Genomic DNA, 115,343 nt, shown 5'->3' with positions numbered 1-115,343 from the left:
ATGAACTGGCTTGGCAGTTCCACTGCATCCCATGGCACACCGCTGATACCGGAGACGCCAGGCGCTTCGATACGGGTCAGCATGTGATGCAGGCCGTGACCAAACTCATGGAACAGGGTGATCACTTCGTCATGGGTGAACAGCGCAGGTTTGCCTTTCACCGGACGGTTAAAGTTACAGGTCAGGTAGGCAACCGGCTTCTGCAGGCTGCCATCGGCTTTACGCATCTGGCCGACGCAGTCATCCATCCAGGCACCGCCACGTTTATGTTCGCGGGCGTAGAGATCGAGATAGAAGCTGCCGCGCAGTTCGCCGGTTTCATCGAACAGATCGAAGAACTTCACGTCAGGATGATAAACCTCAACGTCGTTACGCTGCTTCGCCGTGATGCCGTAAATGCGTTTCACCACTTCAAACAGACCGGCGACCGCACGCTCTTCCGGGAAATAAGGGCGCAGTTGCTCATCGCTGATGGTGTAAAGGTGCTGCTTCTGCTTTTCACCGTAATAGGTGAGATCCCACGGATTAAGCTCGGTCACGCCGTGCTCTTTACGGGCAAAGGCGCGCAGCTGCTCCAGCTCTTTTTCACCCTGCGGACGGGCGCGTTCCGCAAGGTCATTAAGGAAGTCGATTACCTGGGACGGGCTTTGCGCCATTTTGGTCGCCAGCGATTTATCGGCGTAGGAGTCGAAGCCCAGCAGCTGTGCCAGCTCGTGACGCAGCGCCAGCTCTTCCGCCATGATTGGGCCGTTATCCCACTTACCGGCGTTCGGACCCTGATCGGAGGCGCGCGTCGCATAGGCGCGATACATCTCTTCACGCAGCGCGGCGTTGTCGCAGTAGGTCATGACCGGCAGATAGCTTGGGATATCCAGCGTCAGCAGCCAGCCTTCCTGCTCTTTGGCTTCAGCCTGTGCTTTCGCCGCCGCCAGCGCGCTTTCCGGCATACCGGACAGCTCGCTTTCATCGGTAATCAGCTTGCTCCAGCCCATGGTGGCATCGAGCACGTTGTTGCTGTAAGCCGAGCCCAGCTCAGAGAGGCGCGCGGCGATTTCGCCGTAGCGCTGCTGTTTATCTTTTGGCAGGCCGATACCGGAGAGTTCGAAATCACGCAGGGCATTATCGACCGCTTTCTTCTGCGCCAGATCCAGTGCAGCGTACTGATCGCCCTCTTTCAGGTTGCGATACGCCTGATAGAGCCCTTCATGCTGACCAACCCAGGTGCTGTATTCAGAGAGCAGCGGCAGCGTCTGCTCATAGGCTTCACGCAGCTCCGGGCTGTTTTTCACCGCATTAAGGTGGCTGACCGGTGAGAAGATACGGCTCAGGCGATCGTCAGTTTCCGCCAGCGGCTGAACCAGATTATCCCAGGTATACGGCGCACCCTGCGCCACGACTTTTTCGACTTCTGCGCGACAGTGGCTCAGCACTTCCGTCACGGCAGGCACCACATGTTCAGGCTTAATGGCAGAAAAAGGGGGTAGCGTAAAAGATGTCAGTAGCGGATTGGTCATAGCGCAGTCCTTTATAGATGTATGGGGCGCAGCGGGTCGCGCAACGCAATCTAAGTAACATGCGGCTTAGTGTAGCGAAAATCAATGGCAGCCAGGATGAGGTGGGGAAGAAACGCGCGAATAGCAGCACGGAAGATGCACGCTTTTATCTCATGCACGTAATGCTGGCTGGCACGTCGGGGAGGATTTGCGGTCGCTTTCCGTGACTGCGTGCCGGGAACCACACGCCCCGCCCTGAGCGGCTCGCGGTAATCCCGATTTGTTATCACGCTTCTGGCCCATCAACAGGTCATCCCTGATATAATCGCGGATTCTCATGCTTTTCCTGCGTCGGTTGCTGTGCGTCGTTCTGTGGGTAATACGTGAGGTAATAATTGGTATAAATTGATTTTCCATCAATTAAAACCTTATACATTCAACAGGATAAACAATGCTGAGTTATCGCCATAGCTTCCATGCTGGCAACCACGCCGACGTGCTGAAGCACACCGTTCTGAGCCTGATCATCACGGCGCTGAAAGAGAAAGAGAAACCGTTTTTCTACCTGGATACCCATGCGGGCGCAGGCCGTTATCAGCTTAGCGGCGAGCACGCCGAGCGTACCGGTGAATATCTGGAAGGCATCTCACGTATCTGGCAGCAGCCCGATGCGCCGGAATTGCTGCAACCCTATTTTGATGCGATTCGTGCGCTGAACCGCAGCGGCACGCTGCGCTACTATCCGGGTTCGCCGCTAATTGCCCGCCATCTGCTGCGTGAAGATGACAAACTGCAACTCACTGAGCTGCACTCCAGCGACTATCCGCTGCTGCGTAACGAATTCAGCAAAGACAACCGTGCCCGCGTCGATCGTGCCGACGGTTATCAGCAGTTAAAATCGAAACTGCCACCGCCGTCACGTCGCGGTCTGGTGCTGATCGATCCGCCGTATGAGATGAAAAGCGACTACCAGGCAGTGGTGAAAGGGATTCAGGAAGGCCATAAACGTTTTGGCACCGGCGTCTTTGCGTTGTGGTATCCGGTGGTTTTACGCCAGCAGATCAAACATATGCTGCGCGACCTGGAAGCGACCGGCATTCGCAATATTCTGCAAATCGAACTGGCGGCCCGTCCGGACAGCGATCAGCGCGGCATGACCGCCTCCGGCATGATCGTGATTAACCCGCCGTGGAAGCTGGCCCAGCAGATGAATACCCTGCTGCCGTGGCTGCACCAGAAACTGGTTCCGACGGGTACCGGCCACTACGCGGTTAACCAGATCGTACCCGAATAACTCTCTTTGTCTTCTACGCCGCTCACTACCGGTGCGGCGGCGTTGTACCAGGTCTTTACCATGTGGATCATACTGGCTGGCGCGCTGGCCGCGCTGCAACCGGCCCGACGGCTGGCATTATTATTACTGGCGCTCGCCACACTGCTGGGTTTTCATCAGGACGTGTTAGCGTGGCCGGTGCTGCTGCTGTTTACCGGCACCGCCGCTGTGGTGGCACTTCGTATTTATGACCGTGACCATCATCGACGACAAATAGTGACCGAAGCGCTGCTGGTGCTGATCGCCATCGGGTTGCTCCTCCATCTTTTTCCAGGCTTTAATAATCCCCTTAAGGCAGAGGATGTGCAGGCCGGACCGCGCAGCGTGCCTTTCAGCTTCGGGTTTAACTTCGATAAAGCGCTTATTCCTTTTGTACTGCTGGCCTGCCTGCCGACGCTGTTTCGCGCGCCTGCCACGCCACCACGCTATCGACTACCCGCCGCACTGGCGCTGATCGCCGCCATTCCGCTGCTGCTGTACTGCGCGGTAATATTGAGCGGATTAGCGTTTGAGCGACATACACCGGACTGGCTGGGGCCATTTATGCTCGCCAACCTGTTCTTTGTTTCGCTGGCGGAAGAGGCACTGTTTCGTGGCTATCTGCAGCAGCGATTAAAGCAGGTAGTGGGCGGCATCCCTGCGCTGTTACTGAGCGCGCTGCTGTTTGGTCTGGTGCATCTGAGCGGCGGCCTGTTGCTGGTGATCTTCGCCACCCTGGCCGGGCTGTTATATGGGCTGGCGTGGCACTGGAGCGGCCGCTTATGGCTGGCGACCGCCCTGCACTTTGGCCTTAACCTGACCCATCTGCTGTTTTTCACTTATCCCGCACTGCATCATTAGAGGTTAAAAACCGCCAGATCCCAGGCCAGCTCGGTGCAGGGAAAAATCGTCTGGCACTCCGCCAGCAGGCGGTTCATGTCTTTTGCCAGATAGCGTGAACTGAAATGGGTGGCGATCAGCCGTTTTGCCCCGGCGCGTTTTGCCACTTCGGCGGCCTGCAGTGTGGTGGAGTGCCCGCGCCCGTTGGCTTTTTCCACCATCGCGGCCTCCAGCGTGGTTTCATGCACCATCAGGTCAACATTGGCCGCCAGTTGCAGCGCGACCTCAGTAGGTGCCGTATCGCCAAAGATAGCCAGCGTTTTGCCGGGTGTCGCGGGGCCAAGATAGTCAGCACCGTTGATTACCCGCCCATCTTCCAGCGTCACGCATTCACCCTGCTTCAGCTGCTGAAACCACGGGCCGCGTGGCACCCCTTCCGCTTTCAGCCGCGCAGCATCCAGCAGGCCGGGTTTGTCATGCTGTTCAATGCGATAGCCAAAACACTCCACCGGATGGCTCAGCGGCCAGGCGCTGATACGAAACTCACCGTCGTCCAGCGTCCAGCCCGCCTCAATCTCAACGATGGTCAGCGGGTAGTCGGTGTAGGAGCCGCTGATCGACAGCGCCGTCTCAACAAAGGTTTTTAATCCCCTGGGGCCATAGACCGTCATCGGTGTGGTCAGCCCGGCCATTGACCGGCTGGTGAGTAATCCCGGCAGCCCGAAAATATGATCGCCATGCAGATGGGTGATAAAAATCTTATCCAGCTTGCCCGGTTTGAGGCTGGAGCGCATAAACTGTAATTGTGTGCCTTCCCCGCAGTCGAACAGCCAGGTTTCACCACTCAGCGCACGGGTAAAAGCAATAGACGTGACATTACGTTGCAGGCTGGGAGCACCGCCGCCGGTGCCGAGAAAAGTAAGGTGCATGGTATGCTTCCCTGTAAGCGAGTGAAAAAACAGAACCCTATTACAATCATAGGCGCAAACTTTGCGTCATTTCGACCCGCAGCGTTACACTCAACCCCAATTTTTTATGCAACCGGATGGATACTTCAATGACCCGACATTTCGACTATCTCGCCATTGGCGGCGGCAGTGGCGGCATCGCCTCAATTAACCGTGCGGCTATGTATGGCCAGAAATGTGCCCTGATTGAAGCGAAAGAGCTGGGCGGCACCTGCGTGAACGTGGGCTGCGTGCCGAAGAAAATCATGTGGCATGCCGCGCAAATCGCCGAAGCGATCCATCTCTACGGACCGGATTATGGCTTCGACACCACCGTGAATCGCTTCGACTGGGCCACACTGGTGAAAAACCGCAGCGCCTACATCGATCGCATCCACAACTCCTATGACAACGTGCTGGGTAAAAACAAAGTTGAAGTGATCAAAGGCTTTGCCCGCTTTGTCGATGCGCACAGTGTTGAAGTCAACGGCGAGATTATCACGGCTAACCATATTCTGATCGCCACCGGCGGTCGTCCGGTCCACCCTTCTATCCCGGGTGCAGAGTACGGCATTGATTCCGACGGTTTCTTTGAGCTGGACGCGCTGCCAAAACGCACTGCGGTCATCGGCGCAGGCTACATTGCGGTTGAGCTGGCTGGCGTGGTTAACGCGCTGGGATCGGAAACGCATCTGTTCGTCCGTAAACACGCGCCGCTGCGCAGCTTCGATCCGCTGCTCACCGAAACGCTGATCGAAGTGATGAACAGCGAAGGCCCGGCGCTGCACACCGAATCTATTCCAAAAGCTGTGATTAAAAACGGCGATGGTAGCCTGACGCTGCAGCTGGAAAACGGCAGCGAATATACCGTGGATTGCCTGGTCTGGGCGATTGGCCGTGAGCCCGCCAACGATGCCCTGAATATTGACGCCGCTGGCGTCGCGCTGGACGACAAAGGCTATATCAAAGTCGATAAATTCCAGAACACCAATGTGTCAGGCATCTACGCCGTGGGCGACAACACCGGTGCGGTTGAGCTGACGCCGGTTGCGGTCGCGGCGGGCCGTCGTCTCTCTGAGCGTCTGTTTAACAACAAACCGGACGAGCATCTGGATTACAGCAATATTCCGACGGTGGTGTTCAGTCATCCGCCGATTGGTACCGTGGGACTGACCGAGCCGCAGGCACGGGAACAGTATGGCGACGACCAGGTGAAGGTTTATAAATCGTCATTTACCGCCATGTACACTGCGGTAACCCAGCATCGTCAGCCGTGTCGCATGAAGCTGGTCTGTGTGGGTGCAGATGAGAAGATTGTCGGCATTCACGGTATCGGATTCGGCATGGATGAGATGCTGCAGGGCTTCGCTGTGGCGCTGAAAATGGGTGCCACTAAAAAGGACTTCGATAACACCGTGGCGATCCATCCGACCGCCTCCGAAGAGTTCGTGACGATGCGTTAATTCCCCGAACAAAATACTATTGGGAAAAACTGGTCATCAGGGCCAGTTTTTTCCTGCAACTTCGCTCAACGAAAATTAATGCGCCCGCTGACGCGAAATGTAAAACCTGCGTTTCTCTTCATATTATCAACACCCAGCAAGAGCCAGGCTGATTAACAGCGAAAAAACCGAACCGACAGTAATTAAATCCATTTATATATGAAATTATTTAATGACTACCGATTATATTCACAGGCCCGGCGTCCATTTCCACAGGATTATCGTTAGTGATTTATCGCTGTGCTTAATGAATGCCTGAAGTGATACGACTGCTAAATAACCTCTCCACGCTGTCGCTTTTGAGGAGATAGCCTTTCTTCGAAACTCTCAGGATCACATCATCACTTAAACCCAGAAAAAAGAACTTCGACTTTAAATTAGACATAACCTGCCAGACCCGCTGCGTAGAAGAACTCAGTCCATGTTTATCCCAGACGTTCTCCATAAGTTCCGAATCCGTGACAACATCAATAGTGGCATTTTCAAAAAGATACTCTAATACGTGCGACATGGTTTTTCTCAGGATGATATCTTCACCATACCCATTCAAACAAATTAGTCGCTTTGTCTTGTGTAAATAAACCACGTTCCCTTCAATAAGATAGCCAATAAAATTTACTTCATTACCCGGTAGCATGAGGTTCTCCAGAACAATGATGAAAACAAGATAATAACTTTTATTCAGGTATTTAAAAAACATCCCTTCATTATTTGTGCATTACTTTTTAATCAGCCCTGGCCACGCCTTTCCATTGTTCCTGGTCTGTAATAGCGATGCCTCGATGATCGTCATGCATATAACCCTTTGTTGTGTGTTAAAATCCTGACTATCCACCTCGCCACATCGTTAATAAAAAGTAATAATAAATAAGTCTGTTCTGGCGGAGAAGCAGACTGACCTTAATACTCATCCGACAGAATGCAATAAGATGTTGTTGCTTATTATCGCCGGCAAGAAAAACTTAAATATTTCTTAGCTAAATCAGAAACCACCGATAAACTGACCAGGATGGATTGCTGTCTGATTTGCCTCATCTTATGCGTAGCCGTTATGAAATCATCTAACGTTAACGAAGACAATAAAGTGGGATTTTTATTTTAGTTCAAAACTTACGGGTTTTATCACGGCCATCTGTAGCAGAATCAGCCAAAATAAAGCTTAAAAGAAGAATCGCTTTGGATTGAAAGACGATTGCGTCATCCGAACACGCCCGCTTCAACGCTTTCATTAGTTTTTTTATAATCCATAAGACCTGATGTTTCTGGCCGATTTTTGATCTGTATCAACTGGCAATATATCGGTGAAAAAAGCAAAGTAATGGCGGAAAAACAGAAGCAAAAGATATGAGATAGGAATGTTCTTTACCCGGGAATCAATCAGATCCGTTTGTTTATTAAGATAATTATTAAAGCGTCCTTATTTAGCTATTTTGTACCGTACTAACGGCAGGAGATTGTCATCTTATTGTATACAGAGTCAGAAATAAGCGTGAATGCCCCTTAGCTCCGTTCTCCCTCGTTAACGTGATAAATAAGAATGAGTTATTAATGCGCCCTGACCTGTCAGCATAGTCCACTGATATCAATATTGAGGGGCTGGGTCTGGCTCTGGATTGGGAGATTTAAGATGGCAGAGGGCGCAGCATTAACCGGGACCGGGACAAAAGGCCACCTTCGATCTGGTGACCTTGCGCCAGGCAGGGGGAGAACGGATCCCCCGGTGCAGTCGTGCACCGCGCCAGTGCAACTCAGCTCACGCGATCCAGCCAGCGAACATAAGCCTGATCCCATAACGCCGCTGGCGTGCCCGCCTTGCCAAGGCCAAAGCCATGCCCGCCTTTGCTGATCTGAATCAGCTCAACCGGCACACGATTACGGCGACAGGTGTCGCGCATCAGCTCGGTGTTAAACGGATTTGAGGTGTGATCGTCCTCGGCCTGCGCCAGAAACGTCGGCGGATATTGCCGGGTCACGTAGTTCTGCACTGACCAGTTCGCCTCATCCTGCGGCGTGGCATTTTTGCCGACCATCATCAGATGGGTATTGGTGTGCTGATAAGGCGCTTCCAGGGTGATGACCGGATAGATCAGACCCACGCTGTCGACTTTGGGCACCACTTCATCCAGCGGATCGATGGCCGGATAGGATTCAAAGTCCGGACGCGCCGCCGCCAGCCCCAGCAGATGCCCACCTGCCGAGAAGCCCAGCACATGCACCTTGCGCTCAAAGGATCGCACCAGCCGGATGGCACGCTGCGCATCCTGCAGCGGTGCCAGCCGCCCCGCCTGCCACTTCTCATGCGGCAGCCGGTAGCTGAGCACATAGGCGGTATAGCCATTGGCATTGAGCCAGCGCGCGACCGGCCAGGCTTCGCGTCCCATGCCGATCCAGCGATAACCGCCACCCGCTGCAATTAATACCGCTTCGCCATTGGGATTTTCCGGTTTAAAGCGCTGAATCGCCGGGCTGACGATATTTGACCAGGAACCGGTGCTGTTAATATGCAACTGGCCCGATGGGCCGCCGCCGCCGGGCGGATCGTCCGGCCAGAGGGGAATAATGTCATCGCGGGCAAATATTTTGCCGGTGGTCATGGAGAGCCCGAGCGCTCCCGTGCCGAGAATAAAGCGTCGACGCGTAATCATAATGCCTGTTATGTGATACCAGAAGAGTGAGCAAACCGTTGCGGCAGGCTGCAGTAGAATCAACAGATGCAAGTCGGGTGCCATGGCTGGCGATTATGTACGCAATGGCCCCTGAAAAGCCATAAAAAAACGCGCCGGGCAGGCGTAATGCCAGTCAGTTAAGTGACAGGTGATAACGCAGTCTGGTGCCGGCCTGCTCTGAAACTTCAGTGTGAATTGTTAAAAAGGGCACGAGAGTGGAGGCCTGAGCGCCTCTGCTGCTGAAAGGGCTATCCGCAGCGCTGAGGCGTGACGGCGGGCCAGAAGTCCACGCCGGGAAGCGTGGACAGGTCGGGGCCGGCCAGGGAGGGCCGATCCCCGAACGGTTCGTCGGCACGACGTCAAAGCCGAAGGTACCGCGTGAGCGGCGCGAGGACGGCCCGGCAGCAGCAGAGGTGCGCTGGCCCGCACTGCGGCTCGCTCGCCCGGAAAAAAAGCTGCCACGTTTGACCGTGACAGCCTTTACAAATTTAATCTTAACTGATCAGTATTAGCCGGCAGGCGCGTTTTTATTTAATCCGATGCGGTTAATCTTCCTGCTGGAACTGCGCCATCACGGCCTGCTCACACTGCTGTTCGTTAACGCGCAGTTTGGCACGCTCATCATCTCCCAGCTGCAGCCAGGCACTGGCCACTTCACGCGCGGACTCTTCATCGAACTCGGGCTGATTCATCGCCGATGACGACTGACTGCGCGCCACGGTGGACTTCATCTGGTCGACATATTGATCCGCGCTGGCGACCTTTTTCTCGCCGCTGACAATGTGGCACAGCTGACTGGCATAAACATTCTGCTCAGTGTCAGCCTCGTCCGCCGCCAGCGCGCTGCCGGTGGCGAGGATGCTCAGCAGCACTATCTGAGTTACTTTCATTCTTAACTCCTGTTAGTTCGGGTTAAACCTTACGCTGAAGGGCTTCAAGGCGTTTCTGACGCCAGTTCAGCAGCGGCGACACGGTGGTGCCGTGGACCACCACGCTGCAGACCACCAGCGTTAACGCCATATTGGTCATAATTTCCATCTGCGGGCCTTCCATACCGTGCGTCCAGGCATAGGCGATGTAGTTCAGACTGCCAATCCCGCGGATGCCCAGCCAGCCAATCAGCAGACGCTGCCCGAGCGGCAGTCCGGCGCGCAGCGTCACCAGCCAGACGGCCAGTGGCCGCACTACCACAAACAGCACCAGGCCAATCAGCACGCCGTAGATGTTCCAGTGTTGCGCCAGCGTCACGCCCAGCACCACCATCATGCCAGCCGCCAGTAAACGTTCAATAGTATCGCCAAAAGAGAGGGCGTCGCCTACCACAAACCCTATCGACTTCACCATATTGTTGTCGCCCTGATGCGCCAGGCGTTTGTTAGGGTTCACCAGTGCTTCAGAGGGCAGCACGCGCTCGTCGTCAGAGAGATCGTCCGGCTGATGGCGACGGAATACGCCCATCTCAGCACGGCGTAATCCCAGCCCGGCGGCGAAGGCAGCCAGGAAGCCGGAGGCACCCAGCCACTCCACCAGTGAATAACTCAGCGCAATCAGCGCCAGCGCCAGGAAATCATTGGGTGCCACATCGCCATTGGCATTGCGCAGTCGGGTCGCCAGCAGGCCAATCAACTGCCCCAGCACGAAACCGATGATCAGACCGCCGCCAATTGCCCAGAGCACTTCTACCGCCCCCCAGTGCGCCAGCATCGCCCCGTTCAGGCTTTCACCATTAAACAGCAGCAGTGCCAGCATCAGCAGCGGCAGCGCGGAACCATCATTCATGCCCGCTTCGCTGGAGATCGCCACGCGCAGCGAGTCATCATCCTGCGCATCGTTGACCGAGATTAAGCTCGCCAGCACCGGATCGGTTGGCGCGACAATGGCACCAAACGCCAGCGCAATCGGCCAGTCTAATCCCACCAGGAAGTGCGACAGCAGGGTCATCGCGGCCACGGTCAGCAGCATGGCGGGAAAAGCCAGTTTCAGCCCGGTGTGCCAGCAGTTATTTTGCAGCGGCTGACGCAGCTTGAGGCCGGTGATGAACAGCGAGGCAGCCATGGTGATTTCAGTGATGTGCGCCACGGCTTCGGAATGGGTAACAATATCGATGTGGATAACATCAAATCCCCACGGGCCGCACAGCATGCCCGCGATAAGGAACAAACCAAATGAGGTGACTGGCCCCCGGTGAATCCAACCGGAAGCCAGCGACATCAGCAGCAAGAGGCCGCCCGTCGCTGCTGTCCAGGCTAAAAAGTTCATAACACTCCAGATTATTTCGGGTTTATGAATAAGCCTGGCACATTTTTTGACGGGCGAGGTGTCAGTTTTTCAGGTGACGACTGGCGAAGCGGACCGCCAGCGCGGCTGCACCGGCTAAGGTCGAGAGCGCAACCACGCCATTCCAGCCCCAGTGTGCCAGTGCCAGACTTCCCAGCGCCGCACCGGTGGCCATACCGATAAACACCACGGTAAACAGCAGCGCATTCAGGCGACTGCGTGCTTCCGGCGCCAGGCCATATACCAGCGTCTGATGCGCCACCAGCGTGGCCTGCACCCCTAAATCGAAGCCGATGGTGCAGAGGACAATCAGCGCCAGCTGGGCTGGCATTGGCAGTAGCGGCAGCAGAAACATCAGCGCAAAGGAGATTGTCACCAGCGCGGCGCCAGCCTGCGTGACCCTGGCCGGACCGATGCGGTCAGCAAAACTGCCCGCCAGCGGTGCCGCCATGGCACCCGCCGCACCGGCTAAACCAAACGCCCCGGCCACGGCACTGTCCAGATGAAAGCGGTCGCTGAGCATTAACGCCAGCGTCGACCAGAAGGCGCTAAAGCCCACTGACAACAGCCCCTGAGCCAGTGCGGCACGACGCAGCGTCTGATGGTGACGCCACAGGTGCACCAGCGACAGCAACAGGCGCGGATAGCTCACCGAGGTGCCTGGCGCGAAACGCGGCAGTACCCGCCACAGCGTGAGCGTAATCAGCAGCACCGCCAGCGCGGCAATCATATACATGGTGCGCCAGCCGAAATACTCTGCCACCACCCCGCTGACCACCCGCGACAGCAGGATGCCCACCAGCAGCCCGGTCATCACCGTGCCGACTGTTTTACCCCGGCTGCGTTCCGGCGCCAGCGCCGCCGAAGCGGGTACAATATCCTGCGCCACCGTGGCGGTCAGGCCGGTGATAAAACTGGCAATCAGCAACGCGCTGAGCCCACCGGAAAAACCACACAGCAGCAGCGCCGCCACCAGCATTAAGCCTTTGATAAAGATAATGGTGCGCCGGTCATGGCGATCGCCCAGCGGGGCCAGCAGCAGGATGCCCAGCGCATAGCCCGCCTGGGTCAGCATCGGCACCATGCCGACCGCGCCAATGCCGGCGTTAAACTGCTTGCTGATGATATCCAGCATCGGCTGGCTGTAGTAGATCGACGCGACGCTGAGTCCGGCACCGGCGGCCAGGGTAAACACCAGCGGCGCAGAGAGCGGTTCATTTTGAGTCTGGGTCTGTATGGCTGACATGCTGTAATCCTCATCATTTCGTCCTGCCATTAAAGCGCATTGCGGTTATACGCGGTAGACTGACATCAGGCAAAACCGTTATACGTGGTGCGTATGAACAATCCTAACAGCAGCGATCGCATCGATCTGATGCAGACTTTTATCCGTATTGTGGAGAGCGGCAGCTTATCCGCCGCCGCCGCGCAGCTCGGCACGACACAACCCACCGTCAGCCGCCGACTGCAGAGCCTGGAACAGCGGCTGGGCCTCAAGCTTATCCTGCGCACCACCCATGCGCTGAAACTTACCGATGATGGCGAGCGCTGCTACGCCCAGGCGCGGCAGCTGCTGGCGACCTGGCATGCGCTGGAAGATGAGCTGACCGGGGCCAGCGATGACCCGGTCGGTACGCTGCGGGTTCGCGCCCCACACGCCTTTGGTCAGGATCAGCTGATCGCCCCGCTGGTGGACTATCTGCACCGCTACCCCAGGCTTAATATTGAGTGGATGCTGAATGACCGCACGCCCGACTTTATGGCGGAGAATGTGGACTGCGCCATTCAGGTCGGTGCGCCAACCGATCCTTCGGTGGTGGCGATACTGCTGGCAGAAGTGCCGCGTATTGTAGTGGCCGCCCCGCACCTGCTGGCGCAGCAGCCGCCGATAGAGCGGGTTGAACAGCTGCGCGATCTGCCGTGGCTGGCACTGACCAGTTTTTACCGTAACGAAGTGGTGTTGCAGAAGATTGACGACGGCCAGCCGGTGAACCTGGCGATTACGCCCCGGCTGAGCAGCGACAGTTTATATGCGGTGCGTAAAGCGGCACTGGCGGGGATGGGAGCCGCGATCGTCTCGTCCTGGGCGGTGCAGGAAGATCTGGCGGATGGCGTCCTGGTTCAGCTGATGCCTGCGTGGCAGGCACCGCCGCTGCCGGTGTGGCTGACCTATCCCTGGGCGAGTTACTACCCGGCCAGGCTGCAACACTTTTTTGCCATGATCAAAGAGGTGATGCCGCAGCTGGCGGGCACGCGTCCGGCCTCACAGCCAGCGGGTCGTTCAGGGGGAACAGAGCGGAAAGGGTAAAGCAGGCGCCCGCCTCAGCGGGCCGCCAGAGAGGTTACTTCGGTTTTTTATCGCTGCGCGACATCTGATCCAGCCAGCCCATCACAAAGGCGGAGAGCACAAAGGTCAGGTGGATAATCACGTACCACATCAGCTTGTCGTTTTCGACGTTGCGCGCTTCCATAAACACCCGCAGCAGGTGAATTGAGGAGATGGCGACAATGGAGGCGGCGACTTTGTTTTTCAGCGAGCCGGAGTCCATCTTGCCCAGCCAGCTCAGCTTCTCTTTATCTTCGTCGATATCGAGCTTAGAGATGAAGTTCTCATAACCTGACAGCATCACCATCACCAGCAGGCCGCCAACCAGCGTCATATCCACCAGCGACAGCAGCAGCAGGATCAGATCGTTTTCCGCAATGCTGAAAATGTTGGGCAGCAGGTGGAAAATTTCCTGGAAAAATTTAATGGTCAGCGCCAGCAATCCCAGCGAAAGTCCAATGTAAACCGGGGCCAGCAACCAGCGCGATGCATACATCAGGTTTTCGGTAAAACGTTCCATACAATCCCACGAATAATCAAACAGGTCCGGGAGTATAACCGATCAACTGTGAAGTTATTTCAGCCCTTCGTCAGAAATTTCAGGGACCGGCGGCAGCGGCAGCGAGAGACGAAATGCCGCGCCACCTTCGGCCCTGTTCTCTGCCCAGATCTGACCGCCGTGGCTCTCGATAATGGTTTTACAGATTGCCAGACCCAGCCCGACGCCCGGCACCGCCGACTCTTTGTCGCCCCGCCAGAATTTATCGAATATCCGGCTTAAATCGTCTTCGGCAATGCCCGGTCCGCTATCCCAGACCGAGATCTCCAGCCGTGACGCCGCACGCCAGGCGCGAATGCCGCGTGGTGCGCTGTTACCGGCATACTTCAGGCTGTTCTCAATCAGGTTGGTGAAGACCCGCTCCAGCAGCGTGCTGTCGCCTTTGATCAGCACGATGTCGTCCGGCAGATCGAGCCGGACCTCATGCCCTTTCAGTGATGGTGCCATGCTGCTCAGCGCTCCGCCGACCACCTCTTCCAGCGCCAGCCACTCCTCACGCAGGTTGAGGCCGCCCGACTGAATGCGCGCCATATCCAGCATGTTGCTCACCAGCCGGATGGTGCTCAGCGTCTGCTCGCGGATCTGACTGGCCTGCGGCACATATTTTGAGTTGTCGCTGGCCAGGTCGAGCATCAGCATTTCCGCCTGACCAAACAGCACGGTCAGTGGGGTGCGCAGGTCGTGGGACAGCGCCGACAGCAGCGCATTGCGCAGCTGTTCACGCTCCGCCGAGAGCCGGGACGCCGCCTCGCTATGCGACAGCGCCATCCGTTCCAGTGCGTTAGCAATCAGCACCGTAAAGGTTTCCACCAGCCGCTGCTGCTCGGGGATCATCAGCTGACGCAGGTTCTGCGGCTCCACCACCAGCAAACCCCGGCAGTGCGCGCCACTTTTCAGCGGCAGGATCTGATAAGGCACCGCCGGTAAGGTATCGGTGCCCGCACCCGCAGGCTGGCCTTTGCTGTAACTCCATTTAGCAATCGCGCGATCCGGCTCGCTGGCCGGTAACGCATCGCCCACCGGTTGCAGTTCGCCCTGCTCATCCGGTAGCAGCAGCAGGCAGCGCGCCTGTAACGTGGCATCCAGCACCCGCTGGCTGGTGGCGGCGATATCCTGCGGCGTTAACGCACTGCCCAGCGATTTCGCCATCTCATAGAGCTGGCGCGCCCGCTGCTCGCGGTAGCGCGCCACCCGCGCCTGATAACGCACGCCTGCCGTGAGATTGCCGACGATTACGCCCACCGCCAGCATCACGCCAAAGGTCACCAGATATTGCAGATCGGAGACCGCCACCGTGCCGGTGGGGGCAACAAAGAAGAGGTCAAAGGCGACGATATTCATCACCGTGGCGATCACCGACGGCCAGCGGCCATAGCGCAGCGCCACGATCACCACCGCCAGCAGATAGATCATTACGCAGTTGGCGGGATCGAAACCGATCAGCACCGACTGTCCGGCGGCGGTTACAAGGATACAGAGCACCAGCGCCATCATTACGCCGCGCAGCTGAATACGCCATTTTTCGCTGGTGACGCGGCCATCCGGCAGCGGATGCGGCGCATCCTTCAGCGGCTCATCCAGCGCCACCACCAGCAGATCGAGATCCGGCCCCAGCTGGCCGAGCCGTTCGGCAAAGCTGTCACGCCGCCAGCGCCGCAGCGGGCGACGACCGGTGACAATTTTGCCCAGATTGTGCGCGCGGGCGTAACCCAGTACCGCTTCGGCTTCATCGGGCTCAGAGAGGGTCGCGGTTTCCGCGCCCAGCTCCTGCGCCAGCTGTAACGTGCGCAGAATCGCCCGCCGCCGCGCTTCCGGCAGCCGGTGCAGCCGGGGCGTTTCGACATAGACCGCGTGCCATTCACTGCCAAGCCGCGCCGCCAGTCGGGCGGCGGTGCGCACCAGCTTTTCACTGCCGCTGTCGTCGCCAATGCAGAGCAGAATGGCGTCGCGGGTATGCCAGACGCGCTCCCGTCCCTGCTGATCGCGCCAGGCGCGCATCTGATCATCCACCCGATCGGCAGTGCGACGCAGGGCCAGCTCACGCAGGGCGAACAGGTTACCTTTGCGGAAAAAGTTTTCGATGGCGCGTTCCGCGCGGTCGCCAATATAGACTTTGCCCTCTTTCAGCCGCTGCCGCAGATCGTCGGGCGGCAGATCGACCAGCACCACTTCGTCGGCGCTGTCGAAAAAGGGATCGGGCACGGTTTCGCGCACCTGAATGCCGGTGACGCCGCCTACCACATCATTGAGGCTCTCAAGATGCTGTACGTTGACGGTGGTCAGTACATCGATGCCCGCTTCCAGCAGCTCCTCAATATCCTGCCAGCGCTTGGGATGGCGCGAGCCCTGCACGTTGGTGTGCGCCAGCTCATCCATCAGGATCACCGCCGGATGGCGAGCCAGCGCGGCATCAAGATCAAACTCTGCATGACGCGAGCGGCCGGTTGCGCGACGCGGCAGCAGGGTTAACCCTGTCAGCAGCTGTGCGGTTTCTGGCCGGTCATGGGTCTCTACCACGCCGATTAAGACATCCAGACCCTGCGCGCGCAGCCGCTGTGCCTCCTGCAGCATGGCGTAGGTTTTACCCACGCCAGCACAGGCACCAAAGTAAATTTTCAGCTGCCCGCGATGAGTCTCGCGGTTAGCCTGCAGTAGCGCGTCGGGATCGGGACGCTGGGGTTCGTGGTTCATCGCTTCCTTAGAGCCTATGCCAGTAGGCGTAATTGTTGCAGACAGTCTGGACACGGACAGCGCGGAACAACCGGAGCGTACACGTAGTACGTGAGGATTGTGAGCACTGCCCAGGTTCAGACTGACAAATAAAATAGCCTAATGGGATAGGCTCTTAACACCATTACAGTTCGTTGAGCGCCATATTCAGCTGCAACACGTTGAGGGTCGGTGTGCCAAGGAATGGCAGCAGCGGACGATGCGTCATCTTATCAATCAGCGCCTCGACCTGCGGCAACGGCAACTGGCGGCTGGCGGCGATACGCGGTGCCTGCCAAAGGGCGGCCTGTGGCGAAATATCCGGGTCAAGCCCGCTGGCTGACGCGGTGACCAGTTCAACCGGGACGGCAGCCAGTGCCTGCGGATTCGCGGCCCGCAGCGCAGCGACGCGATCGGCTACCGCTTTGTCCAGCGCCGGGTTGCTGGCGGCCAGATTGCTGCCCCCTGAGGCCAGCGGATTATAAGGTTTATCACCACTGGCTGAAGGGCGGCCCCAGAAGTAGTTGGGCTGGGTAAAGTTCTGGCCAATCAGCGCCGACCCGCGCGCCACGCCATCCTCCTCCAGCAGCGAGCCGCTGGACTGGGACGGAAACAGCCACTGCCCCAGACCGGTGGTGAGCAAAGGATAAACCACGCCGGTAACAAGCGTAAGCAGCAACAACAGTAAAATTGCCGGACGTAACTGACTCATTTTTCTCTCCTCAGGCCATGCCTGAAAACACTAACAGCAGATCGATCGCTTTGATGCCGACAAACGGCACCAGCAGGCCACCCAGACCGTAAATCAGCAGGTTGCGGCGCAGCAGCGCAGCAGCGCTCAGTGGGCGGTAGCTGACGCCTTTCAGGGCCAGCGGGATCAGGAAGACAATCACCAGAGCGTTAAAGATCACCGCCGACAGAATCGCACTGGCTGGCGAGTGCAGGTGCATCACGTTAAGCATGTTGAGCTGCGGATAGGTCGCCGCAAACGCCGCCGGAATGATGGCGAAGTATTTCGCCACGTCATTGGCGATACTGAAGGTAGTCAGCGAACCGCGTGTCATCAGCATCTGTTTACCAATGTGCACCACTTCAAGCAGCTTGGTCGGGTTCGAGTCGAGATCGACCATGTTGCCCGCCTCTTTCGCCGCCTGGGTACCGGAGTTCATCGCCACCGCCACATCCGCCTGCGCCAGTGCAGGCGCATCATTGGTGCCGTCGCCGGTCATCGCCACTAAACGCCCTTCCGCCTGATACTGGCGGATCAGCGCCAGCTTGGCTTCCGGCGTGGCCTCTGACAGGAAGTCATCCACGCCCGCTTCCGCGGCAATCGCCGCGGCCGTCAGCGGGTTATCGCCGGTGATCATCACCGTTTTGATACCCATTTTTCGCAGTTCGGCAAAGCGCTCTTTGATGCCGCCTTTGACGATATCTTTCAGCGCCACCACGCCCAGCACGTTCGCGCCCTCTGACACCACCAGCGGCGTGCCGCCACTGCGTGCCACCTCTTCCACCTGCGCATTGACCTCGGCCGGGAAACGGCCATGGTTCGCTTCGATGTGGCGCCGTACCGCATCGACCGCGCCTTTGCGGATCAGTCGATCCTGCACGTTCACGCCGCTCATGCGGGTCTGCGCAGAGAACGGAATAAAGCTGGCACCCATGCTGCTGAGATCGCGCTCACGCAGATTAAATCGCTGTTTTGCCAGCACCACGATACTGCGCCCTTCCGGCGTCTCATCGGCCAGCGAGGCGAGCTGTGCAGCGTCGGCCAGTTGCTCTTCGCTGACGCCCGGCGCGGGCAGGAACTGGGTCGCCTGACGGTTACCCAGCGTGATAGTGCCGGTTTTGTCCAGCATCAGCACATCCACATCGCCCGCGGCTTCCACCGCACGCCCGCTGGTCGCAATGACGTTAGCACCCAGCATCCGGCTCATCCCCGCCACGCCAATCGCCGACAGTAAGCCGCCGATGGTGGTCGGGATCAGACAGACCAGCAGCGCCACCAGCACCGTGATGCTGACCGGCGTTCCGCCCCATGCCGAGAACGGCCAGAGTGTCACGGTCGCCAGCAGAAACACGATGGTCAGTGACACCAGCAGGATGGTCAGAGCGATCTCATTCGGGGTTTTACGGCGTTTCGCGCCTTCCACCATGGCGATCATCCGGTCAAGGAAGGTTTCGCCCGGGTTGGCGCTACAGGTGATCACCAGCCAGTCAGAGAGAATGCGGGTCCCGCCGGTGACGGAGGCGAAGTCACCGCCCGACTCGCGGATCACCGGTGCGGACTCACCGGTAATGGCGCTCTCATCCACCGAGGCACCGCCTTCCATCACTTCACCGTCGCAGGGGATGATGTCGCCCGCTTCCACCAGCACGGCATCGCCTTTGCGCAGCTCATCGGCACTGACCTGCTGCCACTCGGCGCCATAGCGCGCCGCTGAGAGTTTTTTGGCAAAGCTGGTCTTTTTCACCCCTTTCAGGCTGCTGGCCTGGGCCTTACTGCGCCCTTCTGCCAGCGCCTCCGCCAGGTTGGCGAACAGCACGGTGAACCAGAGCCAGACCGCAATCGCACCGGTAAAGCTGGCGCTGCCGCTGATCCGGCCGGTCAGCATCGCCAGCGCCAGCAGCGAGGTCAGAATACTGCCGAGGTAGACCACAAACATCACCGGGTTACGGAACTGCACCCGGGGATCGAGCTTTTTCACTGCATCCCAGGCCGAGGTACGCAGCAATGCTGCGTCAAATAACGCCTGTTGTTGACGACTCATGAGGATTGTCCCTGAACAAGTTGCAGATGCTCAGCCACCGGGCCCAGCGCCAGAGCAGGAATAAAGGTCAGTGCACCCACCAGCAGCACCGTGCCGATCAGCAGTCCGATAAACAGCGGACCGTGGGTTGGCAGCGTGCCGTTACCCACCGGCTGCACTTTTTTCACCGCCATCGCACCGGCAATCGCCATCACCGGAATGATGATGCCGAAGCGGCCCAGCAGCATGCAGGCAGCCAGTAGCAGGTTCCAGAACGGCGTGTTAGCACTCAGTCCGGCAAAGGCGCTGCCGTTGTTGTTAGCCGCCGAGGAGACCGCGTAGAGCACTTCGCTGAAGCCGTGAATGCCGGGATTGGCCATGGCACTGCGTCCGGCGTCGGTCATCATCGCCAGTGCGGTACCGATCAGCACCAGCGCCGGTGTGACCAGAATCGCCAGCGCGGTCATTTTCATCTCCCAGACGTCGATTTTTTTACCGAGGAATTCCGGGGTACGACCGATCATCAGCCCGGCGATAAACACCGCCAGCAGCACAAACAGCAGCATGCCGTAGAGACCGGCACCGACGCCGCCAAACACCACTTCGCCCAGCTGCATCAGCCACATCGGCACCATGCCGCCCAGCGCGGTAAAGGAGTCGTGCATGGCATTCACCGCACCGCAGGAGGCGGCGGTGGTGATGACCGCGAACAGGCTGCTGTTAAGAATGCCAAAGCGCGTCTCTTTACCTTCCATGTTGATGGCGCTGTCAGCACCCAGCTGGAGGAAGTGCGGGTTGCCCTGTAGTTCGGCCCACATGACGACCGATACCGCCGCCACAAACATCAGCGTCATCGCCCACAGCAGCATGTGGCCCTGACGACGGTCACGCACGCTTTCGCCAAACGCGAAGCAGAGCGCCGCCGGGATCAGGAAGATGCTCAGCATCTGCACCAGGTTAGTCAGCACCGTCGGGTTTTCAAACGGATGGGAGGAGTTGGCGTTAAAGAAGCCGCCACCGTTGGTGCCCAGCATTTTGATCGCTTCCTGCGACGCTACCGGTCCCATCGACAGCGTCTGCTGCACGCCTTCCAGCGAGGAGAAACTGTGATAAGGCGCGAAGTTCTGGATGCTGCCCTGGCTGACAAAGAACAGCGCCATCAGCAGGCTGATAGGCAGTAAGACATAGAGCGTGATGCGCGTCAGGTCGCGCCAGGCGTTACCCAGGGTCGCAGAGCTGCGATTAGCGAAGCCACGGATCAATGCAAACGCCACGGCGATACCGGTCGCGGCTGAGAGGAAATTCTGCACCGTCAGGCCCACCATCTGACTAAAATAGCTCAGGGTGCTTTCGCCGCTGTAGGATTGCCAGTTGGTGTTGGTGACGAAGCTCACGGCGGTGTTAAGCGCCAGATGCCAGCTCAGGCCAGGCAGCTGCTGCGGATTCAGCGGCAGCGCGCCCTGCATCAGCAATATTGCCAGCAGCATCACGAAACCCAGCGCATTAAACAGCAGAATCGCCAGCAGGTAGTGCGGCCAGCGCATGTCCGATTGTTGCGCGCCCAGCAGTCGCCACAGCGGCGCTTCCAGGCGGGCAAACACCGGCTTGTCAGCCACTAACGACGCCAGACCCCGTCCGAGCGGCTGCGCCAGCACCATCAGCAGTAGCAGATAAAATGCGATGAGTAAAAAAGCATTGGCCGCCATCAGAAGGCCTCCGCATTTAACAGGGCATAGATCAGATAGCCCAGTAACAACACCACCAGCACAATGCCGGTTATTACGCCCACGCTCACAGGAACCTCCAGAGGATTGGATTTATGGCTTAGCTTGCGCGGAGGCGTATAAAGAAGGGGTTAAAATGCAGCGGGCGGGCGTAAAAATAGTGTAAAAATGGCGAAAAATCAGGCGACTTCCAGCGCCCAGATACGATTGAGATCGACGTTACCCCACAGCGTACTGTCCTCTGCGCCCACAATGCTGTCGGTGCAGAAGCTGTCGCCAAGGTCGAGCTCTTCCGGTTTCACTTCACGCTGGGCGTGCAGCGACCAGAAGACATGCACGCAGGGACGCATCAGCGATTTTTCGCCCGCTTTCACCACCAGCGCTACCCGGCCGGAGGCCAGACGCACCAGCGATCCCACCGGATAGATGCCGATGGTCCGTACGAAGGTGTGCAGCAAGCCAGGGTCGAAATGGCCGCGCCAGCTCAGCATCTGGTGCATCGCCTCGGCGGGTGTCCAGCCGTTGCGATAGGAGCGGGTCGAAGTGACGGCATCATAGACATCGCACACCGCCGCCATGCGGGCGTAGAGCGAAATCGCCTCGCCTTTCAGGCGGTGCGGATAGCCGCTGCCATCATATTTCTCATGATGATGCAGGGTGATATCGAGCAGATCGTCATCGGCGTCGGCTTCTATCAGCATCTGCGCACCGACCACCGGATGCTCACGCATCACCCTGAACTCCTCTTCAGTCAGCTTGCCCGCTTTGTTCAGGATCGCCAGCGGCACGGCCGCTTTGCCGACATCATGCAGTAAACCGCCCATGCCCACCCGACGCAGTTCCTGCTCATCCAGCCCGAGTTTTTTACCCAGCGCAATCATCAGCCCGCAGACCGCCATGGAGTGCAGGTAGGTGTAGTCATCATGATTTTTCAGTCGCGCCACGCTCAGCATGGCGGAGGGTTCACGCGTGATCGATCCGGCGATTTCATCCACCAGATCCATCATATAATCGAGCTTCAGGCCGTTACCCAGCCGCGCTTCGTTGAACATCGCCAGCACTTTCGGTTTGCCCTGCAAAAAGATCTGCTGTGCCTGATCCAGTTCCTGGAAAAACGGGGTGCGGCCAATGGTTCTCTTCGCGACCGTGGAGGCGATCGGCGCCTGCACCGATCGATCGAGGTCGATCCAGAGCTGGCGGATCCCTTCAGTGCGAAGCATGGCGATTTGTCGGGGATCGGTGATCAGCATCTCATTATGAATGCGCTGGTCTTTTATCCACCAGACCTCCAGCTTGTGGATAAACATCCCTGGGCGCAATTCATCAATGGTAATCAGCTTTATCACGCTATCACTCTTTAATATCAGCGGGTGGTAAGGTGATATCGGCAGCCGGACAAATTTTCTTCAGGCTGTTTTGTGCGAAGGTGAGGGTCTGGTGAGTGGTCAGAGGAGAGGCGTCCTGCCTCGCCCCCGTTTCAGCAGGGGGTTAAGACGCCGCTGCGGTTACACTACCCGGGTCAGCACCGGCTCACCACGGGCAAACGCCAGCATATTCTCAAAGACCAGGTCAGCCATCGCCGCCATGGTTTCGCGGGTGCTGCTGGCGATATGCGGCGTGATCACCACATTGTCGCGCTGGCGCAGTGCGTCAGGCACCTGCGGCTCCTGTTCAAACACATCCAGCCCGGCACCGGCGATCTGCCCGGTTTCCAGCGCATCCACCAGCGCCTGCTGATCCACCACGCTGCCGCGCGCAATGTTAATCAGATAGCCCTGTGGTCCCAGCGCCTGCAGCACTTCCGCATTGATAATGTGGCGCGTCGCGGCACCGCCAGGCAGGGTCAGCACCAGGAAATCGGCCTGCTGCGCCAGCGCTACCAGGCTCTCATGACGGGTGTAGGGCACATCGGGGCGTGAACGCGGGTTGTAATAGTGAATCGCCATATCAAACGCCTGCGCGCGCCTTGCCACCGCCTGACCGATATTGCCCAGCCCGACGATTCCGCACACCTTGCCACCGATTTTGCTGCTCAGCGGAAAGCGGCCCTGCGTCCAGTGACCGGCGCGTGTGAAGCGATCGGCCTCGCTGATGCGGCGCGCCACATCCAGCAGCAGCGCCATCCCCAGATCGGCGACGCAATCATTGAGCACCTCCGGCGTGTTGGTCACCACAATGCCGCGCGATCGGGCGGCTTCCGTATCGATGCTGTCATAACCGACGCCGTTACTGCAGATCGCTTTCAGGTTTGGCAGCGCGGCGATCAGCGCGGCCGGTGCGCCCATCACCGCGTTGCCGCTGGTGACCAGCATGTCGATATCTGCGCCCTGCTCAGCCAGAAAGGCTGCCTCATCTTCCGCCTCCCACAGACGGAACGCGGTGAACGTCTTTTCAATGTTCTCTATCAGCTGCGGCGGCAGGAATTTCCCTCTGATCAGCACCTTACATTGCTTTAATGCCATCTTCTTTCTCCTGATTGTTATAGGATGCCGGGCGATCGCTCTCTTCACCGACGCGTTCAATCGGTCCCATCACCAGCAGGAACAGCAGCGCCGCTACCACGCAGTGTGCCGCCACAAACGCCAGCCCGATGCTGTAGCTGCCGGTCAGACCGACGATGATGCCGAACAGCAGCGGCGTGGTGAAACCGGCAATATTGCCGATGCCGTTAAAAATAGAGCCGGCCAGGCCCACCGCCTCTTTAGGTGCGGTGTCGCTGATCACCGTCCAGGTGCCTGCACCGGCCGCTATACCTTTACCGAAAAAGGCGAAGGACATAATGGCGATAATGCCGCCGTTACCGGGAATAATCGCCGCCAGCACCAGGCTGGACGCCATCAGCATGCCGACGATATAGGGCGTTTTACGCGCCCAGGAGACGCTCCAGCCCCGGGCGATTAACTTGTCTGACAGGTAGCCGCCGCTGATCCCGCCCAGAAAACCAAACAGCGCCGGAGCCACGGTGGCGAAGCCCGCCTCCATGATGTTCATGCCGCGCGCCTGCACCAGATAGATCGGAAACCAGGTAATAAAGAAGTAGCTGAGCGCGATGATGCAGTACTGACCGAGATAGGCGCACCAGAGCATGCGATTAGTGAGCAGCTTTCTGAACATCGCTTTACTGACCGGTGGCCGCGCTTTCAGCGTCTGCGCCGAGTCGATATCCACCAGCGCACCACCGTCAACGATGTGGCGCAGTTCACTCTCTGACACGCCAGGGTGATTGCGCGGCTCGCGCATCCAGGCAGCCCAGACAAACACCGCCAGCAGGCCGATGCCGCCCAGCACAAAGAACGGCCACTCCCAGCCAAAGCGCGACACCAGCCAGCCTGACAGCGGCGAGAAGATGGCGACGGCAAAATATTGCGCCGAGCTGAACAGCGATGAAGCCCGTCCCCGCTCTGCGCCAGGGAACCACATAATCACCACGCGCGCATTGGCGGGAAAGCTGGGTGCCTCGATCAATCCCAGCATAAAGCGCAGACCAAACATCAGCATCAGCGCGCCGGTCATGCCGCTGGAGAACTCGCCAACGAATCCCATCGCCAGCGTCGAGACTGACCAGAGCGCCAGCGTGACGCCATACACTTTTTTAGCCCCGAAGCGATCAAGAAACAGCCCGCCGGGGATCTGACCAATAACGTAGGCCCAGCTGAAGGCAGAGAGGATCAATCCCAGCTGGATCGCTGACAGGCCGAACTCCTCTTTGATTGCCGATCCGGAGATCGAGAGGATCGAACGGTCGGCATAAGCCACGACCGACAGAAAGAGGATCAGGCAGAGGATCCAGATGCGTACATGAGACGTCCGGTGAGTCGTTTGGTCTTTAAGCATGAGCTGAATTCCTTAAAAAGCGGCAGGTTGCGCCACGAGGTTTTTTTCAGGAATAACGCTGAGATTTCCCGCTTAAGGAAATATAGATAGGAGGCTAACGATGGATCATTGTGCGGATGTTGAGATCGTCAGGCCCGATTCAACGGTTTTCTGACAACCACCACAAAGGCCAGTGCGATGCTGCACAAAAGCGCAAAAAGCCGCGGCTGCCTGCCGCAGAGTGTGCGCCACGTCGAGGATTTCATCGGCGCTGGCAGCTATGACGCGGCAATTTTACGGCAAAGTGTGGCGGCGCTAGCAAGAGTGAAAAGGGCCGGTTGTCAAACCCGGCGACTGTTCATAAGCTGCAAATGATAATATTTGTCCATTTTTATAATAAATGAAAAATCTATTCCACTCAGTTAACCTCGGGAGTCTGCAATGAAAAAACGTGCATGGGCAATACTCTGTCTGCTCTCTCTTTCCACGTCGGCGCTGGCAGAGAAGATTGGCGTCTCAATGGCCTATTTCGACCAGAACTTTCTGACCATTATCCGCCAGTCGATCGAGAAAGAGGCCAAAGCGCGTCAGCTGGATGCGCAGTTTGAAGATGCACGCGGCGACGTGGGCCGTCAGACCGATCAGGTGCAGAGCTTTATCAGTTCCGGGGTGGACGCGATTATCGTCGATCCGGTCGACTCCGCCAGCACCCCTGCCCTGACCAGACTGGCGCAGCAGGCTCACATTCCGCTGGTCTACGTTAACCGCACACCGGGCGATCAAACCCTGCCGCCGGGCGTGGTGTTTGTCGGCTCTGACGAACGCGAATCGGGCACGTTGCAGATGGAAGCGCTGGCGAAGCAGGCGGGTTATCGTGGCAAAGTCGCCATTATCATCGGTAACCTCAGCGATGCGGGTGCGCTGCAGCGCACCAAAGATGTGGAGCAGGTGGTGGCAAAGTATCCCGACATGAAAGTAGTGCTGAAGCAGACCGCAAACTATTCGCGTAATGAGGGCATGGATTTAATGCTCAACTGGCTGTCGAACGGGGAAGAGATCGATATTGTCGCCGCCAACAACGACGAAATGGCGATTGGCGCAACCATGGCGATTGCCCAGGCGAAACCGAAGAAAACCATTCTGGTGGGCGGCATTGATGCCACGCCGGATGGCCTGAAAGCCCTGGCAAGCGGCAAACTGGCCGTCACCGTGTTCCAGGATGCCGTGGGTCAGGGCAAAAAATCGGTCGAGGTGGCGCAGCAGATGATCAAAGGGAAAAAAGTCGATTCCCACCAGTGGATCCCGTTTGAACTGGTGACGCAGCAGAACATGCAGCAATACAGCAATAAAAATCCGTAATGAAAAGCGGAGCGGCAGCGCTGCCGCTCCGGTTATCACTTCTCGTGCAGCAGTTTCGCCATCATCACCACATCGCGCAGCTGACCGTCGCGCAGGGCAGCCTGCCGCATCACCCCTTCACGCTCAAAGCCCAGCCGCTCATAGAGCCGCAGCGCCCGTTCGTTGTCGTGAAACACCTCCAGCTCCATACGCGTAATCCCCAGCCAGTTACGGGAATAGTCGAGCGCGGTGCGGATCAGGCGCTCACCGACGCCGCGACCGGCGTAATCGGGATGCACACCCAGCCCAAAGCTGATGCAGTGGCGGGTGCGCGGCTTGTTATCCACAAACAGCGTCAGCTCACCGGCCAGCACGCCCTCGATCTCCGCGACAAAGGCGATAAACCCCTCAGCATCCATTCTGGCGATTTTTTTCTCCCAGGTGGCAACGCTGGGAAACGGCAGCTGCAGCGTCCAGGGATAGACATCGGGATGACTGTAGAGTCGCTGATAGGCGGCGGCATCCTGCGGTTCCCGTGCCCGAATAATGATTTCCATATTTTCTCCTTTTAGCCGAACGGGGTTCATGCACTAAGCTGTAGCTCTTTACCGGACGGAAAGAGTATCGCTATGTTGTATCGCCGTTTTGAGCGTTTTATCAATATTTTTCATGACGCGCCCACCGACTCGCCCCCCTCAACGGTCTGGTCGTTTTACCTCTACTATCTGCGGCAGGTCTGGCCGAGTTTCGCGGCACTGCTGGTAGTGGGACTGGCGTCAGCCCTGATTGAAGTGTCGCTGTTCAGCTATCTGAGCCGCATTATCGATATGGTCAATCACTCCACGCCCGCCAGCCTGTTTCGGGATAACTGGCCGATACTGCTGTGGATGGGGGCGGTGGCGCTGATTCTGCGGCCGATTTTTATCGCCCTGCACGACATGCTGGTGCATCAAAGCATCAGCCCGAGCATGACCAGCATGATCCGCTGGCAGAATCACAACTACGTGCTGCGCCAGAGCCTCAATTTCTTCCAGAACGATTTCGCGGGTCGCATCGCCCAGCGCATTATGCTGACCGGCAGTTCACTGCGCGATTCCGCGGTGCAGCTGGTGGATGCCATCTGGCACGTGCTGATCTACGCGGTAACCTCACTGGTGCTGTTTGCCGGTGCCGACTGGCGGCTGATGATCCCGCTGATTCTGTGGATGGTGGCCTACAGCGCCTCGCTGCGTTTCTTTGTGCCGCGCGTTAAAGCGCGTTCGGTGGTCTCCTCAGAGTCGCGATCTAAACTGATGGGCACCATTGTCGATGGTTATACCAACATCGCCACCATCAAGCTGTTCGCTCACAGCGATCTGGAACGGCAGTATGCGCGTGAGGCGATTCAGGAGCAGACCGAAAAAACCCAAAACGCCGGTCGCATGGTCACCAGCATGGATCTGACCCTGTCGGCGCTGAACGGCCTGCTGATTGTCTCGACCTCCGGGCTGGCGCTGTGGTTATGGAGCCAGTCGCTGATTAGCGTCGGGGCGATTGCACTGGCGACCGGTCTGGTGATCCGCCTGGTGAATATGTCCGGCTGGATCATGTGGGTGGTCAACGGCATTTTCGAAAATATTGGTACGGTACAGGATGGCCTGAAAACCATTGCGCAGCCGCTGAGCGTGCAGGATGCGCCGCAGGCGAAGCAGCTTAAGGTGACGCGCGGTAACATCCGTTTTGAGGATGTGCGCTTCGATTATGGCGGTGGCCGTCAGGTGATTAACGGCTTTAACCTCGACATCAAACCTGGCGAGAAGATTGGGCTGATTGGTCCCTCGGGTGCCGGTAAATCGACGCTGGTGAACCTGCTGCTGCGCCTCTATGACCTGAACGCGGGGCGGATTGTGATCGACGATCAGGATATCGCCACCGTGACGCAGGAGAGCCTGCGCAGCCAGATTGGTATGATTACTCAGGACACCTCGCTGCTGCACCGCTCAATCCGTGAAAACCTGCTGTATGGTCGTCCCGACGCCAGCGAAGAGGAGCTGCAGCTTGCGATTCACCGCGCCCGCGCCGATGAGTTTATCCCGCTGCTCTCTGACTCACTGGGTCGCACCGGGCTGGATGCGCACGTGGGCGAGCGCGGCGTGAAACTGTCAGGCGGTCAGCGTCAGCGTGTGGCGATAGCCCGCGTGCTGCTGAAGGATGCGCCGGTTCTGATCATGGATGAGGCCACCTCGGCGCTCGACTCTGAGGTGGAAGCGGCGATTCAGGAGAGCCTGGAGTCACTGATGCAGGGTAAAACCGTTATCGCCATCGCGCACCGCCTGTCGACCATCGCGAAGATGGATCGGCTGGTGGTGCTGGATAAAGGCGGCATTGCCGAGATGGGCAGCCATCACGAGCTGCTGGCGCAAAACGGCCTCTATGCCCGGCTGTGGCAGCATCAGACCGGCGGTTTTGTCGGCATCGATTAATCGCCGCGTCGATAGGGTAAGGCGTCGCGTGCTTCTTCCGCCCAGCCGCGCACGCCTTCCCGCTCCTGCACCAGAAAATCTGCCACGGCATCGCGCAGGCCGGGATGCAGCAGATAGTGCCAGGAATGGGTAATCTGCGGCTCGAAGCCGCGCACCAGCTTATGCTCGCCCTGCGCGCCGGCATCAAACCGCGTCAGCCCCTCATCAAGAGCTAAATCCATTCCCTGATAGAAACAGGTTTCAAAGTGCAGCCGGTCAAACTCCGCCAGACAGCCCCAGTAGCGGCCATAGAGCGCGTTGCTGTCCCGCAGATAAAACGCCATCGCGGCCGGTTGCTGCTGTAAACGGGCGATCACCACCACAATATTCTGCGGCATGCGTTCCGCCAGCAGGCTGAAAAAGTCACGTGTCAGATAGGGACGCTGACCGCGCACCGCATAGGTGTTAGCGTAACAGGTGTAGACAAAATCCCACTGATCTTCGCGCAGCTGGTAGCCCAGGTAGCGGTCAAACTCAAAGCCGCTCTGCATCACCTGCTCACGCTCTTTACGCAGTTGTTTGCGCTTGCGCGACATCAGCGAATCCAGGAAATCCTGAAAATCGCGGTAGCCACGGTTATGCCAGTGATACTGACAACCGAGCCGGGAGAGCCAGTCGGGCTGATCGGCCAGCAGCTGGTTAGCCTGCGCATCGGTAAAGTTGATATGTGCCCCGCTTAAGCCCTGCTGTAACAGGCTCTCAGGCAGGGCCGACAGCAGTTGCGCAGCGGCAGCGGTTTCGCCCAGCAGGCGCGCACCGCTGACCGGGCTGAAGGGGATCGCGCCCAGCCATTTCGGGTAGTAGCGGATCCCGGCGCGCTGACTGGCATCCGCCCAGGCGTGATCAAAGACGTACTCGCCCTGTGAATGGCGTTTGCGGTAGCCTGGCAGCGCGGCGCGGGTCACCCCCTCCTCCCGCCACAGCAGATGATCGGGCTGCCAGCCCGCCTCTAACCGCACGCTGCCGCTCTGTTCTAACGTGAGCAGAAAGGCGTGACGCAAAAAGGGCTGGTCATCAGGCAACAGCGCATCCCACTCGGCGGCCGGGATCTCCGCCAGTGACGTCAGGTGAATCAGCGACATGAATTACTCCAGAGAACGTCGGGCAGAGAGTCAGTCAAGCAGGTTTTCCGCGTCAGCGAAAGGGTTAAGGCACGCAAAGTGAAGGCTGCATCAGCGGAGCACAGCTTCTATACTGCGACTTTATCTCCACAGGACACCGCCATGGATCGACTCGATTGTGACCGGATGTTTGTCACGGTGCTGGAAACCGGCAGCTTTTCTGCGGCGGCGTTACGTCTCGGCACCAGCAGCAGTCAGGCTTCCAAGCTGGTTTCAAAGCTGGAGCAGCGGCTCGGCGTCCAGCTGTTTAAGCGCAGCACGCGCGCCCTGTCGCCCACCGATGTCGGGCGCAGCTATTATGAGCGGGTCAAAAACCTGCTCGATGCGTTTGAGACGCTGGATGCCAGCGTGCGTGAAAGCGCCACCACGCCCACCGGCAGGCTGAAAATCAGCGCCCCCGGCTCCTTTGGTACTGTGGTGTTGTCTGAGGTGCTGGTGGCGTTTGCCCGGCGCTATCCGCTGATTGAACTGGATGTCAGCTTTTCAGACCGGTCCGTCAACATCGTCGATGAAGGCTTTGATATGGCGATCCGTATCGGCACCCTCAGCGACAGCAGCCTGGTCGCGCGCAAGCTGGGTGAGGTGCATGTGCGCATCGCCGCCTCGCCGGTCTATCTTGAGCAGTTTGGCACGCCGCAGCACTGGCGCGAGATGCCCCAGCATCAGTGCATCATCGACACCAATTTTCGCGATCCCTGGCACTGGCCGTTTGCCGGCGGCGACGGCAGCAGCGAGATTGTCACCGTACCGGTCCGCGGGCGTCTGCGCTTCGCCAACACCGAAGCCTGCCTGCAGGCCGCGATGGCCGGACTGGGCATTGCGCGGCTGCCCGGTTTTATCGCAGCTCCCGCGCTGCAACGCGGTGAGATTGTCCGGCTGCTGGAGAATTTTGACACGCCACCACTTGGCCTGTTTGCGGTTTATCCGCCCGCCCGTCATCTGGCACACCGGGCGCGCCTGCTTATCGACTTCCTGGTGAGTCATTTTACCCGTTTTCCGCCCGCGTAATTTCTTCCATAATGGAAGAAATGATTGTCTTTATGACCGGATTATCAGCCGTTTAGTCCTCAGTTAAGCTGCTTCTCACATTACAGAGGAGTCGCGCGATGTTAGTAGAAGGCAAATGGAGTAGTGACTGGCACCCGGTGCAGTCGACCGATAAACAGGGCGGATTTGTCCGTCAGACGTCCGGTTTCCGGCATTTTATCAGCAGCGATGGCTCCACTGAATTTGCGGCAGAAGCGGATCGCTACCATCTTTATGTGGCGCTGATCTGTCCGTGGGCGTCGCGCGCGTTAATTGCCCGCAAGCTCAAAGGGCTGGAGTCGCTGATTAGCGTGACGGTGGTTGAACCGCAGCTCGGTGCCCAGGGCTGGTGCTTTGGCAATTTCCCCGGCGCACAGCAGGACCCGCTGAATAACGCGCAGTACCTGCATGAAATCTATACCCGCGTCGCGCCCGATTACACGGGCCGGGCCACCGTGCCGGTCTTGTGGGACAAGAAAACCGGCACCATCGTCAGCAACGAGTCCGCTGACATTGTGCGTATGTTCAACAGCGGCTTTGGCGATCTGGCCGATAACCGCATCGACCTCTATCCCGCCGCGCTGCGTTCTGAGATTGATGCGCTGAATGAGAGCCTCTATCCGCGTCTGAATAATGGTGTCTATCGCGCCGGGTTCGCGACGACATCAATCAGCTATCAGCAGGCCTTTAATGACGTCTTCAGCCAGCTCGACGAACTGGAAGCCCTGCTCAGCGATGGTCGCACCTTCCTGCTGGGTGAACGGCTGACTGAAACCGATATTCGCCTGTTCGTCACCCTGATTCGCTTTGACGTCGCCTATCATGGCCTGTTCAAATGCAACCTGCGCCGGATACGCGACTATACGCTGCTGAATCGCTATCTTAAGAGCATGCTGTCAGTCTCCGGCGTGCGTGAGACGGTCAGCATCGATCATATCAAACAGGGCTACTACTCAATCAAGGCACTGAACCCGAACGGAATCGTTCCGGCAGGCCCGGATCTGAGTGAGTACGGTCTTTAAAGGAGCAATAATGGCAAAAGCACTGGTAATTTTTCTGCATGGCGTAGGCAGTAACGGCGACGATCTGGCACCGATTGGCCGTCACTGGGCGACGCTGTTGCCGGATGTGATTTTTGCCTCACCCAATGCGCCCGAACGTTTTACCGCCGGTTTTGGCTGGCAGTGGTTCAGCCTGGAGGAGGTGACGCCAGAGAACCGGCCAGGTCGGGTACGGGCCGCGCGGGCGGCGTTTGACGCGACCCTCAGCGACGTTATCGCACAGCACGGCTTCGCCGACCGCTGGCAGGATGTGGTGCTGGTCGGCTTTTCACAGGGGTCGATCATGGCGCTGGATGCGCTGGCATCTGGCCGTTATCCGCTGGCGGGCGTGGTCGCCTTTTCGGGTCGTCTGGCGGTTGACGGTGAACTGACGCCACAGCCTCATCTGCCCGCGCTGCTGATCCACGGCCAGGCCGATGAGGTGATCCCGTGGCAGGAGAGCGAATCTGCCGCAGCACGACTCAGAGCCGCATTGGTGCCGGTAGAAGCGCGATTTGAACCTGCCACCGGCCACACCATCTCCGCTCAGGGTGCCATGCACGCCGCCGCGTTTATCGGGCAGTGCTTACAGGATTAACCCCAGCAGCGCTTTAATGCCTGCCAGGCATGACGTGCACCCACGTCAGGCGGCAGGCGTTTCAGCGCATCATTAAAGACTTCAATTCCCACCGGCCCCTGATAGCCCGCGCTTTTGAGCTTATCGACAAAGCGTTCAATGTCGATAATGCCATCGCCGGGCAGCAGACGCTGGTGCTTCGCCATCGCCATCAGGCTCTGTTTATCCTGCGCGGGAACGGCGGCCATATCACACAGCTGCACTTCATAAATGCGATCGGCCGGAATGCCGTCCAGCTGCGAGGCATCGCCGCCCAGTGCGCAGATATGAAACAGATCGACCACCAGCCCGATATTGGGCTGATCGAGCCGCTGCAATCGCTGCCACGCCAGCGGCAGCGTGTTATCCACGCTGCACCAGGCCATCGGCTCATACATAATGCGCATGTTGTAGCGCGCAGCTTCAGAGGCCATCCAGCGCAGGTCATCATCAATCTGGTCGGTGCAGCAATCCTCGCGGGTGCTGGCCGGCGCCTGAATAGTGTCGCAGCCCAGCGCCTGGGCAATCTGAATAAACTGGCGCAGCTCTTCGCGCTTCTGTCCGCGCAACGCGCTGGGTGCCCCGGTGAAATCGCGCAGCACCTGGAGATTGGTAAAGCCAGTTCCCTGCCGGGCAGCGATCTCAGCCAGTGCCGCCGCGCCGCCCTCGCACGCCTCGACATCCTCGCGCCAGATCTCCACCTGATCGAAACCGGCGTCACGCGCCGCCTGAAGTTTCTGGCCGGGTTCACCGTTTAACAGCACCAGGTTAAGGAATGTGGGGTTAGTTCGCATTGCTCGGCTCCTTAATCGTCCGGAATAATCGGTGACGTTCAGCTTCTGCGCCCGTTCATGCGGGATGGTCGGGCGTAAAACCTGAAACAGTATCTACCTCTTAAGGAGTATGACAAGCGCCGCTTAGCCGGATCAGCCCAGCATCGTGACCAGTGCGAAACCGGCAAACGCCATCAGCAGCGAACCGATCACATGCACCAGCGCGCTGGTCATCGCCCAGAAATAGTTCCCTGATTGTAGCAACCCCATTAATTCCGCCGTAAAAGAGGAGAAGGTGGTCAGCCCGCCGCACAGTCCGGTGACGATCAGCAGTTTCCAGATCGGGTCGATGTCGGGGTGGCGAACAAACCAGGCCATCGCGCCGCCGATCACCAGACCGCCGATCAGATTCACCAGCAGCGTGCCCGGCGGCAGATTGGGAAAGAGCGCATTAAAGCGCATCGCAAAGAGCCAGCGCAGTACACAGCCGGCAGAGCCGCCGATCATCACAGCCAATAACGGTTTCAACATGTCTTGCTCCTGATTGCAGATTGACGCCGGGCTGAGGGGGAAAGGCAGAGATAAACTGCGCCTGACACCTCAGCTCCCGCGAAAGGATTGAGTGTCAGGCGTCATCAGCCGGTGTAAAGCCCACCGGCGGTTGGGAAAGGTGGCACGCCATCACCTTGAGCCGGTGATAATACGACGCCCGTTTCAGGCTGGCAACAGTGAGGTCATGGCGGCTGAAAACCTTGACGCGCACGCCACAGACGGAGTAATGCTGATGGTTTACAGCCTGTTGCGGAGACCCTATGCGTACCCTGATTTTTGATACCGATATCGGCGTGGATGACGCCTTTGCGCTGGCCTATGCGGCGCGGACGCAGCATCTGCTGGGGATTACCACGGTCTTCGGCAACGTGGCAGTGGGTCAGGCGGTGAAAAACGCCCGACTGTTTTGCGGGAAAATGGCGATTAACGCGGAGGTCTATCGCGGCTGTTCACGACCGCTGGCGCTGCCACCCTCTGCGCCTGCCAGACTGCACGGTGAAGATGGGCTGGGCGATGCGTTTGATAATGCGTGCAGCGAACAGGCGCCGGGCGCGGTGCAGTTTATTATCGACAGCGTGCGGGCGCAGCCGCATCAGATCACCCTGGTGGCGATTGGTCCGCTGACCAATATCGCCACGGCCATTAATCAGGCGCCGGATATTATTCCGCTGGTGAAAGAGCTGGTGATCATGGGTGGCGCATTTGGCACCGACGGGCACAGTGGCAACGTGACGCCCTTCAGCGAATTTAATATCTGGAAAGATCCGCATGCTGCCGATCAAGTGCTCGCCTCGGCGCTGAACGTGGTGGTGATCCCGCTGGATGTCACGCACAAGGTGCTGATCAGCGGCGATGAGGTTCAGCGTCTGAATCAGCCGGTGCTGAGTGCGATCTGTCGCCCTTACCTGGCTTACAGCCTGCAGAAAGAGGGATTCGAGGGAATGGCGCTGCACGACACCCTGGCGGTGGCGTGGCTCACTCTGCCACAGGCGTTTACCCTGACCGAAAGCCCGCTGCGGGTGATCACGGAGGGCATCGCCTGCGGTCAGACGGTACGTAAGCTGAGCGCGCTGGCATCCCGCCAGGATCCCTTTAACGGCCTGCCCGCCCAGCGTATCGCACTTGGCGTGGATGCTGACGCGGTGCGGGCGCACTTCTTTCAGACTCTCACCGCGCCCTGAACCACGCGAACCGACTGGCCGCGTTACCGGTCGAAATGAATCACGCCTTTGATCAGCTCGCGGTTGTTGATGATTTGCGCCTCAAAGGTTTCATCCAGCGTGGAGAAGGCCAGATGGTGATTCAGCATCATTTCGGCGCGCAGCTGGCCGCTGGCCATCAGCGCACGCACCCGATCGAAATCTTCACGGGTGGCGTTGCGGCTGCCCATCAGGGTGGTCTCTTTTTTATGGAATTCACTGTCCGGGATCACCAGATCGCCTTTGTGCAGGCCGACATAAACGATAGTGCCGCCGTGTCGCATCAGGTTGACCGCATTGTTCATCGCCGCCGGGCTGCCGGTGGCGTCGATCACCTTCAGCGCCAGACGGCCACCAAACTGCTCGCGCAGCGCGCTGTAAAACGCTTCATCAGCCGGATTCAGTGCCGCCAGGCCGAGCTGGTCAGCAACATGCTGGCGACGAAATTCGCTGGTATCCGCGACCACCACCTGCGCGCCGCTGGCGGCGGCGATAGCGGCAACACCCAGCCCAATCGGTCCGGCACCCACCACCAGCACCTGCTCATCCACCACAATTGCGGCACGACGCACCGCATGGGCGCTGATGGCAAACGGCTCAATCAGCGCAGCCGCTTCCGGTGCGACATCATCCACCGCCAGCAGCGTGCTGACCGGCACGCTTAAGTAGTCGCAGAACCCGCCATCCTGATGCACACCAATCACTGAAATCTGCTCACAGCAGTTGGTCTTGCCGCTCTGGCAGGCGTCACAGCGCAGGCAGGAGATGTAGGGCATTAACGCCACCCGCTGGCCCGGCTGAAAGCTCTCCGCACCACTTCCCGGCGCCACCACTTCGGCACAGATTTCATGGCCCAGCACCCGTGGATAGCTGAAGAATGGCTGATTACCGGACCAGGCGTGGATGTCGGTGCCGCAGATTCCCGCGGTAAGGATTTTAATCAGTACCTCGCCAGCGGCGGGCGTGGGGATATCGCGGGTGGCCCATACCATCTTACGTGGTTCAGCGATGACCAGTGCTTTCATTGTTGTCATGGTGATTCTCCGGTTGTCCTGCAGGCAGTTATGGCGAATCCTGCACGCGCTGCGGTGTTCGTTTGCGGGAAGTGTGAAGCACCGCGATTTTTTTGGGCTTTGAATGGTTTTTAATGCATAAAAAACCGGAGAGTGAGATGAGCCGCAGCCAGAATTTGCGCCAGAACGTCATCAACCAGATGCTGGAAAGCATCGCTCAGCACCACATTCGTTCACCGCTGCCGCCCCAGGCGGCACTGGCGGAAATGTTCAATATCAGCCGGACTACGGTGCGCCACACCCTGCACTATCTGCATCAGTGCGGCGTGCTGGATAAGGTGGATCAAACCTGGGTTATCGTGCGCGATCCGCGCGAAGATGACGGTTTTAGCGCGTTAACGCCGCCGATTGAGCAGCAGGCCAGCCACTTTGAGCAGATGTTTTTTAATATGATTAATCAGCGGCAGCTGGTGCCCGGCGATACCTTCAGCGAGCTGCAACTGGCGCAGCAGGTGAAAGTCAGTCCGGTGGTGGTGCGCGAATTCCTGCTGCGCTTTATGCGCTATGACCTGCTGGAGCCGGTCAGACGCGGCCAGTGGCGGATGAAAAAATTCACCCAGGATTACGCCGAGAAGCTGTTTGAACTGCGCGAGATGCTGGAAACCCATGCCCTGAGCCGTTTCCTGAATCTGCCCGCAGGCGACGAGCGCTGGGTTCAGGCGCGGGATCTGCTGGATCGTCACCGATCGATGCGCGATACCATCGCCAGCAACTATCGCCACTTTGCCGCGCTGGATCGTCAGATGCATTCGCTGATTTTATCCGCCGCCAACAACCCATTTTTCAATCAGTCGCTGGAGATTATCTCGGTGATCTTTCATTCGCATTATCAGTGGGACGAGAGCGACCTCAAGCAGCGAAATATTGTGGCGCTGGAGGAGCATATGGCGATTCTGACCGCGCTGATTGGCCGTCAGGATGTCGACGCCCTCTGTGCATTACATAACCATCTGGCGACCGCTAAAACCTCGATGGTGCGCTCAATCGGTCAGTACAATTAAAAACCGATTAAAAACCACAAAGCATTAGCTCCCGCACGATTCAGAAACATCTTTGCAACATCCTTAACCCTTTGCTCTTAGTCTCGACTGCAACGTCACGGCGGCCTTTTGCCGCTGCGCGCAGACCCCTTCTCACCATAACGATAAGTACCCAGTTTCGGGAGAGTGCAATGGAAAAGACTTCAGTAACCGGCCGCGACAGCGCAGCTGGCGACACGCCATCAGACCAGGATTTCGTGCCGATGCGCAGCGACGTGGTGCGTTCACCGCGTATCCGCAAGATTCAGATCACGGCGATGCTGCTGTTGCTGTTCGCCGCCATCATCAACTATCTGGATCGCAGCTCGCTGTCGGTCGCGAATATGACCATCCGCGAGGAGATGGGGCTGAGCGCCACCGAAATCGGCTTCCTGCTCTCCGCCTTTTCGCTGGCTTATGGACTGGCGCAACTGCCATGCGGCGCGCTGCTGGATCGTAAAGGGCCGCGCATTATGCTCGGCATTGGCATGTTTATCTGGTCGCTGTTTCAGGCCGCCTCTGGCCTGGTGCATAACTTTACCCAGTTCATCCTGGTGCGCATCGGCCTCGGCATTGGTGAAGCGCCGATGAACCCGTGCGGCGTGAAAGTGATCAACGACTGGTTCAACATTAAAGATCGCGGCATGCCGATGGGGATGTTCAATGCGGCTTCGATGATTGGACTGTCGGTGGCTCCGCCGATTCTGGCGGCGATGATGCTGGTGATGGGCTGGCGTGGCATGTTTGTCACGATTGGTATCCTCGGCATGTTCCTCGCTATCGGCTGGTATATGATCTACCGCGACCGCGACAACAACACCCTGAGCGCTGAAGAGATCCACTATTTGCAGGCGGGCAGCGTCGCCTCACGTAAAGAGCCGATCAGCTTCAAAGAGTGGCGCGGCCTGTTTAAGCAGCGCACCATGTGGGGAATGATGATTGGCTTCAGCGGCATCAACTACACCGCCTGGCTCTATATCGCGTGGCTGCCGGGCTATCTGCAGTCGACCTATCATCTCGACCTTAAAAGTACCGGCCTGCTGGCAGCAATTCCGTTCCTGTTCGGTGCGGCGGGCATGCTGCTGAATGGCTATGTGGTCGACTCGCTGGTACGTCGCGGCTTTAACGCGGTGAAAACCCGCAAAGTCTGCATCGTCAGCGGGATGCTGCTGTCCGCCGGCTTTACCGCCGTGGTGACCCGCGCGACCGACACCACCAGCGCCGTAACGCTGATTGGGATGGCGCTGTTCTGTATCCACTTTGCCGGAACGTCGTGCTGGGGATTGATCCACGCCAACGTCACCGCCCGTATGACAGCGTCTGTCGGCAGCATCCAGAACTTCGCCAGCTTTATCTTCGCCTCGTTTGCGCCGGTCATCACCGGCTGGGTGCTCGACACCACCAAATCGTTCAGCATGGCGCTGATGATTTGTGCCTGCGTGACGCTGGTTGGCGCACTCGCCTACCTGCTGCTGGTGCGCCAGCCGATCACCGACGGCGAATAATCACGACTGACGGCGCGACTGCTACGTCAGCGCCGTCAGGGTGACCCCATGTTTCGCACCATAACGCTGAATACCCGTCATCACCTTCTCCGCGCTCAGCGCGGGTGGTGGTGGCAACAGCGGTGCCCGTTCACGCAATGCCGAGTCGAAGCGGGCAAACGTCGCGAAATCACGCGGGAAACGTTCCTCATCCACGCCAATCAATACGCCTTCATCACGTGCATGGGAGAGCAGCGCCCGCCAGCGGTCAATCTCCGCCAGCCCGATGCTGTCGGTGCCGTGAGAAAAGAGCATCATGTCGATGTTGCGGAACGGCGGCTGTTTTTCCAGGAAGCGTTGCAGGGCCGCGGCCGAAGGCTCGGTGCAAAAGACCAGCCAGAACGGGATGGCGTGCTGATGCATGCTGCACCACGGGTCCATCAACAGGAAGCTGTCCACCGTCAGCCGGGTCGGTAAAATTCCCGCCGCCAGATACCAGTCGCGGTAGATCTCAGCCACCACATAACTCATCGCCTCCGGATCTTCGTAACGAATCTCCATCAGCTTCCAGTTCTGAGCTTCCGCCAGTTTTTTCAGCGGCGAAATCAGATAACCATCCAGTCCCCACTCCGCTTCCGGCACGTGGTCAGTAATGGCCGGCGGCGTCCAGCGCTCGCGATCGATGCCATAGCGTGCCAGATATTCCGCCACCCGCGGGCCGCCCTGTAAGTACTCTTTTTCGGTTGCGCCGCCGAGCGCACCAAACTGGAAAAACGAACGATCGCTGGTGCGCGTTACCGGCCACTGCCGGGTGCAGTGATTGATATAAAGCGTGGAGCCAGCGGGCAGACTTCCCATCAGGAATTCGTTAAAGGCCAGCGGCAGCTCGCGCAGTTTCAGCCGGAAATAGCGCATCTGGTCGAGCATCAGCCGATCCTGATTCGGGTCATGCATATGGTGAACCGCAAGACGCGGCCAGGCGGCCAGCAGTGCCGCCGCCACCTCTTTACCCTGCTCAAAACTCGCCTGTACATCATCGGGATCGCTATTGGCCGCGCGCACCGGACAGAGAAAGGTTTGCGGCAGCCAGGGCACGCTCATCGCCGACGCCAGATGCACCAGCGCGCCGTTCGATGAACCGATAAAGGCCGCCGGATAATCCTGTTGCGGGTATTCACTCACCATCCATTCGGCGATCCCTTCCACATCCAGTTCACCCGCCTGACGCAGGCTGATGCCTTCTGCCATGCCGCCCAGCGCATAGCCCCACTCACGCAGTCCGGTCGGCAGCCGGTTAAGCGACGGCAACAGGCGATCCAGCGTCGGTGACTGGCTGGCGCTGGCAAAGGGGCGGTCGTGCAGCGCATTGGCCAGCGCAAGCAGCATGGCGGCAGCAGAGTCAAAGCGGGCAATCCCTCTTGGTGGTTTACTCATGTTGATCCTCCTGCTGGATACGTGCCAGGAACGGGCGGATGGCGTGACAGAAACTCCACGGGTAGACGTAGTGCAAAGTGTGCGTCCCGTCGCGTAATGTCAGTCGTTCACTGCGCGGCATCAGGGCGGCGAGTTCATCCAGCCAGCGGGCCGGACAGACGGGATCGCGCGAGCCCCGCAGCAGCAACGTGGGTGCGTTAATGTAAGTAAGGCGATGCTCAATGCGGTCGCGCATCATGGCGCGCAGGGTACCGAAGGCGCGCCGCAGGCCCGCTTTGGCGTAATCGATTCGGGCCAGTGGCCCCGGTGGACGACGGGATTCCAGCCGGCCATTACGCCAGTCGCGCCAGAGCTGACGCGGCAGACTGCGGGCATGACGATCGACCGTCGGCCCCTGCAGCACCAGTCCCGCCACAGCCTGTGGATGTTTCACCGCCAGCGCGGCCAGAATCTGGCAGCCAAACGAATTGCCGACCCAGATAGCGCGCTGGAAACCGTTATGCTGTAACCACAGCCACAGCGCATCCGCCAGCTGATCCACCGACATGATCGGCGCAGAAGGGGGCAGTGTGCTGGCGCCAAAACCGGGCAGATCCGGCACCAGCACGTGATAGTCGCGCCCCAGCGCCAGCGCCAGTGGCTCCATCGCCCGGCCCGACATCACCAGACCGTGGATTAACACGACCGGCAGTCCCTGATCCTCATTGGGCGTAACGCGGGTAAACATGCGCCAGTCACCAATCTGCTGATAATAACCGGCCAGACCGGCGTGATGACTGTTCGGCGACACCGGCGGCGTCTCCTTAAGTTGCCGCCAGCGTTTCATGCCCCATAACGTGGCCGCCACACCCAATCCAACACCTGCCACAATCGCTGCCTGTTTTCGTCGATGCTTCTGGATCATCCGCTGCTCCTGGTTTGGGGAGAATAATTCAGTGTAGGTCGGGATCAGGCAGCAGGCGGGTTATCCGCGCGATGGTGTGAAAAAGTATGGGGTTTCGCCTAAGAAGACGCTGGCATTGCGGGTGATGAACTCTGGCGGGAGATCTGTCTGGTGTAAGCGGGAAGGCAATGACTGAAACACCCGAGGAGTATCGCTTTACATTCAATGCCCGATATCCAGCGTTAGCAAAAGAAATGGATGACTTGCTGGTAATCAGTAATACGCCTCAGGGGAGCATCGCTGATTTCAAAAAGCGCGTTATGGCTTTTGCCCGATGGCTTAACGTAACATTTCATCACGGGCAGGGCTTATGAAGAGAGGATTAACATCGGGGTAGCCTGATAAACGCGGAGCAGGTCAACGGACCAGAGATAATACGAATTTCAGGCAATAAAAAACCCGCACTGGGCGGGTTTCTTTTATTATCAGCAGAGCTTATCTGCTCAGACTTATGTCTTCATCGCTATTGTAAGCATCGCTGATAATGAGCGCGGCTTACTGCGCTGTGACGTTGCCAGCTGCAGGGCCTTTGGCGCCATTTTCAATGGTGAAGGAGACTTTCTGACCTTCATCAAGCGTTTTGTAGTTATCACCCTGGATAGCAGAGAAATGCACGAATACATCTTTGCTGCCATCATCGGGAGTGATAAAGCCAAAACCTTTATCTGAGTTAAACCATTTTACTAAACCAGTCATTTTGTTAGACATAGATATTTCCTTAATCGATTAGCCACTAAGAGCGGCGAAGATGGCCTGTAGTTAGAGATTTACTTATTGGGCACTTAGGAGGAGGCTCTCGAAGAAGGATATCTGTGGATAACACTTGAACTGAGGACTACTTTACTAAAACTGCTTTCATAAGGTCTGTGTTCCAAACCGATGACGCATTAAGACACAGCGATAATAATTTAGCAATGTATATGTTTATTTATTTTAACCATTTAAACGCTCAGATGGCTGAATGGCTGTTTTATTTTGACTGCTCAGGAAGTGCTTCAGGCTCCGCTATGTGCGAAGAGGAGCAGGCCAACCCCGTCATAATGACGGTGCCGATTTAACGTTGATGCTTAACAATAAACAGAGCCAGTAAGGTCACATCGCCTAAAAATTTCCGCACGGCCAGTGAAGCGCTGTCATCGCCCTCTTCATCTGTGAGCTTTACCTGCTGCATATCGTACCCCCGGCTTTCGGTATCTTTCATCCTGATACCGGTCAGTATCCGGACGACCTGCCCGCCCTCACCCCGCATCTGAAATGCTGGAGGTTTGCCACCCGCCTCCATTCTGGTGCAGAAGCAGCCTGCCGCGATGAGCGAGAAGCGGGCTAAACCCTACCTGTCCGCCCATTTTGGGCATGCTGACTGTCTCAGTGACCGTGAACGGTCAATCCTACGAGCCGGATAACAACAGGACGGACAACCAGTATGCAAAAGAAAGCGGCTGGCATGGCGACCTGGTAAGCATCCATCACATTTGTCATGTAATGAGGCCCCATTCCGAATTCGGCTAACGTGATGACCAGACTCATCAGGAACGCCATGATGATCGCCATATAAAGTGCAAATATGTAAGGTGTCGTGCGCACCGGCAAGCGGGTTCGTAAGGTTTTTTTTGTTGCAGCATCAGTCATCTGAATATCCTGTTTAACAAAAGTAGATAAGACTGCGGCTAACTTAACAAGCTTATGCGGGGGGTTGTAGAGCGGTTATGCTTTAATCATTATTAAGTAAAAGTGACGAATTAACGGTTGAGGATACGATGGACATTTTAGGGCTGATTAGCACTTTTATCCGCGTGGTGGAAAACGGCAGTATTGCAGCGGCGGCACGCGCTAAAGGTATGAGTCCGGCAGCAGTCAGCCAGAGTCTTTCGCGTCTTGAAGCGCATCTGGGCGTGCGACTGCTATCGCGCACCACCCGCAGCATGACCTTAACGGAAAACGGTAAACGCTATTTCGAGAAAGTCCGTCACATCCCACATGATATCGAACTCGCCTCGCAGGCTGCTGCGAATGAAACCAAACCACAGGGGCCACTTTGTATCGCTACGACAGCCGCGTTTGGCCGGTACGTTCTGGCTCCCCTTATGCCCGCTTTCAAAGCGTCTTTCCCCGATATAGATATTGAACTGATCAGTACCGATCGCAACGTCGATCATCGCCTGGAAGGCGTCGATGTCAGTATCCGCATTGAAGCACAGCTGAATGATCAACTGATCGCCAGAAAAATCGCATCGTTACCCTTTATATTCTGTGCGGCTCCCGCTTACCTTGATCGCGCTGGCACGCCTCAGACGCCCGGAGAACTGAGCCAGCACGCCTGCCTGGTTTTCCGCTATCCCACCGACAGACGGTTTCTGCCATGGACGTTTATGGTCAACGGACAGCCTGTTAATGCAAAACTTAACCCCAGTTTTATCAGCGATGATATTGATATCATCGCCAGAATAGCCGTAAACGGCGGCGGCATTGCTCGTCTGGCAAGTTTTGTTGCTCAGCCACTGATAGACAGCGGTCTGCTAAGGCCTTTGTCCTGGTCAGGTCACAGTGGCGAGAGCACCATTGAGTCCCTGCCGATGAATATCTATGCCTGTGTCACCGAACGTTCGGCACTCAATTCGAAAGTACGGACATTTATTGAATTTTTGGCCGATGCGATTTAAGACAGGAGCGTTTTTGCCGGGCGAAAATTGTCCGTACTTTTCGGTTTATCCACCCGCAAAGATAACCCTCCGCCACCGGATAGCTCACTGAGTTTGCGTTTAGCAGAACGTTTTTGGCGGGCATTCAGCTTCATTCCAGGGGCTACAGATTCTATTGAACGGCAAGTCGCGCTCTGGTTGATGGGGATAACAGCAGACGATAAGCGTTTAGCGCCACCGGTCGCGGTTATACAGAAAGCGGCCCTTTTGACGATGTGCAGAAGGAATATAAGCACGCTTTGAGAAGGGGTTTAACGCGGTGAGAGTGGGATTAAAAAGTATCTGGCAGTCAGTAAAAACTGCCAGAATTGAGGAATAAAAAGTCGTTATCAGTCACTAATTCTAATGACGATTTTGCCAAATGCACCACGGGAGAGGTGCCGGAAGGCTTCAACCGCCTCATTAAAGCTGTAAACCTGTTCAATGACGGGTTTGATATTATGTTTATTGAGGAACGGATTCATCCGATCAAATGAGGAGCGTGGTGCAACCGCAATGCCCCGGATTGTTGTCTGACGGAAAATTAACGGCATCAAATCAAGTTGTGCTGTCTGGCCGGTCAGAAATCCTACCTGAGCAATCGTACCGGCAACTTTTGTCGCAGCAATTGACTGATTGATGCCATTGCCCCCGGCGACATCTATCGTTACGTCAGCGCCTTTACCATCAGTCATTTCAAGCACTTTTCTTTCCCACTCAGGGTATTTTTTATAGTTAATCCCTTCATCTGCTCCCAGTGATGTAATGCGCTCAAGGTTTGCATCGTTACTGGAGGTGGCAATGACGCGTGCACCATAGGCATGCGCTATCTGAGCAGCGAAGACCGATACGCCACCGGTTCCCTGTACGAGCACGGTCTGACCGGGCTGCAGATTGCCGATATCCATTAGCGAGTACCATGCCGTAAGCGCAGCGATGGGAAGTGTAGAAGCTTCTTCATCGGTCATGCTGTCAGGCGCTTTAACTGCGCTGTCCTCATGAATGATCATGTACTCAGCCAGCCCGCCGGGTAACGGCATTCCAATACACCATGCTGGCTCATCGGCCGCAGGTTCACCCTCTAACCAGCGTGAATAGAGATGCGAGTTAACGCGATCACCCGTGCTAAAACGGGACACACCCTGCCCCGTGGCAACAACGGTACCTGTGGCATCAGAGACAGGAATCAGTGGCTTTGGAACCAGATGAGGCTCATAAAAGCCCTCTACTATTGCCTTATCCCTGAAGTTCAGAGACACCGCGCCAACTTTAACCAGAAGTTCACCCGGACCGGGTACAGGCGTTTCCACCTCTTCAAGCTTTAAGTTTTCAAGTCCAAAATCTTTCAGTAACCATGCTTTCATTTTGTCATTTCCCATGTGTATGCATCCAATAGGGTGATGATAAAAAAAGCAGGCAGGCGTAAAAAGCCACGAAAAAGGACTTCAGTGTTACTGCAGGAGAAACAATCGGAATAAGATATAATCCGCAATACACTATTTCGGCAGGAATATTTTTTGCGGAGTTAAATGATGCGCTCGAACATGCTGGAATTGATGGATATTTTTGTTCACGTCGTTGAATTCCGTAGTTTCACCCGGGCCGCTGACGCCTTACAGCTGCATCGCCCTGCGGTCAGTAAGTCCGTACAACAACTGGAAGACAAGCTTGGCGTTAAGCTATTGCACCGCACCACGCGCAGTCTGAGTGTGACCGTTGAAGGGGAGGAAATTTATCAGCGGGCTAAAACGCTGCTGAGTGATGCCAGCGATATAATGGCTTCTTACTCTTCAAATCAGCGACCTCGTGGCCAGCTGCGCATTGATGTTCCACTGGCGCTGGCGCACAGTATCCTGATCCCACAATTAAGCGAGTTTCAGGCTTTATATCCTGAAATTGAAATAGTCTTAACCGCTTCAGATCGCCTGACCCATTTAATTACAGAAGGTGTGGACTGTGTTATTCGTCTCGGTGAGCTTGCTGATTCGAATTTTATTTCGCGCAGAATGGGCAGCCTGCAGATGGTCACCTGTGCAGCACCCTCTTATCTGGATAAATATGGCACCCCTTTAACGCCTGATGACCTTAAAGATCATAAAGCCATTTATTTTTTTAATGAACACAGTCGGGACATCCAGGAATGGAAATTTGTCATGAATGGCGAAATTGTTTCACGGCATCCGGGAAGCAGCATACGAGTTAACAATTCTGACGTCCTTCTTTCATGTGGCGTGGCGGGCCTCGGCATGCTTCACGCATTATATACGGCATTAAAGCCCTGCCTCGAAACAGGCCAGCTGAAGGAAGTATTATCGGGTTATGCGACTGTGACGAAACCGGTTTCTATACTCTACCCTGACCGACGCTATCTTCCGCCTAAGGTCCGGGTCTTTATCGAATGGTTTACTGAAATATTCAGGAAGAATCATCAGGGTTAACCGTGAATCTTTGTTTCGGCACAGGCAATCCCATGACCCATTAAAAGTGCTTGTTTCCTGTTTAAGGTATGCCGCCATTTTGTCTGGCATCCGGAAATCTCCCGGGCAGATTAGACCACTGCAGCAACGTCTTTTCTGGCTCAAAGTGACGCATAACGGGAAAATCAGAAGGAGAGGAGTAGCAACAAACAGGATGCACCCGAAGTGCAAAAACGCGGGTTTAAATCAGCAGAAGCAAAGGCAGAAAAAGCAGAAAAGGTGATAATCACAGGTCGATCCCTGACCGCGATTATCGAGGGTTTCTTGCGGGGTGCTTAGTACATGGCACCCGGCGGTACGTGTTTGAACGTCTCAACGTAAGCGCGGAACACGTGTTTAAAAATACGTTTCATGGAACACCTGATTCAAATTTAGTTGAACATATACCGAAAAAGTATAGCTCCTGTGCGTTTTAACAGCAAATAAATTTGAACCAGATCACAAAAATGGCGGTTTTATGTGCAAAAGCCTTACGCGGTGTAGCCGAGATGCTGCAACAGAATGGTGGAGCCGACGGCAATCAGCACTACTCCACCCAGCACTTCCGCCCATTTTCCCAGGATCGGACCAATAAAGCGCCCGACTAATACGCCAGTCGTCGCCATCACCGTAGTGGCTGCACCAATGGTCAGCGCGGTAGTAATGATGTTCACCTGCAGGAAAGCCAGACCCACACCAACAGCCAGCGCATCCAGGCTGGTCGCTACCGCGGTGGTCGCCAGTACCATAAAGCCATGGCTTTGCGGGGCTTCACAGGGTTCTGCGACGGCAGTCTGACGGAAGCCTTCCATCATCATACGGCCACCCAGAAACGCCAGCAGGATGAAGGCAACCCAGTGATCCCACGCCATGATGTAACGGCTGGCGGCCAGGCCAAGCGCCCAGCCAATCAGCGGCGTCAGCGCTTCAATTGAGCCGAAAATCAGACCGGTACGCAGCGCTTCTTTAAAACCGGGACGATGCAATGTGGCACCTTTGCCCAGAGCAGCAGCAAACGCGTCCATCGACATGCCCAGCGCAAGAATTAAAGTGGCAATAAAGGTCATGATTTATTCACCTGGGGCGAAAAAGCGGCAATTCACGCTGAATTCACCACACAAAGTGTTCAGTTATGAAAAAGTGGGCGCAGTCTACCATGCAAACCCAAAGATAAAAAGACAGTAAAATCAGGGATTTAAGTATAGCAAAGGCTATAACTCTTATCATCCGCTATGAATCGCGCTAAGTCGATGGTAGCAAAGCATTTTCTGACCATTCGTCTGGCCATGTAGCATGCCGGATGCGCACGAAGCAGCGCGCCACCATTGAACCGTGTCGCCGTTTACCGGAAAATGCCGGGCTGATAAATATGGGATACCGGTTATGAATAACCCTTTTGAAACGTTGATCGTGCCTGGTGGCATTTTATTGCTGGGCTTTCTCTCGGCGCTGCTGCTGCCCGCGCCCGCCTTTAGCGTGACGGTGGCGCAGCATCTGTTGCAGATGTTCCATTTGCAGGACCTGAATCAGCTCTACACGGTGGTGTTTTGCGTCTGGTTTTTGCTGCTGGGCGCACTGGAGTTTTTTGTTATCCGTTTTGTCTGGCGTCGCTGGTTCAGAGGCTGACAGCAGGATACGCATCGACCAGCGCCTTTAGCCGTTCGGCACTGCGCGCATAACCTTCACGTGGCAGATGGGCCGTCCCCAGTAACAGGCCCGCACCGCGCTGATCCGCCTGCTGATACCAGATCGACAGCGGCGACGGTGCCATGCCCCACTCCACCGCCTGCTGCGCAATCACCTGATCCGGTGAACCGGCGGGTAAACGGACAATCACCGCCAGCCCGGCGCGTTGCAGGTCAGGAAAGTGAGGATGCAGCGCCGCGATCATCTGCTCCAGCCGCTCATGATAGACGCGCTTCATGCGCCGCAGATGCCGCATAAAGTGGCCATCCCGCAGAAATTCCGCCACCGCATTATGCAGCAATCCGGAGGAGGCAGGCGAAAGCAACGCGCAGACCTCGCCGAACCGGGCCGTCAGCGCGGGTGGCACCACCATAAAACCGAGCCGCAGTTGCGGCGTTAGCGTCTTGCTGAACGTGCCGATGTGCAACACCCGCCCCTGGCTGTCGAGCGCGGCCAGTGCCGGCGCGGCGCGATTGCCGGGCTGAAGCTCGCCGAGATAGTCATCTTCGATAATCCAGCGCTGCGCGCGGCTGGCCCAGTTAAGCAGGGCATGCCGGCGTGCCAGGCTCATCGTCATGCCAAGCGGCGCCTGCTGTCCCGGTGTGACCAGCGCAAAAGCGGCATCCGGCGCGCGAGCAATCCCGGCCTCAACCTGCAACCCTTCGGCATCAACCGGCACGGCAACCGGCGTGACGCGCAGCGCTTCAACCGCGCGACGCGCCACCCAGAATCCGGGATCTTCCAGCCATGCTTTTTTACCCTGAAAATTCATCGCCAGCCCAATCAGTCCCATTGCGCCAGCATAGCCGCTGGTAATAATAATCTGGTCCGCCTGACAGCGCAGGCCGCGTGCCACCGCCAGGTAGGCCACCAGCGCCTGCCGCAACGCTAAGCTGCCGCGGGGATCGGGATAGCTGGCCGGTCTGCTGACCTGCAGGCGCGTCTGACGCTGCAGAATGCGCAGCCAGACTTTGGCCGGGAATGCATCGCTGGCAGGAATGCCCATCTGGAAGGTCAGCGGTGGCGCTTCATACTCCTCTGCACCCTCCAGCAGCTGGCGTTCAGCCTCGGCATTGACCGGTTTTAACGGCGGTAATGGGCTGACGAAGGTACCCGCTGCGCCTCTGGCCTGCAGAAACTGACCATCAACCAGCATGTCATAACTGGCGCGAACGGTGCCACGCGCCACGCCGAGCTGAGCGGCCAGATCGCGGCAGGAAGGCAGACGTGCGCCAGGTTGTAAACGTCCTTCACCAATCGCCTGTTCGATCAGCTGGCGCAGTTGTTCACTGAGGCCACGTGACGCGCCGCGCTGCAGTGTCAGCGTGGAAAGCGGCGATGGACCAGTCAGACTCTCATTTTTTGGCACTTTATCTGCTCCATTGAAAGGCTGAAAATCGCCTTATCAATCCTGAATGAGGCAATAAGATGAGCGAACGTATCGATTTTCACAGTGCAGCACCGGCGGGCATGAAAGCACTGGGCGGCGTATACAGTTATCTGGCACAAACCGATCTGCCGCTCACTTTACTGGAACTGCTGTTCCTGCGCATATCGCAGATTAATGGCTGTGCCTACTGCATTGATTTACATACCAAAGCACTGAATAAGTCGGGCATGGGCTGGGATAAGATCGTGCTGACTTCGGTCTGGCAGGAATCCGGTACGCTGTTCAGTGATAAAGAGAAGGCTGCCCTGCACTGGGCTGAATGCCTGACCCTGATTGCTCAGCAGGGTGCGCCAGACGACCGCTATACCGCACTGAAAGCGCACTTCAGTGAAAAAGAGATTGTCGATCTGAACATCGCGATTGGTCTGATGAACACCTACAACCGCATGGCGATAAGTCTGAAAAAGTTGCCCGCCAGCGCCAGTCTGTCATAAGTGAATCCGATGCGTGCGCCGATGTGCACGCATTTTCAGACTCACAAAAATGTAACATTATTTTTACACAAGCGGCCTTTCAGGCGCTCTGCTCCCGATTCCCGTTATTCCTTGCTGCATAATAAATCGCTAAATTTCAGCGGATTAAATAATTCCGCACGGTTCATATTCATTCCGTCGTTGCACCAGCATGGGGCTTTTCAGCAACATGCCATTTCCGTTAACCCACTGACTTCACACTAAAAAACCCCTAATACGCCGCTGGCCCTGATGATTAATTCTAATGCTGAATCATTTCTGCATTTAAAAAATAAACAAATGTTTAATTCAGATGCGAGAATGTTATATTCAGATGACAAAGCATAACGTGCAGTTAACGCGTTATTACCGCTTTAACCCTATACCTGAGACTTAACCTTTGAGAAATAGCGCAACGCGCTCGTAAGAAGCGTGACTATTTCGCCTGCAAAACTGTTGGGCTTCAGGTCAACAGAAGAGGAGATGTCGCCTCATGTGCAATTCAGCTGTAAACCTTGCGCTCGCGATGAGTGCCATGGCAAAGGACACCACTACTACCGCGCAGGAGCGCAAAGACGTTGACGTGCTGCTGATTGGCGCAGGTGTGATGAGCGCCACCCTCGGCGCGTGGCTGCAGGATTTAGAGCCGGACTGGTCCATCGAAATGGTGGAGCGGCTGAATAGCGTGGCCGAAGAGTCGTCCAACGGCTGGAATAACGCGGGCACCGGTCATGCGGCGCTGGCAGAGCTGAACTATACGCCTCAGCAGGCGGATGGCAGCATCGACATCTCTAAAGCGGTGACGATCAACGAATCGTTCCAGATTTCCCGCCAGTTCTGGGCTTATCAGGTCCAGAAAGGCAACCTGCGCAACCCTAAAAGCTTTATTCACAGCACGCCGCACATGAGCTTTGTCTGGGGTGACGACAATGTCGACTTCCTGCGCAAGCGCTTTAAGGCGCTGCAGAAAAGCACCCTGTTCCGTGGCATGGCCTACTCCGAAGATCCGCAGCAGATTGCCCGCTGGATCCCGCTGGTGATGAATGGCCGTGACCGCAGCCAGAAAGTGGCCGCGACCTGGACGGAGATGGGCACCGACGTGAACTTCGGTGAAATCACCCGTCAGCTGATCGCCTCGCTAGAGAAGAAAGCGAATTTCCAGCTGCGTCTGCGCCAGGAAGTGCGTGAGCTGAAGCAGCTCGCCGACGGTCGCTGGCAGGTGACGCTGCAGTGTCTGAACAGCGGCACACGTCGCACACTGACGGCGGGTAGAATATTTATCGGTGCTGGCGGCGCAGCGTTACCGCTGTTGCAGAAGGCTGGCATACCGGAAGCCAACGGTTACGCTGGTTTCCCGGTGGGCGGTTCATTCCTGGTAACGGAAAATCCGCAGGTCGTCGCGCAGCACATGGCCAAGGTCTATGGCAAAGCCAGCGTCGGTGCGCCGCCGATGTCCGTGCCGCACGTCGACACCCGCGTGCTGGATGGCAAGCAGGTGCTGCTGTTTGGCCCGTTCGCCACCTTCTCGACTAAGTTCCTGAAGCAGGGTTCGCTGATGGATATGTTCACCTCACTGAACAGCAGCAATATGCTGCCGATGGTGAAAGTGGGGCTGAAAAGTTTTGACCTGGTGAAATACCTGATGGATCAGGTGCTGCAAAGCGATCGCGACCGGATGGACGCCCTGCGTGCCTATGTGCCGCAGGCGAAGCAGGAGGACTGGCGCTTAGTGACTGCCGGTCAGCGTGTGCAGATCATCAAGAAAGATGAAAAAGAGGGCGCCGTGTTACGTCTGGGCACCGAAGTGGTCGCCTCACAGGATGGCTCGATTTCAGCACTGCTGGGTGCATCGCCTGGCGCCTCTACGGCGGCACCGATCATGCTGGAGCTGCTGCACAAGGTCTGTCCTGAGCAGATGGCTTCGCCGGAATGGCAGAACAAAATCCGTGCGGTGATCCCATCCTGGGGACGTAAGCTGAACGGCGACGTAGCGCTGACAGAGAAAGTGTTAGCCGAAACCAGCCGGATTCTGCAGCTCGACTATTCGCCGGTTACCCCGATGGCAGCAAACGATGAAGGACGGGAAACCGCGTTCGTCGTCGGCAAATAATTCAGCGCCATTGATAAAAAGGCTCCGCACTGCGGGGCCTTTTTTATTGGTCGGTTACCTGGTCGATCCGGGCATTCTCTATTAGGGTTAAGGCATCTTTTAGCTGCACGATCAGGAGGAAACTGCATGTCTTACTCCCCTGCTTCACCGGAATTCACGCTGCTCGACCGCTACTGGCGGGCCGCGAACTACCTCTCCGTCGGACAAATTTACCTGATGGATAACCCGCTGTTGCGTGAGCCACTCAGGCCTGAACACATTAAACCGCGTCTGCTGGGTCACTGGGGCACTACGCCAGGCCTGAATTTTATCTATGCCCACCTCAACCGCGTTATCCGAAAGCAAAACCTGGATATGATCTACATCTGCGGACCAGGACATGGCGGCCCCGGTATGGTGGCGAATACCTGGCTTGAGGGCAGCTACAGCGAGATTTATCCGCACATCACGCAGGATGCGGCGGGCATGCAGCGTCTGTTCAAACAGTTCTCCTTTCCGGGGGGCATTCCCAGTCACGCGGCACCGGAAACGCCTGGCTCGATTAATGAAGGCGGTGAACTGGGCTATTCGCTCTCCCATGCGTTTGGCGCGGCCTTCGATAATCCCGAACTGGTTGTACCCTGCGTGATTGGCGACGGCGAAGCGGAGACCGGTCCACTGGCCTCCAGCTGGCACGGCATTAAATTCCTGAATCCTGAACGTGACGGCGCGGTCCTGCCGATTCTGCACCTCAATGGCTACAAAATCGCCAACCCGACGCTGCTGGGTCGCAGCAGCGATGAAGATTTGCACCAGTTGTTCAGTGGCTACGGCTACGAGCCGCTGTTCGTCTGTGGGCATGAGCCTGAAAAAATGCATCCGCTAATGGCGGAGGCGCTGGATAGTGCCTTCAGTAAAATCGCCGCTTATCAGCGCGAGGCGCGCCAGGGTAAAGCCACCACCGGGGTGCCGCGCTGGCCGATGATTATCCTGCGCAGCCCCAAAGGCTGGACCGGTCCGAAAACGGTCGACGGAAAGAAAGTGGAGGATTTCTGGCGGGCGCATCAGGTGCCGGTCGCGGCCTGTCGTGAAGATGAAGGACATCGCCAGATCCTTGAGACGTGGATGCGGAGTTATCAGCCAGACGACCTGTTTGATGAACAGGGTCGCTTAAAGCCGGAACTGCAGGCGCTGGCACCGGAAGGTGATAAACGCATGGGGTCTTCGCCTTATGCCAATGGCGGCCTGTTGCGCCGTGAGCTGGATGCGCCTGAACTCGCGGAGTTTGCCTGCGATGTCAGCGAGCCAGGCGCACAGATGGCGCAGGCCACTGAGCATCTGGGCCGCTATCTCAGCGTGCTGTTCCAGCGCAACCGCGATAATTTCCGCCTGTTTGGCCCGGATGAAACCGCCTCTAACCGCCTGACGCCGGTCTTCGACGTGACCAGCCGTACCTGGCTGGAACGTACTGAGCCTTACGATGAGCAGCTGGCGCGTGATGGCCGGGTGATGGAAATTCTCAGTGAGCATCAGTGTCAGGGCTGGCTTGAGGGCTATCTGCTGACCGGCCGCCACGGGCTGTTTAACTGTTATGAAGCTTTTATTCACATCGTCGATTCGATGTTTAACCAGCACGCTAAGTGGCTGAAAGTCTCGCGTAAACTGGGCTGGCGTAAGCCGATCTCGTCGCTGAACTATCTGCTCTCTTCGCACGTCTGGCGACAGGATCACAATGGCTATAGCCATCAGGATCCGGGCTTTATCGATCACGTTGCCAATAAAAAAGCGGACATTGTGCGCATCTATCTGCCGCCCGATGCCAATACGCTGCTGTGGGTTGGCGATCACTGCCTGCGCACCTGGGACCGCATCAATGTGATTGTGGCGGGCAAGCAGCCTGCGCCGCAGTGGCTGGATATGGCGAGTGCGGTGACCCATTGTGAAGCGGGCATGGGCGAGTGGCACTGGGCGGGCACCACCCCAGATCATGAGGAGCCGGATGTGGTGATGGCCTGTGCCGGTGATGTGCCGACCATGGAGACGATGGCGGCGGTGGATCTGCTGCGCGGTATGCTGCCCGAACTGCGTATCCGCGTGGTGAACGTGGTCGATCTGCTGGCGCTGCAGCCGCAGGATCAGCATCTGCATGGCAAATCTGATGCGGAATTCGACGCGCTGTTTACCCAGGATAAACCGGTAATCTTCGCCTTCCACGGTTATCCAACGCTGATACATCGCCTGACCTATTCGCGTACCAACCACCGCAACTTCCATGTTCGCGGCTTCAATGAAGAGGGAACCACCACCACGCCATTTGATATGACGGTGCTGAACGAGCTTGACCGCTATCATCTGGCGCAGGAGGCGATTCTGCGCGTGCCTGGCCTGGCCGATGCGCATCCTGAGCTGCTGGACGATCTGCAGGAGCGCATCGCTGAGCATCATCGCTATGTGCGTGAACACGGTGAAGATGTGCCGGAGGTGCAGAACTGGAAATGGCCGTCGGCCACAGCACCTGGTGCACCCGATTAAGCGGCCAGCAAGGCGTCGGTCAGCATCCAGATGGTAGTCGCCACCAGCGACAGCGCCATCAGGCTGTTAAATAACTGACGCTTCCAGGCAATCTGCAGATGGCTGCGCAGGCGATCGCCCAGCGCAGCCCAGATCAGAATGCAGGGCAGGTTCAGCAGCATAAAGCCGATCATCACCGTCAGCACGCCGCTGCTGGCGCTGTACAACAGCGCCACATTGGTCGCCATCAGCCAGGCTTTGGGATTGATCGCCTGGAAACAGGCACCACCCAGCAGCGTCATGGGCTGCGGCTTGCTGCGCACTTCAGGTGCTGCCGCACGGAAAATCTTCCATGAGAGCCACAACAGATAGGCACAGCCTGCCAGCGTCAGCGGCAGGCGAATCGCCGCCATCCAGTGCAGTAAGACCTCCAGTGCGACGCCGGCGATCACCGTTTGCAGCGCACAACCTACCAGTATTCCAAACACCATCGGCAGCGTGCGGCGCATGCCGAAATTGACGCCTGAGGTCGCCAGCAGCAGATTGTTCGGGCCTGGCGTAATCGACATGACGGTAACGTAACTGAAGAAAGAGGGATCGAGCATGGTGACTCTCCTGAAAACAGACAGAGTTCTATGCTACGGCGGGGAAAGGGATGGTAACAGTGACACAAAATCACTATTGTTATGGTTACAGTTCCCGTTAACAGCAATTGTACCCATCCAATCCGGAGGCTACTGTGTCCCTTGCTCCCACTTCCGATCGGCCGCTCTATCAGCAGCTGGCAGACAGCTTCGCTGAGGCTATCCATCAGGGAACGCTGAAACCTGGCAAACGCCTGCCGGCGATCCGCCGCGTCGCCCAGTCACATCAGGTCAGCGTCAATACGGTACTGAATGCCTGGCAGTTGCTGGAAGATCGCGGGCTGATTGAGGCGCGTCCCCAGTCGGGCTATTACGTGCGCGGCGTGTTGCCCGCCGTGACCCGCCATGGTCAGCATAAAACCCGGGTACGCGACCCCAGCAGCGGCAAGCTCGACCTGATCGATAAGGTGTTTGCGGCGCAGAACCATCCCGACTACATCAATATTTCCCTGGCCTGCCCCCAGGATAGCGAGCTGTTTCCTGCGGCGCGTATTGCCCGGATTACCACCTCACTGCTGCGCCGTCATCCGAACATGATTGGGCGCTATGCGCTTCCGCCCGGTAGTGAGCGCTTACGGGAGGAGATTGCGCGACGGGCGCTGCACGCCGGACAGACGCTCACCGCCGATGAGATCACTCTTACTCACGGCTGCATGGAGGCGCTTCAGCTGGCGCTGCGGGCGGTCACGCAGCCCGGCGACTGCGTCGGACTGGAGTCGCCGACCTACTTTTTCCTCTTCCCGCTGCTGGCTTCACTGGGCCTTAAGGCGCTGGAAATTCCCACCGATCCGCAGCATGGGCTGTCGCTGGATGCGCTGGAGATGCTGCTTCAGGAGCAGCGAATTAAGGCGCTGATTGCGATGCCGAGCGCGCAGAACCCGCTGGGCTGCGGCATGTCGCTGGAGAACAAGAAGCGGCTGGCGAAGTTAGTGAATACTTACCACGTTCCGCTGATAGAAGATGGGCTGTATGACGAGTTGCAGTTCGACTGGCCGCTCTCGCCCGCGGTAAAAGCCTTTGATCGCGACGGCTGGGTGATCTACTGCACCAGCTTCACCAAAACCGTGGCACCTGATTTCCGTATTGGCTGGACCGCCGCTGGCCGTTTTCATGATGCGATTGCCCGACTGAAAGCGGTGTCGTCGATGGCAGAATCTGCCCTGCTCTCTGAAACGCTGGCGGAGTTTCTTGCTTCCGGTGGTTATGACCACCATCTGCGCACGCTGCGCCGTCGCTACGCGGCCAATCTGGATGAGGCGCGGGGACTAATTGCCCGCTACTTCCCGGAGGGCACCCGCGCGACGCTGCCGCGCGGTGGTTTCGTCTTCTGGGTCGAGATACCGGGCGGCGTAAATACCACCGAGATGTTTGATCGGCTGCTGCAGGAGCAGATTTGCGTCACGCCCGGCGCGCTCTATTCGCTGAGCGAGCGCTACAACCATGCACTGCGCCTCTCATGTTGCTATCCGTTTGATGCGCGCTATAGCTGGGCGATCAGACGCGCGGGCGAAATTGCCTGTGAACTGGCGGGAGTATCCTGCGGCGAGGCTCAGGGTGTACCGTTGCGGCCCCAGACGGTATAGCCGTGGCGTTCAGTCAGACGTTCGTAATAGGTGCGTACCGCCGGATAATCAGGGTGTTCGAGCGGGGTTTCAAACCAGCGGTTCACCGCCAGACCAATCGGAATGTCTGCCAGTGTGAAATTACGTCCGGCAACGTAACGACCGGTTTTTTCCAGCTGCTGATTGAGAATGCTCATGGTGTGTGCCCAGCCTTTGCTGGCCGCGGCCAGCAAACGTGGATCCTGATGAGCCGGTGAATTTCGCACCAGCGACATAAATGCGTAGCGCCATGAGGTGTTGAGTTCAGTGGACTGCCAGTCCATCCACTGATCGACAGGCGCACGCGTTTGCGGATGATGAGGATAGAGCCACTCGCCGCCATAGGCATTCGCCAGATAGCGCAGGATGGCGTTGGATTCCCACATCACAAAGTCATCATCTTTCAGTACCGGCACCATCGCATTGGGATTAAGTGCCATAAATTCGGGCAGGTGCGTTGAGCGGAATCCGTCGCCCCACTCTTCGCGCTGATAATCAAGGTCAAGCTCGTCACACAGCCATAATACTTTGCGCACGTTGATTGAGGAGGCGCGTCCCAGGATCGTTAGCATTCACAGTCTCCGGTAAAATCTTTAACTTATTGATAACGCTGTTAGCTGTTATAAGCAATCATCCGGCAGAGAAAAGGCCGCACTGAACCCAATCGCAAGGAGTCACTATGAAGGTCGCGTTTAAGCAAGTCGATGTGTTTACCTCAGCAGCCTTTAATGGCAATCCGCTGGCGGTGATTATGGATGCTCAGGGGTTGAGCGACAGCCAGCTGGCGGCGATTGCCCGCTGGACTAACCTGTCGGAAACCACCTTTGTGCTGCCGCCACAACATGAAGAGGCGGACTACCGGGTGCGTATTTTTACCGTTGAAGGCGAACTGCCGTTTGCCGGTCACCCGACGCTGGGCACCGCACACGCGCTGCTGGAGGCGGGCTGGCCAACCCGTACGCCGGGTGAAATCGTGCAGGAGTGCGGCGTCGGTAACGTGACGGTGAAGATTAATGAGACGGGCGGACTGGCCTTTGCCGCGCCAGCTGCCACCCTGATGCCATGGCAGGATGCGCTGATGGGTAACGCCTTAAACAGCGATGCATTCGATCTGACGCAAAGCCCGACCGTGGTGGATATGGGTATCCGCTGGCTGCTGGTGCCGATGGTCAGCGCCGAGGCCGTGCTGGCGCTGCAGCCCAATGTCAGCGATTTGCAGCGCCTGATTAAACATGCGGGTGTCTCGGGCGTGATGCCTTTTGGCCGTTTGCCCTCGGGCGAGCATGAACAGTATGAAGTGCGTGGCCTGCTGGTGGAAAATGGCAGCCTGACCGAAGATCCGGTGACCGGCAGCGCCAACGCCTGTCTGGCGCGGTATTTTGCAGCCGCAGGCCATACCACCTCCTATCGCGTGCGTCAGGGTACTGCTCTGCAGCGTGCCGGTCGGGTGAACGTAACCTTTAATGGTGAGACCATCTGGATTGGCGGTAATACTGTTACCGTCATCGATGGCACCATTACGCTGTAAAAGGCGGCGACGTCGCGGGGTGCTTTCCGCGACGCCACCAGCGGTTAAATCCCCTGCCCGCCTGAGGCTTCAATACGCTGAGCGGTGATCCAGCCGGTTTCGTCACTGAGGATCGCGCTGATGGCGTCGCCGATATCATCCGGCAGTCCGACCCGGCCCAGCGCCGTCAGCCCGGCAATCTGATGGTTAATCTCGGGGGTATCGCGCACCCGGCCACCGCCAAAGTCAGTCTCTATCGCGCCAGGTGCCAGTATATTGACGCGAATGCGCCGTTCGCCCAGCTCCTTCGCCTGATAGCGCGTCAGTACCTCCATCGCCCCTTTCATTGACGCATAGGTCGAGGAGCCAGGATAGATCAGCCGGGTCAGACCGCTGGAGATATTCAGGATGCGGCCACCGTCGTTGATCAGCGGCAGCAGCTTCTGGGTCAGGAAGTAAGGCCCTTTGAAATGCACATTAACCAGCGCATCAAATTCCGCCTCGGTTGTGTCGGTAAACGGCTTGTAGTGTCCGTGTCCGGCGTTGTTCACTAAATAGTCAAAGCGCTCACGCTGCCACTGCTGTTGCAGTGCCTCTTTCACCTGGCCGACAAAACGATCGAACTGACCGGTTTCGCCGACGTCCAGCGCCAGCGCCACTGCACGTCGCCCCAGCGCCTCGATCTCCTTCACCACCGTCTGTGCCTCATCGGCATGGCTGCGGTAAGTCAGGATAATGTCTGTCCCCCTGGCCGCCAGTTTTAACGCGCCATTACGGCCTAAACCGCGGTTTGCACCGGTAATTAACGCCACTTTCTGATTCATCTCTCGCACCTGTTGAAAAATTGAACACAGGTTAAGGATATTCGCGAATTATTGATCTATAAACAGTGTTAAATGCGCATCACTGTTTCAATAAAAACAACAATCGGTGAACAACATGGACAAAATTCACGCAATGCAGGTGTTTGTGCGGGTGGCCGAAATGGGCAGTTTTACCCGCGCGGCAGAGAGTTTAGGTGTCCCCAAAGGCAGCGTTTCGCGGCAGATACAGGCGCTGGAGAATCAAATGGCAACACGTTTGCTGCATCGCACCACGCGCCGGGTGCAACTAACCCAGGACGGGTTGGTCTATTACGATCGCTGTCTGGATTTATTGTCGATGATTGACGATATGGACAGCCTGTTCCAGCACGAGCCTGCCTCGCTCAGCGGTAAACTCCGGATTGATATGTCTGTGGCCATGGCCACCAGTTTTATCCTGCCACGGCTGCCGGAATTTTTACAGCACTACCCCGGCGTAGAGATTGAGCTGAGCAGCAGCGACCGTCAGGTAGATGTGATCCGGGAAGGGTTTGACTGCGTAATCCGCGTCGGCGAACTCAAAGATTCTGGCCTGATTGCGCGAAAAATTGGTACCCATACCTTGATCAACTGCGCCAGCCCTGGCTACCTTTCGCGTTTCGGCATGCCGATCCGGCTGGAAGAGCTGTCGCAGCATGCGATGGTGCATTACAGCCAGCAACTGGGTCAGGCCTCACCGGGTTTTGAATATTTTGATGGCAGGCAGTGTCACTATGTTCACACCGGCGGTGTGGTCACCGTGAACAGCACCGAAACCTATCGCGCCGCCTGTCTGGCGGGGTTAGGCATTATTCAGGTGCCAGCCGCCGGGATTCAGACATTACTGGAAAGAGGCGAGCTGGTAGAAGTGCTGCATCGCTTTCCCGCCAGACCGATGCCGATCCACCTGCTCTATCCGCACCGGCGCAATGTGGCGCGTCGCGTGCGGGTTTTTATGGAGTGGCTGAGTCAGGTGTTACAGGAGTACGTCACCTGAGCGGCTATACTTTGATTTTAATGATAAACAGGACAGTGAAGGTCTATGACAGACAAGCAGGAAAACCCGCAGGATACGCAGCCGCAAAAGCCACTTATCGATATTAAAACCGGCAACGAGACGGTTGATCATTCGATAGTGCGCGTGTCGCGTTTTGCCGCCTGGTTTCAGGCGATCCCGGCAGTGGCGCATTTTATTCGCGCCCTTGACCGCTTTAATGATCGGCTCGGCAGCCAGTTTGGCGCGGCCATTACCTATTTCTCTTTTTTATCGCTGATCCCCATTCTGATGGTGTCGTTTGCCGCCGTGGGTTTTGTGCTGGCATCGAACCAGGATCTGCTGACCGATATCATCAACAAAATCGTCAGCAGCATCAGCGACCCGACGCTGGCAACCACGCTGAAGAATACGGTAAATACCGCCATTCAGCAGCGTGCCACCGTAGGTATTACCGGTTTACTGCTGGCGCTCTACTCCGGTCTTAACTGGATGGGTAACCTGCGCGAAGCGATTCGTGCCCAGTCGCGCGATGTGTGGGAACGCAAACCGGATGACAAAGAGAAGATCTGGAAGCGTTATATTCGCGATTTCCTGTCGCTGACCGGTCTGATGCTGGCGCTGGTGATTACGCTGTCGCTGACCTCGGTAGCCGGTTCGGCGCAGGCAATGATCGTCAGCGCACTGGGGCTGGATGGCATCGACTGGTTACGGCCCGCCCTGACCATTATCGCCACCTCGATTTCCGTTATGGCTAACTACCTGCTGTTCCTGTGGATTTTCTGGATCCTGCCGCGTCATAAGCCGCGTAAGAAAGCACTGTTCCGCGGCACGCTGCTGGCGGCAATCGGTTTTGAGGTGATCAAGTTTGTGATGACGCTGACGCTGCCGAAGCTGGCGACCTCGCCTTCCGGTGCGGCCTTTGGTTCCGTGCTCGGCCTGATGGCGTTTTTCTACTTCTTCGCCCGCCTGACGCTGTTCTGTGCGGCGTGGATCGCCACCGCCAAATATAAAGACGACCCACAAATGCCTGAAGCGGGCAGCGCGTCACGACACAAATCATCGTAATCCGTTAACAACAGCGGAAAATATTACCCCTCGGCTATTTTTTAACCAGATAACAGGATGAATAGCTGAGGGGTCACTTTTATTTAGCCCTTTCGTAGAGTATCCCGCCAGATATCGTCCGGATTACCCCGGTATCACCCGACATTCGTCGCACCTCAGAAATTATCCTCTTTTTGCCCGCTGAAGCCAGACGCGGCGCGGGTTTTCTTCATTGAATGCGCTCTGGCAGATGCGTAAGATTCTTTGTCTGTATTTACAAATAAGAAACAGTTATGCAAGCCTCCCTCACAGACACGCTCGACAAACAGCAGGATCCCACGCCGGTTAACTCACGCAGTAAAGTGGTGATTGCCTCGCTGGTCGGAACGGCCATCGAGTTCTTCGACTTTTATATTTATGCCACTGCTGCGGTGATTGTTTTCCCGCACATTTTCTTCCCGCAGGGTGATGCCACGGTCGCGACGCTACAGTCGCTGGCCACCTTTGCTATCGCCTTTATCGCGCGTCCGATTGGCTCCGCCGTGTTCGGTCACTTTGGCGATCGCGTGGGTCGCAAAGCCACGCTGGTTGCCTCGCTGTTGACCATGGGAATCTCTACCGTGGTGATTGGTTTGCTGCCCGGCTATGAAACCATCGGCGTGATGGCTCCGCTGCTGCTGGCGCTGGCGCGTTTTGGTCAGGGACTGGGACTGGGTGGTGAATGGGGTGGCGCGGCGCTGCTGGCGACGGAAAATGCCCCGGCGAAGAAGCGTGCGCTTTACGGTTCCTTCCCTCAGCTGGGTGCGCCGATTGGCTTTTTCTTCGCTAACGGCACTTTTCTGCTGCTTTCGTGGCTGCTGACCGACGAGCAGTTTATGCAGTGGGGCTGGCGCGTGCCGTTTATTCTCTCCGCCGTGCTGGTGCTGATTGGCCTGTATGTGCGCGTTTCGCTGCATGAGAGTCCGGTGTTTGCCAAAGTACAGAAAGAGAAGAAGCAGGTTCGGGTGCCCATTGCGGCGCTGCTGAGCAAGCATCTGACTGCCACCATTCTCGGCACCTTTATCATGCTGGCGACCTATACGCTGTTCTATATCATGACCGTCTATTCGATGAGCTACGGCACCACGGCAGCACCGGCCGGTCTGGGTATTCCGCGTAATAGTATGTTGTGGATGCTGATGCTGGCGGTGATTGGCTTTGGAGTGATGGTGCCGATTGCCGGTTTGCTGGCTGACCGTTTTGGTCGCCGCAAGACAATGATTACCATTACGCTGATGATTATCGCGTTTTCGTTCCTGTTCCCGGCGATGCTCGGTTCCGGATCGCAGGCGCTGGTGATGGCGTTTCTGTTGCTGGGTCTGAGCATTATGGGCCTGACCTTTGGTCCGATGGGGGCGCTGCTGCCGGAGCTGTTTCCGACCGAAGTGCGTTATACCGGCGCATCGTTCTCTTATAACCTCTCATCGATTCTGGGTGCCTCTGTTGCGCCTTATATCGCGACCTGGCTGAATGCGCATTATGGTTTGCAGGCGGTGGGACTTTATCTGGCGTCGATGGCCGTGCTGACGCTGATTGCATTGCTCGCTTGTAAAGAGACGCGTAATCAGACGCTGTATGACGTTTAATCCGGCTGGATGAAGGTCAGTGAAAACCCGGCGGCTGCCGGGTTTTTTTATGGAGCAGGCTCACAGAGTACAATCGCTCTGAAGGGCTAAACAATATCAGGCGACAGGCTCAGGGAGCATACGCCTTAAGCGGGTTAGCTTTCTGTTTGAAAAAACCGGACCTCGCTGAAAGGCGTATTGATATTGGCAGCAATAAAGAAGCTTAAGGGCACAGGGAATACGGTCAGAAGAGGAAAGCGTCCCGCGCCAGGGACAAAAACGCCGGGAGCGTTTTTGAACAACGCAAAGCGTTGGCCCGGAAACGGGCGCACCTCAGGGATGAGGTGCGTAATCGCGCGGGCCGAGCATGCCATGGATGGCGGTTTTGCGTCTTTCCGATCTGACCGTATTCCATGTGCCTGCACTGTCTCACAGCAGTGCAGGCACTAACTTACAATCGGCCTTGCCTGGTATGGTTCATCAACAAAAAACCCCGGCAAGCCGGGGTTTGTTTTGCTGAAAACTGTGATGACGGTAATTAGCCCGCGACAGCGATACGCTTCATGTCGGTCATGTAGCCACGCAGCTTGCGGCCAACGGTTTCAATCGGGTGCTGGCGAACCGCTTCGTTAACGTCACGCAGCTGCGCGTTATCAACCTGCGTGCCTTCAACCGCTTTACCCAGATCGCCTGGCTGCAGCGTGGTCATGAACTCTTTCAGCAGCGGCACCGCGGCGAAGGAGAACAGGTAGTTACCATATTCGGCGGTATCGGAAATCACCACGTTCATTTCATACAGGCGCTTACGGGCGATGGTGTTCGCGATCAGCGGCAGCTCATGCAGTGATTCGTAGTAAGCAGACTCTTCAATGATGCCGGCGTCTACCATGGTTTCAAACGCCAGCTCAACGCCCGCTTTAACCATCGCAACCATCACTACACCTTTGTCGTAGTACTCCTGCTCTTCGATTTTGCCTTCATACTGTGAAGCGGTTTCGAACGCGGTCTGGCCGGTCTCTTCACGCCAGGTCAGCAGGTTTTTATCATCGTTAGCCCAGTCCGCCATCATGCCGGAAGAGAATTCGCCGGAGATGATGTCATCCATATGTTTCTGGAACAGCGGTGCCATGATGGTTTTCAGCTGCTCTGACAGCGCATAAGCGCGCAGTTTGGCTGGATTAGAGAGGCGATCCATCATCAGTGTGATGCCGCCAAACTTCAGTGATTCGGTGATGGTTTCCCAGCCGAACTGGATCAGTTTTTCTGCGTAAGCCGGGTCAGTGCCTTCAGCCACCAGCTTGTCGAAGCAGAGCAGTGAACCAGCCTGCAACATGCCGCACAGGATAGTCTGCTCACCCATCAGGTCAGATTTCACTTCTGCAACGAAAGAGGACTCCAGCACGCCAGCACGATCGCCGCCAGTTGCTGCTGCCCAGGCTTTGGCAATCGCCATGCCTTCGCCTTTTGGATCGTTTTCCGGGTGAACCGCGATCAGCGTCGGTACACCAAAGCCACGTTTGTACTCTTCACGAACTTCTGTACCCGGACACTTCGGTGCCACCATGACCACGGTGATATCTTTACGGATGCTTTCGCCCACTTCAACGATGTTGAAACCGTGCGAGTAGCCCAGCGCAGCGCCATCTTTCATCAGCGGCTGAACAGCCTGAACTACAGCGGAGTGCTGCTTGTCTGGCGTCAGGTTAACCACCAGATCAGCCTGCGGGATCAGTTCTTCGTAGGTGCCCACTTTGAAACCGTTATCGGTCGCTTTGCGCCATGAAGGGCGTTTTTCCGCAATTGCTTCAGCACGCAGTGCATAGGCCACATCCAGACCGGAATCACGCATGTTCAGACCCTGATTCAGGCCCTGCGCACCACAGCCAACGATAACGACTTTTTTGCCTTTCAGGAAACTGGCACCATCCGCGAATTCATCGCGTGCCATGAAACGGCACTTGCCTAATTGTGCCAGCTGGTTGCGCAGGTTCAATGTGTTGAAATAGTTAGCCATGGGTACTCCGGTAAGGTTGTGTTTGCTTTTTTTGTTCAGGAACGGCGAGTTATGCAGCGCCGCGAATGACCCCATCATATGACAGGAATTCTGTTGCTTAAATTGATATATTAACAACGTCACATTGCAATAAATGCAACACCACCCAGAGGCGACGCGCACATGGATTTACGGGATCTGAAACTGTTTCTTCATCTGGCAGAAAGCTGCCACTTCGGGCGCACTGCGCGTGCTATGCACGTCAGCCCTTCCACGCTGTCACGCCAGATCCAGCGGCTTGAAGAAGATGTCGGCCATGCGCTGTTTCTGCGCGATAACCGCACCGTGACGCTGACAGAAGCCGGCGAACGCCTGCGCCAGTTTGCCCAGCAGACGCTGTTGCAGTATCAGCAACTGCGCCATGTGATGGATCTTAACGGTCCGTCGCTCAGCGGCGAGCTGCGCCTGTTCTGCTCAGTGACGGCGGCCTACAGTCATCTGCCGCCCATCCTCGACCGCTTTCGCGCTGAACATCCGCAGGTCGAAATCAAACTGGATACCGGCGATGCCGCGGATGCGGTGGAAAAAGTGCACTCCGGCGATGCCGATCTGGCCATTGCCGGCCGTCCTGAAACGCTGCCCGCCAGCATTGATTTTATGCCACTGGGGCTGATCCCGCTGGTGCTGATCGCGCCTGCACTGCCCTGTGCCGTTCGTACTCAGGCAACACAGCCGCAGCCCGACTGGTCAAAAATTCCGTTTATCCTGCCGGTGCAGGGACCGGCACGGCGACGTATCGATCTCTGGTTTCGCCGCCAGCGCATCCCGAATCCGGTGATTTACGCCACGGTCTCGGGGCATGAGGCGATTGTTTCGATGGTGGCGCTGGGCTGCGGCATCGCACTTTTGCCGGATGTGGTGCTGGAGAACAGCCCGGATCCGGTGCGTAACCGCGTGCTGCTACTGGAGAATATTGACTCGGTTGCGCCGTTCGAACTCGGCATCTGCGTGCAAAAAAAGCGGCTCGGAGAGCCGCTGATCAGTGCTTTCTGGAGCCAGCTGTAATCAGCTGCCTGACAGGAAGAAGCGGAATGCCGGGTTCTGGCTTTCGTCATGAAAGTCGTAACCCAGATCGGTGAGATGCTCTTCGAAGCGTGGCTCATCGCTGCCAAGTTCAAAAGCGGCCAGCACACGGCCATAATCGGTGCCGTGACTGCGGTAATGAAACAGCGAGATATTCCAGTGGGTGCCCAGCGTTTGCAGGAACTTCAGCAACGCGCCGGGTGCCTCCGGGAATTCAAAGCTGAAGAGGCGTTCACGCAGTGGTTTAGAAGGGCGTCCGCCCACCATGTAACGCACGTGCAGTTTCGCCATCTCATCATCCGAGAGATCGACCACCTGATAACCGCCGCTGGTGAGCTCGCTGATGATCTCGCTGCGCTCTTCCACGCCGCGCGTCAGTCGTACGCCAACAAAGATGCAGGCTTTGTCCGCATCGGCGTAGCGGTAGTTGAACTCGGTAATCGACCGTCCACCCAGCGTCTGGCAGAAACGCAGGAAACTGCCCTGCTGTTCCGGGATTGTTACGGCCAGCAGCGCTTCACGCTGTTCGCCCAGCTCGCAGCGCTCAGAAACGTAGCGCAGGCCGTGGAAATTGACGTTGGCGCCGGATAACACATGCGCCAGCCGCTCGCCTTTGATCCCGTGCTGCTGGATATACTTTTTCATGCCCGCCAGCGCCAGCGCGCCAGAGGGCTCCGCCACAGCACGGACATCTTCGAACAGATCTTTCATCGCGGCACAAATCGCATCGCTGTCGACGGTGATGATGTCATCGATGTATTCCTGACAGAGCCGGAAGGTTTCGCTGCCAATCCGTTTCACCGCGACCCCTTCGGCAAACAGCCCGACGCGCGGCAGATCGACCGGATGACCCGCCTCCAGCGCTGCTTTCAGGCAGGCTGAATCTTCTGACTCCACCGCAATCACTTTGATTTGCGGCATCAGCTGCTTGATCAGCACCGCGACGCCGGCTGCCAGACCTCCACCGCCAACCGGGACAAAGACCCGGTCGAGATGCGCATCCTGTTGCAGCAGCTCCATCGCCAGCGTGCCCTGTCCGGCAATGACGGCCGGATGGTCAAACGGCGGTACGAAGGTGTAACCGCGCTGTTCAGAGAGTTCTATCGCTTTGGCTTTCGCCTCGTCAAAGTTGGCCCCGAACAGGAAAGCCTCACCGCCAAATGCGCGCACCGCATCAACCTTGATGTCTGCCGTCGCCAGCGGCATCACAATCAGTGACTTGATGCCCAGCTTAGTGGCGGAGAGCGCCACGCCCTGCGCATGGTTACCGGCTGACGCCGTCACCACGCCGCGCGCTTTCTGCTCTTCGTTCAGACCGGCAATCATCGCGTAGGCACCGCGCACCTTGAAACTGTGCACCGGCTGACGATCTTCCCGCTTCACCAGAATGGTGTTGCCGAGACGCGATGAGATTTTTTCCATAACCTGCAGCGGCGTCACCTGTGCCACTTCATACACCGGTGAACGCAACACTGCGCGCAAATACTCGGCGCCACAAGGCGCCTCGGGTAGCGGTTGAGACTCGGCCATTGTTAGCCTCCCAGCTTGCTCTTATCGCGGACGGCGCCTTTGTCAGCACTGGTCGCGAGTAATGCGTAGGCACGCAGCGCAAAGGAGACTTCACGCTGACGATTGACCGGCGTATACGCCGCATCGCCACGTGCCTGCTGCTCTTCACGACGGGCGTGCAGTTCGTTATCCGGTACGGCGAGTTTGATACCGCGGTTAGGGATATCGATTTCGATGGTGTCGCCATCTTTGACCAGCGCAATGGTGCCGCCGTTGGCTGCTTCAGGCGAGGCGTGACCGATAGAGAGGCCTGACGTACCGCCAGAGAAACGACCATCGGTGATCAGCGCGCAGCTTTTGCCCAGCCCCATCGATTTCAGATAAGTGGTCGGATAGAGCATCTCCTGCATGCCTGGCCCGCCTTTTGGACCTTCGTAGCGAATGACGACCACATCGCCCGCAACAACTTTGCCGCCCAGAATCGCTTCAACGGCGTCATCCTGGCTTTCATAGACTTTGGCCGGACCGGTGAAGGTCAGGATCTCTTTGTCTACGCCTGCGGTTTTTACGATACAGCCATCTTCTGCGATGTTGCCGTAGAGCACGGCCAGACCGCCATCCTGCGAGTAAGCATTTTCACGGGTACGGATACAGCCTTCGGCACGGTCATCATCCAGCGTGTCCCAGCGGCAGTTCTGTGAGAACGCCTGGGTGGTACGAATACCCGCCGGACCCGCGCGGAACATATCTTTTACCGCCTGATCTTTGGTCAGCATGATGTCGTACTGATCCAGCGTTTCACGCATGGTCTGCTGCAGGATATTACGGGCGCTGCTGTCGAACAGGCCGGCACGATCCAGCTCGCCGAGAATGGCGAACACGCCACCCGCGCGATGCACATCTTCCATATGGTATTTCGGAGTGCTTGGCGCCACTTTACAGAGCTGAGGCACTTTGCGTGACAGGCGATCGATGTCGGAGATATTAAAGTCGATATCGCCTTCCTGTGCGGCTGCCAGCAGGTGGAGCACGGTGTTGGTGGAACCGCCCATGGCGATATCCAGCATCATGGCGTTCTCAAAAGCGGCCTTGTTCGCGATGTTACGCGGCAGCATGTTGACATCATCCTGCTCGTAATAGCGCTTGGTCAGGCTTACGATGCGCTTACCGGCATTGATGAACAGCTCTTTGCGATCGGCGTGCGTAGCCAGCAGTGAACCGTTGCCAGGCTGCGACAGACCGAGTGCTTCAGTCAGGCAGTTCATCGAGTTGGCGGTGAACATACCGGAGCAGGAGCCGCAGGTCGGACAGGCAGAGCGTTCGATCTGCTCACTGTCGGCATCGCTGACGTTCGGGTTGGCACCCTGAATCATCGCATCTACCAGATCCAGCTTGATGATCTGGTCAGAAAGCTTGGTTTTACCCGCTTCCATCGGTCCGCCTGAAACGAAGATCACCGGAATATTGAGGCGCAATGACGCCATCAGCATACCCGGGGTGATTTTGTCGCAGTTAGAGATGCAGACCATGGCGTCAGCACAGTGGGCGTTGACCATGTACTCGACCGAGTCAGCAATCAGCTCACGCGACGGCAGTGAATACAGCATGCCGCCATGACCCATGGCAATACCGTCATCCACCGCAATGGTGTTGAACTCTTTAGCCACACCGCCTGCCGCTTCGATCTGCTCGGCGACAAGTTTACCAAGATCACGCAGGTGAACGTGGCCCGGCACAAATTGGGTGAATGAGTTAACCACAGCGATAATCGGCTTGCCGAAATCGTCGTCGGTCATTCCTGTCGCGCGCCATAAGGCACGGGCACCCGCCATATTGCGGCCGTGGGTGGTGGTGGCGGAACGGTACTTAGGCATACTCTATTTACTCCAGTAAGAATAAGCTCGCGGACGTCAGATGACGCCCGCGCTGTATCTGATTATGGGTTAACCGGATCTAACCAGCCCCATTTGTCTTCGGTTTCGCCGGTGAACAGGCCAAAGAAGGCCTCCTGGATGCGTTTGGTCACCGGGCCACGTTTGCCTTCGCCAACCTGAATGCGGTCAACGCTGCGCACCGGTGTAATTTCTGCCGCGGTGCCAGACATAAAGACTTCGTCAGCCAGATAGAGAGATTCACGCGACAGGGTCTGCTCACGCACTTCAATGCCCATATCACGCGCCAGAGTGATGATGGCATCGCGGGTGATGCCCGGCAGTGCTGAAGAGGTAAATGGCGGGGTAAAGAGCACGCCATCTTTAACTTCAAACAGGTTTTCGCCTGCACCTTCGGAGATCAGGCCATTGGTATCCAGCGCAATCCCTTCCTGATAGCCGTGACGACGGGCTTCGCTGCCCACCAGCAGTGAGGAGAGGTAGTTACCGCCCGCTTTAGCGGCGGTTGGCAGGGTATTCGGTGCTACGCGGTTCCATGAGGAGACCATGGCATCGATGCCGTTCTCCAGGGCTTCAGCGCCCAGGTATGCGCCCCACGGGAACGCCGCAATGATCACGTCGGTGGTGAAGCCATCTGGCGGGTTCACGCCCAGGCCCACATCGCCGACAAAGGCCAGCGGACGGATATAAGCACTTTTCAGTTTGTTCACGCGGATGACTTCGCGGCACGCTTCCATCAGCTCATCAACGCTGCTTTTAATCGGGAAGCGATAGATTTTGGCGGAGTCGTGCAGACGTTGCATGTGTTCGCGATGGCGGAACACAACCGGTCCTTTGTGAGAGTCGTAGCAGCGCACGCCTTCAAATACCGACGTACCGTAGTGCAACGCGTGGGACATGACGCTGACCTTCGCCTCTTCCCACTTAACCATCTCGCCATTGAACCAAATAAAGTCTGCTTTCTTCGTGCTCATTGTTATTCCCTCTCGCGGCTAAGCGCGGATTTGTTGTGTTGTCTGTTGTTGAATCTGAACGCATGCAACGTCGATCAATTTGCTTAACTGCGAAGACAGTAAATCGACGGAACGCTGACTGGCAACGGTCATTTCAATATTAATGTTTTCTGCGTTGGCGACTGAGGCCATGTTCATAGAACAGACCTGAAAACCGCGGTGACGCACTACGCGTAAAATGCGCTCCAATATTTCAGGGCGGAAACGGGCTTCGATAGACAATTGATGCTGGTTCATACAGTTTTCTCCATCATGTTTGCATTGCTGGCACCCGGCGGTACCAGTGGCCAGACGTTTTCATGCTCATCAATTGCAACATGCAGGAAGTAAGGACCTTCGCTGTTCAGCAGAGCATCAAGGGCGGCGTCGACCTGATCTTTACGGGTAATGCGCTGGCCGGGAATATTGAAAGCGCTGGCCAGCGTGAGGAAGTCGGGGTTGTCGGACAGATTGGTTTCACTGTAGCGGCCATCGAAAAACAGCTGCTGCCACTGACGCACCATGCCCAGACGCTGGTTATCCAGCAGCACGATTTTGACCGGCAGCTTGCCGCGCTTGATAGTGCCCAGCTCCTGGATGTTCATCATGATGGAGCCATCGCCCGAGACACAGATAACCGTATCTTCCGGGCGTGCAACCTGCGCACCGATGGCGGCGGGTAAACCAAAACCCATGGTGCCTAAGCCGCTGGAGGTGATGAAGTTCTCTGGCGCGCTGAATGCCATGTGTTGCGCCGTCCACATCTGGTGCTGACCGACGTCGGTGGTCACTACGGTATTGGCCGGTTTGCGATCGGAAAGCTGCTTCAGCAACAGCGGTGCATAGATCGCTTCGCCCGGATGGTCGTAGCGCCATGGGTGACTGGCCTTAAGCGCTTTCATCTCATCGCGCCAGGCGTTGATATGCAGAGGCTGACTCAGGGCGGGCAGCAGTTCGTTGAGATCACCCTGCAGAGAGACGTGTGCACGACGTAATTTGTTTAACTCAGCGGGATCGATATCGAGATGAATTACGCTGGCATGGGGGGCAAAGGTGTCCAGCTTGCCGGTCACGCGGTCATCGAAACGGGCGCCGACCGCGATCAGTAAGTCACAACTCTGCACCGCCAGGTTGGCGGCTTTAGTACCGTGCATCCCCAGCATGCCGAGATACACCTCGCTGTGAGGATCTACGCTGCCCAGCCCCTTTAAGGTGGCCACTGCCGGGATGCCGGTCTCTTCTGCCAGCGCGCGCAGTGCCGGAACAGCCTGTGCCAGGCCAACGCCTCCACCAACATAGAGCATTGGTTTTCTGGCCTGCGCCATCAGTGCGCGTGCTTCCTGAATCGCCTGATGCGGCAGCGCGCTTCCCTCTTCTACCGGAACCAGATGCGGGGCAGGTTCTCCCTGCGCAATCTGAATATCTTTAGGAATGTCCACCAGTACCGGACCCGGACGGCCTGACTGCGCCAGCGCAAAGGCTTCTGCCATGATGGCGGGCAGCTCATCTAACGATTCGACCAGGAAGCTGTGTTTGGTGCAGGCCAGCGACAAGCCCAGCACGTCGATTTCCTGAAAGGCGTCGGTGCCGATGAAGGCCGAGGTGACCTGACCGGTTACTGCCACGACCGGAACCGAATCCATCATGGCATCTGCCAGGCCGGTAATCAGGTTTGTCGCGCCAGGGCCAGAGGTGGCGATACAGACGCCGGTTTTGCCGGTTGAGCGCGCATAACCGATCGCCGCCATCACAGCGCCCTGCTCGTGACGACACAGTAGGTGTTCCACGCCGCCGTCGTAGAGCGCGTCGTATACCGGCATGATTGCGCCGCCAGGGTAACCGAATACGGTATTAACACCCTGCGCGCGTAAAGCCTGAACTACCCACTGTGCACCTGTCATCGCTATTCTCCTGTGTCCTGACCGGAACAACAGAATTTTATGCTACTGTTCATTGTTTGTTCCTTGTGGATTTACTGATATTTCCTCTGGTCGAAAAAAAACCCCCGGACCTTTCGGTGCGGGGGTTTTTTCGGATTCGAGGCTTGATTTTTAAGCCTTTCTTTCTCCAAGCGTTGCCCCGCACGGTAGGTTAATAACCACCACCACGCTAATCACGACCAGGCTAATCACTTGTAGAAGGGCTTTCATGTGTTGTTCAATTCTTTCGCTTGTTCGAAGTAATGCCTACAGAGTTATCATAGTCAGGGGGCATGACACAACTTTTTTTACAGACTTTTTTTAGCGCCAGGCGCTAAATCGCGGTCTATCAATTTGTAATACAAGAAATAATTACATGATGATAATTATTCATCACTTTACTGACGTAATAATGTTTTGGTGAATTTGCGCGCAGACACGCAGCGTTTTAACAGGCCGTGCAAAAACTTCTGATAGGTTGTGCGATGACCCGAACAGTGCTGATGATGCCCTGGCTTTCCTTTGATGCTGTCACCAGACTGACGGTAACAAGGAGCGAGTATGTCATTGTCAAAAGTTCTGACCCGGGCAGCGCTGGGAGTGGAAGCCCCGCTGGTGACCATCGAGGCACATATCAGTAACGGACTGCCTGCGTTAACGCTGGTGGGCCTGCCTGAAACCACGGTGAAAGAGGCGCGTGAGCGGGTGCGCAGCGCCATTATCAACAGCGGTTTTGCCTTCCCGGCAAAACGCGTCACCATCAATCTGGCACCCGCAGATTTACCCAAAGAGGGCGGGCGGTATGACTTACCTATGGCGATTGCCATTCTGGTCGCCTCTGAGCAGCTTCCTGCCGACAAACTGACGCACTATGAGTTTCTGGGTGAGCTGGCACTCGACGGCGCACTGTGCGGTGTACAGGGCGCGATTCCAGCGGCCATGGTAGCCATTCAGGCTGGACGACAGCTGGTCCTCTCCGCTGAGAATCAGTGTGATGCCGGGCTAATCCGTCAGGGCTCGTCGCTGGTTGCCTCTCACCTCAGCGAAGTGTGCGCCTTTCTGCGCAATGAACTCACACTACAGACAGCCCAATATCCTGAGCATCAGGGCGATGCGCCTGCTGACGATCTCGCTGATATCATTGGTCAGGAACAGGGACGCAGAGCACTGGAGATCACTGCGGCTGGCGGGCACAACCTGTTGCTGATCGGGCCCCCTGGCACCGGTAAAACCATGCTCGCTACCCGGTTGCCCGGCATCATGCCCTCCTTAAGCGATCAGGAAGCACTGGAGTGCGCGGCAATCGCCAGCCTGGTGAACAGCAATACCCTGCACCGACAGTGGCGCACCCGGCCTTTCAGATCACCTCACCACAGCGCCTCTCTCTATGCTCTGATTGGCGGCGGCTCACTGCCACGGCCCGGTGAGATCTCCCTGGCGCATAACGGCGTGCTGTTTCTGGATGAATTACCGGAATTTGATCGCAAGGTGCTGGACTCCCTGCGCGAACCATTAGAGTCGGGCGTCATCGCTATTTCACGCGCTCGGGCAAAAGTTACCTACCCGGCCCGGTTTCAGCTGATTGCTGCGATGAATCCAAGTCCAACCGGACACTATCAGGGACAGCATAACCGCTGCTCACCCCAGCAGGTGCTGCGTTATCTCAGTAAGCTATCCGGCCCATTTCTTGATCGTTTTGATCTTTCGCTGGAGGTCCCGCTACTCCCCAGCGGCATGCTCAGCGGTCAGCGCGCCAAAGCGGAAGCATCTGAGCAGGTTCGTCATCGGGTGGTCGCAGCACGTGACATTCAGCTGACCCGTGCAGGAAAAATAAATGCGCATTTAAACAATGCAGAGATTATGCGCTGGTGTCAGCCTGCTAAAGAGGATGCGGAGTGGCTGGAGTCAGTGCTGGAGAAGCTGGGTTTATCTGTACGGGCATGGCAGCGGATTTTAAAAGTGGCGCGTACCCTGGCCGATCTGGCCGGGGAAGCAGACATCACCCGGCATCATCTGCAGGAAGCTGTCAGCTATCGCACGATAGATCGATTAATGATCCATCTGCATAACAGCCTGCAATAAAAAAGGGGCTTTCGCCCCTTCTCTGTTAATCGTCGCTGTCGGTGAAGTCTTCAACGGTGTCCATCTGCGGTTTACCGCCAGACAGCGTATGAAAACGTTTAGGACGCTTAATGCGGGTCATATACTTAGACCATACACGTTCAGCTTCCGTTTGCGGCTCACGCACGCCACGACACACTTCAATAAACAAACGTTCTTCTTCGGTTGCAGGCTCACGCTTTGATAAATCCAGCTCATTAAAGGCAAAACCGTGGCGTTCAAGAAGCTGAGCTTCTTTAATAGTAAAGTCACCGTGGCGTGAGAAACCACGCGGGTAATGTTTGTTATCAAAGAAACGATTCTCTGTTGAGAAGCTTTCCGCCATGTTACACGCTCCTGATTTTCTAATGCCGTGCTGTTAATGGCGCGGAGTATTAGATAGGCTTGACAGAGTGTAAAACAAAACATTTAAATCTATACGACAAACATTTTTTGGGAGAACGCTGTGGATACGGAATTACTGAAAACTTTCCTGGAAGTGAGCAGAACTCGCCATTTCGGGCGTGCTGCAGAAGCACTTTACCTCACGCAATCTGCTGTCAGTTTTCGCATCCGTCAGTTAGAGAATCAGCTTGGCGTTAACCTTTTTACACGGCATCGCAATAACATACGTCTGACGGCGGCCGGAGAGCGACTGCTCCCCTATGCTGAAAGCCTGATGAGCACCTGGATGATGGCGAAGAAGGAGGTCTCTCACACTCAGCAGCATCATGAGCTTTCAATAGGTGCCAGTGCATCACTATGGGAGGCTTATCTGACGCCATGGCTACAGACGCTCTACGAGAATCGGGAGAGCCTGCACTTAGAAGCGCGCGTGGCACAACGACATCTGCTGGTTAAGCAACTCCATGAGCGCCAGTTGGATCTGTTGATTACCACTGAAGCACCTAAGATGGATGAGTTAACCAGTCAGCAGATTGGTCATATTTCACTGGCGCTTTTCTGCGCCCGGCAGAGCGAGAAGCGTGAAAAATATGATTATATCAAGCTGGAATGGGGAGCAGATTTTCATCAGCATCAGAGCTATCTCTCCGGAGCTGATGATGTACCGGTACTGACCACCACGTCGGCACATGTCACCCGTGAACTGCTGCATACCACCGGAGCGTGCGCATTTCTGCCGGACTTTTGGCAGAGTGTGTACAGTGAGTTGATGGTGATTCCGGATACGCCCGTCGCCGTGCGTCCGCTCTATGCTGTCTGGTTGCAGAACAGCGATCAGCAGGCACATATCCGTCAGTTGCTTAAATTCCCGATTCTGGTCAGGCAAAATAGCTGAATTTGCAGGCAGGACAGTAGGCAGGGAAGATCAGAAGCCAGTTAGATTTAGCTGGTTTTTCTTTTTTGCTTTTTTAAAGGCAAAAAAAATCCTTTGCCGAAGCAAAGGATCGTTTTCTGGCAGGGGCGGAGGGACTCGAACCCCCAACACCCGGTTTTGGAGACCGGTGCTCTACCAATTGAACTACGCCCCTAATAGGGTGGCGGAACGGACGGGGCTCGAACCCGCGACCCCCTGCGTGACAGGCAGGTATTCTAACCAACTGAACTACCGCTCCACCGATTCTTTCACAGCTGTCAGCAACTGGCTGATGGCCGTCTGTTCCTGTTATTTTCCTTGTCAGGGGAAAAGGAACGAATTTGATGCCTGGCAGTTCCCTACTCTCGCATGGGGAGACCCCACACTACCATCGGCGCTACGGCGTTTCACTTCTGAGTTCGGCATGGGGTCAGGTGGGACCACCGCGCTAAAGCCGCCAGGCAAATTCTTTGTGCTCTGTCCTGTGTCTTTTGTGCTGATGCTGCGTTGGCCGCCCTCGCGCTACTCCGTCACATACTTCAGTATGCTCCTTCGTATCGCTCGGTTGCCGCCTTGCCTCAGCGCAAAATCCTTCGGACTTCAGTCCGCAGGACACAACTGTATCCGGTTAACAAGCTGAAAACCTGTCTCTCAAAAACGCCTCTGGCGTTGTAAGGTTAAGCCTCACGGGTCATTAGTACCGGTTAGCTCAACGCATCGCTGCGCTTACACACCCGGCCTATCAACGTCGTAGTCTTCAACGTCCCTTCAGGACTCTCAAGGAGTCAGGGAGAACTCATCTCGGGGCAAGTTTCGTGCTTAGATGCTTTCAGCACTTATCTTTTCCGCACTTAGCTACCGGGCAATGCCATTGGCATGACAACCCGAACACCAGTGGTGCGTTCACTCCGGTCCTCTCGTACTAGGAGCAACCCCCCTCAATTCTCCAGCGCCCACGGCAGATAGGGACCGAACTGTCTCACGACGTTCTAAACCCAGCTCGCGTACCACTTTAAACGGCGAACAGCCGTACCCTTGGGACCTACTTCAGCCCCAGGATGTGATGAGCCGACATCGAGGTGCCAAACACCGCCGTCGATATGAACTCTTGGGCGGTATCAGCCTGTTATCCCCGGAGTACCTTTTATCCGTTGAGCGATGGCCCTTCCATTCAGAACCACCGGATCACTATGACCTGCTTTCGCACCTGCTCGAGCCGTCACTCTCGCAGTCAAGCCAGCTTATGCCATTGCACTAACCTCACGATGTCCGACCGTGATTAGCTGACCTTCGTGCTCCTCCGTTACTCTTTAGGAGGAGACCGCCCCAGTCAAACTACCCACCAGACACTGTCCGCAGCCCGGATCACGGGCCTACGTTAGAACATCAAACATTAAAGGGTGGTATTTCAAGGTTGGCTCCACGCAGACTGGCGTCCGCGCTTCAAAGCCTCCCACCTATCCTACACATCAAGGCTCAATGTTCAGTGTCAAGCTGTAGTAAAGGTTCACGGGGTCTTTCCGTCTTGCCGCGGGTACACTGCATCTTCACAGCGAGTTCAATTTCACTGAGTCTCGGGTGGAGACAGCCTGGCCATCATTACGCCATTCGTGCAGGTCGGAACTTACCCGACAAGGAATTTCGCTACCTTAGGACCGTTATAGTTACGGCCGCCGTTTACCGGGGCTTCGATCAAGAGCTTCTCCTTGCGGATAACCCCATCAATTAACCTTCCGGCACCGGGCAGGCGTCACACCGTATACGTCCACTTTCGTGTTTGCACAGTGCTGTGTTTTTAATAAACAGTTGCAGCCAGCTGGTATCTTCGACTGGCTTCGGCTCGGGGAGCAGGTCCCTCCACCTACGCGCCAGCGTGCCTTCTCCCGAAGTTACGGCACCATTTTGCCTAGTTCCTTCACCCGAGTTCTCTCAAGCGCCTTGGTATTCTCTACCTGACCACCTGTGTCGGTTTGGGGTACGATTCTGTGTTACCTGATGCTTAGAGGCTTTTCCTGGAAGCTGGGCATTTATCACTTCAGCACCGTAGTGCCTCGTCGTCACGCCTCAGCGTTAATAAGCGTCCGGATTTACCTGGACACTCCGCCTACACGCTTAAACCGGGACAACCGTCGCCCGGCTGATATAGCCTTCTCCGTCCCCCCTTCGCAGTAACACCGAGTACAGGAATATTAACCTGTTTCCCATCGACTACGCCTTTCGGCCTCGCCTTAGGGGTCGACTCACCCTGCTCCGATTAACGTTGAACAGGAACCCTTGGTCTTCCGGCGAGCGGGCTTTTCACCCGCTTTATCGTTACTTATGTCAGCATTCGCACTTCTGATACCTCCAGCATGCCTCACAGCACACCTTCGACGGCTTACAGAACGCTCCCCTACCCAACAACGCATAAGCGTCGCTGCCGCAGCTTCGGTGCATGGTTTAGCCCCGTTACATCTTCCGCGCAGGCCGACTCGACCAGTGAGCTATTACGCTTTCTTTAAATGATGGCTGCTTCTAAGCCAACATCCTGGCTGTCTGTGCCTTCCCACATCGTTTCCCACTTAACCATGACTTTGGGACCTTAGCTGGCGGTCTGGGTTGTTTCCCTCTTCACGACGGACGTTAGCACCCGCCGTGTGTCTCCCGTGATAACATTCTTCGGTATTCGCAGTTTGCATCGGGTTGGTAAGCCGGGATGGCCCCCTAGCCGAAACAGTGCTCTACCCCCGAAGATGAGTTCACGAGGCGCTACCTAAATAGCTTTCGGGGAGAACCAGCTATCTCCCGGTTTGATTGGCCTTTCACCCCCAGCCACAGGTCATCCGCTAATTTTTCAACATTAGTCGGTTCGGTCCTCCAGTTAGTGTTACCCAACCTTCAACCTGCCCATGGCTAGATCACCGGGTTTCGGGTCTATACCCTGCAACTTAACGCCCAGTTAAGACTCGGTTTCCCTGCGGCTCCCCTATACGGTTAACCTTGCTACAGAATATAAGTCGCTGACCCATTATACAAAAGGTACGCAGTCACCCCCATAAAGAAGGCTCCCACTGCTTGTACGTACACGGTTTCAGGTTCTGTTTCACTCCCCTCGCCGGGGTTCTTTTCGCCTTTCCCTCACGGTACTGGTTCACTATCGGTCAGTCAGGAGTATTTAGCCTTGGAGGATGGTCCCCCCATATTCAGACAGGATACCACGTGTCCCGCCTTACTCATCGAGCTCACAGCATGTGTGTTTTTGTGTACGGGAGTATCACCCTGTACCCTGCGACTTTCCAGACGCTTCCACTAACACACAAGCTGATTCAGGCTCTGGGCTGCTCCCCGTTCGCTCGCCGCTACTGGGGGAATCTCGGTTGATTTCTTTTCCTCGGGGTACTTAGATGTTTCAGTTCCCCCGGTTCGCCTTGCAGCACTATGTATTCATGCTGCAATGATGCACAGAGTGCACCGGGTTTCCCCATTCGGACATCGACGGCTGTAGCGGTTCATATCACCTTACCGTCGCTTTACGCAGATTAGCACGTCCTTCATCGCCTCTGACTGCCTGGGCATCCACCGTGTACGCTTAGTCGCTTAACCTCACAACCCACAGGCGTTTTACAACGCTGCGAATTGCAAGCATTTGAGAGACTCGAACGCATCGCCTTGTCATTCCTTATTACGGAGGAATGACGCGCTGCGTCGTTTCAATTTTCAGCTTGTTCCGGATTGTTAAAGAGCATAATACGTCGCAGCACACCGTCGCCGGTATGCTCTGAGGTATTTCAGAAAAAAACAGATAAACGGTATGGTGGAGCTAAGCGGGATCGAACCGCTGACCTCCTGCGTGCAAGGCAGGCGCTCTCCCAGCTGAGCTATAGCCCCATACAGTTACTGCAGAGACCACTACTACCACTCAACCGAGTACACTTCGTGAGAAATGTAATTCGTGCTCAGGCAAGGCATGTTTCCGCGAAGCATAGTGAACTATGCGAGCCGGAGACATAACGCAGCGTGAGTGCGAATTTGGTAGGCCTGAGTGGACTTGAACCACCGACCTCACCCTTATCAGGGGTGCGCTCTAACCACCTGAGCTACAAGCCTGTAGAGGTTTTTTCTGCTCGTTACTTTTTATCAGACAATCTGTGTGGACACTGCGCGGGAAGGTATCTTCAGGTAAGGAGGTGATCCAACCGCAGGTTCCCCTACGGTTACCTTGTTACGACTTCACCCCAGTCATGAATCACAAAGTGGTAAGCGCCCTCCCGAAGGTTAAGCTACCTACTTCTTTTGCAACCCACTCCCATGGTGTGACGGGCGGTGTGTACAAGGCCCGGGAACGTATTCACCGTGGCATTCTGATCCACGATTACTAGCGATTCCGACTTCACGGAGTCGAGTTGCAGACTCCGATCCGGACTACGACGCACTTTGTGAGGTCCGCTTGCTCTCGCGAGGTCGCTTCTCTTTGTATGCGCCATTGTAGCACGTGTGTAGCCCTACTCGTAAGGGCCATGATGACTTGACGTCATCCCCACCTTCCTCCGGTTTATCACCGGCAGTCTCCTTTGAGTTCCCGACCGAATCGCTGGCAACAAAGGATAAGGGTTGCGCTCGTTGCGGGACTTAACCCAACATTTCACAACACGAGCTGACGACAGCCATGCAGCACCTGTCTCACGGTTCCCGAAGGCACTAAGGCATCTCTGCCAAATTCCGTGGATGTCAAGAGTAGGTAAGGTTCTTCGCGTTGCATCGAATTAAACCACATGCTCCACCGCTTGTGCGGGCCCCCGTCAATTCATTTGAGTTTTAACCTTGCGGCCGTACTCCCCAGGCGGTCGACTTAACGCGTTAGCTCCGGAAGCCACTCCTCAAGGGAACAACCTCCAAGTCGACATCGTTTACGGCGTGGACTACCAGGGTATCTAATCCTGTTTGCTCCCCACGCTTTCGCACCTGAGCGTCAGTCTTTGTCCAGGGGGCCGCCTTCGCCACCGGTATTCCTCCAGATCTCTACGCATTTCACCGCTACACCTGGAATTCTACCCCCCTCTACAAGACTCAAGCCTGCCAGTTTCAAATGCAGTTCCCAGGTTAAGCCCGGGGATTTCACATCTGACTTAACAGACCGCCTGCGTGCGCTTTACGCCCAGTAATTCCGATTAACGCTTGCACCCTCCGTATTACCGCGGCTGCTGGCACGGAGTTAGCCGGTGCTTCTTCTGCGGGTAACGTCAATCGATAAGGTTATTAACCCCATCGCCTTCCTCCCCGCTGAAAGTACTTTACAACCCGAAGGCCTTCTTCATACACGCGGCATGGCTGCATCAGGCTTGCGCCCATTGTGCAATATTCCCCACTGCTGCCTCCCGTAGGAGTCTGGACCGTGTCTCAGTTCCAGTGTGGCTGGTCATCCTCTCAGACCAGCTAGGGATCGTCGCCTAGGTGGGCCATTACCCCGCCTACTAGCTAATCCCATCTGGGTTCATCCGATAGTGAGAGGCCCGAAGGTCCCCCTCTTTGGTCTTGCGACGTTATGCGGTATTAGCCACCGTTTCCAGTGGTTATCCCCCTCTACCGGGCAGATCCCCAGACATTACTCACCCGTCCGCCACTCGTCACCCGAGAGCAAGCTCTCTGTGCTACCGTCCGACTTGCATGTGTTAGGCCTGCCGCCAGCGTTCAATCTGAGCCATGATCAAACTCTTCAATTTAAGTTTGATTTGCTTAAACAAGTTAAGCGGTGCTCATCTGTAAAACGTCATAATGAATTTCATTATGTGTTCACTCGTGAGGCTTGATATTTTTTACGTCCGGAGACGCTGATATCAATCCTGCGAGTGCCCACACAGATTGTCTGATAAATTGTTAAAGAGCATGCCGCGATTTACTGCGGCGCGGGCTGCGTATATTACGCTTTCCGCATTGTCAGTCAAGCATTTATTTTCGCTTAACTCACTGGTTCGTATGATTTCGAACCTACTCAACCCGGCGCTTCGTAAGCCGTTGTGCCGTGTCAGTGGAGGCGCATTATAGGGAGTTCTCGGAGGGTGACAAGTGCTAATTTCAAATAAAATTCCGAGTGCTGATTTTTTCAGCTAAAAGCCGCTAAAGCGCCAGTTTTTCCAGCAACGGGAAGCCATAACGCCGTAAAACGGGTGATAATTGTACCGCTTCGCCATCCAGCTCCGTACAAAATGCAACGTTCTGCTGCGATGAATGCACTTCAGGTGCTTCATGCTCCAGCAGCCAGGCTGTACGTCGTGCAATTGCCGCACCGGAATCAATCAGACGCGTCCCTTCCGGTAACACCTGCTGCAACTCTTCGCGCAGTAAAGGAAAGTGCGTACAGCCTAAAACGACCGTGTCCGGTGGTTCCGCCATCCGCAGCCACGGCTGAACAATACGGCGCACCTCATCCAGAGCAACTTCCGCACCATGGAGCTTCGCTTCTGCCAGTTCAACCAGCTCCGCTGATCCCAGCATCTCTATCTTGCAGGAACCGGCAAACTGCGACACCAGCTCATGGGTATAAGGACGGCGCACCGTGGCACGCGTCGCCAGCAAGCCCACTACGCCATTTCGCGTCAGGCGCGCGGCCGGTTTAATCGCCGGAACCACCCCCACGACAGGAAAGGCAAAACGTTCACGTAAAGCGGGCAATGAAACGGTACTGGCCGTATTACAGGCGATGATGACTAACGAGAGAGGATAGCTGCGGGTAATGGCCTCAACGATAGCGACCACCCGATCCACAATGAAGGTCTCGCTTTTCTCACCGTAAGGGAAGCCAGCGTTATCGAAGGCGTAGAGATAATGGAGATCCGGCAACAGCTGACGGACCTCATCATAGACAGAAAGCCCACCGACGCCGGAATCAAACACCAGCACGGTGGGACGCAAATCAGAAGTTATAGCTGCCGCTGAGGTAATACTCTCGTCCTGGTGTCTGATAGCCATACACTGTCTCGTAATCTTTATCGAACAGGTTGGCAATTCTACCACGAACCGTGAGTTGTGAAGTGACAGGATATGAGACGGCGAGATCCCACAGGCTGACGCCACCTAACTTCACGCGACGGCTGGGAGAGCTGTTAAAGTCCGTATCATAACGGTCACCCAGATAATGGTAGGTGACTGACCAGTCAAACTCATACAGCGTCCAGTCGAGCTGATATTTCACCTGCTGCTTAGCCCGGCGTACGAGCGGCTGATCGGTGCTGCCATCCCGTGCGTCGACATAATCATAAGAGAGCTGATGCGCCAGCGGCCCGGTGTCGAATCCTGCGGTCGCTTCAACGCCTTTAATGCGGGCCTGCTTAATGTTGTAGTAACGGAAAGTCGCCGGATCACTATCAATCAGATTATCGATGTCGTTGCGATAGCCCGAAATACGCCAGTTCACCGGTCCGCTCAGCCCTTCAAAGCCGCCTTCCCACTGCTTACTTTTTTCAGGATCGAGGTCGCGATTGCCATAAACCGGGCTGTAAACCTGCGACAGATTAGGTGCTTTAAAAGCGGTGCCATAAGAGGCGAACGCGCGGTAGCCGGAGATAAACTCCCATGAGGCCGCCGTCTGCCAGGTGTTATGCCAGCCAAACTGATTGTTGTCGTCACCGCGTACCGCACCTTCAAGGGTGACGCTGCCAAACTGCTGCTGGCCGGTCAGGTAGAGACCGGTATTACGCTGCTCATAACTATCTGACAAAGTGTTCGTGCCCGGCTCGGTCGTCTCTTTCTGCCAGTCGACACCCGCGCTGATCGCCCCTTGCCCCACCTGCACGGTGTTGCCCCACTGCAGATTGTACTGGGTGACATCATCAAAGGTGGACGCGGCACCGTAGCGACCATTGCGCGGATCGTAGTTGATGTCTTTGGTATGGCCATAACTGGCGATGAGCTGGGTAGAGTAGAAGTCACGATTGAAGCGTAACCCGGTGTCCCAGGTCTGGCTGTAGAGCTGGCGGGTATCCGCCAGCCCGATAATATTGAAATTATTATCGTAGGTGTATGAACCGTCGTAGGCGGTGCGGTTATCAAACCCGTAGCCGCGCACAAAACCACTGAGCTCATCGCTGAACTGATGCTCAAGGTTGCCATACAGGGTTTTGCTCATGAAGCCGTCGCGATCGTGCTGCGCCGGGCTAAAGTCATTGGGATAACCCGCCACCACGTCATACCCTTTGGTATAGGTGTAGTTGCCTGCCAGGGTGAGCTTTGTCGCATCGCCCAGCATCTGCTGGGTTGAGCCGTCGTAGGATTGATAGCCGTTGGACCCGACACCCGCCGTCAGCGTGGTGCCCGGTTGCGATCGGCCCGTAATGATATTCACCACGCCGCCAATCGCATCGGAACCGTAGACTGCAGAACGCGCGCCGCGAATATATTCGATGCGCTGCACCAGTGACAGCGGGATCTGGCTGAGGTCAGACGAACCAGTGATGCCCGCCTGATTAAGCCGGATACCATCAATCAGGATCAGTACATGTCTCGATTCGGTGCCCCGAATAAACAGCGAACTCTGCTGCCCTAACCCGCCACTTTGCGCAACATCGACACCCGGCAGGCGGCGCATCACATCCGTCAGGCTTTTGGCCTGCCAGCGATCAATCTCATCACGTGTGACAACGGTGGTGGGTGCCAGCACACCTGAAACAGGTTCAGCAAAACGGTTGGCGGTGACTATTTGCGTATCATCATTCCCCTGAGCAAAACCGTATTGCGCCCAGAGAGAAATCGCCGTTGCGCTCAGAGCGAACAGCGAAGCAGTTTTTTTTGTCATTTTTATCGCATCCATAAGACGAAGCAGGATGCCGCAGGCCGACAATCAATAGCACGCGATGATTGTACGAGTAGCGACGTTACACCGGCAGGTCTTCGGGCTGGGAACCATAAGTGATGATGACTTCCCATCCCACAGGACAGTGTCTGCAATTGCACTCATCACGACATTCCTTACCGCTGCGCGTCAGCTCCAGATTCACACTGGATTCCCTATTAACTCGGGCTTGAGGCCGGCGTCTGCAGTCTACGGAGTGGAGATACGGAAGTCCAGACTGCCAAACATCTTCTCGCTGCGGGACTGGACATCAGCAAGTGAATGCCTACAATCGCCCGCTGGTAAGCTATTAATCAGGATTGCTCATGACACCCGAACATCTCCCCATTGAAGACTATGACGCACAGCTGGCGGAAAAAGTCAGTCGTTTAGAAACGATGATGACACCGTTTGCTGCGCCCGACGTGGAGGTGTTCCGTTCACCGGTCAGCCACTATCGGATGCGCGCCGAATTCCGCCTGTGGCACGACGGCGATGATATCTATCACATCATCTTTGATCAGCAGACACGCGAGCGGATCCGTGTTGATCAGTTCCCGGCGGCCAGCATGCTGATCAATCAGCTGATGCCAAAGATGATCGCCGCGATCCGTGATAACCGTACCCTGCGTCATAAACTGTTCCAGATCGACTATCTGTCGACCCTGAGCAATCAGATTGTGATTTCGCTGCTCTATCACCGCAAACTGGATGATGAGTGGCAGCAGGCAGCCGTGGCGCTGCGTGACCAGCTTCGCGCGGAAGGGCTGGATGTGCAGTTGATTGGTCGCGCCACCAAAACCAAAATCTGTCTGGATCGCGACTACGTTGATGAGTGTCTGCCGGTAGCGGGTCGCGAGATTATCTATCGTCAGGTCGAAAACAGTTTTACCCAGCCTAATGCGGCGATGAATATTCAGATGCTGGAGTGGGCGCTGGATGTGACGCAGGATTCACAGGGCGACCTGCTGGAACTCTACTGCGGTAATGGCAACTTCTCGCTGGCGCTGGCACGCAATTTCCGCCGCGTTCTGGCGACTGAGATCGCCAAGCCCTCTGTTGCGTCAGCACAATACAATATTGCCGTGAACCAGATTGATAACGTGCAGATCATTCGTATGGCGGCGGAAGAGTTTACCCAGGCGATGAATGGCGTGCGCAGCTTTAATCGTCTGGAAGGAATTGACCTGACCAGCTACGAATGCGAGACGATTTTTGTCGATCCGCCGCGCAGCGGACTGGATGAAGAGACGGTGAAAATGGTGCAGGCGTATCCGCGCATCCTTTATATCTCCTGCAATCCGCAGACCCTCAGCGACAATCTGCAGACGCTGGCGGAAACGCACGATGTGACGCGGCTGGCGCTGTTTGATCAGTTCCCCTATACCCACCATATGGAATGCGGTGTCCTGCTGACACGTAAAGCGTAAACAAAAACGGGAACCCTGAGGTTCCCGTTTTTTTTATCACTACTGATTACGCTTGCGCTTAAAACGCGTCGCAATCCAGAACACCAGCGCTACCATCAGAACGGTGGGAACGAAGTTGGAGCCAATATCCGGGTATTCTGCCCGCACCAGCGCGCTATAAACCAGAATCCCCAGCAGGAAAAACGCCGCTGCCAGTCCTGGCATGCCGTCCGGCATATTGGTGTTGAGGTAACGCTGATGCAGACACCAGGCCGCCAGACCCAGCGCAATCAGCGGAAAAATCGAAAATGGAACAAAGGCGCTGAACAGCACAGAAAACGAGCCGTTAATTGCTAAGCCGGTAATAAAAGCCAGTACCAGTGTGCTTTTATCGCGAGTACCTGGGTGGGTCATGGACTGATCCTTACTCATTGCTCTTCGGGTTTTTCCAGGGTGGCCGCCAGTCGCTCTTGCTCCCGGCGGTACCAGTAATAAGCGCCTTTGGCGATCATACGCAGCTGTAACACCAGCCGATCCTCAAGCTTACGTCGCTGCTCAGCATCAACATCCAGTGCTTCTGCACCGGCGCTGAAAACAATGGTCACCATCGCTTCAGCCTGCGCTTCGGTAAAACTGCGCGGCATGCGATTTTCGACCTCAAGATAATCGGCCAGTTCAGCGATAAAGTGCTGAATTTCACGCGCCACGGCGGCACGAAAAGCGGCAGAGGTGCCGGAACGTTCACGCAGTAACAGGCGGAAAGCGTTGGGATTGTTGCCGATAAACTCCATAAAGGTCGACACCGACGTTTTAATGATGCTGCCGCCTTTGGCAATACGCTGGCGCGCCTGGCGCATCAGCTGTCGCAACATCAGCCCGCTTTCATCTACCATCGTCAGGCCAAGCTCATCAACATCCTTGAAATGACGATAAAAGGAGGTAGGTGCAATCCCTGCTTCACGGGCAACCTCCCGCAAACTCAGACTGGCAAAACTGCGCTCGGCGCTGAGCTGACTGAAGGCGGCTTCAATCAGTGTACGTCGTGTACGTTCTTTTTGTTGCGCTCTGACGCCCATTCTCTCTGCCTTTAGCGGTGTTAAGCAGGCACTATAACAAAATTTTCAGCGTACAGATTGGCAATCTTTGTCACCGCCTGTGAACCTCACTCTTTGTCAAAATGTGATGAAAATCGCTGATAGAATTCAGAAGTGCGCGACGAGATGTTAGAATCTCGTTGTAAAAATGTATAAATAATAGGACGTATCGGTATGCAAAAGTCTTACGATTACGATGCCATTGTGATTGGCTCAGGGCCCGGCGGTGAAGGGGCGGCGATGGGGCTGGTAAAACAGGGAGCGCGCATCGCCGTGATCGAACGCTACCACAACATCGGCGGCGGTTGTACGCACTGGGGCACCATCCCTTCTAAAGCCCTTCGCCACGCCGTCAGTCGCATTATTGAATTCAACCAAAATCCGCTCTACAGCGATCATACCCGACTGCTTCGCTCCTCTTTTGCCGACATTCTCAATCACACTGAAAACGTGATCAGCCAGCAGACAGCCATGCGTCAGGGCTTCTACGAGCGTAACCGTTGTGAACTTTATCAGGGCGATGCGCATTTTGTTGATGCCAACACCATTGAGATTGAGCAACCGGATGGCACGCGTGAGACGCTGACGGCAGAGAAGTTTGTTATCGCCTGTGGTTCACGACCTTACCATCCTGACAATGTCGACTTTACCCATCCACGCGTTTATGACTCCGACTCTATTCTCAATCTGCACCACGAACCAGGCCACGTCATTATTTATGGCGCGGGCGTGATTGGCTGTGAATATGCGTCGATTTTCCGTGGTCTGAACGTCAAAGTTGACCTGATTAACACCCGCGATCGCCTGCTGGCGTTTCTTGATCAGGAGATGTCTGACTCTCTCTCTTACCACTTCTGGAACAGCGGCGTGGTGATTCGTCACAACGAAGAGTTTGAGAAGATCGAAGGTGTGGAAGATGGCGTCATCATGCATCTGAAGTCGGGTAAGAAAGTGAAAGCCGACTGTCTGCTTTACGCCAACGGCCGTACCGGCAACACCGATTCGCTGTCGCTGGAAAATGTGGGCCTGGAAGCGGATGGTCGTGGCCTGCTGAAAGTGAACAGCATGTATCAGACGGCTCAGCCGCACATTTATGCCGTCGGAGACGTGATTGGCTATCCAAGCCTGGCCTCAGCCGCCTACGATCAGGGCCGTATTGCCGCTCAGGCGATTATCAAAGGGGAAGCGTCAGCGCACCTGATTGAAGATATCCCAACCGGGATTTACACCATTCCGGAAATCAGCTCCGTGGGTAAAACCGAGCAGCAGCTGACGGCAATGAAGGTGCCTTACGAAGTGGGCCGCGCGCAGTTCAAACATCTGGCGCGAGCGCAGATCGTTGGCATGAACGTTGGCAGCCTGAAGATTCTGTTCCATCGGGAAACCAAAGAGATTCTGGGAATTCACTGCTTTGGTGAACGTGCCGCCGAGATTATTCACATCGGTCAGGCGATCATGGAGCAGAAAAACGGTGGCAACACGATTGAGTACTTCGTGAATACCACCTTTAACTATCCGACCATGGCCGAAGCCTATCGCGTTGCAGCGTTAAACGGCTTAAACCGCCTGTTTTAACGCAGCGTCGAAATAGTGCTGCATGTGGGTTTTAATCGCCTCTGCCAGCTGTTCATAACGGCTGCGCAGAGGTGAACCCGGACGATAGACCAGCGCAATTGTACGCTGTGGCACCGGTTTGTAGCAGGTGAGATAGCAGACGCCATCGCGGATACGCTCCGGTGGGACTGCCAGCGCCGGTAGCAACGTAATCCCGCTGCCTGCCGCCACCATATTGCGCAGCGTCTCAAGACTGGTCGCGCGGAAATGGGTATCTTCATCGGCACCCGCCTCAAAGCAGAACCCCATCGCCTGGTCACGCAGACAGTGCCCATCTTCCAGCATCAGCAATTTCTCGCCTGCCAGATCGGACATAGGTACCCGGTCGCGATCGCACCAGGGATGATCGGCATAGACTGCCAGCTTCATCGGCTCATCAAACAACGGCACTTCGATAAAGGCCTGGCTCTCTTTGACCAGCGCGATAATCGCGCAGTCCAGCTTGCCGCTATCGAGCTGTGCCAGCAGTTGCTGCGTCTGCGCTTCGTGCAGATACATCTCCAGTTTCGGGAATGTCTGGTGCAGCGTCGGGATAATCTGTGGCAATAAGTAGGGCGCGGTAGTCGGGATGAGGCCGATATGCAGCGGACCTGACATCGCTTCCCCTTGCTGACTGGCCATCTCTTTCAGCACTTTCACTTCACGCAGCACCGTACGCGCCTGATCCACCAGCAGCAAACCTGCCTGGGTGAACAGCACTTTACGGCTGGTGCGCTCCAGCAGCATCACACCCAGCTCATCTTCCAGCTTACGGATCTGCCCGCTTAACGTCGGCTGACTGACATGACACGCATCCGCGGCACGGCGGAAATGACGGTGTTCAGCAAGCGAAACCAGATATTCAAGATCACGAATATTCATTATTACCCTCCAAGCCACGATAGACCGTGGCGATAGATAGAATAGCAATGAACGATTGGCCCTATCAAGGGTGGTTGGGAATAATGCGCACATCAAATGGAACGCGGTATGTCAGGAGAAAAAAATGTTTGCAAGTCAGGAAGGTAAAGCTATTCCGTCAGTGACTTTTCACACACGTCAGGGCGATCGCTGGGTCGATGTCACCACTGAAGCGCTGTTTAAAGACAAAACGGTCATCGTTTTTTCACTGCCGGGCGCATTCACACCGACCTGCTCCTCCAGCCATCTGCCGCGTTACAACGAATTAGCGGGTCTGTTTGCCCAGCAGGGTGTGGACAGCATTCTGTGCGTCTCGGTGAATGACACGTTTGTGATGAACGCCTGGAAAGCAGAACAGCGCGCAGACAACATTACCTTTATCCCTGATGGCAACGGCGAGTTTACCCGCGGCATGGAGATGCTGGTTGAGAAAGCCGATCTCGGCTTTGGCCCACGTTCATGGCGCTACTCGATGCTGGTGCGTAACGGCGTGGTAGAGAAAATGTTTGTTGAGCCCAACAAGCCGGGCGACCCATTTGAGGTCTCTGATGCCGACACCATGCTGCGCTATCTGGCGCCCGAGTGTAAAGCTCAGGAGTCGGTCTCAATCTTCACTAAACCTGGCTGCACCTTCTGCACCCAGGCAAAACAGATGCTGATGGATCATGGTATTCAGTACGAAGAGATCGTGCTGGGACAGGATGCAACAACCGTGAGTCTGCGCGCCGTTTCAGGCCGGGCGACGGTACCGCAGATCTTCATGGGAGGTCGTCACATTGGCGGCAGTGAGGATCTGCAGCAATATCTGCTGTCAGCGTAAGAGAATCTGAGCGTCGGCCGGGAGAGCAGGCGCTTTGATGATGTGCCTATAAAAATGAGTAATTCTGAAGCTAGAGGTTGGCGGGCATTTAATGTGCCCGCTTTTTTTTACCTGTTAATTACGCCAGACGCTGCTTTGCGTAACCGATGGCACGCGCAACCTGCTGTGGCGAGACGCCGCCCTGCGCATTACGCTTATCCAGACAGGATTGCAGCGCCAGAATGGGATAGACATCCTCGCCAATCACCGCACTGAACTGCTGCAGCTGTGCCAGCGACAGCGCTTCCAGCGCCACGCCCTGCCCGATGGCGGCAACCACTACTTCCCCGACGATATGGTGTGCTTCACGGAACGGCACGCCTTTGGCGACCAGATAGTCAGCCAGTTCAGTGGAGTTTGCGTAACCCTGTTCAGCCGCTTCCTGGCAGCGCGGGCGTTTAACCTGCAGGCCATCCAGCACCAGAACTGACATATGCAGACAGTCGAGCCAGGTGTCGAGCGCGTCAAACAGCCCCTCTTTGTCTTCCTGCATATCTTTGTTGTAGGCCAGCGGCAGACCTTTCAGCGTCATCATCATGCCGGTCAGCGCGCCCTGCACCCGGCCACACTTGCCGCGAATCAGCTCCAGCGCATCCGGATTTTTCTTCTGCGGCATCAGCGATGAGCCGGAGGTCACTTTATCTGACAGTTCGATAAAGCCCGCTTCACCCGTGTTGAAGAAGATCATATCTTCGGCGAAGCGCGACAGATGCACCATGCCGATGGCAGCGTCAGAAAGCAGCTCCAGCACGTGATCGCGGTCTGATACGGTATCCAGACTGTTGCGCGTGGCAGAAGCAAAGCCCAGCCAGCCTGCCAGCTGCTGACGATCGATCTCATACGCGGTACCGGCCAGTGCGCCACAGCCCAGCGGGCTGACATCGAGCCGCTTCAGCGTATCCTGCAGACGGCTCTCGTCACGCGCCAGCATTTCAACGTAGGCCAGGCACCAGTGCGCAAACGTCACCGGCTGCGCACGCTGCAGATGCGTGTAGCCCGGCATCACCGCATCCTGATTGGCTTCAGCGGTGACCACCAGCGCCTGCTGCAGATCTCGGGTGGCACCCAGCAGCGCCTCAATCTGCACCTTGCACCACAGCTTAAGATCGGTCGCGACCTGATCGTTACGGCTACGTCCGGTGTGCAGTTTTTTGCCCAGCGCGCCCACCTTGTCGATCAGCTGGCCTTCAACCCAGCTGTGGATATCTTCGGCGTCACTCTGCAGAATCTGCTCAGGATCCTCACGGACTTCATCCAGTAACGTATTCAGGGCCGCTTCCAGCTGCTGCTGCTCATCCTGAGTCAGGACATTTACCGTCACCAGCGCTTTGGACCAGGCAACAGAGCCAATGATGTCCTGCTCTGCCAGGCGGTAATCGAAGCGCAGCGAGTCATTGAACTGTTTAAAACGTTGATCCGCTGCCTGAGTAAACCGTCCACCCCAAAGTGCCATGTGAAAACTCCTCTGAATCGTTAAACAAGGGGCGGCATAAATGCCGCCCCTGAAATGAAACTGTGAGGCGAGGCGCACCTCGCCTGAAAATTACTTCTTCTGCTCGTTCAGGGCGCGGATACGCGAAGAGAGCGAGAACAGACGGATAAAGCCGCCCGCATGACGGTGATCGTACACTTCATCTTCACCGAAGGTGGCGAACTCTTCCGAGTAGAGGCTGTTCGCGGAACGCTTCTGGGTGGCTGTCGCCTGGCCTTTGTAGAGCTGCAGCACCACTTCACCGTTAACCTCTTCCGCCAGCGATTCGGCAGCGGCCTGAATCGACTTACGCAGCGGGGCGAACCAGCGGCCGTCATAAACCACATAGGACATCTCGTGGCCGAGCTGCTCACGCCATTTGAAGCTATCGCGATCCAGCACCAGCTGCTCAACCGCACGCAGCGCATTGACCATGATGGTGCCGCCAGGGGTTTCGTAGCAGCCGCGGGATTTAATCCCTACCAGACGGTTTTCAACGATATCAATACGGCCGACGCCATGTTTTGCGCCCAGCACGTTAAGTTTTTCCAGGCACTGGAACGGACTCAGTTTTTCGCCGTTAACCGCCACGACCCGACCTTTTTCAACGGTTACAGTCACTTCTTCAGGCTGGTCAGGCGCTTCAAGCGGATCGACAGTCCAGACCCAGCAATCTTTATTCGGTGCATTGGCCGGGCTTTCCAGCACGCCACCTTCGGTGGAGATGTGCCAGGCGTTTTCGTCGCGGCTGTAGATTTTCTCCAGTGACGCGGTGGTCGGAATGTTGCGCTCTTTCAGGTAGTCCAGCAGCGCTTCACGTGAACGCAGGTTCCATTCACGCCACGGAGCCACCACTTTCAGCTGCGGTGCCAGCGCGGTGTAGGTGGTTTCGAAACGCACCTGGTCATTCCCTTTACCGGTAGCGCCGTGACACAGCGCATCCGCACCCACTTTCAGCGCCAGCTCAACCTGTGCTTTAGCGATGATAGGACGCGCCATTGAAGTGCCCAGCAGATAAGTGCCTTCATAGAGGGCGCCAGTCTGCAGCACCGGATAGACATAGTCGCTGATGAACTCTTCACGCAGGTCAACCACGTGGCATTCAGATGCGCCGGACTGCAGGGCTTTCTTCTCTACACCTTCCAGATCGCCGCGCTCCTGACCGATATCTGCGACAAAAGCGACGACTTCACAGCCGCCGTAGTTCTCTTTCAGCCATGGAATGATGGCCGAAGTATCAAGACCACCGGAGTAAGCCAGAACGATTTTTTTGATGTTTTGCGTTTGCATTTCGTAATCCTTGAATCAGAGTCGTTAAGCGAGAATCCGGGTGCCAATCGACACGCCGTTAAACAGGTCAGGCAGCCGCTCAGCGTGACGCCAGCTGGCAATATCCACCGGGCGGCCCAGGGTACGCGCTGCATCAAGCGCAGCGTGCACTTTCACAATCATGCCGTCGGTAATAATGCCCTGGGTAATCAGCTGCTCAGCTTTGTCGGCGGTCATCTCTTCGATGCGCTGACCTTTGCCGTCGAGAATACCACTGACGTCTGACAACAGGACCAGATCAGCGCCCAGCGTCGAGGCCAGTGCGGTCGCCGCCTGGTCAGCGTTGACGTTCATCAGGTCGCCGCTGTCAGTTATACCAATTGAGCTCACCACCGGCATATAACCGGCCGCCAGCAGGGTGTTCAGTAATGCCGGATCGCCCGGCATTGCGTGGCCAACGTGGCCGAGTTCTTCATCAAACGGTGTGACATTCACGATGCCCGCATCGCCCAGGCAGAGGCCTACCGCGTTGATGCCCGATTTTTTTGCCCAGGCCAGCAGCGTTTTATTCGCGGTACCCGCCAGCGCACCGGTAATAATGTCGATCTGATCGGCTGGCGTGACACGCAGGCCATTTTTCTTCTTCACCGGCAGCGCCAGCTTTTTCATCAGTTCATCCACCAGGCAACCGCCGCCGTGGACAATAATCAGCGGACGCTGATGGGCGCTGCGGTAGGTCAGCAGCGCTTCAAACAGGCGGGCCAGCGCTTCTTCGCTGTCTAACAACACACCGCCCAGCTTGATAATCAATGGATTGGTCATGGTATATTTGTCCGTTAAATCAGTGACTGCGTTTCAGGGAAGCCGAACCGGATGTTCAGGCACTGTACCGCCTGCGATGCCGCGCCTTTCAGCAGATTATCTTCGGCTGCCACGACAATCAGATGCTCGCCCTGCACTTCAAAACCGATATCGCAGTAAGGCAGACCTACAACGGCTTTCAGCGCCGGTACGCCCTGCTCGTAGAACCGCACCAGTGGCTTGTTGTCATAGGCGCGATGAAAAACGGCGGCGATATCTTCACGGCTGACACCTGCTTTCAGACGGCAGGTAATCGTCGCCAGGATACCGCGCGGGAAGTTACCCAGATGCGGAGTGAAGATCACCGGCGTACCGAGGTGTGCGACGATTTCCGGGTGATGACGATGATTGAACAGACCATAAGGCTGCAGGCTCACTTCGCAGAAGCTGGTGCCGACATTGGCTTTACGTCCAGCACCGCTCACGCCGCTGGTGGCGTTGATTACCGGCCACTGCGCCTCGTTTAACAGTCCGGCATCCACCAGGGGCTTCAGCGCCAGCTGCGCAGCGGTCGGATAGCAACCTGGCACAGCCACCAGCTGCGCCTGCTGGATTTTCTCATGCTGATATTCGGCAAGGCCGTAAACGGCTTTGTCCAGCCAGTCTCCATGCTGATGGGTGAAGCCATAAAAGCGGGTATAAAAATCAGCGTCATTCACGCGGAACGCACCCGACAGGTCGAACACCACACAACCAGCCTTGAGAAATTCCGGCGCCAGATCGTGGCTGACTTCGTGGGCCGTCGCCAGGAACACCACATCCACCTTGTCTGCCCACTCGGCCGCGCTGCTCAGCGGCTGCAGCGGCAAATCCACCACACCTTTCAGCTGCGGATGGAGATCGGAGAGGCGCTTGCCGGCATCAGGGCTTTGCGCCGAAACCGCCAAAGCGGTTATGTTGATATGTGGATGGCGATTCAGGAAGGTGGCAAGCTCAACACCAGCATAACCACTGGCACCAACGATCAGCGTATTCAACATCAGGCTGTAACCCTTTTTACAGTCGCACGTTCCGGGTCGCGGCCTTGCCCCGTTACCCGCCCTGTCATCTGCAGTGATTTAAGGTTCCCTTGCAGAGGACGTTAATGTATTTTTATTCACTATTACTGCATGAATATGGATACATCCTAACCCAAGGACCGCCAACAGTGAAGACAAAATTACCGCCTTTTATTGAACTGTACCGCCAGTTAATCGCCACACCGTCGATTAGCGCAACCGATGCCGCACTGGATCAGAGTAATGAAACTTTAATCAATTTGCTGGCCGGCTGGTTCCGCGACCTCGGCTTCAGCGTTGAAGTGCAGCCGGTGCCCGGCACCCGCAATAAATTTAATATGCTGGCGCGTACCGGAAGCGGTGCGGGCGGCCTGCTGCTAGCAGGTCATACCGATACCGTTCCTTTTGACGATGGCCGCTGGACACGCGATCCCTTTACCCTGACCGAGCACGACAACAAGCTCTATGGCCTGGGCACGGCAGACATGAAAGGCTTCTTCGCCTTTATTCTCGATACGCTGCGCGATGTGGATGTCAGCACGCTGAGCAAGCCGCTCTATATCCTCGCTACGGCCGATGAAGAGACCACCATGGCTGGCGCCAAATATTTTTCTGAATCGACGCAGCTGCGTCCCGACTGCGCCATCATCGGTGAACCAACCTCACTTAAACCGGTACGTGCGCACAAAGGTCACCTGTCGAATGTGATCCGTATCGAGGGAAAATCGGGCCACTCCAGCGATCCCGCGCGTGGCGTTAACGCCATTGAACTGATGCATGAGTCGATCACCCATCTGAAGCAACTGCGCAATACGCTGCAGGAGCGTTATCACCATGACGGCTTTGCCATTCCCTATCCCACCATGAATTTTGGCCATATTCATGGCGGTGACGCCGCTAACCGTATCTGTGCCTGCTGTGAACTGCATATGGATATCCGTCCGCTGCCGGGTCTGTCGCTGAACGATCTCGATGGGCTACTGAACGAGGCGCTGGCACCGGTCAGTGCGCGCTGGCCGGGCCGTGTCACGGTTGCCGAGTTGCATCCGCCGATTCCTGGCTACGAGTGTCCGGCAGATCATGAACTGGTCAGTGTGGTCGAGAAATTGCTGGGTATACCCACTGAGGTGGTGAACTACTGCACCGAAGCGCCTTTTATTCAGCAGCTCTGCCCAACGCTGGTACTGGGCCCGGGGTCGATTGAGCAGGCACATCAGCCAGACGAATTTATTGATACTGCATTTATTAAGCCGACAAGGGCGCTTATCACTCAGGTTGTGCAGCATTTTTGCCACTGATTAACAGCAAATGGGGCATTTCACTGCATTAACAGTAAAATGCCCCTTCATTCTGCGGGATTTAGCAATAAGAATAACTTATCCCGCTTTGTTCCCGATAAATTCTACGAATTTCCGTTATTTAGCCACACCTTTAGCGCACTTTAACGCATTTGACGAACGCAACATTACGTGGCTAGATAAAAGACGATGTTATGCCCACCGGGTGATTATCCAGAGCGTTTCAGAATGTGGACAGGCGGCAACGGAGCCGGTTCCCTGTAGATTAGGGGGAACATGGCGTTGCTGATTTTTCTGCTGCCTGAAAGGTCGGGTGTAGAAGTTTTTCAAGACGATAAGGGTGTCAGGGTCAAATGAACGAACAATATTCCGCAATGCGAAGTAATGTCAGTATGCTCGGCAAACTGCTCGGGGATACGATTAAGGATGCACTGGGAGAGAACATCCTCGACCAGGTGGAAACCATCCGTAAGCTCTCCAAGTCATCCCGTGCAGGAAATGACACTCATCGTAAAGAACTGCTCAATACGCTGCAGAACCTCTCCAATGAGGAGCTTCTGCCGGTTGCACGCGCTTTTAGCCAGTTTCTGAACCTCACCAACGTGGCTGAGCAGTATCAGACCATCTCGCAAAGTGGCGAGGGTGAGAACCATCCCGAACTGCTGAAAAAGACCTTTGATACCCTGAAGCAGCAGAAAGATATCAGCGAAAGCGACATCCTTGCGGCCATTGAGTCGCTGTCGCTGGAACTGGTGCTGACGGCTCACCCGACTGAAATCACCCGCCGTACGCTGATTCACAAGCTGGTCGAAGTTAACAGCTGCCTGAAACAGCTCGATCACAGCGACGTCTCCGACTACGAACGCAACCAGATTATGCGCCGTCTGCGTCAGCTGGTGGCACAGGCGTGGCACACCGATGAGATCCGCAAATATCGTCCGACCCCTATCGACGAAGCCAAATGGGGCTTTGCCGTGGTGGAAAACAGCCTGTGGGAAGGCGTACCCGCTTTCCTGCGTGAGCTGAACGAGCAGGTAGAAGAGGCGTTCGGCATTAAGCTGCCGGTCGATTTCGTGCCGGTTCAGTTCACCTCATGGATGGGTGGCGACCGCGACGGTAACCCTAACGTTACGGCGGCGATTACCCGCCACGTTATGCAGCTGAGTCGCTGGAAAGCCACTGACCTGTTCCTGCGCGATATCGGCGTACTGATCTCTGAGTTGTCGATGTCAGAGTGCACTGAAGAGATCCGGGAACTCAGCGGCGATCCGGAAGCACTTGAACCTTATCGTATGATCCTGAAACGCCTGCGCAGCCAGTTAATGACTACCCAGTCATTCCTGGAACGCCGCCTGAAAGGTGAACGTCTGCCGCGCCCGGCCGATCTGCTGGTCTCCAACGATCAGCTGTGGGATCCGCTTTTTACCATCTATCAGTCACTGCAAAAGTGCGGCATGGGCATTATCGCCAACGGTCAGTTGCTTGATACGCTGCGCCGCGTGAAATGTTTCGGCGTGCCGCTGGTGCGTATCGATCTGCGTCAGGAGAGTACCCGTCACACCGAAGCGATTGCTGAAGTGACCCGCTATCTGGGCCTCGGCGATTATGAAAGCTGGTCCGAAGCGGACAAGCAGGCCTTCCTGATCCGTGAACTGAACTCCAAGCGTCCGCTGCTGCCTCGCAGCTGGGAACCCAGCGATGAAACGCGTGAAGTGCTGGAAACCTGTCGCGTCGCGGCTGAAGCGCCACAGGGTTCTATCGCCGCCTATGTTATTTCCATGGCGAAAACCCCTTCTGACGTGCTGGCCGTGCATCTGCTGCTGAAAGAAGCAGGCATCGGCTATGCCATGCCGGTTGCACCGCTGTTTGAAACGCTTGATGACCTGAATAACGCCAATGACGTGATGAGCCAGCTGCTGAGCATCGACTGGTATCGCGGCTTAATTCAGGGCAAACAGATGGTGATGATTGGCTATTCTGACTCGGCGAAAGATGCCGGTGTGATGGCCGCCAGCTGGGCGCAATATCAGGCACAGGATGCCCTGATTAAAACCTGTGAGAAGGCCGGGATTTCACTGACGCTGTTCCACGGACGCGGCGGCAGCATTGGCCGTGGCGGCGCACCCGCCCATGCAGCGCTGCTGTCGCAACCACCAGGCAGCCTGCGCGGCGGTCTGCGCGTGACCGAACAGGGCGAGATGATCCGCTTTAAATATGGTTTACCCGCCGTCACCATCGCCAGCCTGTCGCTCTACACCGGCGCAATTCTGGAAGCGAACCTGATGCCGCCGCCGGAGCCAAAACGCGAATGGCGCGACATTATGGATCAGCTCTCCGCCGACTCCTGTGCGATGTATCGCGGTTATGTGCGTGAAAATGCTGACTTCGTGCCCTATTTCCGCTCAGCGACGCCGGAGCAGGAGCTGGGTAAATTACCGCTGGGCTCACGTCCCGCCAAGCGCCGACCTACCGGCGGCGTAGAGTCGCTGCGTGCGATTCCATGGATTTTCGCCTGGACGCAGAACCGTCTGATGCTGCCTGCGTGGCTGGGTGCCGGTGCGGCCCTGCAACAGGCGATGGCCGCCGGTCATCAGGATCAGCTGGAAGCGATGTGCCGCGACTGGCCATTCTTCTCTACCCGTCTGGGTATGCTGGAGATGGTATTCTCAAAAGCGGACCTGTGGCTGGCGGAATATTACGATCAGCGTCTGGTCGAGAAATCACTCTGGCCGCTGGGCAAACAGCTGCGCGATCAGCTTGATGCGGATATCAAAGCGGTACTGACCATTGCCAATGACTCACACCTGATGGCCGATCAGCCGTGGATTGCCGAGTCAATTGCACTGCGTAACGTCTATACCGATCCGCTCAACGTACTCCAGGCCGAACTGCTGCATCGTTCGCGCGCGCGGGAAGCGAATGGCGATGAACCGGATGCCCGCGTTGAGCAGGCGCTGATGGTGACCATTGCCGGTGTCGCGGCAGGCATGCGCAATACCGGTTAATGGTGGTGCAGTAAAAACAAAAAAAGTCGGGACTCTCCCGACTTTTTTATTGGCTGAAGCAGAGCGGTTAAGCCGCAGCAGCAGCAGGACGCACGCCCAGGGTGTGACAAATGGCGTAACTCATTTCGGCACGGTTCAGCGTGTAGAAATGGAAATCCTTCACCCCTTCGCGTGACAGGATTTTCACCATATCCATCGCGATATTGGCTCCCACCATTTTCCGCGTTTCCGGATCATCATCCAGACCGGCGAACATCGCGCTCATCCAGCCCGGCACACGCACATTGGTCAGCGTGGCAAAGCGTTGCAGCTGTTTAAAGTTAGAGACCGGCAGAATGCCCGGCACAATTTCCACGTCAATGCCGGTCGCGACACAGCGATCGCGGAAACGCAGATAACTTTCAACGTCGAAGAAAAACTGGGTAATAGCCCGGTTGGCACCTGCATCGATTTTTCGCTTCAGGTTAATCAGATCGGCCTGGGCGCTTTTCGCTTCGGGATGGACTTCCGGATAGGCCGCAACCGAAATATCAAAATCACCCACCTCTTTCAGCAGCGAAACCAGATCGCTGCCATACATTTCTGGCTTACCGCTGCCTGGGGGCAGATCGCCGCGCAGCGCCACAATGTGACGGATGCCGTTGTTCCAGTAATCCTGAGCGATGGTGCGCAGTTCATTGCGCGTGGCATCGACACAGGTCAGATGGGGAGCGGCTTCCAGACCGGTGCGATCTTTAATGCCTTTGATAATGCTATGGGTGCGATCGCGTTCGCCTGAGTTCGCACCGTAGGTCACAGAAACGAATTTCGGTTTCAGACTGCTCAGGCGATCGATAGAGGTCCACAGGGTCTCTTCCATGTCGCTGGTACGAGGCGGGAAGAACTCAAATGAAACATTAATTTGCCCGTTCAGCTCAGCCAGGCTCTGGTTTAGCGCTTCGCGCTGATTGGCATGAAAGAAACTCATCCTGCACCCTCATCGATTAACAATCGGCCTGCGAACATCTACACGTTTAGACGTCCAGATGTTCAAAATGACGTAATCTGACTGTGCCGTCAACTTAAAAATGGTCAACAGTCGTGATCAATTTTCAATCAACATGAAGGCGATTCAACAGGGGAGCGATAACGCATTGAAAACAGGCGCCGAAGCGCCTGAGGAGGAGGAGTTACAGCAGTTGTGCGAGGCGATTAATATCTGACTGGATAGCGCCTGCGGTGACATCCCGGCCTGCGCCCGGTCCGCGGATCACCAGCGGATTATCGCGGTACCAGCGGCTCTCAATCGCAAAGACGTTGTCGCACGGCAGCAGTGAGGCCAGCGGATGCTCCGGGCGCACCGCTTCAACACCCACGCGCGCCTTGCCATTGGCATCAAAACGGGCAACGTAACGCAGCACCAGGTCCATCTCCTGCGCGGCTTCGAGCCGCTGCAGCATCTGCTCATTCAGCTCTTCGCCATTTTCAAAGAAGTGGTCGACAGATCCCTGCTGACAGTTACTGGGCACCAGCGATTCCACCCGCACCTGATCCGGCTCGATGTTGTAGCCTGCCTCACGCGCCAGGATAACCAGCTTGCGCATCACATCCTGACCCGAGAGATCGGCGCGCGGGTCGGGCTCGGTTAAACCCTGCTGCCACGCCTGATCCACCAGCTCGGTAAAGGGCACCGTGCCATCAAACTGCAGGAACAGCCACGACAGCGTGCCGGAGAAGATCCCGCTGATCGCCAGGATGGTATCGCCGCTGTCGCGCAGATCGCGCACCGTATAGTTGATCGGCAAACCTGCGCCAACGGTGGCGTTATAGAGCCAGTGACGTCCGGTTTTGGTAAAGGCATCGCGGATCTGGCGCCAGGTCTGACTGTCAGACGCTCCCGCGACTTTATTGGCGCTGATAACGTGAAAACCGTGACTGGCGAAGTCGAGATACTGCTGCGCCAGCGGTGTGCTGGCAGTGACATCCAGCACCACCAGGTCATCAAACGGGTGAGCACGCATCCACAGGAACAGCGACTCTTCATCGCGCTCTACCGCTTCATCATCAAAGAAGGCGAGTGCCCGGCTGGCTTCCAGCCCGTCATAGCTCAGCAGGCTGCGACGGCTGTCCGCGACGCCCGCCAGCACAAATTCAAAGCCGGTACGCGCTGACAGCGTTTCCTGATCGCGGGCAAACAGCTCCAGCCAGCGTGAACCAATATTGCCTTTGCCAAACAGCATCAGACCGATGCGCTTTTCTGCCCGGAACAGCGACTGATGCAATCCCTGAATCAGATGCTGAGTCGGACCGACGCGCAGCACTGCGACCACGCTGATGTGCTCTTCTGACTGCCAGATGAACTCAATTGGCTGATCCTTTAACTGCTGCCAGAAGCGATGGGTATGCAGCGGATTGCGGGTAACGCCTGCGCCAACCAGCGCCACCAGCGCCAGGCCGTCGCGCAGCTGCAGATGGCCCGGTAAACCGGCATCCTGTAGCAGCGTAAAGGCGCTGTTTACCACTTCGGCGGTGTAACAGAGCTGCAGCAATTGACGATCGGGATGAACGCCAAACGCCAGCGGACGCAGCTGCGCGCGCTTCAGCAACAGGTCTATCTCTTTGTGCAGGATGGCGAAGTCATGCTGCTCTGGCAGCTGAATCTCAATCAGGCAAACATCATCATGGCTGGTGACGATACGCGCGCCCGTCCCGGAGGCCAGCACGCGCTCAATGCGGGTTGAGCCCTGCTCCGGCTGATAACTGCAGCGCAGTTGCAGGTCGATATCGCTGCCTGAAACCGGCTGCAGAGTACGGGTGTGGAGAACCGGTGCAGCCAGGCGCGCCAGCTCGCTGGCTTCATCCAGCCTTAACAGCGGCAACAAACAGGCATCAGAGACTTTGCGGGGATCGGCACTGTAGACACCCGCCACATCGCTCCAGATGGTCACCCGCCCCACACCCGCCAGTGCGCCAATCTGCGTGGCAGAATAGTCGGAGCCGTTGCGGCCAAGCAGGACGGTTTCACCGGCGTCGTTGCGGCTGATAAATCCGGTCACCACAATGCGCTTGTGCGGATGTTGCGCCAGTAGAGTCTGTAGCAGTGGCCAGGACTTCCCTTCATCTACCTGCGGTTGTGCGGCACGTTCAGCGCGCAGAAACTCACGCGCATCCAGCCAGCAGGCCTGAAGGTCACGCTGGCTCAGTACCGCTGACATCAGGCGTGCCGACCAGACTTCACCGTGACCGACCACTTCGGCATAGACCGCATCGGTGATCGGCGCATCCAGCAGTGCGGCGAGCTTTTCCAGATCACGGATAAACGCGGTGATTAAAGGTTCTGCGACCTCAGCAGGCAGCAGCGCACTGATCAGTTCGCTCTGGTAGCGCCGTAAGGCCTGTTGCACCTGATGCGCAGAGAGCCGATCGCTCTGGCTCAGCTTCAGCCAGCTAATCAGCTGGTTGGTGGTTGAGCCTGCCGCAGAGACCACCATCAGGTCGCCCGGCTGGCTGTAGTCCGCCATAATACCGGCAACGCGCTGATAGCAGCGCGCATCGGCCAGGCTGCTGCCGCCAAACTTATGCAACTGCCTGATGTTCGGCGTTCCCGCGCCTGCTGAAATCGTCATGCTTAACCCTCGGCTGCGACCCGGAATGCATTATCCAGATCGGCAATTAAATCTTCGTGATCTTCAATACCGACAGAAACCCGCAGCAGCGTATCGGAAATGCCCGCTGCCGCGCGTGCTTCTGCCGACATCCCCGCGTGCGTCATGGTGGCGGTATGGGAGATCAGACTCTCTACTCCGCCCAGCGATTCCGCCAGCGTAAATAGCTGCAGTGCTTTCAGGAAGCGACGCAGCAGCGCCTCATCACCGTCGACCTCGAAACTCAGCATCGCGCCAAAGCCGCGCTGCTGACGTACGGCATGTTCGTGTCCGGCGTTTTCCGGCAGCGAAGGATGATACAACTTTTTCACCAGTTTCTGCTGCTTCAGATACTCTACAATCGCGAGTGCGTTGCGTTGTGCGGCTGCAATCCGCGGTGAAAGCGTACGGATTCCGCGCAGCAGCAGATAACTGTCAAACGCTGCACCGGTCACACCAATGTTATTTGCCCACCAGGCCAGGTCGGTAGCAAGTTGCGGATCTTTGGCGATGACCGCGCCCGCCACGACATCGGAGTGGCCATTGAGGTATTTGGTACAGGAGTGGATCACCAGGTCCGCACCCAGCGCCAGAGGATTCTGCAGCGCCGGACTCATAAAGGTGTTGTCCACCACGCTGATGGCACCCGCAGCACGCGCAGCGGCGCAAATCGCGCTGATATCTACCACGCGCAGCAGCGGATTGCTGGGGCTTTCAATCAGCACCAGTTTTGGGTTTTCATCCAGAGCGGCCTGCAGCGCTACCGGATCACCCTGATCGACAAATTTCACCCGATAGGCGCCGCGCTTGCTCAGGCTGTCAAACAGCCGATAGCTACCGCCATAACAGTCATGTGGCGCGACCAGCAGATCGCCAGGCTTCAGAAACACCGTCGTGACCAGGTGAATCGCCGACATCCCGGTATTGGTTAATACCGCGCCCGCTCCCCCTTCCAGTTCTGCCAGCGTACGCTGTACGACATCACGAGTGGGGTTGCCACGACGGGAGTAGTCATGCGCACGAGGCTCATTGAAATCCAGGAAGTTATAGGTGGTAGAGAGGTGGATTGGCGGGACAACGCAGCCATATTGCTCGTCATCATTCAAACCGCTGCGCACTGCGATGGTTGCCGGTTTACGCGTCATGAGCGAATTGTTCCTGAAGAGTGAATAAAATGTAGGCCACAGGATATCACCCTCTAATTAGACGTCAATACATCTGGACATCTAAATGTCTTTGCGTATAGATTGAGCAAAACCGCAATAACCGCTAAAATTATGCGTCATCGCCTGGCGTTCCCCTCTGTCAGACAGAGGCAGTGAGCGAAGAAAACCCGCCATATCAGGGGTCAGGCAGGAAAAAATCAGGCATAATCCGCTGATTTCCTAACATTTAACGTTTATTAATTAAGGTAACCCATGGCTGAATGGAACGGCGAATATATCAGCCCGTACGCTGAGCACGGTAAGAAGAGCGAGCAGGTCAAGAAGATCACAGTATCTATCCCATTGAGCGTGCTGAAGATTTTAACGGATGAGCGTACCCGTCGTCAGGTGAACAACCTGCGTCACGCCACCAACAGCGAACTGCTTTGCGAAGCCTTTTTACATGCCTTTACGGGTCAACCGCTGCCGGATGATGTCGACCTGCGCAAAGAGCGTAGTGATGAGATTCCGGAAGAAGCAAAAGCAATCATGCGCCAGATGGGTGTCGATCCGGATACCTGGGAGTATTGATCTTTCAGCCATAAAAAAACCCAGCCGAAGCTGGGTTTTTTCTTGCCGCCGAACCCGCAGGTTCAGGTGCCTTTTAATCTTATTTTTTAGCGCCTGGCACGCTGAAACGCTTGTTAAAGCGGTCAACACGGCCACCAGTTGCCACTTCACGCTGCTTACCGGTATAGAACGGGTGGCATTTGCCACAAACGTCCAGGTTCAGTTCGTGAGTCAGTGTTGAACGGGTGTGGATCTCGTTGCCGCAGGTACATTTGATAGTAACTGCTTCGTATTTCGGGTGAATACCTTGTTTCATGGGAAACCTCATTGAAGGCCGTGTCGCTCTCCGTGCCAGGCTTTAACCTGCACAGCACCACACGCGATTGAACATTATAGGGTGTACTCCGGCCAGATATTTCTCACCGAAGGCGGCATATTATACAGGTAAGTTTCGATTGCTGCAAATATCTGCTGAGATACCCGCCATCAGGGTCAGCGTGTACACTAGCTTCCCCGATCATTGAGCCGGAAAGAGAGAGTTATGCCCGTAGTCCAGGTCGCCCTGCCCGTCCCCTTGCCACGCCTGTTTGATTATCTGCCGCCACAGGGCGCGCAGCCGGTCATTGGTGGTCGCGTGAGTGTGCCCTTTGGCAATCGCAGGATGATCGGGATTGTGGTCGCCTTTCGTGACAGCAGCGATCTGCCGGAAGCACAACTCAAGCGCGTGATCGAGGTACTGGATAGTGAATCCCTCTATCCAGCATCGCTGTGGCGCATCCTTAACTGGGCCGCCAGCTATTATCATTCACCGCAGGGAGAGGTACTGAGCCATGCTATTCCGGTACTGCTGCGTCAGGGCAAAGCGGCGCAGGACAATCCCTTATGGCGCTGGGAAATCACCGAGCAGGGTCGGGCGACTGCGCCGGAAAGTTTAAAGCGGGCACCGAAACAGCAGCAGGCGCTGGCTGCACTGCGGCAGCAACCGCTTTATCGTCATCAGGTCAGTGAACATGACCTCACGGATGCGACGCTGCAGGCGCTACGCGCCAAAGGGTTATGCGAACTGCATGAGCATCAGCCGCAGATGCACGACTGGCGTACCACTTATGCCGTAAAAGGCGAACGTCTGCGGCTGAATACCGATCAGGCGATGGCCGTGGGTGCGATTCGGGCAGATGATGAACATTATGCAGCCTGGCTGCTGGCGGGCATCACGGGTTCAGGCAAAACCGAGGTTTACCTCAGCGTGCTGGAAAATGTGCTGGCACGCGGTAAACAGGCGCTGGTGCTGGTACCGGAGATTGGCCTGACCCCGCAAACTATCGCCCGTTTTCGCGAACGTTTTGATGCGCCCATTGATGTGCTGCACTCCGCATTAAATGACAGTGAGCGGCTGGCGGTCTGGTTACGTGCGCGGCGCGGCGAAACGGCGATTGTGATTGGCACCCGATCGGCGCTGTTTACGCCACTGGCCCGTCCTGGCGTAATTATTATCGATGAAGAGCATGACAGCTCCTATAAACAGCAGGAGGGCTGGCGCTATCAGGCGCGCGATCTGGCCGTCTTCCGCGCACATGAAGAGGATATCCCGATTGTTATGGGATCGGCGACCCCTGCTCTGGAGACACTGCACAATGTCCGCAGCGGCAAGTATCGCCAGCTCGACCTGACAAAACGCGCCGGCAATGCCAGACCGGCACTGCAACAGCTTATCGACTTAAAAGGCGTGCAGTTGATCGGCGGTCTGGCACCGGGCCTGATTGGTAAAATGCGCCAGCATCTGCAGGCCGATAATCAGGTGCTGTTGTTTCTTAACCGCCGCGGCTTTTCGCCCGCCCTGCTCTGTCATGATTGCGGCTGGATTGCTGAGTGTACCCGCTGTGACCGCTACTACACGCTGCATCAGCACCATCGCCAGCTACGCTGCCACCATTGCGACAGCCAGCGCCCGCTGCCTAATCAATGCCCGCAGTGTGGTTCAACCCATTTGCTGCCGGTAGGCGTCGGGACTGAGCAACTGGAGCAGCAGCTCGGCACACTTTTCCCTGGCGTGCCGGTGTCGCGAATCGATCGTGATACCACCAGCCGCAAAGGTGCGCTGGAGCAGCATCTGGCTGACGTTCATCGCGGCGGCGCACGAATCCTTGTCGGCACCCAGATGCTGGCCAAAGGCCACCACTTCCCCGATGTTACGCTGGTGTCGCTGCTGGATGTCGATGGTGCGCTGTTCTCAGCCGATTTTCGTGCGGCGGAACGCTTTGCTCAGCTCTACACCCAGGTCGCCGGTCGTGCTGGCCGTGCCGGCAAACAGGGCGAGGTGTTGCTGCAGACTCACCATCCGGAACATCCGCTGCTGCAGACGCTGTTGCACCAGGGCTATTCAGCGTTCGCCCAGCAGGCCTTACTGGAGCGACAGGCAGTCCATCTGCCGCCCTGGAGCCGCCATGCGCTGTTCCGCGCTGAAGATATGGATAACCAGCAGGCGGCGGAATTCCTGCAACAACTCCGTAATTTGCTGGAGGCAAGCCCGCTGAACGATAAGGCGATGTGGTTTATGGGTCCGTTGCCTGCACTGCAGCCAAAACGCAGTGGACGCTGGCGCTGGCAACTGCTGCTGCAGCATCCTTCCCGGCAGCGTCTGCAACAGTTGCTGAGCAGTTCGTTGCCGTTGGTTTCAACACTGCCCGCGGCGCGCAAAGTGAAATGGACGCTGGATATCGACCCTACCGAGAGCTGATTTAAGCTGACACTGCGAGCCAGATCGAAAAATGTCGCATAAGTCACAATTTTTATGCAAATTAAGTAACAACCAGCCGGGCAATCGTTAACAATGTTGCCCGGTTTGCCTTCAGGTCAGGCAGAAACAGAATTGAACGCGCCATAACGCGTCAGGAGCATGTGTTGGAGCAGAATCAACAACCGCCCGCCGCCACGATGAAAGATGTTGCGGAACATGCGGGCGTCTCAACCGCCACCGTATCGCGTGCGCTGATGAATCCGGAGAAGGTTTCTGCGGCCACCCGCCAGAAAGTCGAGCAGGCGGTTGCCGCCGTCGGCTACGCGGCACATGGCCCCACGCGCAACGCCCGTCGTAATGAGACGCGTACCATCCTGGTCATTGTCCCTGACATCTGCGATCCCTTCTTTAGTGAAATCATCCGAGGCGTTGAAGTTACGGCAGCCGAAGAGGGCTATCTGGTGCTGATTGGTGACTGCGCGCATCAGAATCAGCAGGAGAGAACTTTTCTCAACCTGATGGTGACGCGACAGATCGATGGCATGGTGCTGCTCGGCTCAAAGTTGCCTTTTGATGCCAGCATTGATGAGCAACGCAACTTGCCGCCTATGGTAATGGCGAATGAGTTTGCGCCGGAAATGTCACTGCCCACTGTCCACATCGATAACCTGACCGCCGCATTTGAAGCGGTAAATCATTTACTGCAGTTGGGTCACACACATATCGCCTGTATCGCCGGGCCGGAAGAGATGCCGCTCTGCCAGTATCGTTTGCAGGGGTATGTCCAGGCGATGCGTCGCAGCGGGCTGACGGTCGATCCTACCTATATTGTGCGCGGTGACTTCACATTTGAAGCGGGCGTTGCCGCCATGAATCAGCTGATGACCCTGCCGCAACCGCCGCGCGCGCTCTTCTGCCACAGCGATATTATGGCACTTGGGGCGATGAATCAGGCCCGGCGCTGCGGACTGCGGATACCGGAGGACCTCTCTGTGGTCGGATTCGATGACATTGAGCTATCACGTTACTGCGAGCCGCCGCTGACCACGGTCACGCAGCCACGTTACCAGATAGGCCGGGAAGCGATGCTTCTGCTGCTGGATGAGTTAAATGGCAAACGGGTCATCAGCGGATCGCGGCTGCTGGATGCCGGTTTAACCATTCGTGGCAGCACGGCGCGAGCAAAAAAGCGTGAAAAATAAGCGTATTTGTCTGATTTTTTCAGTAGATTCTTAAGGCGAACACTGCTGGTCAAAGTTCCGACCCTTAAGTAACATGGCGGACTCCTTGCCGGGCGCGTAAAAATCATCATTTCGCCCATCTGGCACTATTTTTGAAGGGTATAAGAACGAGAGTGGCACAAAAAGATTACGTAGGCCGCGGGCGTTCAACAGGGACGCGTCGCAAAAAAAGCCCCAGCCGTGGCAAGAAGAGCAAAGGCGGTTCGGGAACATCTAAATTGATGATTGTACTGGCGGTCGCAGTGTTGGTGACCTTTGCCGGTGGTTTATGGTTCCTGGCGCATCACAAAAAAGAGGACGTGCCGGTCATTACGGATCATAAAGCCAACGGCAATGGCCTGCCGCCGAAGCCCGAAGAGCGCTGGAAATATATTAAAGAGCTGGAAAACCGTCAGGTCACTGTGCCGACACCTATCGAACCCTCTTCGGGTGGCGAAGTGAAGTCGCAGACACAGCTGACCGACGAGCAGCGCCAGTTGCTGGAGCAGATGCAGGCGGATATGCGTCAGCAGCCGACGCAGCTCAACGAAGTGCCGTGGAACGAACAGACGCCGGCGCAACGTCAGCAGACACTGCAGCATCAGCAGCAGTTGCAACAACTGCAACGTCAGCAGCAGCAGGTTCAGCAACAACAGCAGCAGCAACAGGTTCAGCAGCAACGTCAGCAGTTGCAGGCTCAGCAGCAACAGCAACGCCAGCAGCAGTTGCAGCAACAACAACAGCGCCAGCAACAGCAGCAATTACAACAACAGCAACGTCAGCAGCAGCAGCAGCAGCAGCAGCAGCAGCAGCAGCAAAACGTACAGCGCCAGACGCAGCCTGCACCTGTTACGCGTGAACCGGAAGTGCAGCCAAAACCGCAGGAGACCGCGAAGGCGAAACCGGCGGAGAAAGCCTCTTCGCAGCGCTGGATGGTTCAGTGTGGTTCGTTTAAAGGCACTGACCAGGCTGAATCGGTGCGCGCAGGCTTAGCCTTTGAAGGATTTGAAAGCCGTATTACCACCGGTGGCGGCTGGAATCGTGTGGTTATCGGTCCTTATAAAGACCGCGCCTCCGCTGACAGCACCCTGAAGCGCCTGCGCAGTTCCGGACACTCCAGCTGTATTCCGCTCTCCGTCGGGGGTTGAAACCCGTCAAACCCGCCCCATATCTGTTGCATGATACTCCGCGCCCGGTGCGCGGAGTCCTTTTCCGACTGCAACAAGGGGTCTGCCCGTGACAACAATAGTAAGTGTACGACGCAACGGCCAGGTAGTGATTGGCGGCGATGGCCAGGCTACGCTCGGCAATACCGTGATGAAAGGCAACGTTAAAAAAGTGCGTCGTTTATACAACGATAAAGTGATTGCCGGATTTGCTGGCGGCACCGCAGACGCCTTCACCCTGTTTGAACTTTTCGAACGTAAACTGGAAATGCATCAGGGCCATCTGGTGAAAGCTGCGGTGGAACTCGCCAAAGACTGGCGTACTGACCGTATGCTGCGTCGCCTTGAAGCCTTACTGGCCGTCGCAGATGAATCAGCTTCACTGATCATCAGCGGTAACGGTGACGTCATCCAGCCTGAAAACGATCTGATCGCCATCGGCTCCGGTGGGCCTTTCGCCCAGGCAGCGGCACGTGCGCTGCTGGAGAATACCGAGATGGGCGCACGCGACATCGTCGAAAAGTCGCTGAATATCGCGGGTGATATCTGCATCTACACTAACCACAACGTTAATTTCGAAGAATTAACGTCTAAGTCGTAAGGGTATAAATATGTCTGAGATGACTCCTCGCGAAATCGTCAGCGAACTGAACCGCTTTATCATCGGCCAGGAGAGCGCTAAGCGCGCCGTGGCTATTGCACTGCGTAACCGCTGGCGCCGCATGCAGCTCGACGAAGAGCTGCGCCATGAAGTGACCCCTAAAAATATCCTGATGATCGGTCCGACCGGTGTCGGTAAAACCGAGATCGCGCGTCGTCTGGCTAAGCTGGCCAATGCGCCGTTTATCAAAGTAGAGGCGACCAAATTTACCGAAGTCGGTTATGTCGGTAAGGAAGTGGACTCTATCATTCGTGACCTGACCGATTCGGCCATTAAGATGGTGCGCAGTCAGGCGATTGAAAAGAACAAATATCGTGCCGAAGAGATGGCGGAAGAGCGCATTCTTGATGTACTGATTCCACCAGCAAAAAACAACTGGGGCCAGTCAGAGCAGAGCGCTGAACCCTCTGCAGCACGCCAGTCGTTCCGCAAGAAGCTGCGCGAAGGCCAGCTGGACGATAAAGAGATTGAGATCGACCTGGCCGCCAGCAGCCCTGGCGTCGAAATCATGGCCCCTCCGGGCATGGAAGAGATGACCAGCCAGCTGCAGTCGATGTTCCAGAACCTCGGCGGCCAGAAGCAGAAAGCCCGCAAGCTGAAGATCAAAGAAGCGATGAAGCTGCTGATCGAAGAAGAAGCGGCCAAACTGGTTAACCCGGAAGAGCTTAAGCAGGACGCGATTGATGCCGTTGAGCAGCACGGTATCGTGTTTATCGATGAGATCGACAAAATCTGTAAGCGCGGCGGCCAGAATGCCGGCGGCCCGGATGTCTCACGCGAAGGCGTTCAGCGCGACCTGCTGCCGCTGGTGGAAGGCTGCACCGTCTCCACCAAGCATGGTATGGTGAAAACGGACCACATTCTGTTTATCGCCTCAGGCGCGTTCCAGGTTGCCAGCCCTTCCGATCTAATCCCGGAACTGCAGGGTCGTCTGCCCATCCGTGTTGAGCTGCAGGCGCTGACCGTGAACGATTTCCAGCGCATCCTGACCGAGCCGAATGCCTCGATTACCGTGCAGTACAAAGCCCTGATGAATACCGAGGGCGTGAACATTGAGTTCACCGAAGAGGGTATTCGCCGGATCGCTGAAGCCGCATGGCAGGTCAACGAAACCACCGAAAACATCGGTGCGCGCCGTCTGCATACTGTGCTGGAGCGTCTGATGGAAGATATTTCGTATGACGCCAGCGATCGTCATGGTGAATCCGTTACCATCGATGCTGACTATGTCGGTAAACATCTGGATGAACTGGTGGCTGACGAAGACCTTAGCCGCTTCATTCTCTGATCCACTGATTCAGCGCTTTTCAGAAGCCCAGCCCACCCGGCTGGGCTTTTTTATGCATGTTCTTGATCGAACGATGCTTTTTTCATACTGATGATTTTGCCAACAATCTGCATATAGCGATATACTTACCCTTCCTGTGGCAAACAGACGAAACCCTTATGAAATACGATACATCTGAACTCTGCGATATCTACCATGAAGAAGTGAATGTTGTTGAACCGCTTTTTTCAAATTTTGGTGGGCGCACTTCATTCGGTGGTCAGATTACCACAGTGAAATGCTTTGAAGACAACGGCTTACTTTACGATCTGCTGGAAGAGAATGGCCGGGGTCGGGTACTGGTGATTGATGGCGGCGGCTCAGTGCGCCGTGCACTGGTGGATGCGCAGCTGGCACGTCTGGCGGCAACCAACGAGTGGGAAGGTCTGGTGATTTACGGTTCGGTACGCCAGGTTGATGAGCTGGAAGAGCTGGAGATTGGCATTCAGGCGATTGCCGCGATTCCGGCAGGCGCTGCGGGTGAAGGGATTGGCGAAAGCGATGTGCGCGTTAATTTCGGCGGCGTCACCTTCTTCTCCGGCGACCATCTCTATGCCGACAACACCGGTATCATTCTGTCAGAGGATGCGCTGGACCTCGAATAGGCCAGACATGAAAACGGGTGCCTGAGCACCCGTTTTTCACATCAGCTGAGGCTTCAAACCTCTTCCATTTTTCCCAGCAATGCACGCAGACGTTCCTGCCACACGTGTTGCTCTTCTTTCAGGTGCTGATTTTCACGCATCAGCGCATCGTGGTTGCCCGCGACTTGTTGCGCATCGTTACGCAGTGAGTTGTTCTGCTCTTTCAGCTCTTCGATTTCCATCTGCAACAGGGTGATGGTATCAATCGCCTGCTGTACTTTCGCTTCCAGTTTCTCAAACACTTCAAATGACATCTTTCTGACCTCTCCTAAATTCCTGCAAGGCGTTGATGATGCCAGCTTAAGCCAGCAACGTTGTCCCGATTGTATGTAGCCTCACCCCGCAAGTCCAGCAACGCGGCCGCTGCGGGCGTAGTCTGTAACACTTTTCAGCCAATCCCTGAATTTACGCTGCGCTTACTGCGACTGCTTTCTGGTACGGGTCCGTTATCCCCGTCATCAGGCGCGAATATTGGCTAAGGAAAGCCAGAATACGCGAAAACGCGCATTTTTATGACACAGTACACAAAAAACGATTTCGCTATTTCTCGTTTATGTTCGTTAACGATAAATTCACACCAGCCCTACATTAAAGCTGGGTGCCTCATGGAATGAGAACAAAAACTGATAAAATTTAACCTCGCTTCAGGAACCACTATTATGAGTCAGACAACTAACACGCTCAAAGGTCAGTGTATTGCCGAATTTCTGGGGACAGGCTTGATTATTTTCTTTGGCGCAGGCTGTGTGGCTGCACTGAAACTCGCCGGTGCCGCCTTCGGTCAGTGGGAAATCTGCATCATCTGGGGTCTTGGCGTTTCCATGGCCGCCTACCTCACCGCAGGCATTTCGGGCGCGCACCTGAACCCGGCAATTACCGTTGCGCTCTGCCTGTTTGCTAATTTTGAAGGACGTAAAGTTCTGCCTTATATCGTATCGCAGATTGCCGGTGCCTTTTGTGCCGCGGCGCTGGTATACGGTCTCTACTACAGCCTGTTTTTTGATTATGAGCAGAGCCACCAGATGGTGCGCGGCACGGTTGAAAGTCTCGACCTGGCAGGCATCTTCTCAACCTACCCTAATCCACATATCGGTGTCGGCCAGGCCTTCCTGGTTGAGATGGTCATCACTGCAGTATTAATGGCGGTCATTATGGGTCTGACGGATGACGGCAACGGCATTCCGCGTGGCCCCCTGGCTCCACTGCTGATTGGCCTGCTGGTTGCGGTTATCGGTGGCTCCATGGGTCCTCTGACCGGCTTCGCCCTTAACCCGGCTCGTGATTTCGGACCGAAGATCTTCGCATGGCTGGCAGGCTGGGGTAACGTTGCCTTTACCGGTGGTCGTGACATCCCTTACTTCCTCGTGCCGATTTTTGGCCCGCTGGTCGGTGCCTGCCTGGGTGCAGTAGGTTATCGCACACTGATTGGTCGCTACCTGCCAGGTACCGCCCAGGAACCTGCAAGCGTTCCAGCAGACAAACCGGTTGCACGCGCTCAGCAGCGTAAAGCGTAAGTTTCACCTTTTATCATCAGGACAGAATTTATGACTACCACAGATAAAAAATATATTGTCGCGCTCGATCAGGGCACAACCAGCTCACGCGCTGTCATTCTCGACCACGACTCTAATATCGTCGCGGTATCGCAGCGCGAATTCACCCAGATCTACCCGAAAGCGGGCTGGGTTGAACATGATCCAATGGATATCTGGGCTTCACAAAGCTCAACGCTGGTTGAAGTGCTGGCCCATGCCGACATCCGCTCTGATGAGATTGCGGCAATCGGTATCACCAACCAGCGCGAAACCGCTATCGTCTGGGAAAAAGAGACCGGCAAGCCGATCTACAACGCCATCGTCTGGCAGGATCCCCGCACCGCCGACTACTGTCACAAACTGAAGAAAGAGGGTCTGGAAGAGTATATCCAGCACACCACCGGTCTGGTGATTAACCCTTACTTCTCCGGAACCAAAGTGAAGTGGATCCTGGATCACGTTGAAGGCTCACGTGAGCGAGCAAAACGTGGCGAGCTGCTGTTTGGTACCGTCGATACCTGGCTGGTCTGGAAAATGACCCAGGGCCGCGTGCATATCACCGACTATACCAACGCCTCCCGTACCATGATGTTTAACATCCATAAGCTGGAGTGGGATCAGCGTATGCTGGATATCCTGGATATCCCGCGTGAAATGCTGCCAGAAGTGAAGTCCTCTTCTGAAGTCTATGGTCAGACCAACATCGGCGGTAAAGGCGGTACACGTATTCCAATCGCCGGTATTGCCGGTGACCAGCAGGCTGCGCTGTATGGCCAGCTCTGTGTTCAGCCTGGCATGGCGAAAAACACCTACGGCACCGGCTGCTTTATGCTGATGAACACCGGTACTGAAGCGGTAACCTCAACGCACGGTCTGCTGACCACTATCGCCTGTGGCCCGCGCGGTGAAGTGAACTATGCACTGGAAGGGGCTGTGTTTATCGGTGGCGCCTCTATTCAGTGGCTGCGCGATGAGATGAAGCTGATCAGTGAAGCTGCTGACTCTGAATACTTTGCGATGAAAGTGAAAGACACCAACGGCGTTTACATGGTGCCTGCTTTCACCGGCCTGGGCGCTCCTTACTGGGACCCGTATGCCCGTGGTGCTATCTTCGGCCTGACCCGTGGTGCTAATGCTAACCACATCATCCGTGCGACGCTGGAGTCTATCGCTTATCAGACGCGCGACGTGCTGGAAGCGATGCAGAACGATGCCAACACCCGCCTGCAGGCGCTGCGTGTCGATGGTGGCGCGGTTTCCAACAACTTCCTGATGCAGTTCCAGTCAGACATCCTCGGCACCCGTGTTGAGCGTCCGGAAGTGCGTGAAGTCACCGCGCTGGGTTCTGCTTATCTGGCAGGTCTGGCTGTCGGCTTCTGGCAGGATCTGGATGAAGTCCGCTCTAAAGCAGTTATTGAGCGTGAATTCCGTCCAAGCCTGGAAACCACCGAGCGTAACTTCCGTTATGCTGGCTGGAAAAAAGCTGTAGCCCGCGCCCAGGCGTGGGAAGAACAAGAGTAATATCAATGCCCGCGACCCTTGCTGTCGCGGGCCTTTTCCCCGCTCCACTGCCCCGCTGTGTTACACTGCCTGCCTGTTTTTTGTCAGGTAGATGCCATGAAACGAGAACTTGCCATTGAATTTTCCCGCGTAACCGAAGCTGCCGCCCTGGCAGGCTATCACTGGTTAGGACGCGGCGACAAAAATGCGGCTGACGGCGCGGCTGTCCA

General features: G+C 56.4%; 97 protein-coding genes, 4 tRNA genes, 3 rRNA genes and 2 riboswitches (2 of these 106 only partly in view). Of the genes, 42 read left to right on the top strand and 62 right to left on the bottom strand.

The window, feature by feature from the left end; all coding sequences use genetic code 11:
* Positions 1-1,514, bottom strand: partial view of an oligopeptidase A gene (gene prlC, locus ACXKZD_RS01330; RefSeq protein ID WP_371006540.1) — the 5' portion only. The gene continues 529 nt to the left of window position 1, outside the view; the window shows 1,514 of its 2,043 coding nt (coding positions 1-1,514); the start codon lies at positions 1,512-1,514; the stop codon falls past the left edge of the window.
* Positions 1,515-1,944: 430 nt separating this feature from the next.
* On the opposite strand from prlC, the gene ACXKZD_RS01325 reads away from it, so the two are divergent.
* Complete coding sequence (locus ACXKZD_RS01325; RefSeq protein ID WP_008926315.1) at positions 1,945-2,787, top strand: 23S rRNA (adenine(2030)-N(6))-methyltransferase RlmJ; 843 nt, start codon at positions 1,945-1,947, stop codon at positions 2,785-2,787.
* A 60-nt stretch (positions 2,788-2,847) separates the two neighbouring features.
* Complete coding sequence (locus tag ACXKZD_RS01320; RefSeq protein WP_089414978.1) at positions 2,848-3,666, top strand: CPBP family intramembrane glutamic endopeptidase; 819 nt, start codon at positions 2,848-2,850, stop codon at positions 3,664-3,666.
* Here the strand turns inward: ACXKZD_RS01320 and rnz are convergent.
* Positions 3,663-4,574, bottom strand: a complete 912-nt coding sequence (gene rnz, locus ACXKZD_RS01315) for a ribonuclease Z (protein WP_010253411.1) — start codon at positions 4,572-4,574, stop codon at positions 3,663-3,665. The genes ACXKZD_RS01320 and rnz overlap by 4 nt on opposite strands.
* A 128-nt stretch (positions 4,575-4,702) precedes the next feature.
* On the opposite strand from rnz, the gene gorA reads away from it, so the two are divergent.
* Positions 4,703-6,055: a glutathione-disulfide reductase gene (gorA, locus tag ACXKZD_RS01310; RefSeq protein WP_187505950.1), complete on the top strand. Its 1,353-nt coding sequence runs from the start codon at positions 4,703-4,705 to the stop codon at positions 6,053-6,055.
* A gap of 283 nt (positions 6,056-6,338) precedes the next feature.
* Here the strand turns inward: gorA and ACXKZD_RS01305 are convergent, their stop codons facing one another.
* The 5 genes from ACXKZD_RS01305 to ACXKZD_RS01285 all read right to left on the bottom strand — a co-directional run bounded on the left by ACXKZD_RS01305 (position 6,339) and on the right by ACXKZD_RS01285 (position 12,283).
* Complete coding sequence (locus ACXKZD_RS01305) at positions 6,339-6,731, bottom strand: winged helix-turn-helix domain-containing protein (protein WP_233600687.1); 393 nt, start codon at positions 6,729-6,731, stop codon at positions 6,339-6,341.
* A gap of 1,111 nt (positions 6,732-7,842) precedes the next feature.
* Positions 7,843-8,739: an alpha/beta hydrolase gene (locus ACXKZD_RS01300; protein WP_022623984.1), complete on the bottom strand. Its 897-nt coding sequence runs from the start codon at positions 8,737-8,739 to the stop codon at positions 7,843-7,845.
* A 566-nt stretch (positions 8,740-9,305) separates the two neighbouring features.
* On the bottom strand, positions 9,306-9,650 hold the full coding sequence (locus ACXKZD_RS01295) for a hypothetical protein (RefSeq protein WP_033780939.1): 345 nt from the start codon (positions 9,648-9,650) through the stop codon (positions 9,306-9,308).
* Positions 9,651-9,672: 22 nt separating this feature from the next.
* Positions 9,673-11,019, bottom strand: a complete 1,347-nt coding sequence (locus ACXKZD_RS01290; RefSeq protein WP_050680579.1) for a cation:proton antiporter — start codon at positions 11,017-11,019, stop codon at positions 9,673-9,675.
* Between the two features lie 61 nt (positions 11,020-11,080).
* Positions 11,081-12,283 (bottom strand): MFS transporter, encoded by a 1,203-nt coding sequence (locus tag ACXKZD_RS01285; protein WP_010253427.1) that lies wholly within the window; start codon positions 12,281-12,283, stop codon positions 11,081-11,083.
* A gap of 93 nt (positions 12,284-12,376) precedes the next feature.
* On the opposite strand from ACXKZD_RS01285, the gene ACXKZD_RS01280 reads away from it, so the two are divergent.
* Complete coding sequence (locus ACXKZD_RS01280; protein WP_488981823.1) at positions 12,377-13,345, top strand: LysR family transcriptional regulator; 969 nt, start codon at positions 12,377-12,379, stop codon at positions 13,343-13,345.
* 34 nt (positions 13,346-13,379) lie between these two features.
* Here ACXKZD_RS01280 and ACXKZD_RS01275 read toward each other — a convergent pair whose 3' ends face one another.
* From ACXKZD_RS01275 to ACXKZD_RS01235, 9 genes are all read right to left on the bottom strand, one after another.
* Positions 13,380-13,883 (bottom strand): TIGR00645 family protein, encoded by a 504-nt coding sequence (locus tag ACXKZD_RS01275; protein ID WP_010253431.1) that lies wholly within the window; start codon positions 13,881-13,883, stop codon positions 13,380-13,382.
* Positions 13,884-13,937: 54 nt separating this feature from the next.
* Positions 13,938-16,613 carry a two-component system sensor histidine kinase KdpD gene (gene kdpD / locus ACXKZD_RS01270; protein ID WP_010671497.1) on the bottom strand — a complete coding sequence of 892 codons (2,676 nt, stop codon included), beginning with the start codon at positions 16,611-16,613 and terminating at the stop codon, positions 13,938-13,940.
* A 163-nt stretch (positions 16,614-16,776) separates the two neighbouring features.
* Complete coding sequence (kdpC, locus tag ACXKZD_RS01265; protein WP_488981822.1) at positions 16,777-17,343, bottom strand: potassium-transporting ATPase subunit KdpC; 567 nt, start codon at positions 17,341-17,343, stop codon at positions 16,777-16,779.
* A 10-nt stretch (positions 17,344-17,353) separates the two neighbouring features.
* Complete coding sequence (kdpB, locus tag ACXKZD_RS01260; RefSeq protein WP_010671495.1) at positions 17,354-19,402, bottom strand: potassium-transporting ATPase subunit KdpB; 2,049 nt, start codon at positions 19,400-19,402, stop codon at positions 17,354-17,356.
* Complete coding sequence (gene kdpA / locus ACXKZD_RS01255) at positions 19,399-21,087, bottom strand: potassium-transporting ATPase subunit KdpA (protein ID WP_488981821.1); 1,689 nt, start codon at positions 21,085-21,087, stop codon at positions 19,399-19,401. The genes kdpB and kdpA overlap by 4 nt, the downstream gene beginning before the upstream one ends.
* Positions 21,087-21,176 carry a K(+)-transporting ATPase subunit F gene (gene kdpF, locus ACXKZD_RS01250; RefSeq protein WP_010253443.1) on the bottom strand — a complete coding sequence of 30 codons (90 nt, stop codon included), beginning with the start codon at positions 21,174-21,176 and terminating at the stop codon, positions 21,087-21,089. Before kdpF ends, kdpA begins: the two co-directional genes overlap by 1 nt.
* Before the next feature lie 108 nt (positions 21,177-21,284).
* Positions 21,285-22,451, bottom strand: coding sequence for an HD-GYP domain-containing protein (locus ACXKZD_RS01245; RefSeq protein WP_010253446.1), 1,167 nt, complete (start codon positions 22,449-22,451; stop codon positions 21,285-21,287).
* Between the two features lie 159 nt (positions 22,452-22,610).
* The gene (locus ACXKZD_RS01240) at positions 22,611-23,567 is read right to left on the bottom strand and encodes a 2-hydroxyacid dehydrogenase (protein ID WP_022623978.1); all 957 of its coding nucleotides are present in this window, start codon (positions 23,565-23,567) and stop codon (positions 22,611-22,613) included.
* Entirely contained in the window at positions 23,548-24,939 is a 1,392-nt protein-coding gene (locus ACXKZD_RS01235) for an MFS transporter (RefSeq protein WP_033759126.1), read from the bottom strand. The genes ACXKZD_RS01240 and ACXKZD_RS01235 overlap by 20 nt, the downstream gene beginning before the upstream one ends.
* Positions 24,940-25,359: 420 nt before the next feature.
* Between ACXKZD_RS01235 and ACXKZD_RS01230 the strand changes: the two genes are divergently transcribed.
* The gene (locus tag ACXKZD_RS01230; RefSeq protein ID WP_476098299.1) at positions 25,360-26,277 is read left to right on the top strand and encodes a sugar ABC transporter substrate-binding protein; all 918 of its coding nucleotides are present in this window, start codon (positions 25,360-25,362) and stop codon (positions 26,275-26,277) included.
* 35 nt (positions 26,278-26,312) lie between these two features.
* On the opposite strand, the gene ACXKZD_RS01225 is transcribed toward ACXKZD_RS01230, so the two are convergent.
* Complete coding sequence (locus ACXKZD_RS01225) at positions 26,313-26,813, bottom strand: GNAT family N-acetyltransferase (RefSeq protein ID WP_010253457.1); 501 nt, start codon at positions 26,811-26,813, stop codon at positions 26,313-26,315.
* Between the two features lie 72 nt (positions 26,814-26,885).
* Between ACXKZD_RS01225 and ACXKZD_RS01220 the strand changes: the two genes are divergently transcribed.
* Complete coding sequence (locus ACXKZD_RS01220; protein WP_187492614.1) at positions 26,886-28,718, top strand: ABC transporter ATP-binding protein; 1,833 nt, start codon at positions 26,886-26,888, stop codon at positions 28,716-28,718.
* Here ACXKZD_RS01220 and ACXKZD_RS01215 read toward each other — a convergent pair.
* Positions 28,715-29,839, bottom strand: coding sequence for a GNAT family N-acetyltransferase (locus tag ACXKZD_RS01215; protein ID WP_010253462.1), 1,125 nt, complete (start codon positions 29,837-29,839; stop codon positions 28,715-28,717). The two genes, ACXKZD_RS01220 and ACXKZD_RS01215, sit on opposite strands and share 4 nt — an antisense overlap.
* A gap of 141 nt (positions 29,840-29,980) precedes the next feature.
* Here ACXKZD_RS01215 and ACXKZD_RS01210 point away from each other — a divergent pair, with 141 nt between their 5' ends.
* From ACXKZD_RS01210 to ACXKZD_RS01200, 3 genes are all read left to right on the top strand, one after another.
* Positions 29,981-30,886 (top strand): LysR family transcriptional regulator, encoded by a 906-nt coding sequence (locus ACXKZD_RS01210; RefSeq protein ID WP_029519661.1) that lies wholly within the window; start codon positions 29,981-29,983, stop codon positions 30,884-30,886.
* 98 nt (positions 30,887-30,984) lie between these two features.
* The gene (locus ACXKZD_RS01205; protein WP_313925664.1) at positions 30,985-31,926 is read left to right on the top strand and encodes a glutathione S-transferase family protein; all 942 of its coding nucleotides are present in this window, start codon (positions 30,985-30,987) and stop codon (positions 31,924-31,926) included.
* Positions 31,927-31,936: 10 nt separating this feature from the next.
* Positions 31,937-32,542 (top strand): alpha/beta hydrolase, encoded by a 606-nt coding sequence (locus ACXKZD_RS01200; RefSeq protein WP_033773107.1) that lies wholly within the window; start codon positions 31,937-31,939, stop codon positions 32,540-32,542.
* Here the strand turns inward: ACXKZD_RS01200 and ACXKZD_RS01195 are convergent.
* Complete coding sequence (locus ACXKZD_RS01195) at positions 32,539-33,354, bottom strand: sugar phosphate isomerase/epimerase family protein (protein WP_488981820.1); 816 nt, start codon at positions 33,352-33,354, stop codon at positions 32,539-32,541. The two genes, ACXKZD_RS01200 and ACXKZD_RS01195, sit on opposite strands and share 4 nt — an antisense overlap.
* 132 nt (positions 33,355-33,486) lie before the next feature.
* Positions 33,487-33,864, bottom strand: coding sequence for a fluoride efflux transporter CrcB (gene crcB, locus ACXKZD_RS01190; RefSeq protein WP_022623971.1), 378 nt, complete (start codon positions 33,862-33,864; stop codon positions 33,487-33,489).
* A gap of 88 nt (positions 33,865-33,952) precedes the next feature.
* Positions 33,953-34,028: riboswitch (Fluoride riboswitch) on the bottom strand.
* 117 nt (positions 34,029-34,145) lie between these two features.
* Here crcB and ACXKZD_RS01185 point away from each other — a divergent pair.
* Complete coding sequence (locus ACXKZD_RS01185) at positions 34,146-35,066, top strand: nucleoside hydrolase (RefSeq protein WP_111534761.1); 921 nt, start codon at positions 34,146-34,148, stop codon at positions 35,064-35,066.
* A 23-nt stretch (positions 35,067-35,089) separates the two neighbouring features.
* Here ACXKZD_RS01185 and ACXKZD_RS01180 read toward each other — a convergent pair whose 3' ends face one another.
* Positions 35,090-36,118 (bottom strand): zinc-binding alcohol dehydrogenase family protein, encoded by a 1,029-nt coding sequence (locus ACXKZD_RS01180; RefSeq protein ID WP_488981819.1) that lies wholly within the window; start codon positions 36,116-36,118, stop codon positions 35,090-35,092.
* 137 nt (positions 36,119-36,255) lie between these two features.
* Here ACXKZD_RS01180 and ACXKZD_RS01175 point away from each other — a divergent pair, with 137 nt between their 5' ends.
* Complete coding sequence (locus tag ACXKZD_RS01175; protein ID WP_010671481.1) at positions 36,256-37,158, top strand: GntR family transcriptional regulator; 903 nt, start codon at positions 36,256-36,258, stop codon at positions 37,156-37,158.
* A gap of 170 nt (positions 37,159-37,328) precedes the next feature.
* Positions 37,329-38,681: an MFS transporter gene (locus ACXKZD_RS01170; RefSeq protein ID WP_010671480.1), complete on the top strand. Its 1,353-nt coding sequence runs from the start codon at positions 37,329-37,331 to the stop codon at positions 38,679-38,681.
* A 21-nt stretch (positions 38,682-38,702) separates the two neighbouring features.
* Here the strand turns inward: ACXKZD_RS01170 and ACXKZD_RS01165 are convergent, their stop codons facing one another.
* Both ACXKZD_RS01165 and ACXKZD_RS01160 read right to left on the bottom strand, forming a co-directional pair.
* The gene (locus ACXKZD_RS01165) at positions 38,703-40,094 is read right to left on the bottom strand and encodes a hypothetical protein (RefSeq protein WP_488981818.1); all 1,392 of its coding nucleotides are present in this window, start codon (positions 40,092-40,094) and stop codon (positions 38,703-38,705) included.
* Positions 40,087-40,998, bottom strand: a complete 912-nt coding sequence (locus ACXKZD_RS01160; RefSeq protein WP_187515394.1) for an alpha/beta fold hydrolase — start codon at positions 40,996-40,998, stop codon at positions 40,087-40,089. Before ACXKZD_RS01160 ends, ACXKZD_RS01165 begins: the two co-directional genes overlap by 8 nt.
* 167 nt (positions 40,999-41,165) lie before the next feature.
* On the opposite strand from ACXKZD_RS01160, the gene ACXKZD_RS01155 reads away from it, so the two are divergent.
* Positions 41,166-41,351 carry a hypothetical protein gene (locus ACXKZD_RS01155; RefSeq protein WP_197746032.1) on the top strand — a complete coding sequence of 62 codons (186 nt, stop codon included), beginning with the start codon at positions 41,166-41,168 and terminating at the stop codon, positions 41,349-41,351.
* A gap of 181 nt (positions 41,352-41,532) precedes the next feature.
* Here the strand turns inward: ACXKZD_RS01155 and cspE are convergent, their stop codons facing one another.
* From cspE to ACXKZD_RS01140, 3 genes are all read right to left on the bottom strand, one after another.
* Complete coding sequence (gene cspE / locus ACXKZD_RS01150; protein WP_010671477.1) at positions 41,533-41,745, bottom strand: transcription antiterminator/RNA stability regulator CspE; 213 nt, start codon at positions 41,743-41,745, stop codon at positions 41,533-41,535.
* A 346-nt stretch (positions 41,746-42,091) separates the two neighbouring features.
* Entirely contained in the window at positions 42,092-42,238 is a 147-nt protein-coding gene (locus ACXKZD_RS01145) for a hypothetical protein (protein WP_158001815.1), read from the bottom strand.
* Positions 42,239-42,402: 164 nt separating this feature from the next.
* Complete coding sequence (locus tag ACXKZD_RS01140) at positions 42,403-42,666, bottom strand: DUF2798 domain-containing protein (RefSeq protein ID WP_033759152.1); 264 nt, start codon at positions 42,664-42,666, stop codon at positions 42,403-42,405.
* A 128-nt stretch (positions 42,667-42,794) separates the two neighbouring features.
* Here ACXKZD_RS01140 and ACXKZD_RS01135 point away from each other — a divergent pair, with 128 nt between their 5' ends.
* Positions 42,795-43,697, top strand: a complete 903-nt coding sequence (locus ACXKZD_RS01135; RefSeq protein WP_033766567.1) for a LysR family transcriptional regulator — start codon at positions 42,795-42,797, stop codon at positions 43,695-43,697.
* A 368-nt stretch (positions 43,698-44,065) separates the two neighbouring features.
* On the opposite strand, the gene ACXKZD_RS01130 is transcribed toward ACXKZD_RS01135, so the two are convergent.
* The gene (locus ACXKZD_RS01130; protein WP_488981817.1) at positions 44,066-45,079 is read right to left on the bottom strand and encodes a zinc-dependent alcohol dehydrogenase family protein; all 1,014 of its coding nucleotides are present in this window, start codon (positions 45,077-45,079) and stop codon (positions 44,066-44,068) included.
* Between the two features lie 168 nt (positions 45,080-45,247).
* On the opposite strand from ACXKZD_RS01130, the gene ACXKZD_RS01125 reads away from it, so the two are divergent.
* Positions 45,248-46,153, top strand: a complete 906-nt coding sequence (locus ACXKZD_RS01125) for a LysR family transcriptional regulator (RefSeq protein WP_033781012.1) — start codon at positions 45,248-45,250, stop codon at positions 46,151-46,153.
* Positions 46,154-46,467: 314 nt separating this feature from the next.
* Here ACXKZD_RS01125 and azuC read toward each other — a convergent pair whose 3' ends face one another.
* On the bottom strand, positions 46,468-46,545 hold the full coding sequence (gene azuC, locus ACXKZD_RS01120; RefSeq protein WP_111534772.1) for a stress response protein AzuC: 78 nt from the start codon (positions 46,543-46,545) through the stop codon (positions 46,468-46,470).
* A gap of 117 nt (positions 46,546-46,662) precedes the next feature.
* Positions 46,663-47,238, bottom strand: a complete 576-nt coding sequence (gene mntP, locus ACXKZD_RS01115) for a manganese efflux pump MntP (protein WP_010253515.1) — start codon at positions 47,236-47,238, stop codon at positions 46,663-46,665.
* Positions 47,239-47,554: 316 nt separating this feature from the next.
* Here mntP and ACXKZD_RS01110 point away from each other — a divergent pair, with 316 nt between their 5' ends.
* Complete coding sequence (locus tag ACXKZD_RS01110) at positions 47,555-47,797, top strand: DUF1158 domain-containing protein (RefSeq protein ID WP_010253517.1); 243 nt, start codon at positions 47,555-47,557, stop codon at positions 47,795-47,797.
* On the opposite strand, the gene pdxR is transcribed toward ACXKZD_RS01110, so the two are convergent.
* Positions 47,787-49,226, bottom strand: coding sequence for a MocR-like pyridoxine biosynthesis transcription factor PdxR (pdxR, locus tag ACXKZD_RS01105; protein WP_033759156.1), 1,440 nt, complete (start codon positions 49,224-49,226; stop codon positions 47,787-47,789). The genes ACXKZD_RS01110 and pdxR overlap by 11 nt on opposite strands.
* A 59-nt stretch (positions 49,227-49,285) precedes the next feature.
* On the opposite strand from pdxR, the gene ACXKZD_RS01100 reads away from it, so the two are divergent.
* From ACXKZD_RS01100 to ACXKZD_RS01090, 3 genes are all read left to right on the top strand, one after another.
* Positions 49,286-49,741 (top strand): carboxymuconolactone decarboxylase family protein, encoded by a 456-nt coding sequence (locus ACXKZD_RS01100; protein ID WP_122457499.1) that lies wholly within the window; start codon positions 49,286-49,288, stop codon positions 49,739-49,741.
* Between the two features lie 511 nt (positions 49,742-50,252).
* Positions 50,253-51,869, top strand: coding sequence for a malate dehydrogenase (quinone) (gene mqo, locus ACXKZD_RS01095; RefSeq protein WP_033759163.1), 1,617 nt, complete (start codon positions 50,253-50,255; stop codon positions 51,867-51,869).
* 126 nt (positions 51,870-51,995) lie between these two features.
* Positions 51,996-54,380, top strand: coding sequence for a phosphoketolase family protein (locus ACXKZD_RS01090; RefSeq protein WP_488981816.1), 2,385 nt, complete (start codon positions 51,996-51,998; stop codon positions 54,378-54,380).
* Here ACXKZD_RS01090 and ACXKZD_RS01085 read toward each other — a convergent pair.
* Positions 54,377-54,964 carry a LysE family translocator gene (locus tag ACXKZD_RS01085; RefSeq protein WP_031593770.1) on the bottom strand — a complete coding sequence of 196 codons (588 nt, stop codon included), beginning with the start codon at positions 54,962-54,964 and terminating at the stop codon, positions 54,377-54,379. The genes ACXKZD_RS01090 and ACXKZD_RS01085 overlap by 4 nt on opposite strands.
* Before the next feature lie 134 nt (positions 54,965-55,098).
* Between ACXKZD_RS01085 and ACXKZD_RS01080 the strand changes: the two genes are divergently transcribed.
* Positions 55,099-56,586 carry an aminotransferase-like domain-containing protein gene (locus tag ACXKZD_RS01080; protein WP_427053152.1) on the top strand — a complete coding sequence of 496 codons (1,488 nt, stop codon included), beginning with the start codon at positions 55,099-55,101 and terminating at the stop codon, positions 56,584-56,586.
* On the opposite strand, the gene ACXKZD_RS01075 is transcribed toward ACXKZD_RS01080, so the two are convergent.
* Positions 56,553-57,176: a glutathione S-transferase family protein gene (locus tag ACXKZD_RS01075; RefSeq protein ID WP_010253536.1), complete on the bottom strand. Its 624-nt coding sequence runs from the start codon at positions 57,174-57,176 to the stop codon at positions 56,553-56,555. The genes ACXKZD_RS01080 and ACXKZD_RS01075 overlap by 34 nt on opposite strands.
* A gap of 107 nt (positions 57,177-57,283) precedes the next feature.
* Between ACXKZD_RS01075 and ACXKZD_RS01070 the strand changes: the two genes are divergently transcribed.
* Positions 57,284-58,132, top strand: a complete 849-nt coding sequence (locus ACXKZD_RS01070; RefSeq protein WP_010253539.1) for a PhzF family phenazine biosynthesis protein — start codon at positions 57,284-57,286, stop codon at positions 58,130-58,132.
* A 44-nt stretch (positions 58,133-58,176) separates the two neighbouring features.
* On the opposite strand, the gene ACXKZD_RS01065 is transcribed toward ACXKZD_RS01070, so the two are convergent.
* Positions 58,177-58,935, bottom strand: a complete 759-nt coding sequence (locus ACXKZD_RS01065; protein ID WP_010671464.1) for an SDR family NAD(P)-dependent oxidoreductase — start codon at positions 58,933-58,935, stop codon at positions 58,177-58,179.
* A gap of 115 nt (positions 58,936-59,050) precedes the next feature.
* Between ACXKZD_RS01065 and ACXKZD_RS01060 the strand changes: the two genes are divergently transcribed.
* The 3 genes from ACXKZD_RS01060 to ACXKZD_RS01050 all read left to right on the top strand — a co-directional run bounded on the left by ACXKZD_RS01060 (position 59,051) and on the right by ACXKZD_RS01050 (position 62,619).
* Entirely contained in the window at positions 59,051-59,950 is a 900-nt protein-coding gene (locus ACXKZD_RS01060; protein WP_010253546.1) for a LysR family transcriptional regulator, read from the top strand.
* A 45-nt stretch (positions 59,951-59,995) separates the two neighbouring features.
* On the top strand, positions 59,996-61,015 hold the full coding sequence (yhjD, locus tag ACXKZD_RS01055) for an inner membrane protein YhjD (protein WP_010671463.1): 1,020 nt from the start codon (positions 59,996-59,998) through the stop codon (positions 61,013-61,015).
* 272 nt (positions 61,016-61,287) lie between these two features.
* Entirely contained in the window at positions 61,288-62,619 is a 1,332-nt protein-coding gene (locus ACXKZD_RS01050; RefSeq protein WP_010671462.1) for an MFS transporter, read from the top strand.
* A 517-nt stretch (positions 62,620-63,136) separates the two neighbouring features.
* On the opposite strand, the gene ilvC is transcribed toward ACXKZD_RS01050, so the two are convergent.
* Positions 63,137-64,612 (bottom strand): ketol-acid reductoisomerase, encoded by a 1,476-nt coding sequence (gene ilvC, locus ACXKZD_RS01045; RefSeq protein ID WP_010253551.1) that lies wholly within the window; start codon positions 64,610-64,612, stop codon positions 63,137-63,139.
* 162 nt (positions 64,613-64,774) lie between these two features.
* Between ilvC and ilvY the strand changes: the two genes are divergently transcribed.
* Positions 64,775-65,656, top strand: coding sequence for an HTH-type transcriptional activator IlvY (gene ilvY / locus ACXKZD_RS01040; RefSeq protein WP_008926355.1), 882 nt, complete (start codon positions 64,775-64,777; stop codon positions 65,654-65,656).
* On the opposite strand, the gene ilvA is transcribed toward ilvY, so the two are convergent.
* The 6 genes from ilvA to ilvL form a co-directional block, all read right to left on the bottom strand.
* Complete coding sequence (ilvA, locus tag ACXKZD_RS01035) at positions 65,657-67,204, bottom strand: threonine ammonia-lyase, biosynthetic (RefSeq protein WP_031593765.1); 1,548 nt, start codon at positions 67,202-67,204, stop codon at positions 65,657-65,659.
* Positions 67,205-67,206: 2 nt separating this feature from the next.
* The gene (gene ilvD, locus ACXKZD_RS01030) at positions 67,207-69,057 is read right to left on the bottom strand and encodes a dihydroxy-acid dehydratase (protein WP_010253556.1); all 1,851 of its coding nucleotides are present in this window, start codon (positions 69,055-69,057) and stop codon (positions 67,207-67,209) included.
* Between the two features lie 62 nt (positions 69,058-69,119).
* On the bottom strand, positions 69,120-70,049 hold the full coding sequence (locus ACXKZD_RS01025) for a branched-chain amino acid transaminase (RefSeq protein ID WP_010253558.1): 930 nt from the start codon (positions 70,047-70,049) through the stop codon (positions 69,120-69,122).
* An 18-nt stretch (positions 70,050-70,067) separates the two neighbouring features.
* A complete protein-coding gene (gene ilvM, locus ACXKZD_RS01020; protein WP_008926359.1) occupies positions 70,068-70,325 on the bottom strand; it encodes an acetolactate synthase 2 small subunit in 258 nt (85 codons plus the stop codon).
* Complete coding sequence (gene ilvG, locus ACXKZD_RS01015; RefSeq protein WP_033759177.1) at positions 70,322-71,968, bottom strand: acetolactate synthase 2 catalytic subunit; 1,647 nt, start codon at positions 71,966-71,968, stop codon at positions 70,322-70,324. Before ilvG ends, ilvM begins: the two co-directional genes overlap by 4 nt.
* Before the next feature lie 150 nt (positions 71,969-72,118).
* Positions 72,119-72,217: an ilv operon leader peptide gene (ilvL, locus tag ACXKZD_RS01010; RefSeq protein ID WP_072101316.1), complete on the bottom strand. Its 99-nt coding sequence runs from the start codon at positions 72,215-72,217 to the stop codon at positions 72,119-72,121.
* Between the two features lie 330 nt (positions 72,218-72,547).
* Between ilvL and ACXKZD_RS01005 the strand changes: the two genes are divergently transcribed.
* Positions 72,548-74,068, top strand: a complete 1,521-nt coding sequence (locus ACXKZD_RS01005; RefSeq protein WP_163763350.1) for a YifB family Mg chelatase-like AAA ATPase — start codon at positions 72,548-72,550, stop codon at positions 74,066-74,068.
* A gap of 25 nt (positions 74,069-74,093) precedes the next feature.
* Here the strand turns inward: ACXKZD_RS01005 and ACXKZD_RS01000 are convergent, their stop codons facing one another.
* Complete coding sequence (locus ACXKZD_RS01000) at positions 74,094-74,432, bottom strand: MaoP family protein (RefSeq protein ID WP_010253568.1); 339 nt, start codon at positions 74,430-74,432, stop codon at positions 74,094-74,096.
* A 120-nt stretch (positions 74,433-74,552) separates the two neighbouring features.
* Between ACXKZD_RS01000 and hdfR the strand changes: the two genes are divergently transcribed.
* Complete coding sequence (gene hdfR / locus ACXKZD_RS00995; protein ID WP_010253571.1) at positions 74,553-75,386, top strand: HTH-type transcriptional regulator HdfR; 834 nt, start codon at positions 74,553-74,555, stop codon at positions 75,384-75,386.
* Between the two features lie 117 nt (positions 75,387-75,503).
* Here hdfR and ACXKZD_RS00990 read toward each other — a convergent pair.
* The 9 genes from ACXKZD_RS00990 to btuB all read right to left on the bottom strand — a co-directional run bounded on the left by ACXKZD_RS00990 (position 75,504) and on the right by btuB (position 84,171).
* A tRNA-Trp gene (locus ACXKZD_RS00990) sits at positions 75,504-75,579 on the bottom strand.
* A gap of 7 nt (positions 75,580-75,586) precedes the next feature.
* A tRNA-Asp gene (locus tag ACXKZD_RS00985) sits at positions 75,587-75,663 on the bottom strand.
* An 87-nt stretch (positions 75,664-75,750) separates the two neighbouring features.
* Positions 75,751-75,866: ribosomal RNA gene (rrf, locus tag ACXKZD_RS00980) — 5S ribosomal RNA — on the bottom strand.
* Between the two features lie 211 nt (positions 75,867-76,077).
* Positions 76,078-78,986: ribosomal RNA gene (locus ACXKZD_RS00975) — 23S ribosomal RNA — on the bottom strand.
* A gap of 209 nt (positions 78,987-79,195) precedes the next feature.
* Positions 79,196-79,271 (bottom strand) — tRNA-Ala (locus ACXKZD_RS00970).
* 142 nt (positions 79,272-79,413) lie between these two features.
* Positions 79,414-79,490 (bottom strand) — tRNA-Ile (locus tag ACXKZD_RS00965).
* A gap of 73 nt (positions 79,491-79,563) precedes the next feature.
* Positions 79,564-81,103: ribosomal RNA gene (locus ACXKZD_RS00960) — 16S ribosomal RNA — on the bottom strand.
* The 16S, 23S and 5S rRNA genes sit together here with 4 tRNA genes alongside, the layout of an rRNA operon.
* A 394-nt stretch (positions 81,104-81,497) precedes the next feature.
* The gene (gene murI, locus ACXKZD_RS00955) at positions 81,498-82,349 is read right to left on the bottom strand and encodes a glutamate racemase (protein WP_029519711.1); all 852 of its coding nucleotides are present in this window, start codon (positions 82,347-82,349) and stop codon (positions 81,498-81,500) included.
* Positions 82,294-84,171 (bottom strand): TonB-dependent vitamin B12 receptor BtuB, encoded by a 1,878-nt coding sequence (gene btuB, locus ACXKZD_RS00950; protein WP_488981815.1) that lies wholly within the window; start codon positions 84,169-84,171, stop codon positions 82,294-82,296. The genes murI and btuB overlap by 56 nt, the downstream gene beginning before the upstream one ends.
* Positions 84,172-84,240: 69 nt before the next feature.
* Positions 84,241-84,423, bottom strand: a riboswitch (cobalamin riboswitch).
* Positions 84,424-84,533: 110 nt separating this feature from the next.
* On the opposite strand from btuB, the gene trmA reads away from it, so the two are divergent.
* Positions 84,534-85,637, top strand: a complete 1,104-nt coding sequence (gene trmA, locus ACXKZD_RS00945) for a tRNA (uridine(54)-C5)-methyltransferase TrmA (RefSeq protein WP_033759184.1) — start codon at positions 84,534-84,536, stop codon at positions 85,635-85,637.
* Positions 85,638-85,676: 39 nt separating this feature from the next.
* On the opposite strand, the gene ACXKZD_RS00940 is transcribed toward trmA, so the two are convergent.
* Positions 85,677-86,030, bottom strand: coding sequence for a YijD family membrane protein (locus tag ACXKZD_RS00940; protein ID WP_010258126.1), 354 nt, complete (start codon positions 86,028-86,030; stop codon positions 85,677-85,679).
* 14 nt (positions 86,031-86,044) lie between these two features.
* Positions 86,045-86,692, bottom strand: coding sequence for an HTH-type transcriptional repressor FabR (fabR, locus tag ACXKZD_RS00935; protein ID WP_010258128.1), 648 nt, complete (start codon positions 86,690-86,692; stop codon positions 86,045-86,047).
* Between the two features lie 192 nt (positions 86,693-86,884).
* Between fabR and sthA the strand changes: the two genes are divergently transcribed.
* Complete coding sequence (sthA, locus tag ACXKZD_RS00930) at positions 86,885-88,285, top strand: Si-specific NAD(P)(+) transhydrogenase (RefSeq protein ID WP_010258130.1); 1,401 nt, start codon at positions 86,885-86,887, stop codon at positions 88,283-88,285.
* Here the strand turns inward: sthA and oxyR are convergent.
* Positions 88,268-89,185 (bottom strand): DNA-binding transcriptional regulator OxyR, encoded by a 918-nt coding sequence (gene oxyR / locus ACXKZD_RS00925; RefSeq protein WP_010258132.1) that lies wholly within the window; start codon positions 89,183-89,185, stop codon positions 88,268-88,270. The genes sthA and oxyR overlap by 18 nt on opposite strands.
* Positions 89,186-89,309: 124 nt before the next feature.
* On the opposite strand from oxyR, the gene ACXKZD_RS00920 reads away from it, so the two are divergent.
* Positions 89,310-90,044 (top strand): glutathione peroxidase, encoded by a 735-nt coding sequence (locus tag ACXKZD_RS00920; protein ID WP_010672060.1) that lies wholly within the window; start codon positions 89,310-89,312, stop codon positions 90,042-90,044.
* A gap of 118 nt (positions 90,045-90,162) precedes the next feature.
* Here ACXKZD_RS00920 and argH read toward each other — a convergent pair whose 3' ends face one another.
* The 4 genes from argH to argC form a co-directional block, all read right to left on the bottom strand.
* Positions 90,163-91,536, bottom strand: coding sequence for an argininosuccinate lyase (argH, locus tag ACXKZD_RS00915; RefSeq protein WP_488981814.1), 1,374 nt, complete (start codon positions 91,534-91,536; stop codon positions 90,163-90,165).
* Between the two features lie 90 nt (positions 91,537-91,626).
* Positions 91,627-92,844: an argininosuccinate synthase gene (locus ACXKZD_RS00910; RefSeq protein WP_022624925.1), complete on the bottom strand. Its 1,218-nt coding sequence runs from the start codon at positions 92,842-92,844 to the stop codon at positions 91,627-91,629.
* Positions 92,845-92,868: 24 nt separating this feature from the next.
* Positions 92,869-93,645, bottom strand: coding sequence for an acetylglutamate kinase (gene argB / locus ACXKZD_RS00905; RefSeq protein WP_010258140.1), 777 nt, complete (start codon positions 93,643-93,645; stop codon positions 92,869-92,871).
* 14 nt (positions 93,646-93,659) lie between these two features.
* On the bottom strand, positions 93,660-94,664 hold the full coding sequence (gene argC / locus ACXKZD_RS00900) for an N-acetyl-gamma-glutamyl-phosphate reductase (RefSeq protein WP_277973037.1): 1,005 nt from the start codon (positions 94,662-94,664) through the stop codon (positions 93,660-93,662).
* Between the two features lie 167 nt (positions 94,665-94,831).
* Here argC and argE point away from each other — a divergent pair, with 167 nt between their 5' ends.
* Together argE and ppc are read left to right on the top strand one after the other, a co-directional pair.
* A complete protein-coding gene (gene argE / locus ACXKZD_RS00895; protein WP_191920657.1) occupies positions 94,832-95,980 on the top strand; it encodes an acetylornithine deacetylase in 1,149 nt (382 codons plus the stop codon).
* Between the two features lie 353 nt (positions 95,981-96,333).
* Positions 96,334-98,985 carry a phosphoenolpyruvate carboxylase gene (gene ppc / locus ACXKZD_RS00890; protein WP_022624923.1) on the top strand — a complete coding sequence of 884 codons (2,652 nt, stop codon included), beginning with the start codon at positions 96,334-96,336 and terminating at the stop codon, positions 98,983-98,985.
* Positions 98,986-99,052: 67 nt separating this feature from the next.
* Here ppc and metF read toward each other — a convergent pair whose 3' ends face one another.
* The 3 genes from metF to metB form a co-directional block, all read right to left on the bottom strand.
* Positions 99,053-99,952: a methylenetetrahydrofolate reductase gene (gene metF, locus ACXKZD_RS00885; protein ID WP_033759192.1), complete on the bottom strand. Its 900-nt coding sequence runs from the start codon at positions 99,950-99,952 to the stop codon at positions 99,053-99,055.
* A gap of 202 nt (positions 99,953-100,154) precedes the next feature.
* Positions 100,155-102,590: a bifunctional aspartate kinase/homoserine dehydrogenase II gene (locus tag ACXKZD_RS00880; protein ID WP_010672066.1), complete on the bottom strand. Its 2,436-nt coding sequence runs from the start codon at positions 102,588-102,590 to the stop codon at positions 100,155-100,157.
* Positions 102,591-102,592: 2 nt separating this feature from the next.
* Positions 102,593-103,753 carry a cystathionine gamma-synthase gene (gene metB / locus ACXKZD_RS00875; protein ID WP_022624922.1) on the bottom strand — a complete coding sequence of 387 codons (1,161 nt, stop codon included), beginning with the start codon at positions 103,751-103,753 and terminating at the stop codon, positions 102,593-102,595.
* A gap of 273 nt (positions 103,754-104,026) precedes the next feature.
* Here metB and metJ point away from each other — a divergent pair, with 273 nt between their 5' ends.
* Positions 104,027-104,344: a met regulon transcriptional regulator MetJ gene (gene metJ / locus ACXKZD_RS00870; RefSeq protein ID WP_009088019.1), complete on the top strand. Its 318-nt coding sequence runs from the start codon at positions 104,027-104,029 to the stop codon at positions 104,342-104,344.
* A gap of 79 nt (positions 104,345-104,423) precedes the next feature.
* On the opposite strand, the gene rpmE is transcribed toward metJ, so the two are convergent.
* A complete protein-coding gene (gene rpmE, locus ACXKZD_RS00865; RefSeq protein ID WP_003851227.1) occupies positions 104,424-104,639 on the bottom strand; it encodes a 50S ribosomal protein L31 in 216 nt (71 codons plus the stop codon).
* A gap of 225 nt (positions 104,640-104,864) precedes the next feature.
* Between rpmE and priA the strand changes: the two genes are divergently transcribed.
* From priA to rraA, 6 genes are all read left to right on the top strand, one after another.
* Complete coding sequence (gene priA / locus ACXKZD_RS00860; protein WP_010672068.1) at positions 104,865-107,060, top strand: primosomal protein N'; 2,196 nt, start codon at positions 104,865-104,867, stop codon at positions 107,058-107,060.
* 164 nt (positions 107,061-107,224) lie between these two features.
* The gene (cytR, locus tag ACXKZD_RS00855; RefSeq protein WP_010672069.1) at positions 107,225-108,262 is read left to right on the top strand and encodes a DNA-binding transcriptional regulator CytR; all 1,038 of its coding nucleotides are present in this window, start codon (positions 107,225-107,227) and stop codon (positions 108,260-108,262) included.
* 152 nt (positions 108,263-108,414) lie between these two features.
* Positions 108,415-109,428, top strand: coding sequence for a cell division protein FtsN (gene ftsN / locus ACXKZD_RS00850; protein ID WP_129063190.1), 1,014 nt, complete (start codon positions 108,415-108,417; stop codon positions 109,426-109,428).
* Positions 109,429-109,516: 88 nt separating this feature from the next.
* On the top strand, positions 109,517-110,047 hold the full coding sequence (gene hslV / locus ACXKZD_RS00845) for an ATP-dependent protease subunit HslV (RefSeq protein ID WP_010258174.1): 531 nt from the start codon (positions 109,517-109,519) through the stop codon (positions 110,045-110,047).
* Between the two features lie 10 nt (positions 110,048-110,057).
* On the top strand, positions 110,058-111,395 hold the full coding sequence (gene hslU, locus ACXKZD_RS00840; protein ID WP_010258177.1) for an ATP-dependent protease ATPase subunit HslU: 1,338 nt from the start codon (positions 110,058-110,060) through the stop codon (positions 111,393-111,395).
* Positions 111,396-111,553: 158 nt separating this feature from the next.
* Complete coding sequence (rraA, locus tag ACXKZD_RS00835) at positions 111,554-112,039, top strand: ribonuclease E activity regulator RraA (protein WP_009088032.1); 486 nt, start codon at positions 111,554-111,556, stop codon at positions 112,037-112,039.
* Positions 112,040-112,092: 53 nt separating this feature from the next.
* Here rraA and zapB read toward each other — a convergent pair whose 3' ends face one another.
* Entirely contained in the window at positions 112,093-112,332 is a 240-nt protein-coding gene (gene zapB / locus ACXKZD_RS00830; protein ID WP_003851242.1) for a cell division protein ZapB, read from the bottom strand.
* A gap of 405 nt (positions 112,333-112,737) precedes the next feature.
* Here zapB and ACXKZD_RS00825 point away from each other — a divergent pair, with 405 nt between their 5' ends.
* From ACXKZD_RS00825 to glpX, 3 genes are all read left to right on the top strand, one after another.
* On the top strand, positions 112,738-113,592 hold the full coding sequence (locus tag ACXKZD_RS00825) for an MIP/aquaporin family protein (protein WP_010258182.1): 855 nt from the start codon (positions 112,738-112,740) through the stop codon (positions 113,590-113,592).
* A 30-nt stretch (positions 113,593-113,622) separates the two neighbouring features.
* A complete protein-coding gene (glpK, locus tag ACXKZD_RS00820; RefSeq protein ID WP_010258184.1) occupies positions 113,623-115,134 on the top strand; it encodes a glycerol kinase GlpK in 1,512 nt (503 codons plus the stop codon).
* A gap of 96 nt (positions 115,135-115,230) precedes the next feature.
* Positions 115,231-115,343: the 5' portion of a class II fructose-bisphosphatase gene (gene glpX / locus ACXKZD_RS00815; RefSeq protein WP_022624919.1), read on the top strand. The gene runs 898 nt beyond the window's last position; the window shows 113 of its 1,011 coding nt (coding positions 1-113); its start codon is at positions 115,231-115,233; its stop codon lies off the right edge, out of view.

This window comes from Pantoea sp. ABR1s (assembly GCF_057812235.1).
Note: the sequence above shows the minus strand (reverse complement) of the source record. Positions and strands in the feature narration are given on the sequence as shown.

What these genes read in the sequence shown, in the direction of transcription:
- ACXKZD_RS01325 (WP_008926315.1), top strand. Translation starts at nt 1,945, where the DNA reads ATGCTGAGTTATCGCCATAGCTTCCATGCTGGCAACCACGCCGACGTG.
- ACXKZD_RS01320 (WP_089414978.1), top strand. Translation starts at nt 2,848, where the DNA reads ATGTGGATCATACTGGCTGGCGCGCTGGCCGCGCTGCAACCGGCCCGA.
- rnz (WP_010253411.1), bottom strand. Translation starts at nt 4,574, where the DNA reads ATGCACCTTACTTTTCTCGGCACCGGCGGCGGTGCTCCCAGCCTGCAA.
- gorA (WP_187505950.1), top strand. Translation starts at nt 4,703, where the DNA reads ATGACCCGACATTTCGACTATCTCGCCATTGGCGGCGGCAGTGGCGGC.
- ACXKZD_RS01305 (WP_233600687.1), bottom strand. Translation starts at nt 6,731, where the DNA reads ATGCTACCGGGTAATGAAGTAAATTTTATTGGCTATCTTATTGAAGGG.
- ACXKZD_RS01300 (WP_022623984.1), bottom strand. Translation starts at nt 8,739, where the DNA reads ATGATTACGCGTCGACGCTTTATTCTCGGCACGGGAGCGCTCGGGCTC.
- ACXKZD_RS01295 (WP_033780939.1), bottom strand. Translation starts at nt 9,650, where the DNA reads ATGAAAGTAACTCAGATAGTGCTGCTGAGCATCCTCGCCACCGGCAGC.
- ACXKZD_RS01290 (WP_050680579.1), bottom strand. Translation starts at nt 11,019, where the DNA reads ATGAACTTTTTAGCCTGGACAGCAGCGACGGGCGGCCTCTTGCTGCTG.
- ACXKZD_RS01285 (WP_010253427.1), bottom strand. Translation starts at nt 12,283, where the DNA reads ATGTCAGCCATACAGACCCAGACTCAAAATGAACCGCTCTCTGCGCCG.
- ACXKZD_RS01280 (WP_488981823.1), top strand. Translation starts at nt 12,377, where the DNA reads ATGAACAATCCTAACAGCAGCGATCGCATCGATCTGATGCAGACTTTT.
- ACXKZD_RS01275 (WP_010253431.1), bottom strand. Translation starts at nt 13,883, where the DNA reads ATGGAACGTTTTACCGAAAACCTGATGTATGCATCGCGCTGGTTGCTG.
- kdpD (WP_010671497.1), bottom strand. Translation starts at nt 16,613, where the DNA reads ATGAACCACGAACCCCAGCGTCCCGATCCCGACGCGCTACTGCAGGCT.
- kdpC (WP_488981822.1), bottom strand. Translation starts at nt 17,343, where the DNA reads ATGAGTCAGTTACGTCCGGCAATTTTACTGTTGTTGCTGCTTACGCTT.
- kdpB (WP_010671495.1), bottom strand. Translation starts at nt 19,402, where the DNA reads ATGAGTCGTCAACAACAGGCGTTATTTGACGCAGCATTGCTGCGTACC.
- kdpA (WP_488981821.1), bottom strand. Translation starts at nt 21,087, where the DNA reads ATGGCGGCCAATGCTTTTTTACTCATCGCATTTTATCTGCTACTGCTG.
- ACXKZD_RS01240 (WP_022623978.1), bottom strand. Translation starts at nt 23,567, where the DNA reads ATGGCATTAAAGCAATGTAAGGTGCTGATCAGAGGGAAATTCCTGCCG.
- ACXKZD_RS01235 (WP_033759126.1), bottom strand. Translation starts at nt 24,939, where the DNA reads ATGCTTAAAGACCAAACGACTCACCGGACGTCTCATGTACGCATCTGG.
- ACXKZD_RS01230 (WP_476098299.1), top strand. Translation starts at nt 25,360, where the DNA reads ATGAAAAAACGTGCATGGGCAATACTCTGTCTGCTCTCTCTTTCCACG.
- ACXKZD_RS01225 (WP_010253457.1), bottom strand. Translation starts at nt 26,813, where the DNA reads ATGGAAATCATTATTCGGGCACGGGAACCGCAGGATGCCGCCGCCTAT.
- ACXKZD_RS01220 (WP_187492614.1), top strand. Translation starts at nt 26,886, where the DNA reads ATGTTGTATCGCCGTTTTGAGCGTTTTATCAATATTTTTCATGACGCG.
- ACXKZD_RS01215 (WP_010253462.1), bottom strand. Translation starts at nt 29,839, where the DNA reads ATGTCGCTGATTCACCTGACGTCACTGGCGGAGATCCCGGCCGCCGAG.
- ACXKZD_RS01210 (WP_029519661.1), top strand. Translation starts at nt 29,981, where the DNA reads ATGGATCGACTCGATTGTGACCGGATGTTTGTCACGGTGCTGGAAACC.
- ACXKZD_RS01205 (WP_313925664.1), top strand. Translation starts at nt 30,985, where the DNA reads ATGTTAGTAGAAGGCAAATGGAGTAGTGACTGGCACCCGGTGCAGTCG.
- ACXKZD_RS01200 (WP_033773107.1), top strand. Translation starts at nt 31,937, where the DNA reads ATGGCAAAAGCACTGGTAATTTTTCTGCATGGCGTAGGCAGTAACGGC.
- ACXKZD_RS01195 (WP_488981820.1), bottom strand. Translation starts at nt 33,354, where the DNA reads ATGCGAACTAACCCCACATTCCTTAACCTGGTGCTGTTAAACGGTGAA.
- crcB (WP_022623971.1), bottom strand. Translation starts at nt 33,864, where the DNA reads ATGTTGAAACCGTTATTGGCTGTGATGATCGGCGGCTCTGCCGGCTGT.
- ACXKZD_RS01185 (WP_111534761.1), top strand. Translation starts at nt 34,146, where the DNA reads ATGCGTACCCTGATTTTTGATACCGATATCGGCGTGGATGACGCCTTT.
- ACXKZD_RS01180 (WP_488981819.1), bottom strand. Translation starts at nt 36,118, where the DNA reads ATGACAACAATGAAAGCACTGGTCATCGCTGAACCACGTAAGATGGTA.
- ACXKZD_RS01175 (WP_010671481.1), top strand. Translation starts at nt 36,256, where the DNA reads ATGAGCCGCAGCCAGAATTTGCGCCAGAACGTCATCAACCAGATGCTG.
- ACXKZD_RS01170 (WP_010671480.1), top strand. Translation starts at nt 37,329, where the DNA reads ATGGAAAAGACTTCAGTAACCGGCCGCGACAGCGCAGCTGGCGACACG.
- ACXKZD_RS01165 (WP_488981818.1), bottom strand. Translation starts at nt 40,094, where the DNA reads ATGAGTAAACCACCAAGAGGGATTGCCCGCTTTGACTCTGCTGCCGCC.
- ACXKZD_RS01160 (WP_187515394.1), bottom strand. Translation starts at nt 40,998, where the DNA reads ATGATCCAGAAGCATCGACGAAAACAGGCAGCGATTGTGGCAGGTGTT.
- ACXKZD_RS01155 (WP_197746032.1), top strand. Translation starts at nt 41,166, where the DNA reads ATGACTGAAACACCCGAGGAGTATCGCTTTACATTCAATGCCCGATAT.
- cspE (WP_010671477.1), bottom strand. Translation starts at nt 41,745, where the DNA reads ATGTCTAACAAAATGACTGGTTTAGTAAAATGGTTTAACTCAGATAAA.
- ACXKZD_RS01145 (WP_158001815.1), bottom strand. Translation starts at nt 42,238, where the DNA reads ATGAAAGATACCGAAAGCCGGGGGTACGATATGCAGCAGGTAAAGCTC.
- ACXKZD_RS01140 (WP_033759152.1), bottom strand. Translation starts at nt 42,666, where the DNA reads ATGACTGATGCTGCAACAAAAAAAACCTTACGAACCCGCTTGCCGGTG.
- ACXKZD_RS01135 (WP_033766567.1), top strand. Translation starts at nt 42,795, where the DNA reads ATGGACATTTTAGGGCTGATTAGCACTTTTATCCGCGTGGTGGAAAAC.
- ACXKZD_RS01130 (WP_488981817.1), bottom strand. Translation starts at nt 45,079, where the DNA reads ATGAAAGCATGGTTACTGAAAGATTTTGGACTTGAAAACTTAAAGCTT.
- ACXKZD_RS01125 (WP_033781012.1), top strand. Translation starts at nt 45,248, where the DNA reads ATGCGCTCGAACATGCTGGAATTGATGGATATTTTTGTTCACGTCGTT.
- azuC (WP_111534772.1), bottom strand. Translation starts at nt 46,545, where the DNA reads ATGAAACGTATTTTTAAACACGTGTTCCGCGCTTACGTTGAGACGTTC.
- mntP (WP_010253515.1), bottom strand. Translation starts at nt 47,238, where the DNA reads ATGACCTTTATTGCCACTTTAATTCTTGCGCTGGGCATGTCGATGGAC.
- ACXKZD_RS01110 (WP_010253517.1), top strand. Translation starts at nt 47,555, where the DNA reads ATGAATAACCCTTTTGAAACGTTGATCGTGCCTGGTGGCATTTTATTG.
- ACXKZD_RS01100 (WP_122457499.1), top strand. Translation starts at nt 49,286, where the DNA reads ATGAGCGAACGTATCGATTTTCACAGTGCAGCACCGGCGGGCATGAAA.
- mqo (WP_033759163.1), top strand. Translation starts at nt 50,253, where the DNA reads ATGTGCAATTCAGCTGTAAACCTTGCGCTCGCGATGAGTGCCATGGCA.
- ACXKZD_RS01090 (WP_488981816.1), top strand. Translation starts at nt 51,996, where the DNA reads ATGTCTTACTCCCCTGCTTCACCGGAATTCACGCTGCTCGACCGCTAC.
- ACXKZD_RS01085 (WP_031593770.1), bottom strand. Translation starts at nt 54,964, where the DNA reads ATGCTCGATCCCTCTTTCTTCAGTTACGTTACCGTCATGTCGATTACG.
- ACXKZD_RS01075 (WP_010253536.1), bottom strand. Translation starts at nt 57,176, where the DNA reads ATGCTAACGATCCTGGGACGCGCCTCCTCAATCAACGTGCGCAAAGTA.
- ACXKZD_RS01070 (WP_010253539.1), top strand. Translation starts at nt 57,284, where the DNA reads ATGAAGGTCGCGTTTAAGCAAGTCGATGTGTTTACCTCAGCAGCCTTT.
- ACXKZD_RS01065 (WP_010671464.1), bottom strand. Translation starts at nt 58,935, where the DNA reads ATGAATCAGAAAGTGGCGTTAATTACCGGTGCAAACCGCGGTTTAGGC.
- ACXKZD_RS01060 (WP_010253546.1), top strand. Translation starts at nt 59,051, where the DNA reads ATGGACAAAATTCACGCAATGCAGGTGTTTGTGCGGGTGGCCGAAATG.
- yhjD (WP_010671463.1), top strand. Translation starts at nt 59,996, where the DNA reads ATGACAGACAAGCAGGAAAACCCGCAGGATACGCAGCCGCAAAAGCCA.
- ACXKZD_RS01050 (WP_010671462.1), top strand. Translation starts at nt 61,288, where the DNA reads ATGCAAGCCTCCCTCACAGACACGCTCGACAAACAGCAGGATCCCACG.
- ilvC (WP_010253551.1), bottom strand. Translation starts at nt 64,612, where the DNA reads ATGGCTAACTATTTCAACACATTGAACCTGCGCAACCAGCTGGCACAA.
- ilvY (WP_008926355.1), top strand. Translation starts at nt 64,775, where the DNA reads ATGGATTTACGGGATCTGAAACTGTTTCTTCATCTGGCAGAAAGCTGC.
- ilvA (WP_031593765.1), bottom strand. Translation starts at nt 67,204, where the DNA reads ATGGCCGAGTCTCAACCGCTACCCGAGGCGCCTTGTGGCGCCGAGTAT.
- ilvD (WP_010253556.1), bottom strand. Translation starts at nt 69,057, where the DNA reads ATGCCTAAGTACCGTTCCGCCACCACCACCCACGGCCGCAATATGGCG.
- ACXKZD_RS01025 (WP_010253558.1), bottom strand. Translation starts at nt 70,049, where the DNA reads ATGAGCACGAAGAAAGCAGACTTTATTTGGTTCAATGGCGAGATGGTT.
- ilvM (WP_008926359.1), bottom strand. Translation starts at nt 70,325, where the DNA reads ATGAACCAGCATCAATTGTCTATCGAAGCCCGTTTCCGCCCTGAAATA.
- ilvG (WP_033759177.1), bottom strand. Translation starts at nt 71,968, where the DNA reads ATGACAGGTGCACAGTGGGTAGTTCAGGCTTTACGCGCGCAGGGTGTT.
- ilvL (WP_072101316.1), bottom strand. Translation starts at nt 72,217, where the DNA reads ATGAAAGCCCTTCTACAAGTGATTAGCCTGGTCGTGATTAGCGTGGTG.
- ACXKZD_RS01005 (WP_163763350.1), top strand. Translation starts at nt 72,548, where the DNA reads ATGTCATTGTCAAAAGTTCTGACCCGGGCAGCGCTGGGAGTGGAAGCC.
- ACXKZD_RS01000 (WP_010253568.1), bottom strand. Translation starts at nt 74,432, where the DNA reads ATGGCGGAAAGCTTCTCAACAGAGAATCGTTTCTTTGATAACAAACAT.
- murI (WP_029519711.1), bottom strand. Translation starts at nt 82,349, where the DNA reads ATGGCTATCAGACACCAGGACGAGAGTATTACCTCAGCGGCAGCTATA.
- btuB (WP_488981815.1), bottom strand. Translation starts at nt 84,171, where the DNA reads ATGACAAAAAAAACTGCTTCGCTGTTCGCTCTGAGCGCAACGGCGATT.
- trmA (WP_033759184.1), top strand. Translation starts at nt 84,534, where the DNA reads ATGACACCCGAACATCTCCCCATTGAAGACTATGACGCACAGCTGGCG.
- ACXKZD_RS00940 (WP_010258126.1), bottom strand. Translation starts at nt 86,030, where the DNA reads ATGACCCACCCAGGTACTCGCGATAAAAGCACACTGGTACTGGCTTTT.
- fabR (WP_010258128.1), bottom strand. Translation starts at nt 86,692, where the DNA reads ATGGGCGTCAGAGCGCAACAAAAAGAACGTACACGACGTACACTGATT.
- sthA (WP_010258130.1), top strand. Translation starts at nt 86,885, where the DNA reads ATGCAAAAGTCTTACGATTACGATGCCATTGTGATTGGCTCAGGGCCC.
- oxyR (WP_010258132.1), bottom strand. Translation starts at nt 89,185, where the DNA reads ATGAATATTCGTGATCTTGAATATCTGGTTTCGCTTGCTGAACACCGT.
- ACXKZD_RS00920 (WP_010672060.1), top strand. Translation starts at nt 89,310, where the DNA reads ATGTTTGCAAGTCAGGAAGGTAAAGCTATTCCGTCAGTGACTTTTCAC.
- argH (WP_488981814.1), bottom strand. Translation starts at nt 91,536, where the DNA reads ATGGCACTTTGGGGTGGACGGTTTACTCAGGCAGCGGATCAACGTTTT.
- ACXKZD_RS00910 (WP_022624925.1), bottom strand. Translation starts at nt 92,844, where the DNA reads ATGCAAACGCAAAACATCAAAAAAATCGTTCTGGCTTACTCCGGTGGT.
- argB (WP_010258140.1), bottom strand. Translation starts at nt 93,645, where the DNA reads ATGACCAATCCATTGATTATCAAGCTGGGCGGTGTGTTGTTAGACAGC.
- argC (WP_277973037.1), bottom strand. Translation starts at nt 94,664, where the DNA reads ATGTTGAATACGCTGATCGTTGGTGCCAGTGGTTATGCTGGTGTTGAG.
- ppc (WP_022624923.1), top strand. Translation starts at nt 96,334, where the DNA reads ATGAACGAACAATATTCCGCAATGCGAAGTAATGTCAGTATGCTCGGC.
- metF (WP_033759192.1), bottom strand. Translation starts at nt 99,952, where the DNA reads ATGAGTTTCTTTCATGCCAATCAGCGCGAAGCGCTAAACCAGAGCCTG.
- ACXKZD_RS00880 (WP_010672066.1), bottom strand. Translation starts at nt 102,590, where the DNA reads ATGACGATTTCAGCAGGCGCGGGAACGCCGAACATCAGGCAGTTGCAT.
- metB (WP_022624922.1), bottom strand. Translation starts at nt 103,753, where the DNA reads ATGACGCGTAAACCGGCAACCATCGCAGTGCGCAGCGGTTTGAATGAT.
- metJ (WP_009088019.1), top strand. Translation starts at nt 104,027, where the DNA reads ATGGCTGAATGGAACGGCGAATATATCAGCCCGTACGCTGAGCACGGT.
- rpmE (WP_003851227.1), bottom strand. Translation starts at nt 104,639, where the DNA reads ATGAAACAAGGTATTCACCCGAAATACGAAGCAGTTACTATCAAATGT.
- priA (WP_010672068.1), top strand. Translation starts at nt 104,865, where the DNA reads ATGCCCGTAGTCCAGGTCGCCCTGCCCGTCCCCTTGCCACGCCTGTTT.
- hslU (WP_010258177.1), top strand. Translation starts at nt 110,058, where the DNA reads ATGTCTGAGATGACTCCTCGCGAAATCGTCAGCGAACTGAACCGCTTT.
- rraA (WP_009088032.1), top strand. Translation starts at nt 111,554, where the DNA reads ATGAAATACGATACATCTGAACTCTGCGATATCTACCATGAAGAAGTG.
- zapB (WP_003851242.1), bottom strand. Translation starts at nt 112,332, where the DNA reads ATGTCATTTGAAGTGTTTGAGAAACTGGAAGCGAAAGTACAGCAGGCG.
- ACXKZD_RS00825 (WP_010258182.1), top strand. Translation starts at nt 112,738, where the DNA reads ATGAGTCAGACAACTAACACGCTCAAAGGTCAGTGTATTGCCGAATTT.
- glpK (WP_010258184.1), top strand. Translation starts at nt 113,623, where the DNA reads ATGACTACCACAGATAAAAAATATATTGTCGCGCTCGATCAGGGCACA.